Below are 115343 nucleotides of genomic sequence, written 5' to 3'. Positions count from 1 at the left end.
GTACTTCATGTAGTTGTACAGTATCACCAGCAGCTGCTCGCGCGTTAACGGCGAATTGGGGTCAAACAGGTTTGCGTTTGTACCGTTTACTATGCCTTTTTCGGCTGCCCACTCGGCTGCCGCGGTGTACCATTGTCCGTCCGTCACGTCGCTAAAGCGGGAACTAGTGTAGCTGGAGAGATTTACGTCCTCAAGATTGGCCAGTACCTGCACGAACGCTGCACGCGTCATTGCGGTGCCCGGTGAGAACGTTGTGGACGTCGTGCCGTTGAAAAGATCGTATGTGTAGGCGAAATTTATATCGTTGTAAAACCAGTCGTCCATGTTGGCATCCCTGAAAGGATTGCCCGATAGCACGAGGAAGCCCAGTGGGGTGGCGTCATCAAACGCCAGCTCCGTACCCTCACGGATGTTCAGCGACATGCCGTTATTTAAGCTAACTTTTGCGCCGCTCGGTCCTACCACAACCGCTCCGCCGCTCCGTATCTTCGATCCGCCGTGAATATCCACACGGTTGCCGTTGGGCAGGGTCACATGCGCGTCGTTGCCGCCTACTGTAACCGTACCGTCGCTCGCGATCGTCGATCCTCCCGAAATGGTCACTGTGCTGTTGTCGCCGGGTAGTGTCACTTCGGCGCTCTTGTCTGCCGGAATGGTTACCTTACCGTTTGAGTCTATCGTTGTGCCTTCGGGCACCTTAATCTTCGTCCCGCCTTTGGTCGCAATCTCGCCACCGCCGGGGAGGGTGGTGTTGCCGTTTTTGTCTGTGACCGCGGGTTTATCCTTCGGTGTATTCACTGTGTAGGTCGACTTCGGCGTTCCAGCGTCTGTCTCGGTGCCCGTATTGTCGGTGTTGTGCGTATTACCGATGTTGCCGGTATTTCCGGTGTTGCCCGTATTGCCGCCAGAATCAGGCACAGTGGGAGTCGTCGTCTTCATCGGCGTTGTCGTAGCACTGATCTGCGCGCCGTCGCCCTTTGCGTTCACCGCGATGATGGTGAAGTTGTAGCCTTGGCCGTTTGTCAGGTTCTTAAAGGTATATTTGGTCTCCGTCGCATCCAGTGTGACCGGCGTCATGTTGCCATACCATACCTTGTAGCCCAAGATCGCACTGCCACCGTTGTCAGCAGGGGCGGTCCAGCTCAATGTGACCTGTCCGTCACCCGCTGTCGCCTTGAAGCCGCCCGGACCACCGGGCACGACCGGTTTTCTCTGCGAGAACATCCAATCAAAGACGTCTGTGTAGTCATTGTTCCAAGCTGGCAAGTTAGAGGACTGCGCCGTGGGAGCTATGCTCCAATCCCCCATAGTTATCTGGTTGTAAAGAACCGCCGCTTCAACTTCGTGCGCTATGTAATCAGCCAGAACTGGTATGTTGGCCGGATTCGGCCTCAGATTTGGCTGATCAAATTGATTGTAGGGCCACGTAAGAACCTCATTGCTCTCAAAGCGCGAAGCCCTCGCGTTGATCATTTTCGGCATATTGTTATTTATAAAATTATTGAGGTTAGTCTGGTAGCCTCCAACATTATGAGTATTTAAAAACATCCAATAGGCCAAGGTGTTGTGAGCGTCATTGGCATTAGCGTTCGGTGAACCGCTTACCGGGGCCATAGGTGCAGCGGCGGCGAAGAAGCCAGGGTGGCTGTTAACTAAGTTGTTCGTATATTGGCCGCCCCAGGAGAATCCCGCCGCATAAACACGGTTAGGATTTACATCCCCGCTGGCAATCAGGGCGTCTATGACCTTCTTAACATTCTCTGTTGAGGGAACAGATACGCCATTATAGGAAATATTCAGTACATGGCTGGCGTACTTGTCAGGATTTTTCTCCATTTTTTTCATTAGAGCGACCGAGCCGTTGGCGGATTTCATGGCCGCTTTTTGGTCTGTCGCAGCGTTTGTGCCGCCGCGTGACATGCCGTGGGTATAAACATACAGCGGCAATCCTTTGATCACTTTACCGTCTTCATCCTTGTGAAGGTAGAGCGAGCGATTGACCGAATTGTCCGTGAATGTTGTAAACTTGTCAAGGATCGGATTCACAACTTTTTCCTGTTCAAAAACCACGTTGCGAAGTGGACTCCCCTCTGTCAGTACGATCTCTCCGTTTGGGACGATGTTGTAAACCTGCTTTGTCGAGTTACTGCTGCCATCCAGCGTTGTTTTGCCGCCGCTCGCTGAATAAAACTCAGACTCAACTACGATGTAACGGCCACTTGCCAGTCCGTCCTGATAATCCGGTGAATTGCTTACCGACCCCAGATAGCCGCGTACCTTCGGTTCGTCATTAGCGTATACCCTTGTGATCTTGCGCGTCCCTTCAAAGGTGACCGCTTCGCCGTTCAGGGTTGTGTTCCTAGCCGATAAGGCAAACAAGTCCGGATTAAGCGCGGAGCCTAACGCCGCCTTCCCCTCACCTAAATCAATGATAACAGCCGTTGTGTACTCGCCACTGGCGAAGTTGTCATTCCATACGATAAAGGGAAGTATCCCCGCGTCCGGATCATTTTTAAATGTTACGTGAATGGTATGGTCAGCCTCAATATTCGAAAAGGTATAAGTGCCAGCAGATAGAGTCACGATCTCGCCGTCTACCGTTACGGTATCCACCATTTTGCCAGAATCGGGGGTAAACGTAAATTCTTTGTTAGCGTCCCGATCTACTCTCAGAACATCGCCGGGTGGGTTCGGCGTTATTCGGCCGCCCGGTCCCGCAGTGGCAGTGATTGAGAATCTAGTGTCCACTTCATTGGCTGAAGAGAGCTGCAGGCTGTCTGTAAAAGAAGCAGCGCTGGTGTAAGCCGCGTCTGGATCTCCGAAACTGGAAACGACTTCATAGCGGTCACCGCCTTTTTCCGTCGAGTTATTAATATAAACCTCAAAGGTAAGCTTGCCCTCCTCCAAGGTCAAGGTTCTTTTGGGTATTCTCATCTCCACGATATATCCTGTTTCCGTGATCTGGGTCCATGCAGCTCTGCCCGGAGCGGCCTGCCCTGAGAACACACCCGTCGCGCTGACGCGCCATTGGTTTGAGCCTCCGGTTCCGGTACCGACATAAAATTCCAGGCTGTCGTACTGGTGATCTCCGCCAGCTCCCTGATATAGATTACTGTCATTCACAACTACTCGGGCATACAGGTAGTCATGGTCCCAAAGGATTCTGGCTGTGCCCGTGGCATGGGGTCTGGGATCGGCGGGCACAGTGCTTTTGTTGATGTGATGCTCCATGGTCTGGCTCCAGAGTGGGTCGTTTGACCCGAGTTCGGGAGTTCCAAAAATGGCGGTGGGTGTTTCATTCGCTACTGTGTTCTCGATGTTGTCAGTGGCGGCGGCATAGCTGGTAGGCATTAGCGACGCCACCATTACCAAGCAACAGAGGAAGGCGAGCATTCTGCTAAATCGTTTTGGCATAAATGAAAATCCTCCTTATTTTTCGATGCGGTGCGCCCATGGCTTACCGCATCGTATTCGGACACGTTGTTCATATGACAAGCGCCCAACTATATATATTATGTTTATTAGGCGTTCAATCCTTTAATTTAAACATAGAGTATATTTAGAATGAAAACGATTACTTCGAAGTATAGGGATAGTGTTGAAGTTTGAGTGAATTGCAATAAAAAAATCCACCTTATGAACAAGATACTACATTGAATTGGAAGTGTTGAAGACGTAATATGAGAAGAAATGTAAGCGCATTCTTTTTTTCTTTGAAAAAACGTATCTCTATTTCCTTGAGCGAGGTGGTCTGGTTTTATAGGTGAGAGATATGGGTTGTATGCTTCTGAAAATTAATCGAAGGGAAGAATGCTATGCGGAAGCAAATTACAATCCTAATGTTAGTTTTACTTATGACCTTCAGTAGCTGGTTCAATCTTGTTCTGCCATTTAGCAATCAAGCTTCAGCGGACACAATAACACCAACGATGTTGGCGCATTATCCATTGCTTGAGGATGTACAGGATATATCAGGTAATGAAAAGCATGGAACGGCCGTAGGAGACATTACGTACACCGATGGTCTCACTTTACCTGGGGGAACAGATAGTAATACGAACTACGTTCAGCTTCCTACTGGTTTGTTTGATAATCAAGAAAATACAACGATATCTGTATGGATCAAGAGCAACACAGGAAGTGGGAACTACTCAGCATTATTCTACGGTACTCCAGCAGCTGGCAATAACTTGCCAACGAATTACTGGATGTTTAATCCATCGAATCCAAGTGGCGATTTTAAGTCGGTATTTACGAATAACAATAATGTTGACCAGCCTTGGACGACTGAGGTAGGGGTATCAGGCACTTCAACGACACCGTACGAAGGTCAATGGGTTCACTATACGACGGTTATTACAGAACGCTCTATTGCAGGTTATATTAACGGTGTTCATATAGGCACGACCGCCAAAGAGAAAACAACTGCAAGCTTTGGTACTGATTTGCAGGCTTACATCGGTCGCTCCAATTATTTAGGGGATGCTACTTTTGCGGGCAGCTTTCAAGATTTAAGAATTTACGGAGAGGCACTAAATAATGAAGATATCGCTGTAGTATATGAACAATCGTTTAATGAAAAGCAAGTACAACAAGGCAAAATAGAGCTAACGTTAGGAGACATATCGGCAGTTACAGAATCTCTTGAACTGCCTACTGAAGGTAGAAATGGCGCAATGATCTCATGGACTTCTAGTGATGAGAGTGCGATCAGTCCAACTGGTGAAGTAATATTACGAGAAATCGAACAACAAGTGACGTTAACTGCAACCATTTCTTTGGGTGGAAGCCAGGCAACGAAGGAGTTCATGGTTACCTTACTACCTAAGGATGACTCTATTGAGCAGATTGCCGTTAAAAATGTTTCGCTTAATGAACCTACATTTATTTTATCAGTGGGGGACAGCGAGACATTAGTGGCTACTATTTCACCTTCAGATGCAACGAATAAAAGAGTTATCTGGACATCTAGTGACTCCAGTGTAGCGATTGTCAATTCAACGGGTAAAGTTACAGCTGTTAGTGGAGGTACAGCCACAATTACGGTACAAACTGAAGATGGAGAGTTTACAGCTACATCAGCCGTTACCGTTAAGGGAAAATCACTGAAAGATGATCTTATTCTTCATTACAACATGAAAACGACTGAAGAAGTAGACGGTCAACTCGTACTGAAGGATGTTGCTAATAAGGCAGTTACATTTGACGGAATATTTAGAAATCCAAACAATGGACAATTCATTTCAAACAGTGAGGTTGGCTTTGTTTCCTTCAATGGTGGAAGCTCTACATCTAATAGTGGGCATGTTGAGATTCCTAAGGGCTCAAATGGACTAGATCTACTATACGGTCTGAATGAGATTACAGTATCTTCAATCGTGAACTGGACGAATGATGGTACGAATCGCTGGATCTTCGGTTTGGGTACTGTATTAACACCAGAAAAGAACAAATATTTCTTCGTAACACCACGTCACGGTAGTGGATCAGGTAATATGATTGCTACAGGTATCTCTAAAAATGGCTGGCCAAACGAAGCACTAGTGACAGGTAGCGCAAACTCAAACCTTATCGGTGGACAGTGGAAGCATGTAACGGTGTCCTTCTCCGAAGCTAGAAATACGATAACGTTATTCGTGGATGGAGTTAAGGTTGCTTCGGGTAATGCAAAGGGACTAAAGCTGTCAGAAATTATTAATCCGGATGCTACTTTCTCTGGCTTTATCGGTAAATCAATCTTCTCAAACGATCCATATCTTCAAGGTAGCGTAGCTGATTTTCAAGTACATGATCGCGCGTTGACAGAGCAAGAAGTAGGCGAGTTATATCAACAAGAAGGAGCAACTCACATCTCAAAAATACGTCAGCTCACTGTTGATGATGCAGCGAATCAACTTAACATCAGTCGTTACTTAGGTGAAGGCGATAAAAGCACCGATAAGATAACGAGAACCGTTACATTACCAACAAGCGGTAAAAACGGCGTGAGCATTACTTGGAGTTCTAGTCATCCTACTGTCATTTCTAACCATGGCACTGTACAGCGTCCAGCTGTTCAAGCAGATAATGTTCAGGCAGAGCTTACGGCTACTTTAACGTATCAAGGCGTATCAACTACAGCTGTATTCCCTGTTACGATCTTGAAACAATTCGATGATCAGCAGAAGGTTGATCTGGACGCTGAACAAATAGAGATCTACAATGCTGACAACATTAAAGGTAACTTACGTCTTGTTGCTACAGGTGAACAAGGCTCCACAATTACATGGTTATCTAGCAAACCGGCTGTTTTGAAAGGAACGGCTGAAGCGGCTGGTGACGCTACACAGCTAGGCTGGGTAAGCCGTCAAGCTACGGATACGCCCGTTACGCTAATAGCTACAATTACGAGTGGTGCAGCTTCTAAACAGCTTACGTTTAACGTTACGATTAAACAAGCAATTGCGCCAGTACAGCATGATGCTTACTTCTTTGCATACTTTACAGGTGAATATGAGGGTGGTGAAGAGATATCCTTCGCTACAGCTGAAGATCCATTGTTCTGGAAAGGGTTGAATAATGGTAAGTCGATCCTTCAATCTGATATGGGTGAAAAAGGACTTCGTGATCCATTCGTTATTCGGTCACCAGAAGGTGATAAATTCTATATGCTGGCAACCGATTTGAAAATGGGCGAAAGTACAAATTTCGACCAAGCTCAAATTACGGGTAGTCATTACATGATGATCTGGGAGTCGGAGGATCTCGTTCATTGGAGCGAGCAGCGTATGATCGAGGTTGCTCCTAAGACTGGAGGAAATACGTGGGCACCAGAAGCGATCTATGATCCGGTAACTGGAGAGTATATCGTATTTTGGGCATCATCGATGAAAAACACAGAGACATATGGTGATTATAACGGAAGACCTGCAGGCCAGTACAATGTGATGTACTACGCAACAACAAGAGACTTCTACAACTTCTCTGAGCCAAAGGTCATGATTGATGAGTCACTTCCGACCATTGATACAACGTTTATTGAGCATAATGATATGTTGTACCGATTCACCAAATCAGAAGTAAATACTAAAGTGTATGTGGAGAAAGCACCAACTTTTTACTATGACAAGGACGGTATTGCAGCAAACGGCCTTCAATACGACGCTGTTCCGGGTACACGTGATAATAAACTTGGCTTGATCGGAAATAATGGCAACAACGAAGGGCAAACGATTTTTAAGGATAATAATAAAGACCAATGGTATCTGTTCCTTGATTCATGGCCATATCATGTCCGATATACAACAGATCTGGATAGTAGTATGCAATATATGAACAATGTACTAAGTAGTGATAAATATGCACTTCCGCCAGGACCACGACACGGAACCGTAATTCCAATCTCACGTGCAGAGTATGATGCTTTGCAAGAGAAGTATGCCTGGAAAGGTCCAGCACCATCAACAGACCCGGTTGTACATTACTCATTCGATGCAAATACAGTGAATGGTACAACGGTGAATGACATTTCTGGCAATGGTCATCACGCAACACTAGTAGGTGGAGCAACGATTAATGAAGAGGATCGTATCGGTAAAACGGGTGGTGCACTAGAGCTTAATGGATCAACAGGATATGTGAAGCTGCCAGATAACTTGATTCAATCCTTGAATCTTGAGAAGGCTACGTTCTCTACATGGGTTCAAATGGACAGAAATCAAGCAAATCAAAGAATATTTGATTTTGCTTCCGACACAGGCAGACAGGTTAACCGCAACACCATGTACTTGAGCACACAAGGTGATACAGGTAGTCTAGAGTTCGCTGTCGTAACCCCTTTTACAGAGAAATTTAGCAATGACAGCACGCGACTGGGATCAGAATATAAATATGCGGTGAGAAATTCTGGACTATTACCAACGAAGACTTGGCAGCATGTTGCAATTACAATGGATGAATTTGATGCAGTATTGTATGTGAATGGTCAAGAGGTTAAACGTAGCTCGACATTTAACGTTGAGCCGAGAATGTTACTGGAAACAACGATGAATTATATTGGTAAATCGAGAAACAGCTCTCATAGTTTATTTAATGGTAAATTTGATGATTTCCGTATTTATAATCGTGCATTATCCGTTGAAGAGATTGCAACATTAGCTGATGAAGACGTTACTCCTCCAGTAGAGCAGCCATCTGGGGCAGAGCTCATTCTTCACTACGATATGAATGATATCGATGGTGCGACGGTTATTGACCAAACAGGAAACTTCAATGGAAAATGGATGAATCCGTCTAAAGCAGAATGGATTCGTACACAAGATGCTGGTGTACTAAGCTATACTGGTGGCACAACTAACTCTTATGTAGAACTGCCACAAGGAGTTCTCGATGGTTTAACGGATATGACTGTTTCATCCATTGTGAACTGGAGCGGTAAAAACGCTGCGGAGTGGTTATATGCATTAGGAAGACCAAATAATAATACACACTATACGTATTTCACACCACGTTATAACGCTAACGGTCTGGCTCGCCTAGGTATCGCGACGAATGCTTGGAACAATGAGTCTTCAACTTCTACCACAGGCTTAAAGAATAATGAATGGAAAGTCGTTACGACTGTTGTTTCAGGCACGGATGGTACACTAACGCTTTATATTGATGGTGTTGCTGTTGCATCAGGCTCAACGAATGGAATGACACTAGAACAAATAAAAAATACTTCAGGCAGTAGTGGATCCATCGGTAAGTCATTCTATACAGCTGATCCTTACTTCGGCGGTTTGATTGCAGACTTCCAAATCTATGATGGTGCTATGACTGCGGCAGATATTACATCACTTAAGGCCCATGCAGATCAGAAGATTGCTTTAATGGAGGGCATGCTTGTATCGGCTGCGACAGAGAAATTAACGATTCATGATCTTCTTGCTTCTAATGCATCAAAAGATGCGATTATAAGCAATGTAACATTGCCAACATCAGGTGTTTATGGCACAACAATAAGCTGGACTTCAGATAAGGGGAATGTCATCTCAACTACAGGTGCCGTAACCAGACCAGCTAACGCAACAGGTGATCAAGTTGTAACGTTAACAGCAGTATTTACAGATGGTACAGAGACAGTTAACAAAACTTTTCAGTTGACGGTTAAGGCATTGCCAAACGATGTCACTTCTGTAGATGAAGCAAAAGCAGCACTAGTCGTTCATAACATTAATGATGTAAGAGGTCATATCGCACTACCAACATCTGGTCTATATGGAACAACGATTACTTGGGCTTCTGCACAACCAAAAGTCGTTTCAGTTACTGGAGAAGTAAAACGTCCGGTACACGGTAGTGGAAATGTAGATGTGAAGCTTACAGCTACGATTACATTAAATTCAGCATCCACTACGAAGGAATTTATTGCGAAGGTGAAGGAACTGCCTGCTGATGAAAAATATGCGGGATACTTTTTCACATATTTCACTGGAGAAGGTACTGCAACAGGTGAGCAAGTTTACTTTGCACTAAGTAACGGCAATGATCCGTTGAACTGGCGAGAATTGAATAATGGTAAACCTGTATTAACCTCTACCTTAGGGGAGAAGGGGGTACGTGATCCGTTCATTATTCGTTCGCCTGAAGGTGATAAGTTCTACATGATCGCTACCGATCTAAAAATTAACGGCAATGGTAACTGGGGTAGAGCACAGACATGGGGCAGTCGTTCCATTATGGTTTGGGAATCGAATGATCTAGTCAACTGGACAGATCAACGCATGGTAGAGGTTGCACCGGAAGAAGCGGGTAATACATGGGCACCAGAAATTATGTACGACAACACAACAGGTGAATATATTGTATTTTGGGCATCAAGAATGTTTGATGATGCATCCCATACAGGTGATGCTTATCAAAAAATGATGTATAGCAAGACAAGAGATTTCTATACGTTTACTGAACCGCAAGTATATTTGGATTATGGATATTCAATCATTGACACAACGATGATTGAGCATGAAGGAAAAGTGTATCGCTTTACGAAAGATGAGCAAAACAACGGAGCTTCTGCTCCATTTGGCAAGATGATCTTCCAAGAGGTGGGTGACTCGATCTTAGATCCAACCTTCAAGATGATTAATCAAGGCGTTGGTAACATCAAATGGGTTGAGGGTCCAACGATCTTCAAATCAAATACCGATAAAAAATGGTATTTATTCGTAGATGAGTTTGGTGGAAGAGGTTATGTTCCATTCGAGACAACAAATCTTGCATCAGGTGTCTGGACATTATCTTCTAACTACAACTTACCAGCCAGTCCGCGTCACGGAACGGTAATTCCAATTAGACAAAGTGAGTATGATGCACTCAACGGGAAGAACGTACCCGTTAGCGGAATTAGCTTGGACAAAACGACGTTGTCAATCGTAGAAGGTCAATCAGGGCAATTGACAGCTACGGTAGCACCAGCTAATGCAACGAAAAAAGCAGTAACATGGAGCTCTAGCGATACAGCTGTAGCGACTGTAAGTGCGACAGGTCAAGTAATAGCGGTGGCACCAGGAACAGCAAGGATTACAGTAACTACAGTGGATGGTGGTTTATCATCCAGCGCTACGGTAACGGTAACACCATCGATTGATGGAACACCACAAGCACCAAGCAGTGGTAATGGAAATGGTGGCGGTGACGGTAACATTCCTGCACCTACAGCACCACCAGCTCCAGGTGGAAGTGATCCAGTGGTACTGGACAATGGTCAAATACACATTAAGCCTGTCGTAAATGAGAGCGGTGCTTCTAAAGTGAAATTAAGTGCGGATACGGTGAAGCGTGCGCTTGATCAAACGACAGGCGGTAAGTTACACATGCAAGTTGAAGCTGATGCAAGCTTGAATGGGCTAACGATTGAGCTAGCAGTAGATGCGCGCTTAACAAGTGGATCTTCTACGGTAGATCACATCGAGATCAACACAGGCTCTGCAGTCGTAACCGTGGCAACCGAACTGCTTGGAACAGGAACAAGTGCGGGGAAAACGTTAGGATTGTCGATTAAGAAAATCGCAGCTAATCAATTGCCAGCTGGCGCACAAGCTCAGCTGAATGGTGAGGTCGTATACGATATTGAGCTAACGATTGATGGCAAGAAACTTACACAGTTTGATGGCAAAGATGATCTCGTGATTGAATTGCCATACACACTAAAGGCTAACGAAAAACCAAACAACGTCGTTGTATACGATGTGAAGGACAACGGAGAGCTAAGAGTGGTGACGAATGGTAAATACAATGCAGCGACAGGAAAAATAGAGTTCAAGCCAACGTATCTGAGCAAGTATACGGTAGCGTATGTTGCAACGAGCTTTAAGGATGTGAACCAAGACTGGGCGAAGGACGCGATCTCAGCATTGGGAGCAAGAGGCATTGTGAAGGGTGTAGGCGATGGAGAGTTTAATCCGAATGGTCAAGTGACAAGAGCAGAATTCATCACCATGCTGATGAAGTTGTTTGATCTATCGGATGAGAGCGCAACGACAAGCTTTAGTGATGTGAAGCAAGGAGCATGGTACCATGGAAATATCGCTACCGCGCAGAAGCTGGGGATTGTGAACGGGAAACCAAATGGACGATTCGGAGTTCATGAGAACATTACGCGAGAAGATATGGCGGTTATGGTATACAAGGCTGTCCAAATTAAGCAACTGGCGTTAGTAAGTGGTGAAGCTACAGCCTTCAAGGATGAAGCAAACATCGCAAGTTATGCGAAGCAAGCGGTAGAGGCAATACAGGGAGCAGGCATAATAAACGGTGTAGGTAACGATGAGTTTGCACCGAAGAAGAATGCTAGCCGTGCAGAAGCAGCAGTGATGATCTATAATTTGTTGGGTTTGATGTAGACACTTTAAGTATAAGGCAGTTACTATTGATTCACTCAGATAATAAAGTTGGGCGGAAGAACTTGTTCCGTCCACTTTTACCTAAATACGGGCTCAATTCTTCCTCTAAGATTATCTGTATAGGCCAGATTTCCATCCGTCGTGATTACGGCAGCCTCGATATCCTTCATTTTATTAACTTTATGAATAATGGAGACCGCATCTAACCCAAATAATTCTGTAGTATATATATCACAGTCGAGCGATCTATCCGCAATAATCGTTAAAGAAGCAATATTACTTTCGATGGGATAGCCTGTCCTGCTGTTAAATATATGATGGTACTGACCCCCTTTCTTCTCTAAAACTCTCTCGTATATTCCTGATGTAACGACGGATTGCTCCCGTATACTAACGAGTGCTGCTGCATTTCCTCTAGGTAAAAAGGGATTTTGGATTCCGACTTTCCAATGACTGGACCCGGTGGGAGAATCGCCATGAACCAGAACATTGCCGCCCATATCGACCATAGCTGATACAGCTCCGTTTTTCTTGAAAAATGCCATCACTTGATCGGCAAAATAACCTTTAGTAATCGCTCCAAGGTCGATTTCCATGCCCTTTTTGGATAAATGAACCGTTTGCTGCTCATCATCAAGCTGTATATGCTCTGGATTCAAGAGCTTCAGCACTGCTTTAATCTCGGTATCTTCCGGCACATGTGCCTCGCGGAAACCAATTCTCCACAGTTTGATCAAAGGCCCTATCGCAATATTTAAAAATGAATCTTTATTCAGGCTGTGTTCTTTGCCTATCTTAATAAGATCATACAGTTCCTTGTCTACTCTAAGCGGATGTGATGCGGCTTCTTTTTTTAACATGGCAAGCTGCGAGTGCTCACTGTTGGCACTAAACACTTGTTCATAATGGACGAGCATATTCACGGCTTCATCGGCAAGCTCTTCAGCATCTGTCCCCTCGATATAGAGGGATATGTTAGTTCCCATGAGTGGTACCGTTCTCGTAAAAGGTTTCATGATAGCCTCCTATATCGCACATTGTTGTCCGTGATTGAGAAAAGTATGGATGAGGTCATGATCCACGCTATTCAGCTTTTTTGCTTCATGATGGGCTATAAAATAATCCAGACTCATCTTCTCTACAGGGATTGGATAGATGTTGTATTCCGAAGGGCACTCCTTGATATGGATACTTTCAGGTACAAAGGTCAGACCTAAATTATGCGTTGCCAGCTTCAGTACCGTGTAGATTTCATTACTTTCCATAACGATATTAGGCTGTACCTTGTAGACACTGAGCAATTGATCAATCTGTTTTCGGATTGCCGAACCCTTGGACGTTAGAATAAGCTTTTGATTCAAAATGGTGCTGATCTCAATCGTGCCCTCCGGGATAACTGCAACATTCTCTTGATATAATTCGCAGCAACGCGGAATGATGGCCTGGTAACTGTGTCTGCCCCAGTTAAACGAGTTCAGGTTAGGGGAGATACTGCTTGAATTTTGCCCGATCCAGAAGTCCAACTCATTATTTTGGAGACGTTTCTCATTTTTTTCAGGTAAATCCTCGACAAGATTAATTTTATAAGCAGGATGAAGCTCCAGAAAATCTGGTAGAAAAAGGGGTGTTAAGTAAACACCAAGGCTTGGAAGAATGCCGATCCGTAACACTTTATTGTCGATATCCGATATATATGAGATTTCCCTAATAAGCTTGGCGTAGCTATGTTCGAGTGACGTTAAGTATTGATAATATATTTTCCCCTGCTCGGTTAATCGGTACGGAAGTTTGTTACGAGTGATTAGCTCACAGCCCAACTCAATTTCGATTTTCTTGATAACCTTTGTGAGGTAGGGCTGAGATATGTATAGAGATTGGGCAGCCCTGCTATAGTTACTGTATTTCAATAGGCTGTCAATGTAACACAAGATATCTTGAGATTCTAACTTAGACATGTTCCTCACCACTTGTGAAAAAAGTAACAAACTTTGAATTTGAGGTGATTATAACAAATTAGTTATCAAACTGCAATGAATAACTATTAGATCATTTGAGCTTTGATATGTTAGAGTTAGGCCGAAAGATTGAACCTGACAGTTACTAACATCATCTCGAATGACAGAGAGGGGATTACGATGAACTATTTAGCTATCGTGGGCACGAATTCGGATGTGTCAACGAACCGGACGCTACTTCAATTTATGCAAAAGCATTTTGCTAGTGAAGCCCAGATTGACTTGTTTGAAATCAAGGATATGCCTGCCTTTATTGAAAAAGATGAATTAGAGGATGCTGAAGTTGATATTCCTGTGAAGGTACAAGACTTATTAGATCAAATCTCTAAAGCGAAAGGTGTCATTATCGCTACTCCTGAGTATGATCATGCGATTCCTGCCGTGTTGAAAAGTGCGCTGGAATGGATCAGTTATACCACTCAAACCCTGAAAGACAAGCCTGTTCTGATTGTGGATGCTTCACATGGTGCACTCGGTTCTTCCAGGGCACAAGCGCATCTTAGACAAATCCTGGATTCGCCTGAGCTTGGTGCGAGAATGATGCCTAGCAGCGAGTTTCTTTTGGGAAAATCACAGAGTGCATTTGATAGCAATGGTAATCTCATTAACGCTGACAAAGTGGCGGAGCTTGCCGAAATCTTCAATGAGTTTGTTTTGTTTACGGAGATCACTACGGAACTGTTATCAAAAAGGACGTTGAAGAAAAAAACGAAAAAATTTTCCTGGCAAGAGTAGGGGGCTAATCACAATGAAAATCATAGCGATCGTTGGCACAAATGCAAAGAAATCGTATAATCGCAAGCTGCTTCAGTTCATGCAAAAGCATTTTGAGTCCAGAGCAGCCATTGAAATTCTCGATATTACAGATGTTCCGATGTTTAATCAGTCCGATAACCATACAAACAGTGAAATTATACAATCGTTTAATGAAAAAATTATAGCAAGTGATGGTGTCATTATTGCGACTCCAGAATATAACCATTCCATCCCTTCATCCCTTAAAAGCCTGCTGGAATGGTTGAGCTTTGAAATCCATCCGCTGGCTGGCAAACCCGTGATGATCATAGGTGCGTCCCAGGGAACACAAGGTTCCTCGCGTGCACAGTTGCATCTTCGTCAAATCCTGGATGCACCGGGTGTTGAAGCCAATGTGATGCCAGGGTATGAGTTTTTACTTGGAACTGCACATAAAGCATTTGACGAATCAGGTGACCTGAACAATGAAGGAACGATTGATTTCCTGGAAACATGTTTCCTGCGATTCCTTCGGTTTGCCAAAATTTCAAATCAGCTCAACGAAGAAGAGGAGTTTACCTACAAACCCGGTGTGTATGAGATCAATGCCATAGGTCACAGTGGCAATCTTCCGATGAAGGTATCCTTTAGTGAAAATAGAATTGAAAGCATCGATATCGATTCGAAGGGTGAAACCGAAGGCATCGCCGATGTTGTTTTTGTAAGAATTCCGAATAAAATCATTGAGGGACAGACGCTGAATGTAGATGCTCTCTCAGGTGCTTCTGAAACCAGTAATGCTGTCATCAATGGTGTAGCCAAAGCGGTTAAGCTTGCCGGAGTGAATCCTGACATCCTGAAAAGACGTCCAAAACCTGCTAGCAGCCAGATGAAAGATGACGAAGAATACACTTGCGATGTGGTCGTTGTAGGTGGAGGTGGCGCAGGACTCAGTGCTGCTGCTACAGCTTTACAACAAGGAGCAAGTGCGATTGTACTTGAGAAATATCCGGCTGTTGGGGGAAACACGATCCGTTCAGGTGGTCCTGTCAATGCTGCAGATCCTGTATGGCAACAACAGTTCACTGAGAATCCAGGGGAAAGACAGACAATTGAGAATTTATTGAGTACGGATGAGAGCCTGGTCCACCCGGAATATATCGATGATTTCCATGCACTCAAAGAAGAGTTTACTGCGTATCAGGAAAAGTTCGGCACAGAAAAGGCTTATTTATTCGACTCGCCACTTCTTCACAGAATGCAAACGTATTTTGGGGGCAAACGAACGGATCTGAATGGAAACACGATCTATGGACAATACGATCTGGTCAAAGTACTTACAGACCGTGCCTTGGAAAGTGTAACGTGGCTTGAGGATATCGGGGTTGAATATGATAAGAGTATCGTATTTGCTCCAGTGGGTGCTCTTTGGCGCCGCGGCCATAAACCTGTCAAAAGTTATGGCTCTGCCTTTATCATTGCACTTAGCAAATATGTAGAAGAGCATTCAGGAAAAATGATTACAGATAGCCCAGTCAAACAATTGATCATCGAAGATGGAAAAATAACAGGTGTTATCGCAACAGGTGTTAATGGTCAGAAAATCACCATTCATGCCAAAGCCGTTGTGCTTGCCAGCGGCGGTTTTGGTGCAAATACACAGATGCTCAAGGAATATAACACGTACTGGAGCCATATTGACGATGATATCAAAACAACAAATTCCTATGCGATGACTGGTGATGGAATATCGCTAGGTAAGAGTGCAGGAGCAGCGCTGACAGGCATGGGCTTCACTCAAATGATGCCTGTAGCTGACCCGGATACGGGCGAGCTGTTCAGTGGATTGCAAGTACCTCCTGAAAACTTTGTCATTGTTAATAAAAAGGGAGAACGATTTGTTAATGAATTCTCTGGACGAGATGTCTTAACAAAAGCGGCTATCGAGCAGGGAAGTTTATTTTACCTGATTGCGGATGATGAGATCAAGAAAACCGCAGCGAACACAAGCCAGGAAAAGATAGACCTTCAAGTCGAAGCAGGTACCTTGTTCAGAGCCGATACGTTAGAAGAGCTGGCCGTGAAAATCAATATGGAACCTGAAGTTCTTAGAAATACGATTGATAAGTATAACTCATATGTGGATGCGGGGTTTGATCCGGAGTTCCATAAGGATACGTTTAGCTTAAAAGTTGAGAAGTCTCCATTCTATGCTACGCCTAGAAAACCGGCGGTTCACCATACCATGGGCGGAATCAAGATCGATACCCACACTCGCGTATTGGATGAAAACGGTCAGCCAATTGCACATCTGTATGCCGCTGGGGAAGTTGCAGGAGGTATACATGCAGGCAACCGTTTAGGCGGTAATGCCTTGACGGATATCTTTACTTTTGGACGAATCGCTGGTAAGACTGCTGTTGATGAAATGAATGATGTAGAGAACATCAAAAAAGAAATGTAGATCACTCCAGATTCCATATGTAAAGAACCCGCTTAACACAAGGATTTTCAAGTGTTTTGCGGGTTCTTTCTAGGTGAAAATGGTTTGGTTGTGTGGTCGTAGTCACACGAATGTTCTCAGACCCCAAACCAAGCCCGGTGAAGGGCATATACGCCTTCTGTAATATCCTCAATACTCAATCCACCAAAACCAATCTGAACCATGGATTGCTCCGCTTGAGCTGGTTGCACCCAAAAGGGGGATACCGGGTAGACCTGAACACCTTCTTTCTCAGCAGTAGCAATCAGCTTGTGTTCATCCATTCCGTTATGTACTCGCAACAAAATATGAAGTCCTGCATCCTCACCAATGATGGTAACTTGAGCACCCATCATCTTTTGAAGCATTGAGATGAGTGTGAGTTGCTTCTGTCGATATACCTTCCTCATCTTGCGAATGTGGGCTTCCCAATGCCCATTACTCATAAACAGTTCTAAGGTGTTCTGCTGAAAATGAGAGACCGTTTGATCATATAATCGGTAGTCTTGTTTACGGTGTAGCTCTAACATGGTCTGTGGTAGAACCATATACGCAATACGTAATGAAGGCAGAAGGCACTTTGAAAATGTCCCCAGGTAAACGGTTCGCTGTTGAGTATCCAGGCTTTGCAGGGAAGGTATCGGTTTGCCGACATATCTGAACTCACTATCATAATCGTCCTCAATAATGATCCCATTCTGGTCTGTTGCCCATTTCAGTAATTGCATTCTCTTGGCGAGCGGCATGACCATTCCATAGGGGAACTGATGTGACGGTGTAATGTAGACGATGCGGGAATTGCTTTCGTATAACTTGCGGATATGAAGCCCATCGACTTCCAGCGGAATAGGGTGAATGTTTAGACCTTTATGTTGAAAAACCGTCCGAACACCGTCATATCCCGGGTCTTCCATCGCGATCCCATGACTAACGTCACCTATTAATCCAGATAACACACCGAGCAAGTACTGAACACCAGCTCCAATTATAATTTGATCAGGTGAACAATTTACTCCCCTAGAGCTGTGCAGGTAATTTGCAATTTCCGATCGCAACCCCGGTTCTCCGAGCGGATCACCATAAGAAAACAACTTCATTTGGTTCTGGAGCAAGCTCTGATTGGATAACTTGCGCCAAGTGGCAAATGGAAAATGCTCAGCATCTACGTCACCATAACGAAAATTGTATCGAATCTCGGGGCTATCCTGAATAATGTTTTCCAACCAATTTGTACTCACTACGTGGGATAGGGGCAATGCTTCCAGCTTTAAATCCATGATGTATAAGCCACTCCTTGGCCTGCTCTGGACATAACCCTCAGCCAATAATTGTTGATACGCCATATCCACTGTATTACGGCTAATGTGGAGGTGGCTGGACAGTGAGCGAATAGAGGGAAGTCGAGTATGGGCTGGTAACTTTCCGTTCAAAATATCTTTCTTAATATAGTGATAAAGCTGAGCGTATAACGGATCTCCAGACTCTCTGTTCAACAATAATGTCAAATCAATCATGTTAATCCTCCTCGTTGCCAGAACTGACCCTGTTATTTTGTTGAGAGTTGTCACTACTTATGGGGTCAATCGATTGTTACAATTATATCAGTTCCAGTCGAATTAAAAAGATATCAGTCTACTGGATTACTATTGTTGTAGGAGGAGAAGGAATGAACAAACCTATAGATGTTATGGAACGAATAGAAAATCCGTCAACACAAGCGTTACACAACTTCAATCAACACCCTGGTTTCCGCCGCATGTTTGCCCCGGACCAGTTGACAATCGGGCTGTTTTTACCACTTAAATTTTATAAAGGTCATATGGATGTTCTAAAAGGTCAAGCTGACCTCGTGGAAATCATTGATCAACGAAATTTTGCAGCCGTATGGGTGCGAGATGTTCCTTTATTTGATCCTGCCTTTGGAGATGCTGGACAAGTATTTGATCCATTTATCTATCTTGCCTATCTTGCTGCAAGAACCCAAAACGTCTCCCTGGTAACAGGAAGCGCGATCTTCACGCTTCGCCATCCGATTGATTTAGCCAAGGCAGCTGCATCCATTGATGTACTTTCGGGCGGACGACTTGTGCTAGGGATTGCTTCCGGCGACCGACCTGCTGAGTTTCCGGCTTATGGGATAGATGGGGAGCATCGTGATGTGCGATTCCGGGAGACTGTGGAGTTTTTTCGTGAGCTTATACAGGATAGAACTGGCGCAATTCAATCTTCTCTTGGTCAATTGAAAGGGCTTGAATTGCTCCCGAAGCCCGTTGCTGATGGCATTCCGCTCGTTGTGACGGGCTCAAGCAGGCAGTCTTTAGATTGGATTGCAGAGCACAGTGATGGTTGGCTCACTTATCCCGAAGCAACGGCAAACGAATCCGGTCCTCAAATGCTTGGTCATAAGATTAATGCTTGGCGTGAAAAAATACCTGGTGGCATGTTCAAGCCGCATATGACGAACGAATGGATTGATCTTGTCGAAGATCCCAATTATCCTCGAACACCGCTTCGTGGCGGGTACATATTGCGGACAGGACGAGCAGGTCTGATTCAGCTATTGGAGGAATGGAGAGCAGTTGGCGTCAATCATGCTGCACTCGGTATTCATTTTTCGAGTCGACCTCCTGCTGAGGTGATTCAGGAGTTGGCAGAGGAAGTATTGCCACTCTTTCCCACGCATGTGGGTCCGAAGCCGTTGTTTACAGGGTGGTAGAACATGAAATTGGTGCCTGATGACACAGATAGCTTTTCTCCGCATTTCTATTAACGATCTGGAGAGTATCGATCCGCTGACAGCGATGAGGTCAGGAGTTCGATACTCTAGATACCATAAAGGAAAAAGACGTCATCATGTAACATATGATGGCGTTTTTTTGCCTCTATGTAAACGCTTTAATTAAATATAGACAAGGGATGCCGTCGGTGATAATATTGTTTCTATAAGAAACAATATTGTTCTTATGGAATACAATATGTTTCTTTATCTATTCCCGATTTGAAGCTTTTGATCTTGCAAGTAACAAGAGAAAAAGACCAAAAAAAGTCGTCCTCCACATTCTATTGGGTATTATGAGCACCTCATTCTTAAGTATACGAATAACGCCCTGTGCTAAAGAATTTAATTGTTTGGTGCTTGAGCGTAACGAGAGGATCGGGAAATATTATGAGTATAATTGAAACAACAATCGAATCTTTTGACGGTACTCGGCTATATTCTAGTAAGAATTTAGTTAGTGATGCAAAAGCCGCTGTCGTTATTGTTCACGGACTAGCTGAGCATGCAGGGCGCTACGATTATGTGACGGAACAACTAAATAAACGTGGTTTTAGCGTGTATCGCTTCGATCATCGTGGTCATGCCAGATCCGAGGGACAGCGTACGTTCTATAAAGAATTTGATCATCTTATTGAAGATGTTCATGTCATTGTGGAGGCGGCATTGCAAGAGAGTGGCGATCTTCCGCTGTTTGTGATCGGGCATAGTATGGGCGGTTTTGCAACCTCGTCCTTTGGAACGAAATATCCAGGCAAGGTCAGAGGCATCGTACTATCCGGAGCCCTCACTCGTTACAATACAAAAGTTGCCGGAGAACTGCCAATGGATCTTCCTGCAGGCACGTATTTCCCTAATGAGCTGGGCAGCGGCGTATGCAGTGATCCCGCAGTTGTATCCGCTTACGCGAATGACCCGCTGGTTGAAAAGCAGATCTCTGTAGATTTATTTAATAGTCTGGGAAATGGCGTAGCATGGCTGAAGGAGAACCCGAAGCAGTTTACAGATCCCGTGCTTGTACTGCATGGAGCAAATGATGGACTGGTCAGCGAAAAGGATTCCCGTGACTTTTACGGCGATATCGCTTCCACGGATAAAACACTCAAAATTTATGCTCATCTGATGCATTAAATATTTAATGAACCGACTCGTGATGATGTTATTGAAGAAGCAATTACATGGATTGAAAAACGAATCTGATTTCAGTAGAGTAAGAGAGAATCTGAATATGAAAGGGATTACGCATGAAATTAGATTGGATGGGCGACCATCGGGAACTGATTGAGAAAATTATCAAATACGGTAATGCGTACTCGAACACGTACAAGTTGCAACGAAGTTATGGTACAGACATGATGTTCTCGGCTTCACAGATTCAGACGCTGGAATACATTCTGGAAGCCGAGGACAAGGAAGAGAAGATGTCGGAAATGGCCGCACGCCTGGGCGTAAGCCGCAGTACATTTTCCAAGAACGTGAAGAATCTGACGGAAAAAGGCCTGCTCGAAAAATTTCATTTAAGCGGTAACCGCAAAGACATATACGTCAAACCTTCGCCGAAAGGTCGCGAGGTATATGCGAAGTATACCGAATTTGTAAGGGAGCTTTGCTTTGATGAGATTTTCAAGTATGCAGATCAGATTTCAGAAGCGGATAAGCAGAACTTTGTTCGCATCATGGATCTGTTTGCCGACGTGCTCGTCTGGTATGGTGAAAAAGAACAGGAAGCGCGCAAGTTAATCAGAATTGATTCCTCTGAAACATGAACCTTGAAAATTAAGGGCACCAGCCCATTCCCTCCGCGAATGTCCGTCATACAGTATAAAGTGCTTGATGCAGCAGAGGCTGTAGGACGATTATTCAGCAGGGAGTGGGATGTGTGAAATCATCAACAAAGCTTACCGGACGGGTTATTTATAAAGGAGATCCGGGATACGAAGCGGCGCGCAAGAACTGGGACCCGCATACCGACAAATATCCTAAAGTTTTTGTTTTTGCCCAACGGACGAAAGATGTATCCAACGCTATCCGATGGGCTCGTGAAAATAATGTACCGATCAGGCCGCGGAGTGGAAGACATGCGCTTGAGGTTAATCTTTCACAGGTTAACGGCGGAATTGTCATTGATGTAAGTGATCTGAATTCCATCAAACTTGATAAAAAAAATGGAACCGTTGTTGTGGGTACGGGTAACCGAGTAGGGAGAATTGCGAATACCCTTGCCAAGCAAGGTTTCATAGCTCCTTTTGGTGACAGCCCTACTGTAGGGATCGGTGGAATTACGTTAGGTGGGGGAATTGGGCCTCTCCAGCGTACGATTGGACTCATCAGTGATAACCTGCTTGAGGTAGAGATGGTGGACGCCAAAGGAAAAGTTATCCGGGCCAATAAAAATCGTAATGCGGATCTCTTTTGGGCCTCGCGGGGAGGCGGCGGCGGTAACTTCGGAGTGTACACCCGTTACAAATTCAAAGTGCGCCGGGCTCCAGCGAAGGCGACTGTATTTAAAATCACCTGGCCATGGGCTCAATTCGAGAAGGTGCTCAAAGTATGGCAGAGGTGGGCTCCCTCTGTGGATACAAGACTGGGCAGCGAGTTGTCCATCGGACCGAAAAAGGGTGGCAATGTCGTCATGGAGGGGCTGTTCCTAGGGTCAAAAACAGAGGCACTCCGTCTATTGGAGCCGATTACGAGTGTTGGCACACCGACAAGTTCCATTGTTCGTTTGTTACCTTACACGGAAGTTGTGAAGTTCTTATTACAACCTGATCCGACCGAGACTCAACGGTATAGTAACCAGTTCTCGTCCGGTTTTGGACGAAAACCATTCCCCGACAAAGCCATTAAATCGATGCGATCATTCTTGGAGAACCTGGAAGAGGGACCAGGCGGATTCTATTTCCTCAACTGGGGCGGAGCGGTAAGTCGCAAATCACCTAGATCTACCGCATTCTTCTGGCGCAAAGAGAAGTTCTATGTGGAATGGACCAGTACGTGGCTCAAACCATCCCATGCCGCCAAAAATATCGCACTCGCTCGTAATACTCGCAAGAAATTGCAACCATACATTGTGGGTTCCTATATCAACGTTCCAGACCAAGGGATCAAAAATTCCGGTCCAGTGTACTATGGAGCCAACTATGCCAGACTGCGGAGAGTCAAAGCCAAGTATGACCCGAAAAATGTGTTTAACAATCCGCAAAGCATTACTCCTGCTCGGATAGTGTAAGGTAGAGCCATTCATTTTTACTAGCAGCTAGTGTTAATCAGAAGTTAAATTCATCTATGTATTACTAATAATAAAGACACGTCTTTTATGGCGTGTCTTATTGATTTTTATGGTAGTATAGATGCCAAAACGATATATGAAATGATACAGTTGCTGTTCGACCCTTGAATGGAGGTATGGCTCATGTATGCACCGATCTTATCTACGAAATTAACCATTCCAGTTCAGCGCTCCCATGTAGTGGATCGTCCCCGCCTGTATGTCCGTTTCGGCGAGGGGATGCACGCTAAACTCATACTGGTCTCTGCTCCTGCAGGATCAGGAAAAACACTACTAGTCAATCAATGGGTTAAGTTTTCTTCAATAGATACAGCTTGGCTTTCGCTGGAAGAAGCGGATAACGATCCTTCACGTTTTTTGACATATCTATGTGCTTCGTTACAGACGATTTTCCCCAAGCTTGCTGAAGGAATCATGGGATTAGTTCAATCTTCCGAGCCTCCACCGATCGAGATCATTATTACATACCTTCTTAATGAAGTTTCTGAAATAACCGATCATTTTGTACTTGTTCTGGATGATTATCATCTCATGACTTCAGAAGTGATCCATCAATCGCTTGCCTACTTACTGAGGCACATGCCCCCGCATATGCATATCGTCATGACTACGCGTCAGCAACCCAAGTTACCTTTGGCTCGACTGCGGGCAAAGGGGGAATTGATTGAAATACGTGGTAGTGATCTGCGTTTTACTTCTGCCGAATGCAGTGAGTTTTTGGATCGGGTCATGGGATTGAAACTTTCAGAGGAACATGCTGCTCTCCTTGAAAAACGAACAGAAGGCTGGGTTGCCGGGTTGCAGTTAGCGGCCTTATCAATGCAGGGTTCTTCTGATCCAAATCACTTTATGGAAACGTTCAGTGGCAGAGACCCATTTGTACTGGACTATATAATGGAAGAAATATTACAAGGGCTAACCGAACAAGTACAGAACTTTTTGTTGAAAACGTGCATGTTGGATCGATTATGCGGTTCATTGTGTGATGCGATCTTGGATATAGATGAACCCAAGGAACATGAATCCGTTGATTTTACTGGACAGGACATGTTGGAGTGGCTGGAGCAAGCCAATCTATTCATCGTTCCCTTGGACAATGAGAGGCGATGGTATCGTTACCATCATCTGTTTGCAGATTTATTGCGTAAAAGAGTACACCAGAATTCAAATTATGCCGGCACAGCGGAGACCGATCTGTCTATTACTGAGATACATAAGCGAGCGAGTATCTGGTATGAGAAGCATCAAATGGAGCTGGAGGCTTTCAATCATGCTGTAGCTGCGGCAGATACTCATCGGGCATCGGATCTGTTGGAAGGTAAAGGTATGCCACTTCTTTTTCGCGGGGGTGCTGTTCCTGCCTTGCAATGGTTGAGGTCTCTATCCTCAGCAGAAATGGATTCAATACCTTCCCTATGGGTGATGCATGCGGCTGCGTTATTAGTGTCAGGATATATGATAGACGTCGAACCCAAATTGCAGTCTGCTGAACAAGTGTTACAAAATACCGAACCTGAAAAGGCCAATTCTGATCTCATCGGACATATCGCTTCCATCCGAGCCACGCTGGCTGTCAGCCGGCACGATGCGGATGCGATTATTACGGAGTCACTTCGAGCACTCAAATATTTGCATCCTCATAATCTGCCCATTCGTGCAGCAACAGCTTGGACATTAGGATATGCATACCAGCTTCAGGGAAAACGTGTGGAAGCCGAATTGTCCTACGAGGAATCATTAGCGAATAGTACCAGGATCGGACATCATATTATCACGATGATGGCGACACTGGGCGTGGGGAATATGCAGGAATCCAACAATCAGCTACACCTGGCGGCTGAAGCCTATCAGCAGGTGGTCCATATGGCAGGTAAGCCACCGCTACCCATTGCATGTGAAGCCCATTTGGGTCTGGCGCGAGTTCATTATGAATGGAATAACCTTGATGTGGCGATGTTGCACGCCCAACAGAGTGTGCAGTTGGCACATCAATTTGTCCAAACGGACAGGGTTGTTGCAAGTGAGTTATGGCTCGCCCGAGTGACGCTTGCGAAGGCGGATCTTCATCAAGCCGCTATCATGTTAGATAGAATCAACGAAACGGCCCAACAGTTAAATTTTACAAAGGCGATCCCTGATATTACTGCTGCATACGTTCTTGTGCTCCTTCGTCAGGGTGATCTGAAAAAGGCAATACGATTATCATGGGACAGAAATCATGCGCTTAGTCAGGCCAGAGTATTGCTGAAGCAGGGGAACACCTTGGAGGCACTTGGTATGATGGAATCCTGTCTTCGCTTGGCCATAACCAAAGGCTTCAAGGATGAACAGCTCAAGGCAACAATCCTTCTGGCGGTTATCCATGAGGAACATGGAAATAGAACACAAGCTATCGAGCTCCTGACTGAGGCCATGATGATGGCAGAGCCAGCTGGCTTCATTCGAATATTTGTAGACGAAGGTGTTGTTGTGCACAGTCTTTTGAAGAGTATGAGAGCACGCGGTGACTCACATTTATATCTGCTTCAATTACTGGCTGCATTTGATGAAGGTGAGGATAACAGAGTAGAAATGATTTCGGAAGAGACAGATGTATATCCGTACGTTTCTGAACTGCGAATTGATCCGTTAAGTGTGAGAGAGCTCGAAGTATTACATCTCATTGCGCAGGGAAGATCCAATCGGGAGATTAGTGAGATACTTCATATTGCACTGCCTACCGTGAAAGGACATAACCGGATTATTTTTGACAAAATGCAGGTGAAGCGACGAACCGAAGCCGTAGCAAAAGCACGTGAATGGAAACTCCTGTAACGGATGCATCTTTGAAACAATACTTTAGTATCTAGGGGCCGAACCCACTTCCCGATATACTCATGGCAAACAGGAACATGTGGGGGGAAAGATATGAGAGCTATCATATGTACAAAGTATGGATCACCAGATGTGTTGCAGCTTAAAGACATAGCGAAGCCATCACCCAAGGATCATGAGATTCAGATTAAAATACATGCAACAACCGTAACATCGGGGGACTGTAGAGTTCGCGGTTTTAATAGCCCATTCCTGTACTGGATACCCATGCGTCTGTTTTTGGGAATCCGAAAACCCCGAAATTCGATTCTGGGTGTAGAGTTAGCAGGCGAAGTTACGGCGATCGGCAAGGAAGTGAAGCGATTTAAATTAGGTGATCAGGTATATGCACTAAATGGAATGCGTTTCGGTGCCCATGCTCAGTATATATGTCTATCTGAAGAGGATCCCGTCACTTTGAAACCGGTTAATGCAACGTATGAGGAAGCAGCAGCTGTTCCGTTCGGTGGAACTACGGCCTTATATTTTCTGCTCAAAGGAAACATTAAACGGGGAATGAAAGTGCTCATCTATGGAGCTTCGGGAGCCGTAGGAACTGCTGCTGTACAGCTTGCAAAGTATTTTGGAGCAGAAGTGACAGGGGTATGCAGTACAACGAATGTGGAATTCGCGAAGTCACTTGGTGCCGAGCATGTTATCGATTATATGAAGGAAGACTTTACAAAAACAAGTCAGCGGTATGATCTGATATTGGATGCAGTTGGCAAAGTCTCGAAAGGTCAGTGTCGGCACCTATTGGCACCTAACGGCACATATGTCACTGTTGATGGGCAAGGCATCGCAAGGGTTACTGCGAAGGATCTGATACTTCTTAAAGAGTTGATGGAGGCTGGTAAGATGCAAGCGGTGATTGACAGACGTTATGCTTTGGAGCAAATTCAGGAAGCTTATCGCTATGTGGAAACAGGGCGAAAGAGGGGAAATGTCGTGATTACGGTCAAACATGAGAACTAATTGGCAGTGTGTCGAACTTACTTTTCAAAGGAATGAAAAAGCCACCCTCGGTCATATGACCAAGAGCGGCTTCTTTACATGCCAATTCGCATATCAGCCATTCAGCTATTATGCTTTAACTTGTTCTCCAGCAAATACTTCAACGTTCATTGGAGCGGCCATAAATGCTGCTGCTTGTTGAACAAAAGCTTGGAAATGTGCGCTTGTGTTGTGGGAAGCTGTAGCAGCTTCATCTTTCCACAGCTCGATCATCGTGTATTGTTGTTCGCGTTCTGTGCTTTTTGCCAAATCGTAGCTGATGTTACCTTCTTCTTGACGTGTTGCAGCAATCAGTTCTTTCGCAGATGCGAGGAATGCTTGCTCTTGGTCCGGTTTAATTTGCAGATGAGCGTGAATGATAATCATAATGTATAACCTCCATATGGTGTTTGTTTGGAATGTGTTAAGAATATATGCTTATTGACCCATTTAATCGAGACTTACAGGGAAACCGTCCCTGATATTATGCCCAAGTTGTGATGGTTTCTACAGGCAGACGGTAGGAAGGGTGACCTTCTTTGGCCGATTTACCGATCGAGATCAACATAACGGGTTGATAACGCTCTTTGTCCATGCCAAATGCTTCTGCAATCTGGTCTTTCTCATAACCACCAATTGGGTTGGTGTCATAACCATGAGCACGAGCAGCAAGCATCAATTGCATGGAAGCAAGGCCAGCATCGATCAGGTTAACGTCGCGAAGATCGGAAGCAGCCATCTTTTCGTAATAAGGCATTACAGTTTTGAGCTGCATATCCTTAATGTCTTGTGGCATGTAACCAAGTTCTACAGCTTTACCAAAAATCTCATCCATGTATTCAACGTTGTTCATATCAATAAATACGCCAATAACAGCGGCAGAAGTCAACACTTGATTTTGATTAAATCTCGCAAGTGGAGCAAGCTTTTCTTTACCTTCAGCCGTATCAACAACCAGAAAACGCCAAGGCTGCAAATTGATCGAAGATGGTGCACGGGAAGCTTCGGACAGAATTTCTGTCATCTCTTCACGGCTGATCTTCACTTCAGGATCGTAAAGTTTAACAGAACGGCGACCGTAGGTAATTTCGTTAAAATCATTGGTTTTCTGGAATTTGCTTTGAATTGTACTCATGCATGGATCTCTCCTCTATATATGGGTTTAGAAATTGTTGTGCATACGTTCCAGGAGATCGGCGAGTGACTGAACTTCGTCTTCACTGAAATCCTGTAAAATCTGGTTGATAAAATTGGTCTTCTCTGCTTTGTAGCCTTCAATCTGTTTCCGACCGTGGTCCGTCAAACGAACAAAAGTGACCCGATTATCGTCGGGGTTCTTGCGTCTTGTAACCATCAGGTCCGCCTCAAGCTGTTTCAAGTGGCGTGTAATCGCAGCACTATCAATGTTAATGATTTTCTGCAGCATGGATTGGTTAATCTCATCTACCTGATCCAGCTCATGCAGAATTTCGAAGCGAGAGGAACTGATACCTGTACAGCGTTCAAACTTGGGACTGATTTTGTTACCCAACACGTTCAACAGATTGATGATTTGTTCTTCTTTGGAAACAATACGTGTCATGACTAGACCTCCCGGGTGAATCTGAATCATGAACAACGGCGTATGTTAACCAATGATTAATGTTGCAGTATACAATGCCATTGCCTAATGATTATTTGTATGCTCTCGATCATTGATGTATCAATATTTGATGCGTCAATCATTGATGGCTCAATTAATATATCATGCCTTTTATGATTTTGCAACAGGTTAGAAAATGTTGCTGATTCTAGTGTTATTATCCCGCTATGTTACATTACAGTCCGTATATGTTGTCCAAATGCATAAGTTAATATTGATTGTTTATGTTATTGAGAATTATTATCAACTAACTTATAATGAAATGAAATGTACATAATGATCGAAAATAACAGGAAAGTTCATAACAGCAGCAAGAAGGTATGTCGATGTAATATGGCGGGAGGGAAAGTACAGCGGATATGAATTTGAATGATCACATCAGGTTGTGGAATCATGTTTTTGTCAAAATACTGGATGTACGCCAGAACGCTTTGGATCCTGGGGAGAAGCTGAAGAATTATCAACTACCAGCGAGTACCTATCTATATATCACCGACGGAAGTGCACGGATACGAATGGATCAACACAGATACATCGTGGAGGGATTCCACATCATTCATGGAGGCAAACAGGCGAATTTAAACATGGAGACGGATTCAGGCGTGACGTATTATATGATTTTGTACAAAGCCATTCTGGCCTTGCCCTGTGGGATGGAAATTCAGCATCTGATGGACCATGAACGTCCGTTCCAGGACCAATACGCACTTGTACCAACCCGTCCGCTGCAAATGTATCAGTGTATGGAGGAATTAAAACAGGAGTGGGAACAGTCCACTAAGCTTGCAAAGTTACATGCCAAAACCTTATTTCATCAATGGGTATATTCTTTGTTGGCAGACGTATACGAACAATCCATTCAGCCACATAAACCGGATACGGTCACACAGGCTATTGAATACATGAATGCTCATCTCCATGAGCCCATAGCTCTTGACGTAATGGCAGAAGCAATGGAATGCAGTGTGGGGCACTTGTCCAGGTTGTTCAAACAAAAGTTAAACATCAGTCCCATCCAGTATCTTGGACAGATCCGAATGGAGAGGGCAGCACATCTTCTGGTGCATACCCGTGCTACGCTGCAACAGATTGCAGAACAGGTCGGGTATCCGGATGCACATTCACTGAGCCGCAGCTTCAAAAAAATAAAAGGTCTTTCTCCAATTCGTTATAAAAAAGGAGTAAGCCAACGGTTTAACAAGTCGAAACAGACATTGGTATTGAACAACAAGCAAGATTTGCCCAGTATAATGCAAGAAAATGCCCTTCATTCGTTACATTCCCATCTATATAATGATATTGATTATCAATATCAAAAGAATGTTGGAGGGGAATTAATAATGCAAGGAAAATTCAAAATGACAGCACTAAGCATGATGTTGTGTCTAACGCTATTGCTCACAGCCTGTTCCAGTCCGGCACCGTCTGCAAGTGGTACGCAAACAGAGACCAATGCGGCTACTACACAATCGGGTAACCAGACAACGGAGACAGGGAAATCGACTGCACAGCCGGAGACGCGGACGGTCTCCACAATGAGGGGAGATGTGGTAATTCCAGCCAATCCTCAGTGTGTTGCTTCAGATCAATATATGGGGTACCTGCTGAAACTGGGCATTGTACCGGTTGGTGTAAGAACATTTATGCTGAACGAAGGATGGATTGAAAAGTCTGGCATTGCTGCTGATGTTATAGCGGGTATTGAGGATTTGGGAGGAGAGTTCCCAATGAATCTGGAGAAATTAGTGTCACTTGAGCCGGATCTCATCATCGGTTCCATTGATAAAAATATTGAGGATTACGAAAAAATTGCAACGACCGTCTTTTTACCTTATTGGGAAGGCGATAAAACTTCTGGTCCACTGGAAAAGCTGCGCCGGATTGCTGGTGTTTTTGGTAAAGAGAAGGAAGCAGAGCAATGGATCACGACATATGAAGAGAATATCGAAGAGACTAAGAAGCAGATTGATGGTGTGATTAAAGAAGGCGAGACCGTATCCATCATTCAAATAGGATACAAAGCGTTGTATGTCCTTGGTGCAGAAGGCGGGAACTATGGTAGTTCCACGATCTATGAGATGCTGAAACTGCCTCCTACTCAGCAAGCACTCGATATGAAGGATGGATTCGAGACGATCTCCCTTGAAGTACTGCCTGAGTATATGGGAGATCATATCTTCTTATATGGTTCGGGTAGCGAAGACGCCAAAGAGATCCTGAACAGCGAGGTGTGGAAACGTCTGCCTGCTGTGCAGAAAGGACAAGTCTACGCCTATGGTTCCTTGGATGGAACAGAGGATGAGTTCGTCATGGAAGATCCCTATTCACTGGAGTTGCAGTTGGATAGTATAAAGAATTTACTATTGGGAGCTAAAAAATAGAGTTAATTAGTTCACACAGAATCGGATCAGAACGGGGAGGGGACATGCGCATGGAGGAGAATGATTGGATCAAACAACTGGAGCAACTACATTTCTCTGCTGTCCACGTCTGCCATTACTCTAGCAATCCGGGGGCTGTCCAGCGTCGGATCTGGAAAAGGTTCGCCATTTGCAGGGTCATCGCTGGCAAGGGATCTTTGTCTATGGATAACATTGTACATACGGTGTCTCAAGACGAGTGGTTTTTGTTGAAGCCAGGAATGCATGTGGAGTTTCAGACGGATATGGAAGCACCTGTCCGATATCAGATCATTTTATTTTCCTGTGTTACACTTACCCGGCGTCGGAATGCTTGGCATACCGAGGCATTTGATCTCCCTGTGAAGGGCAAACTTAATGTTCCTTCCAATACACGTGATATTCAGGAGATGATGGATACCCTGGTGAGTGGAAAGTACTCCATCACGAGTCTGGAAAAGACGCGCAGGAAACATCTTTTGCATCAGTTGTTGATTCAGTTAATGGTGCACGTGAATGAAGCAACACCCCCTGAAGCGGGGATGGATTTGGCACTTGATTATATGACGCATCAGTATATGGAAAACATTCGAATGGATCAGATGGCCCGCATGGCAGGGCTTAGTGTGAATCATTTTATAAGAACATTCAAACGGCAACTCAATATGACCCCGATTGAATATATACTGAAACTACGTATGGCAAAGGCCAAGCAGCTGTTATTTTCTTCAGACAAAATCAAGGATATTGCAGAGCAAGTGGGTTATAAGGACGAGCACTATTTCAGCAGAGTTTTCAAGAAAAACGAAGGAATCGCCCCAACGTTGTATATGAAAAATAAAGTGAATCGCATTGCCACCTTGTATTACGGGTTGGACGATTATGTGATAACGCTCGGTTTGAGGCCAGTATCCGCTTTATCCTATGGTCAGAGGGTAGCTCGTCATGTTGCCGTACCTGCGCTTCAAGCACACAGTCATCAGGGACTTATCCTGGATAGCTTCAATCAGAACTATGATGATTTGAGGTTAGTCCAACCGGACCTGATCATTACAAGTGATCGTTTGGAGCCAAATAACTCCCTGCATCGTATCGCGCCTACCACCATGCTGGAGCACACCAACCATTTTGGGGAGAGGCTTATGTATATGGCGGACATTATGGGCCGCACCGAACAGGCTGTACAGTGGATAGAACAACATGCTGAACTGAGCCGGGTTCTTCGAGGACGCATTCAATCGAGGTGGGGGAAACAGAGTGCCATGTTCATCCGGGTGACTTCTCATTTCTACCGAATGTATGGATTGAACAACCAGACAGGGGCCCTATTGTATGATGATCTGGGATTTTATTTGCCTCGTGATTTTCCGGAACAACAGTGGGCTGTAGAGAGTAAAGTTTGCGATTTGCAGTTATACGACGCGGATCATGTGTTTGTAATGGTCGATCCCACAGAAGAGGCACGTGCTCAACTGAGGCAATTACAGCAATGCAGTGCATGGTTGGCATTAAAGGCTGTTCAAGAAGGCCGTGTATATAATGCAGGAGATATTTTCTTCAAAACGCTGGGTCCCACCGGACGCATGTGGGCCATGCGATATGTGGCAGAGCAACTTGGGGTTACCTTAAGGTGATATTGTGCAAGAGAAGAGAGTGGAATAATCCATGGTCAGCCTGTACGCTTTTCCCTACTATAGTGATAATGATTATTATTATTAAATAGTAGAGGGGATTTACTACAAATGGTAAGACAGAGAGCAACAACGATGATACTGTTGACCCTGCTTGTGCTCGTTCTGACGGCATGTAGCAAGGCAACAGAAGCAACGCCTCCGCAACAGGATACACCTGTGGAAGAGAGTGGTACACAAACGATTGAGCATCTTAAAGGAACAACGGTTGTACCGCAAAAAATAGAGCGGATGGTGGTATTATCGGCTGCTTACATCGATCACATGTTGACGATTGGTGAGAAACCAGCAGGCGTTAATGTAGAAGTTCGTTACGGAGGAGATTATTTGCCTTACTTTGCAGATCAGCTTGCCGGCATTCCAACGGTAGGGTCTGCAGACAGTCCTAACCTGGAGGCTATCCTTCAGATTGATCCGGATGTCATCGTTATTGAGAGTCGAACTGCGGAGAGTACGTATGATCAGTTGGAGAAAATCGCTCCGACGATTGTACTTGGTACTGAATGGCTGGATTTTGTTGATGATACAACATATTGGACACAGGATCTGTTGACCATTGCCGGGATGTACAACAAAGTGGATCTGGCAAAAGAAAAGATAGCCGAGGTTGAGCAGCAGGCGAAGCAACTAAAAGCGAAGATCGATCAACTGGATCAAAAAAAGCTGGCTTATCTGCGTGTAAGAGAGAAGACCTTGCAAATATACGCGGCAAAGGGACATCCAACCAACACACTTTTGTATCATGACCTTGGATTTGTGCCAACGACTGTGACACCTTCCGAACAACGTGAGGACCTGTCCATGGAGAAAATTGCAGATGTGGATGCTGATTTCGTAGTTCTGGAGATTGACCCGAATGCCGATGAGTATTTAAACAACATCAATGCAAGCTCACTCTGGAAAAAAGTACCGGCTGTTGGTGCAGATCAGGTCTACACGACAGACTCGTTCTGGTTGTTTAAGGGCTGGGGAGCAATTGGGCGAAGCGAGATTATCAACGAAGTTGAAGACATGATTAATAGATGAGACGTTATCCAAGACATGATTATTCAGAGATGTCGGGAGCGTTACAGCAATTTTTTGTGACGACGATCCAAGCGACTTGTGATGATTCCAAGTATCCTTTCCATGTGAAAGATCTGCTGAATGAAGAGAAACGAAACTTGATATTGCGTGAACAGGCTGTGCAGCAAGGGCTTCAATTGGGCGGCAAAGGAAGTGTGGCTGTCGGTACACTTTTTGCCAAACGTTACTCCGTATTTGTTATGTCCGTAATCTCAGCTTTCAGTCTATACGATACGATACTTAGCGTTGCAGACGATGATGTGCGGTTTGAATTGAATGGAGCAGGTGGCATGCGATATGCGACTCGGCTGGAGAGAACCTCTCTGGAGGCTGAAGATCCTGTTCAGCGCAGGTCAGAGAGTGGTTTGCTCAAGAAAAGAGTGCTGTTACATCTGGAACCTGTCCTGCGAGCGGTAGCCGTCGGAACAGGAGCGAGCGATAAGGTCATGTGGTCTCTGGTTGCGCATAATGTGCAACAATTGTATGCACGAATGATTAATGATCAGAGCATATGGAAGACAGATGAACGGCTTGCAAAGATTCAAGCAGATCAAAGCCTCTGGCTGGATCGGCAAAACGATAATGCATGTACATTTGCCAATGAGCTACAGTGCTTCGAACATTCCAGTTGGCAGGGACCGCCGTTCCTGATACGTCGATATTGTTGTTTGGCTTATCAGGTTGGAGACGGAAGTCATACACATGGGTATTGTGACAGTTGTCCGAAGCTGGATTCGGAATCCCGATTGCGCAAACTTCTCCAGCAGTGAACAGACACTCTTGTACCGCATGGTACGAATCTGTTTCAGACAAACCATGTTCTCTTCGGTTTCCAGTGGATAGAATCTATGATCGACAAGTTACACAACCTGCAGCGGCTTAAGCCAGCGTCTGCGGGTTTGTTGGCTTTGTACAAGGTCACGATACCTTTGCATTGAGGGATAGTATTCGTTATACTTCAAGCTATTGATCAATTAATTACTAACTATTGGAGGGCGGATTATCATGGCTAAAGATACAGCAGCGTCGGTTAACCGGCGAAATGATATTATCTCTGCAGCAATTGACGTCTTCGCGGAAATTGGCTATTATCGTGCAACTACAGCCCAGGTGGCTGAACGGGCACAGATCTCACAGCCGTATATATTTCGTTTTTTCAAAACAAAAGAAGCTTTATTATTAACTGCAATTGAGGTCTCATGGACACGGGTGATTGATTCGTTTCGAATTGTGGTGGAGACGGCGACACCAGATCAGTTAGAGAATGATCTCATTGAAGCCTATGATAAGATTCTGGAATCGCACAAGAGCGAAATCTTGCTTCAGATGCAGGCGCAAACGATCCAGGAAGAAGTTATTCGTCAGGCCATGCAAAAAGGCATGAGTGATGTAAGAGCCATGGTACTGGAAGCTTTCACAGTTGCAGGAATTGCCGAACCTCTGAAAAGAACAATGATTTTCCTGGCGATCGGGATGTTATGTAATATATCTACTGCGCTGGATATGCCAGAGCTCAAGGATCGATAGAGAGGGAGGTAAAGTCCCTTTTTGAATTTTAGTTATTGATCAATCACTAAATATGATTTATATTATTTTCAGATAAGTAATTGATCAATAACTAAATGGATGGAAGAGGTCGATATACGATGAAAAAGGCTATTGTGATTGGAGCCACAGGTGGAACAGGTGCAGCGATTACGGAGGAATTGATTAGACAAGGGATTTCTACGATCGCATTTGGGCGCTCCCGTCAAAAGTTGGAGCAACTTGCGGTAAAATTGGGATATCCGGATCACCTGTTAATTGCAGTTGGAGATGCATTTCGGTCGGAGGATATTATTGCTGCTTCCCAAGGTGCCGATGTCATATTTCATTGTGCGAATGTCCCTTATAACGAGATGGAGAGCAGACTGATTCCGCTCGGTGAATCTGTGATGGCGGCGGCAGAACACTTGGGTCTGAACGTGGTTGTTATAGACGGAATCTATCCCTATGGCAGAAGACAAATGAAGGAAGTAACCGAAGAACATCCGAAACAGCCACATACGCGCAAAGGCAAGACACGACTTGCCTATGAACAGATGTTATTCAGTGCAAAATGGAGCAAAGCTCAGGTGATGATCGTTCGTTTGCCAGATTATTATGGCCCATCGGCTAATCAAGCTTCCTATCTGGGTTCAACCCTTGAAGCGATAGCAAAAGGAAAGATGGCATTTTTTATCGGGAATATGAATGTGCCGAGAGAGTATATTTATTTGCCGGATGCTGCGGTAATGGTGGTGGAGCTGGCAAGCAGAGAGAAGACGTATGGACAGAACTGGAACATTCCTGGATCGGGGATCATCTCGGGTCATGACATCGTGCGTTTGGCACAGAAGGCTGCAGGAAGAAGTAAGCCTGTGATGGCGTCAGGAAAAATAGGGTTGTCGGTGATCGGACTAGGTGTACCCGTTATGAAAGAAATTGTAGAAATGTTATATCTGACCGAGGAACCCCTGATCTTGAGTAGACAGAAGTATGAGGAACGGATTGGCCCGATTGTGGCAACATCTTTTGAGGAAGGAATTAAGTTGACGATTAAGGAGTTGGAGTTGCAGGGGGAGTAGAGGGGAATATATTTTTTAGAGAAAAGTAATTGATTGATCACTAACTATAGAGGTTCCATAGGTATATTGAATAGGGGGCGCACAAAGCTAGTCCCGGGCATAGAGTGTACTATTGTAAAATGCGGAGAATCGACGTGGTGTACGAGGAGGGGGGATTTTCTTGTGAGCGGTATATCCAAAAGGAAACGCAAAATTTCCTCAAGTAGTACAGGCAAACGGAAAGCAAAAAAATCAAAAAAACACTCTATCCCAAAGAAGAAGAGTAAGTCTTGTAAGAAAAGCAAACGTAAATGCAAAAAAAAGAAAAATCACAGGATTCCTTTCCTTCGCGGCCCACGGGGGTATCAGGGAATGAGAGGATTCACTGGAGCAACAGGTGCTACTGGGTTAACCGGAGACCCTGGGTATCCCGGCATATGGGGAGCAACCATTTTAACAGGACGGACCGGAGTAACTGGAACCACGGGAAGTACCGGAATAACCGGAGTCACAGGTGCAACAGGAGCTACCGGACTGATGGGCACCACAGGTGTGACTGGAACTACAGGAGCTACAGGTGCAACTGGCACCGGACCTACAGGAACCACAGGAACAACCGGTATAACCGGCTTTACGGGTAGCACCGGATTTACAGGTCCAACTGGAGCAACTGGTCCCACTGGAATTGGTGTGATGGGACTAACTGGATCTACTGGTGAAACAGGATTCACTGGGGTGACTGGAGCGACAGGAATTATAGGTCCGACTGGTGCCACTGGTTCAACGGGTATAACCGGATTTACAGGTGCTACAGGATTTACCGGAGCGACGGGTCTAATAGGTATTATGGGTGCGACTGGATTAACGGGAAGTACTGGAGAAACTGGAACCACAGGCCCGTCCGGAGTAACAGGAACAACTGGTATAACTGGAACCACAGGTATCATAGGAGTCAGTGGCGTAACTGGAACGACAGGTACTACGGGCGCGACCGGCCCAACCGGTGAGACAGGTATCACCGGAGTTACAGGCGCTACAGGATTTACTGGGGCGATAGGAGCAACGGGAAGTACGGGGCTAACTGGAAATACTGGCATAACCGGAACGACAGGGATCACTGGTGCGATCGGGTCTACGGGAGTTACTGGTGTTACGGGTGTAACCGGATCTACTGGAAATACGGGTGCTTCAGGGATTACTGGATTTACGGGCAGTACAGGTGCGACCGGCACGACTGGTTTGACAGGATTCACCGGAGCGACAGGAAGTACTGGTGAGGCGGGGCTAACAGGAGTTACAGGTACGACCGGATTACCTGGCGTTACGGGTACCACGGGTGTAACCGGTTCTACTGGAATTACAGGCCTAACGGGAATTACTGGAGCAACTGGCACTACCGGTATCACAGGTACGACTGGTGTGACAGGACTCACTGGGGCCACTGGTATAAGTGGTGTTACTGGTGAAACAGGACCATCAGGCACAACCGGATTAACTGGCGTTACTGGAATTGCGGGCACAACAGGAACGACTGGAGTAACCGGTGCAACAGGTATTACTGGATTTACAGGCAGTACAGGTGCGATCGGAGCAACTGGTGCCACTGGCACAACCGGAGTCACAGGTACGACTGGTGTGTCAGGACCCACCGGGTCTACTGGAGAAACGGGTACCACCGGAGTTACAGGTGCTACAGGATCTACTGGGGCGATAGGGGCAACGGGAAGTACAGGTACAAACGGCGTTACTGGCATAACAGGTACGACTGGTACTACGGGAGTTACAGGTATAACCGGCAATACTGGTATAACAGGAGCCACAGGAATTACTGGAGATACCGGTCCAACAGGGGTCACAGGAACGACAGGTGTGACGGGATCAACTGGCGCAACTGGAGAAACGGGGATTTCAGGTGCAACCGGAGTCAGTGGCACAACAGGAATTACCGGAGCTACCGGAATTACGGGTGCTACAGGAAACACCGGGACGACAGGTGTAACTGGAGAAACAGGGTTCACAGGACTAACGGGAGTTACCGGTCCAACAGGAACGACAGGGTTAACAGGGGTAACCGGAATCACCGGTGAGACCGGAGCCACAGGGATTACAGGTACAACTGGACTAACTGGCATTACTGGAACCACGGGTATCACAGGCGTGACCGGAGCTATCGGACTGACTGGTGTCACTGGGGAAACGGGTTTAACAGGATTCACAGGCACGACAGGAGCGACGGGACCGACTGGAGCAACTGGAGCAACCGGAATTACAGGTATCTCGGGAGTGACTGGCGTAACCGGAACGACGGGAATTACGGGAGCGACCGGGGCCACTGGTGTCACTGGAGAGACGGGTCTAACGGGAGGTACAGGTACAACTGGTATTACAGGTCCTACGGGTGCGATTGGACCAACTGGTATTACCGGAAACACGGGTATCACAGGCGTGACCGGAGCCACTGGTGCGACTGGGATCACAGGAATCACGGGTACAGCTGGTGTAACTGGCCCAACAGGTGCGACTGGAGAAACAGGAAGTACAGGTTCCACGGGAGTAATCGGCGCAACCGGAACAACTGGTGCAACTGGAGAGACAGGACTAACAGGACTAACAGGACTAACAGGTATAACTGGAGCTACTGGAAGTACGGGTGCGACGGGAACAACTGGTGTTACAGGTGCAACCGGAGTTACTGGTTCAACTGGTAATACCGGAGCTACTGGCATAACCGGGGTCACCGGCGAAACAGGGCCAACGGGCACAACTGGCTTAACTGGCGTTACGGGTACAATTGGTGTGACCGGAGCAACAGGCGTCACCGGAGAGATGGGTCTAACTGGGAGCACAGGAGCCACAGGAATTACTGGTGCAACCGGAATTACTGGAGATTTAGGTCCAACAGGGGTCACAGGTACGACTGGCGTGACGGGACCGACCGGTGCAACTGGAGAAACGGGAATTACCGGAACCACTGGCGTTACTGGGGAGACAGGTCTAACAGGAGGTACAGGTGCAACTGGACTAACTGGTATTACCGGAATCACGGGTACAGCTGGTGTAACGGGCCCAACAGGTGCCGCTGGAGCAACAGGAAGCACAGGTGCCACGGGAGTAACCGGAACAACTGGTGTAACTGGAGAGTCGGGTCTAAGAGGAGTCACTGGTGTCACCGGGGAAACGGGTATAACCGGGGCCACAGGTGTAACGGGCCCTATCGGTTCGACTGGCCCTACAGGAGAGACTGGGTTAACCGGGGTCACAGGTCTGACTGGTGTGACGGGACTGAACGGTGCAACTGGAGAAACTGGAATTACAGGTACAACTGGACTAACTGGCATTACTGGAACCACGGGTATCACAGGAGTGACCGGAGCTACCGGACTGACTGGTGTCACTGGGGAAACGGGTCTAACAGGATTCACAGGCGCGACGGGACCGACAGGAGCAACGGGAATTACAGGTATCTCGGGAGTGACTGGAGTAACAGGGTTCACAGGACTGACGGGAGTGACCGGGGCCACTGGTGTTACTGGGGAGACCGGTCTAACTGGAAACACAGGTGTGACGGGCCCTACCGGTTCGATTGGCCCGACTGGTTTAACTGGCGTAACAGGAACAACTGGTATTACGGGAGTAACTGGAGAGACAGGACTAACAGGTGTAACTGGAACTACTGGAAGTACGGGCGCGACGGGAACAACTGGTGTTACGGGTGCAACCGGAGGTAGTGGCACAACAGGAATTACTGGTATAACTGGCGCGACAGGACTCACCGGGTCTACTGGTTCAACTGGTATTACCGGAGCTACGGGCATAACGGGGGTCACCGGAGAAACAGGGCCAACCGGCACGACTGGCTTAACTGGCGTTACGGGTACAATTGGTGCGACTGGAGCAACAGGCGTCACTGGAGAGACGGGTCTAACTGGGAGCGCAGGAGCCACAGGAATTACTGGTGCAACCGGAATTACTGGAGATATAGGTCCAACAGGGGTGACAGGTACGACTGGAGTGGCGGGTTTAATTGGCGCAACTGGAGAAACGGGGATTTCAGGTGCGACCGGAGTTAGTGGCACAACAGGAATTACTGGAGCTACCGGAACTATGGGGGTTACAGGAAACACCGGAACGACAGGTGTTACTGGAGAAACAGGGTTCACAGGAATAACGGGAGTGACTGGTATAACCGGAACGACGGGAATTACGGGTACCACCGGAGCTACTGGCGTCACTGGAGAGACAGGAGCTACAGGCCTGACGGGAAATACAGGACCAACGGGTGACACCGGATTTACAGGTCCAACAGGTGAAACAGGAATAACTGGAGAGACGGGGCTAAACGGAGTCACTGGTGTCACCGGGCTAACGGGTCTATCCGGGGCCACAGGTGTAACGGGCTCAACCGGTTCGACTGGCCTAACAGGAGTGACAGGACTAACAGGTATAACTGGAGTCACTGGAAGTACGGGTGTGACAGGAGCAACAGGAGCAACAGGAGCAACAGGCGTCACTGGAGAGACGGGTCTAACTGGGAGCACAGGTACGATTGGGGCAACGGGTATCACGGGAGTTACTGGTGTAACAGGAGCCACAGGAATTACTGGTGCAACTGGAGCTACTGGAGCTATAGGTCCAACAGGGGTGACAGGTACGACTGGTGTGACGGGATCAACTGGAGAAACAGGGTTCACAGGACCAACAGGTGCGACTGGCTTAACTGGTGTTACGGGTACAACAGGTGCGACCGGAGCCACTGGGGTCACAGGGGAAACGGGTACGACTGGAGCAACGGGAAGTACGGGTACTACAGGAGCTACTGGTGTTACGGGAATAACTGGAGCCACGGGCATTACAGGAGAGACGGGGGTAACAGGCGTTACCGGCACGACAGGACCAACAGGACCAACAGGACCAACCGGAGCCATTGGTGCGACTGGCATAACCGGAGTCACTGGTACGACTGGAGTTACAGGAGCAACGGGGAGTACGGGTTCTACAGGAATAACTGGCGTAACCGGGCCGACTGGTGCTACTGGAATTACTGGCCAAACTGGTGAGACGGGTCTAACCGGGATTACAGGTGCGACTGGTGCTACTGGAATTACTGGGGTAACTGGATTTACAGGAGTTACAGGGGCAACCGGTCTAACGGGTATTACTGGTGACACAGGAATAACCGGCACGACCGGCGTAACTGGCATTACGGGTGTGACTGGAGCTACCGGAATTACAGGTGCCACCGGCACAACTGGTGCCACTGGAGAGACGGGTGTAACAGGGGTCACAGGTACGACTGGTGTGACGGGACCCACCGGGGCTACTGGAGCAACGGGAACTACGGGAGTTACTGGCGTAACCGGCGCGACTGGAACTACGGGTGCGACTGGTGCCACTGGCATAACTGGCATAACTGGTGTTACGGGTACAACAGGTACGACTGGAGCCACTGGGATAACAGGTGTGACTGGAGCAACAGGAACCACGGGCATTACAGGAGAGACGGGTTTAACAGGCGTTACAGGCACGATCGGTGTAACGGGACCGACCGGAGCAGCTGGGGCTACAGGGCTCACAGGTGTATCAGGAGCCACAGGCACAACAGGAATTACGGGTATCACGGGGGTGACCGGTGCTACAGGAACTACAGGTACAACGGGTGTAACAGGAGCCACCGGAAGTACTGGTTCAGCAGGAGTTACAGGTATAACTGGCGCTACCGGAGCAACTGGAGAAACAGGAATAACGGGAGCTACTGGTTCTACAGGTGCAACTGGGGTTACAGGCATCACAGGAACAACCGGCACAACAGGAATTACTGGCCCGACTGGACCAACTGGGGCTAACGGAATAACGGGGGCAACCGGTGTAACGAGTGCAACAGGAGCTACGGGAGCCACTGGAGCAACAGGAATCACAGGAACAACAGGTGCAACCGGGGCAACGGGCTTGACAGGAGCCACTGGACCAACCGGCCCCAATTTTGCAACACAAGGGTTCTCTGCCTTCCTGGCTACACTTTCGACAGCAACGAGCGCACAATTAACCAACTGGACAACAACGAGTCCTTATTACGGTAATGCCAACTTTAATGCAACTACGGGGAATTATACCGTCCCGGTAACTGGAAGATACTCGATTGTGGCCACGATCAATTATGCAACGACCGCAGCGATTGCTCTATCTCTGGGTGCTGGTGTTAACCCAGCCTTTCTTGTACAGAGAACATCCCCTACGGTAACGACACTTGTCAGTGGTTTGTTGCCCGTCCTAAATGTCGCGATTACGCTACTCACACTGCGGGCAGTGCTGGGAAGTGGTTCAGTGACTTTGGCAGTAGAAGTCGCACTGAACGCGGGAGATGTGATTGGACTGTTCTATGCTGCAAACGGGTTGACGATTACGTTGAACCTGGGCAGTGGTGCTACAAATGGCATTGTGTGGTCTGTGCATGAGATCACCTAAACACTTCTCAACGGATTGCGCCTATGGACAAATTCGTAAAGTTGTAATAAGTTAGTTTGAAGATATTCGAAATATCTTTTGGAAATTGGACTAACAAGTGAGGTGGATTACATGATTCCTATTTTGGGACGCATTAACGAATTAAGTCGAAAACAACGTAGCAGCGTCGGTTTGACAAAAGCAGAACAAAGCGAGCAGCACGAGCTTAGAAAACAATATTTGCAGGCTATTCGAGGTCAGGTGCTGACAACCATGCTGGCAGTATCCGTTGTGGACCCACTGGGTCATGATGTGACCCCTGAGAAATTAACCAATGAAAAATTGCAGCGCCGTGAACAAGCCGGCCAATAGCATTCCTTTAAAAAGACAGACCAAGGTTACATCTTGGTCTGTCTTTTTTTTCTGCAAATCATTCATTCAGCAGGAACTGCATTAATGATCCAGTTAGGTATTTCGTGCAGATTAACAAGCATGTCAGTTTTTTTTAGTTTTGATGACAATAAATCTGCCGCGAACTTCAAATGATCTCGGATAACTCATATAATAACGCTAATATATTTAAGCAATACAAGGTGAAAGCACAATTAACCTCAATATAACTAACAACAAACTTACATCAAATAATCAAAGAAAGACTAGTTCATATATGTATCTCGAAAGGGTTGATGAATCATGAGTCTGGAGGCTTTGAATGAACGTGTGAAGAATGATCTGGCTTATTTATCATTTGGTGGCGCGAACTGGGTACGTCCAAGAGAACATGCAGATGGTCATGTCTATGATGTTGTCATTGTAGGCGGAGGCCAGAGTGGATTAGGGGCAGCATTTGGACTTCTTCGCGAGCGGATATCCAATATTGTTGTTATTGACGAGAATGCATCGGGGCTTGAAGGACCTTGGGAGACTTATGCACGCATGGTTACTTTGCGCACACCTAAGCATCTGACTTCCATCGATCTGGGTATCCCCTCGTTAACCTTTCGCTCATGGTGGGAAGCACAGGTTGGGCCCGAAGGTTGGGAAGAGGTAGATAAGATCCCGCGCGGAGACTGGATGAATTATTTACGCTGGTATCGGAAAGTGCTGAATCTGCCTGTGTTTAATGAGGTGAAATTAACGCTGGTTGAGCCAATAGAGAACGGAATACATCGACTTCATGTGAACAAGGCAGGAACTCAGAGGGATGTTATCCTTGCTCGCAAAGTAGTGTTTGCTACGGGAATACAAGGTGGTGGAGAGTGGCATGTACCTTCCATGATTGCGGATAGATTACCTCGGGAGCTGTATGCCCATACGTCTGAAGCCATTGATTTTGATCGGTTAAAAGGTAAAAGGGTGGCTGTGCTTGGGGGCGGCGCTTCTGCATTCGATAATGCGAGTTATGCCCTTGCCACCGGTGTGGCGGAAGCTCATGTATTTGTACGACGGGAACAACTGCCAAGTGTCAATCCCATTCGTCAGATGGAACAATCCGGTATGATTGAGCGATACCACGCTCTTCCGGTTGCTGATAAATATGAAGTGATCTCTCATTTCTTCAAATTCAATCAACCGCCAACCAACGATACGTTTAATCGTGCAGCAGCCTGGCCTGGATTCGAACTGCATTTGAATTCGCCTTGGCTGAGTGTGGAAGCGACGGAGCAAGGCGCGATAGTGCATACGGCACAGGGAGCATATACGTTTGATTTTCTAATTATTAGCACAGGTCTGCTTAGTGATCCGGCACTCCGTCCTGAGCTGAAGCTTGTGGAGCCGTACATCGCGCGTTGGGAGGACTGTTACCAAGCTCCACCAGGGCATCGCAATGCATTGCTGGACGCACATCCATACCTGAGTTCCGGGTTTGCAATGACAAGCAGAAGTGAACAGGGTGAGAAAGCGTTGCACGGACTATTTGTATTCAACTACTCTGCACTTGCCAGCTGTGGTCTGTCGGCATCGGCAATATCGGGGACCAAGAGTGCAGTGCCGAAACTGGTCTCTGCTATAGCGGATCAGTTGTTCCTCGATGATCGGGAGATTATTTTGGAGCAATTCTATGCGTATGAAGAACAGGAATTTACGGCTACATGGGTGAAAAGTGGTGCCCTCGCTGAGTAATTGCACTCTATAATATTGTGAACGTGTGGCATCTGATGCTGCACGTTTTTTTTGTTTTTCATATGATGAAGGTTACACTTGCCTTTAATTTGTTGTAAAATGTCGGTTGGAACATGTTAAAGGCAGGGATAATAGATGAATGAAATGAACTATGAACAATTTAGAGCCCATTTGAAGAAAGCGTCGCGTAAACGAAATGTACCTTTGATTAAGATCGTAGCATTTCAAGAGAAATACATGAAGATTGAAGAAGTTCAATTTTACGATGTGGAACAAAATCATATGAGTGTTCAGGCCTGCAATACGTTGTGGATGCATCTGGAGAATAAATCTTTCCGTAATATGGTGTCCCAACATTTGCAGTTTTATAGAGACATGGAGAATCTGGGTCGGCATTCCTTTGAGAATCTGATCAAAGAACTATATGATACGTCTGTTCCTGTGCTGCTCGATTACAATCCTGCTGATTATTACACCTCGGGGCAATTGGCTGAGATTCTGGTCATGGATGAGGAGCGGTTGATAGAACAATTGGAGATGGGCCGCTTCAAGGGGGCTTTTATTAATGAAGAAGGTAAATGGCTTAAACCCAAACCGGATGCAATGGTTGTAGAGTCATAAACGCGCATGTAAATCCTATGAATAGTTAAATCCTGCAACGCCGCGCTTGAAGCGCCGGATGCTGCAGGATTTTTAATGGATATGAAGCGCACGGAATGACATCTTTATGGACAGGGAAACTTCGTTCGATGAATACTCCAGTCTCTGACGAACTCTAAATCCATCTTTACAAGGATTAGGAGTGATCAGAACGAGGCTCGCGGGCCCGAATAATATTGATTAGTGCGGAAGAGTATGAGTTGCGTGAGTCGAAAGATGCGGGTTTTGAATGTTTTTAAATTATTTTGAATGAAAGTGGTTGTTTTTTGAGTGGATTATGATACTATAGAAGCAGTTGGAGGAATGAAGATGCTGACTGAAGAACGATATGCTGCAATTATAGAGCGCTTACATTTACAGGGAATTGTGAAATTGCAAGAACTAGTTGATGTGTTGGGTGCTTCTGAATCAACGATTAGGCGTGACTTGATCGATCTGGAGAGTCGTCAGATGCTCAAACGCATCCACGGCGGTGCCGCACTGGTGAATGAAAAAACGCTGGAACCGGGCATGGAAGAAAAAACGTTCAAAAACATTCAAAAAAACACGACGATTGCCCGTTTGGCTGCACAGGAGATCGAAAATGGCGAATGCATTTATCTGGATGCAGGAACGACAACGTTAGCCATGATTCCTTTTATTGAAGCTAAAGACGTAACGGTTGTTACTAACGGACTTTCACATGTTGAAGCTTTGGTAAGCAAACGTATTCGCAGTTATTTGCTCGGAGGTATGATGAAAATTCATACAAAAGCAGTCATTGGCAGTATCGCATTACAGAACATGGATAATTTCCGTTTTGATAAATGTTTTCTTGGAAGCAACGGAGTTGATCCCGAAATGGGGTATACAACACCGGATCCGGAGGAAGCCTTGATTAAAAGGCGTGCACATCAATTATCGGGAAAATCTTATGTGCTGGCTGATTCCAGCAAAATAGGGGAAATTACTTTTGCCAAATTGTTTGATTTGGAGGAGGCCGATTTGATTACTGAGCAGATGCCAGAACATTGGCGGCCTGGAATCGCCCAGAAAACTAAAATAATTGAGGGATAACGATGATATATACGATAACACTTAACCCGTCCATTGATTACATCGTGGAAGTGGATGAGCTGAAACTTGGCGGATTGAATCGAATGAATCGGGATTTGAAGCTCCCTGGCGGCAAAGGCATTAATGTCTCTCGCATACTGAATCAACTTGGAGCAGATAACACGGCCATTGGTTTCCTTGGTGGATTTACTGGACGTTTCATTAATGACAAGTTGCAAGAAGATAACATACGGACAGACTTTGTCACAATCGCAGACGATACTCGCATTAACATCAAGCTGAAGCATGGAGAAGAGACAGAGATTAATGGACTTGGACCTGCAATTAGTGCCGAAGAGGCAGAGCAGTTGCTTCACAGATTGTCTTCGTTGGAAAAAGGAGATATTGTCATCCTCTCCGGAAGTGTGCCGCCTTCACTTGGATCGGATTTCTATGATCGTCTCATTAAAGTATGCAAGCAAACGGGTGCCGAATTTGTGATTGATACAACTGGCCCTGCGTTAATGGAAGCTCTTGAACATGCACCATTGCTGGTGAAGCCAAATCATCATGAACTGGCTGAACTGTTCGGTGTAACGATTGATACTCGCGAGGAACTGGTGTTATACGGGCGTAAGTTGCTGGAAGCCGGTGCTAAACATGTGTTGATCTCCATGGCAGGTGAGGGTGCACTATTCATTACCAAAGCCGAAGTTCATCATGCGAATGTGCCAAAAGGCACTGTGAAAAACTCGGTTGGTGCCGGTGACTCCATGATTGGCGGATTCGTAGGTACTTATGTACAGAGCGGAGATTTGCTGGAAGCTTTCCGCACAGGGGTTGCATCTGGAAGCGCGACTGCGTTCTCGGATGATCTGGCAACACGTGAATTGATTGATGAACTACGCAATCAAGTAACCATTTCGACAATCTAATTTAAAAGACATATAAAAGCTTTTCATTGTAATTGTAATGTAGTGAGGCCTGCCTAGGCAGGCCGACTGAACTTAAGGGAGTGTACCAAGATGAGAATAACAGACTTGATGATCCAGGAAACGATGATCATGGACCTGCAAGCCACAACCAAAGATGAGGCTATTGATGAACTAATTGCAAGCCTGAACCGAAGCGGACGAATTAATGATCCGGTCCTGTTCAAGGAAATGATCTATAAAAGAGAAGCTGAATCCAGCACGGGGATCGGTGGCGGAATTGCGATGCCACATGCCAAGACAACAGCAGTGAACGAACCAACAGTTGTATTTGCCAAGAGTAGAAAAGGACTTGACTTTGAAGCGTTGGATGATCAGCCAGCTCATGTGTTCTTCATGATTGCGGCTCCAGAAGGCGCGGGTAATACCCATCTGCGTACGCTTGCAGCTCTTTCCAGGTTGTTGATTGATAGCGATTTCATCTCACAATTGATGAGTACAGATACACCTGCGGAAGTTAGTGCATTGTTTGATGCCAAACAGGCAGAAGCAGCGGAGAAGGAAGCAGCCAAAGAAAAAGCAAAAGCTGAAAAAGCAGCAAATGCCGCATCGGGCTCCACTAGCAATCAGCAACAGAATACCTCTGGGGTCATTGTAGGTAATGCCAATTCGGAAGATTTTGTTGTTGCGGTTACAGCCTGTCCAACCGGTATAGCTCATACGTTTATGGCTGAAGATGCACTTAAAAAGAAAGCTCAGGAAATGGGCATTAATATTCGCGTAGAGACAAATGGCTCCGAAGGAGCACAGAATGTTCTAACTGCTGATGAGATCGCTCGTGCTAAAGGGGTTATCGTTGCCGCAGACAAAAATGTGGAGATGGCACGTTTCGATGGCAAACCGGTGTTGCAAAGACCGGTGAGTGATGGAATTCGTAAATCCGAAGAGCTGATTCGCAAAGCCGTTAACGGTGATGCTCCGATCTATCACAGCCAAGGGGGAAATGCCAAAGAAGATGGCGCAAACACGGGTAAGATCAGTGTAGGTAGCAAAATCTATAAAGATCTGATGAACGGTATCTCGCATATGCTGCCTTTCGTTGTAGGTGGCGGTATCCTGCTAGCAATCTCCTTCTTGTTCGAACAGCTTGCTAGCCCTGAGAATCCGATTGTGCAACTGCTTCAAACGATCGGTGGCGGAACAGGTGCGTTCCACTTCCTGATTCCGGTACTTGCCGGATTTATCGCGATGAGCATTGGTGATCGCCCGGCCCTTATGCCTGGTATGGTGGGTGGATTGATGGCAGTTAACTCAAACGCCGGTTTCCTTGGTGGTTTGGCTGCTGGTTTCCTGGCGGGTTATGTCGTTGTTGGTCTCCGTAAGTTGTTCAAAGGATTGCCAAAAGCGATTGATGGCTTGAAACCAATCTTGCTGTATCCGGTATTTGGTTTGCTGATCGTGGGTGCCATCAGTTTCTATGTCTTTGATCCAATCTTTGGTTCCCTGAACACCTGGCTGGTAGGTGCACTTGGTAACTTGGGTACAGGTAATGCGGTATTGCTGGGCTTGCTGCTTGGCGGCATGATGTCCATCGATATGGGTGGACCATTCAACAAAGCGGCTTACACGTTCGCCATTGGTGTATTCACATCCAGTGGTAATACAGACGGTGCATGGATGGCAGCGGTTATGGCAGGCGGTATGGTGCCTCCTCTGGCGATTGCACTTGCAACAACGTTCTTCAAATCCAAATTTACAGAACAAGAACGCAAATCCGGCCTGACTAACTATGTACTTGGATTCTCTTTCATTACAGAAGGTGCAATTCCATTTGCTGCGGCTGATCCATTGCGTGTGTTGACTTCTTGTATTCTGGGTTCCGCTGTTGCTGGCGGATTGACACAACTGTGGAGCATTAATGTGCCAGCTCCGCACGGCGGGATCTTTGTTGCAGCACTGGCGAACCACGCATTATTGTTCCTGCTTGCTGTTGCAATTGGTTCTGTGATCTCCGGTCTGATTCTGGGACTGTGGAAGAAGTCACCAACGCTTGTGAAGTAACAGATATAAGAAACATCTCCTGGGTGAAATTCACTTGGGAGATGTTTTTTATTTCAGCTTTTTCGTCAGGTAGTGGAAAGTTGCTTCCGGATATGTGTAAAATGTTTATTTAGATTTTACATTCATGTGTGGTAAACTAAATATAATTATATTTTGAAACTATGTTTCGTCTGATGAAACTTATGCAGGAGGAATTGGAATGTCTGATGTAATCAAAAGTCAGGTGCAGAAGCAGTTTGCGAAAAATGCAGGTAAATACGTGACGAGTTCGGGGCATGCCAAAGGTGAGGATCTCGCGCTGCTCGTGGCTTCATCTCAAGCCACTCCGGATATGCACGTGCTGGATATCGCCACTGGAGGAGGGCATGTCGCGAATGCATTGGCTCCACTTGTTCAGCGGGTGACAGCCCTCGATCTAACGGAAGAAATGCTTCAGGTAGCTGAAGCGTTTATCCAGGGGAATGGACACGGTAATGTAGATTTTGTAGCCGGGGACGCAGAGAAGCTGCCATTCGATGATGATGTCTTTGACCTAGTGACCTGCCGCATTGCTGCCCACCATTTTCCGGACGTTTCTTCGTTTGTTCATGAGGCATTACGAGTTATGAAGCCCGGTGGAAGGTTGTTATTCATTGACAACGTGGCACCTGAACGTGATGAGAATGACCAGTTTTACAATGAAGTGGAGAAGTGCCGGGATGCAAGCCATGTTCGAGCATGGCGCAAGACGGAATGGATTCATATGCTGGAGTATGCCGGCTTCCGAATGGAAACGATGGTTTCCTTCCAGAAGCGCTTTAAGTTTGAAGAGTGGTGTAACCGTGCAGCACTGCCGGAACGGGAGAGAAGGGAACTTGAAGCAAGTATGTTGAGTGCACCGTCCATCATTAGAAAATTTTTCAATTTTGAAGTGAACAAGAACGGGAAGCTCGACAGCTTCCAAGGAGAAAGTGTGTATATCCAAGCGATTAAACCGACTCATATCTGATTGGGTAAAGGACCATTTAGCTGAGCAGTTTATGCAACGGTAACAGGTTGAATGTTGATAAAATAAAACAAGCAGAGTACCTTGAATAGGTAGTTCTGCTTGTTTTATTTTGCATATTGATAATCAAAGCGACGGTTTAGGGTTTAAGTATAACTTTGATACATTCGTCTTCATGATCGTTGAAAATGCGATACGCATCGCTTGCATTCTCCAGTGAAATCCGATGGGAGATGATCTCGGTTGGATCAAATTCACCAGCAGTGATTTTGCGGAACAATTCAGGCATGTAATGTATAACAGGAGCTTGTCCCATTTTAAGATTGATATTGCGTTCAAACAAATTGCCTAACGGAAACATGTTGTAGGAAGAGCCATATACACCCGTAAGTTGGAGTGTACCGAATTTGCGGATCGCTTTCATGCCGATTTCAATCGCACTCAGTGAACCGCCGTGAAGTTTCAGCTTCTGCCCGATTTCTTCCAGCATGTTCTTTTTACCATCCATACCTACACAGTCGATAACAACGTCGGTTCCGCCTTTTGTAATCTCGCGAATGTGCTCACCCATATCATCGTAATCTTCGAAATTAAAGATCTCTGCATCGTTCAAACGTTTGGCTTTCTCCAGTCGATAGGGCAGGCGATCCACAGCAATAACGCGTTTGGCACCTTTCATCCAGGCGAACTTCTGCGTCATCAGCCCAATGGGTCCACTACCGAGTACAGTGACTGTATCTCCCGGTTTAACTCCGGCATTCTCGACGCTCCAGTATGCGGTTGGAAGAACATCGGACAGGAACAATAGGGCTTCATCTTCCAGTTCACAGGATTCCGGAATCACAAACGGAGTGAAGTTCCCGTAGGGAACACGCAATAATTCTGCCTGACCTCCGGGGTGATTTCCGTAGCGTTCGGTGAACCCGAAATAACCCCCTGTATGAATATCCGGATTGCCATTGGAATTATCGCACTGGCTCTCCATGTCATGATTGCAATAGAAGCACTCACCACAAGCGATGTTAAAAGGCAGGACCACACGGTCCCCCTTCTTCACACGTGTCACTTCCGGGCCTACTTCTTCTACTATGCCCATCGGTTCATGACCGATAACGTAATCTTTTGCAGCAGGCAAGGCTCCCTGGTAAATATGCAAATCGGATCCACATATAGCTGTGGAAGTAATACGAACGATAATGTCATCCTTCTGTTGCAGTTTGGGATCTTCAACCTCTTTGACTTGAATGTCCTTTATTCCCTGAAACGTAACGGCTCTCATCTATCATATTCCTCCTTGTATAGTAGGATTCTCTCACAATTACCCCATTTCAGCACAAATGATAGATATACATACTAAATTAAACGACAGGCCATTTTACTTTACGCAACGCATCAAGCAACTCAGGCGGCGCATTAAGATTGTCACGGACCAGATCCCGCGGGGTTAACGCCATCCACTGATTCAGCGATACATCCTCGAATCGATCACTTCGGAATATCTCCAAAAACCATAAAGTGTCTGTGCCAGTATTCTGTATATAGTGTCCCATGGCGACAGGAACATATCCGACATCTCCAGCCCGATAGTCAAACGTGCGAGCAATGCCATTGCCTCCAAAAACAGTCATTCTCCCTTGTCCTGTCAGATAGTATTGCCATTCATCTGCATTGGGGTGCCAGTGAAGTTCACGCATGGCGCCAGGTCGAATCTCAACGAGTGCGGCTGCAACGGTAGTTGAGATGGGGAAGTTGGTGGAGTCTACGATCCGCACGCTTCCGCCGGGTGTGATGAGCGGTTCTTGAGCCAGCAACCGGTGTTTGAATGTGAGAGGCACGGTGCCATATGGCGACTGTACTTCCTGGCTCTCGGTGGAACCCGGGACGGTATCCTGGAAAATGTAGACCTGTTCCTTCGGCATTGACTGAAAAGCGGATTCGGGCACTCCGAAATTGACTGACAGCACCTCTGGTGGGGTATGGGCAAACCAATCCGATATGGATAACGTATTCAGATCGGAGAAGGATCCGTCATCAAACACAAGCAGAAATTCACAACCTTCCTCCAGTCCCTGAATGGAATGGGGTAGACCTTTGGGGAAAAACCAGAGATCGCCAGGCCCGACATCCGCAATAAAATTACGTCCGTTCTGATCCACCGAAGTGATTCTTGCCGTTCCCCAGATCATATAGGCCCACTCGGATTGTTGATGCCAGTGCAATTCCCGTACACCTCCCGGTGTCAGGCTCATGTTCACACCAGCCAGTGTAGTGGCAATAGGGAGATCCCGGACGGTAATTTCACGTGACCAACCCCCATGGTTCAATTGCATATGGGTATCGGAAAAAGACATTTTCAGATTGGGCAATAACCCGTTATCGGTTGCCGGAGGTACCAGCATATCGGGGTTTTGTATATCTCTCATAACGTCTCTCGGTCCCAGATCAGGTCCTCCTGCGCCATCACTGCGAATGGGTTGCGGGATGATAAATGGTTTTTCATTTGGTTGCTGTCCTTTGGTCATGAAGTGATCCCTCCAGATTCAGTACCATGTCACACGCGACATGGTATCGTGATGTTTACACCTATGAATCATGGCCTGGATAATATGAGGGACAAACGACAAAAAAAGACGTGACCGCATGCGGTCACGTCTGTATTCCTGACTACAGTGTACGGAAACGCTGTTCATAAATCTCGTTTACCCGGTGGAGAACGGCAGGACCTTGCTCTGTGAAACGAAGTGCTGTCGCCTTATTTTTCACCAGAAATGTACCGGATTCATGTCTGGTGGGTGATAAAGCCGCACTGTAGAGCAATGAAGCGCCATGACTTGGATGGGGAAAGAACCATTTCATAATGGGTTTGATATAGAAGGGCAGGCCGGATGTTTTGTTGCCCCTTAGCGTATTATTTCCACCGGGATCTACGCTTAGTAATTGTATGCCTTCCGCTTTGGCAGACTTGGCAACCTCGCGTGTCCATAGGGATAAACCGAGCTTTGAAATGGCATAGGGACCAAACAGCTTTTTGAATTCAGCTGGACGTTCCAGGATGTTCAGATCAAATTGTTTGACCATACTGAACGCGGTGGTGGAAGTATTGACGACTGTTTTCATCTGTCCTTTGAGTAATAGCTCCACTAATTCCATGTAGATGATGTAAGGGACTACCGTCTGAAGTTCAAAGTGCAGTTCATGCCCCTGATCAGAGAAACGAAGCTCCGAAGCGCTGCCCCCCGCATTGTTAAACAAGACATCGATCGAATTGGTATCGGATTTAATCTGATCCAGTGCCGTTCTCAGACTGTCGTAGTTGGTCAGGTTGGCCTGAACCAACCGGAGCTGGCCTGATCGTAATGCATTCTGAATATCGGTATCGTCAGTCGGGAAAGTGGAACGATTGAGACCGATGACCTGCCATTGTTCAGCCAGTAACTTGCGTGTCAGTTCAAGACCAATTCCTGACGTTGACCCTGTGATGAGAGCGGTGCGAAGCTGATTTTGTATATTCATATATACCTCCAGAAGAAATGAGATTACAGAACGAATCTGTATGCTGCGCTCATTCTATAACTTGGAGTCGACTCCAAGTCAAGGGGGGAGATAGGAGAGCCGATCATGCTTGACTTGGAGCTGACTCCAAGTTGTAATATGGAGAGAAATGAAAGTGGAGGAGGCCCATATGATGAGCGAAAATGAATTGTTCTCCATTAAAGAAACGTCAGAACAGGCCGGATTATCGGAAGATACAATTCGTTATTATGAGAAAATTGGACTTCTTCCTCGAGCTGAACGCAAGGTCAATCGGCATAGGGTATACCGCCTGGAAGATATTCACACGATGAAGTTGATCACTTGCCTGAAAAAAACAGGGATGTCTCTGGAGGAAATGAAGCCTTATTTACAAATGTCCATGGATTCCGATCTTGCTGATTTCCCGGATGAACGGGAGATGCTGGTGAATCACCGGAAGAAAGTTGAAGCCCAGATTGCTTCGCTACAGCAGGTGGTTGATTTTATCGACGAGAAGTTGGAGAAACGAAGTATGTATCCTGATGAATGTCCTATTAGCGGGGAGAATCAGTTGTCTGTTTTTGAAAAACAGAACCTATTCTCTTGATGGCGCTGCTGCCTATATGAATCCGAAAACCCACGTCATGATGACGCGGGTCTTTTTGCTGTTTCTAGTATTTAATATCGAGTGTATGACGAAGTCGTTTGATATCGCTTTTGGGAGGGAGACCATACATGCGGGCATACTCCCGGCTGAATTGAGACGGACTTTCATAGCCAACCTGGAACGCAGCGTCGGCGGCATCAGTTGAACCTGCAAGCAGCATTCGCCGGGCTTCATGCAATCGAATTTGTTTCTGGAATTGCAAAGGGCTCATGGCGGTAATAGCTTTGAAATGATGATGTAATGAGGAAGAACTCATGTTGATCATGGCAGCAAGTTGTTCAATCCGAAGTGGCTTAGCATAATCAGATTGGATGACTTCGATCACCTTGGCGATGTGCTGTGCATGACTGTCCTGAATAGCAAACTGCTTGATGGAATGTCCATGTTCATCCTGAATAATACGATATAGAATTTCGCGGATAAACATAGGGGCAAGAACGGGAATGTCTTCAGGTGTGTCCAGCAGCCGAACCAATCGGATCACGGCTTCAAGAAGGGAAGGTTTGGTTGAGCTAACAAACAATCCTCTTTGTGTTGAATGGTCAGGTTTGGGTTGTGCAGAAGACGTATCCTGAATCAGATCGAAAATCTGCCCTGAATCAAAATCCAGTCGAATACATAGATAGGGATGTTTGGTTGTAGCCTTTACAACCTGCCCTGAAATAGGCAAGTTTACGGAAGCTACCAAATATTGTGACAGGTCGTAGGTGTAACTCTCGCGGCCGAGTATAACTAATTTGGAACCTTGAGCGACAATGCAGAGGGCAGGCTGATGAACGGAATATATGGGTTGTGAGATCTCGGAGGCACGGATTAAGGCAAGGGATGGAATTGCTGTTGGATGTATCCCGTCATTTGGGGTGAAATGCTCAATAAGTTGAGCCAATTGTTGCTGCTGCTCTGTGATGCCTGTATCTGCTTCATTGGTTTTGATAAACATGAATTGCAGCCCCCTTGTAAACCACTATTACTATTATTTTAAAACGCACTGGAGGAATAGGCAAGAATACTGCGGGATTTTTCTATCGTACAACGACTGATCCTCTACATAATGGAGATAAGCAACGGAATCTTTTGAAGCAGAGAGGAGTGAGAAACAATGGAGCGCAATTCAATGGGCGACCAACAAGAACCCAAACACCCGTATGTGGGGATGTGGGTCACAAAGGATGGATATATCAGACACGAACTTCTTCCTTGCGGTAGATATGATGAAGCAAGAGGAGATCGGCAAAGTGCATATCAGGGTTGCTATGTTGTTCATGGGGAACATATAGAATACGTGGATGATACGGGATTTACAGCGGATGGAGACTTCAGGGACGGCGTTTTGTATCATGCAGGCATGGTTTTGTATAGAGAAAATGTACAATAACAACCAAATAAGGAGCGATATAATATGTCCAATGTAAAAGGGAAAGTTGTTGTGATTACCGGTGCGAGTAGTGGAATTGGTGAGTCAACAGCTCGATTGCTTGCACAGCATGGAGCGCATGTAGTTATTGGAGCTAGGCGTGTGGACCGTTTGGAGACATTGGCCTCCTCCATTCGTTTGGAGGGCGGATCAGTGGAGTATCATTCGCTGGATGTTACCAGATTGGAAGAGATGCAAACCATCGTTGACCTCGCTCTAACTCGCTATGGACGTGTCGATGTTATTTTAAATAACGCTGGAGTCATGCCGCTATCTCCCCTTGAAGCGTTAAAGGTAGATGAGTGGAATCGCATGATAGATGTTAACATTCGTGGTGTTCTGCATGGCATTGCGGCTGGACTACCCGTCATGAAAAAGCAGGGTTTCGGCCAGTTTATTAATATCGCCTCTATTGGAGCCTATGCCGTGTCACCAACGGCAGCGGTGTATTGTGCAACCAAATACGCAGTCCGCGCCATCTCGGAGGGGTTGCGACAGGAAGTAGGCGGAGATATCCGCGTAACCCTTATATCACCAGGCGTGACGGAATCGGAACTCGCGGATACGATTTCTGATGAAGAAGCACGTGATCTCATGAAAGAGTATCGGCGCATATCCATTCCCGCCTCGACGATTGCGCAAAGTATCTTGTTTGCCATTAGCCAGCCGGCAGAGGTGGACGTAAATGAGATTGTAGTCAGACCGACAGCAAGCATGGCTTAAGGTCTGATCCTCTTTTGGTATATAATAGATTCAATTGATACGAAAAGAGGAATAGTGCAGTGACATTACAACAACTAAAATATGTGATCGAAGTTGCCACGCGCGGTTCCATGAATGAAGCAGCCAAAAGGTTGTTTATCTCGCAACCCAGCCTTTCGAATGCCATTCGGGATCTGGAGCAGGAGTTGCGTATTACTATTTTTGAACGCACCAATAAGGGAATATCTCTGTCTAAAGAAGGCGTTGAGTTTCTGAGTTATGCACGTCAGGTGGTAGAACAAGCTGAATTGCTGGAGAACCGTTATCTGAACGCCAAGCCATCCCCGCAGCACTTCTCCGTATCGACGCAGCATTATGCGTTTGCAGTGAATGCCTTTGTTCGCCTGGTACAGCAGTATGGTCAGGATGAATACGAGTTGGCGCTTCGGGAGACAAAGACCTACGAGATTATTCAGGACGTGAAAAGCCTGCGTAGTGAAATTGGCATCCTGTATTTGAATGAGTTCAATGCTAAGGTGATTAACAAATTGTTAAAAGATGCGGGTCTGGTCTTCACGAGCTTGTTTACAGCGAAGCCCCATATCTTTATCAGTGTGAAGAACCCGCTGGCGAAGCAGGAGTCGGTTGCCATCGAGCAATTGCAGGATTATCCGTACTTGTCATTTGACCAGGGAGAGTACAATTCCTTTCATTTTTCCGAAGAGATCCTGAGTACGTTATCTCACCCCAAAAGCATACAGGTTAATGACCGCGCAACATTGTTTAACCTGTTGATTGGTCTGAATGGTTATACGATCTCTACGGGTGTACTTAGCGCTGATCTGAACGGAAACGAGATTATTCCTGTACCGCTGGAATGTGAGGAATCCATTAATGTAGGGTGGATAAGCCACAAGAGTACTTCTCTCTCTAATCTGGGTGTAGCATATGTCCAGGCTCTACATGAGGCCATAGGGTCTTAATAATGTTGAAAGCTTCATCAAAAGGCCGTTTCCGGTTGAGTCGGAACGGTTTTTTTGTTGTACTATGATCTTTCAAGTATAGGGTGGAATGTTGTCATCCCGTGTAATAGAATGAAGGTATATGTCGAATAGGCGTAAGAGATCGAAGGGAGAACGGTTAGTGAGAGTTCTGTATCGGAATAAAAGTGAACAGCATGAGCTGACGGTATATGATACCAAAAAGCTTTATGGAGAGAAGGGCCAGTTTCGTGTATTGGAATTCTCCAACGCAGCTGTGCAGGGAGCCATGGATCTGGATGAGCCTAAGCGGATGGTGTTGGAGTATCCGAGAGCGATGGTGCATCTAATGGAACGGAATGATCCTGAGTTTGATACCGTATTTGTGGTGGGACATGGTATTGGCACATTGCCAACCTACTTGTCTGATCGTCAGGTAAAAGTGGCTGAGCTTGACGCAGAGGTCGTGGAGTTGAGCCAAACCTTTTTTGGATATGAGGGAAGTCCTGTGCTCATTGGGGATGGTCGTGAATTATTAGGCCAGGAAGCCGCTGCGACATATGATTATATTATTATTGATGCCTTTACGGCAACGGGTACACCGGAGCAGTTTATATCCAGTGATTTTTTTGCCATGGTCAAGGACAAGCTGGACTCGGACGGAGCTGTGATCATTAATGTGTTCGGGCGTGCGGGCAACGATCGGCTTGTCAATGCGATCTATACGACACTTCAGGCGCAGTTTGTCTATACACGTGCATTTGCATTACCTACAGAAACAGCGGATGAAGTTCAAAATCGCATTTTAATGGGTAGTCATCACCCGATCGAATTTCAGGTTCGTCAGATGGCAGGGTTTGTTGAACAAGAGCCAGAAGAAGGTTATATCATTGTCGATTAGGGCGATCCTGAACAGTGATTCTTCCAGGGAAAGTAAAATGTCATTAAATCGTCAATCTTACGATGTAATTGTTAAGATTTCTCAAACTCTTTATTTGATCTTAACAACTTTCGTATAAGATAGAAGGAATATGCCTTTTCATGAAAATCCGGGGGAAGTAAACGATGATTGCACAGATCAAGAGATCTAGATTACGAAAAAAAATAAAAAACATCAAGAAGATCAGCCTCACGGCTTTACTCGGCGGGTTGGTCACTATTTCAGTTATAATGACATTGACCCTCATGGTCATCTCATCTTATACATCTCAGAAACAGTCACTCATTGATAACACCCTGTCCCTAAACTATGCAAGCGCTGTGCAAATGAGCCAAACTCTGGATTCGCTTTTTGATTCCATGCAGGAGAGCTTAAAATATGCAACCCAGTATTTTCCTGATGTGGATCGCTCCAATACAAAAGAGTTGAATTCCACATTGGATTTGGTTCGCAATAGCAGTAATTTTTTTAATTCCGTTTCTTTGGTAGATAAAGCGGGAGTAGTCAGGTCTACTTCACCTTACTCACAGGCTAGCGTAGGTCACCATGTTAGTTCCAATGCAGCAAAAGAAGCGGTTAGTTTGAGGGCTTCGTATATCTCCGAAGCGTACCAGACACCCAGAACCAAACGCAGAATTGTATTTGTCAGTGAACCGATCTTTGATTTGGCAGGGGAGTACCAAGGAACGATTGGTGGAAATATCTTTTTACAGGAAAATAATATATTGAGTCTGTCTTTTGGCAGTCAGCTCAAGACAAGTAATGGTTCCTACTTTTTTATTGTGGATAAGAAGGGCACTTTGTTATTTCATCCAAACACCAACCGAATTGGTGAAAATGTCAGTGAAAATGAAGTGGTGCAAAAGCTGTTAGCAAACGAGAACGGTAAGGAACAATACAAAAACCTGGCAGGTGTGGATTCACTTGCAGGTTATTACAAAGTTCCATCAACAGGTTGGGGCGTCGTAATCGTGTCTCCAACCCAAACGGTGTACGATCAGTTGAATCATCATATCCGTATGTTGTTGCTGTACACTTCAGTGCCTTTCCTGATCCTGACCCTTATTGTGGTTCGGGTTGCACGCAAGCTGGCCAGTCCTTTTGCTATGCTTGCTGATTTGGTGAATCAGGTCGATAAGGGACAAGTGGATCTACCGGTGATAAAACCTCACTGGAATAGAGAGGCAGACCTTCTAACGAGAGCAGTTGTTGGCGCATTGGCGAACTTTAGAAAACAGACAAACCAGCTTGTCTATGATGCCAGAACCGATGTTTTAACAGGCATGAACAATCGCAGAACCTTCGAAGAAGTCATTCAGGAATGGATTCAGGATGAGGTGCCGTTCTCCATTATTGTTCTGGATATCGACCGCTTCAAGTCCATTAATGATACATTCGGGCATCATGCTGGGGATGAAGTATTGAAACACATTGCCAATATCATTCAATTGTCTGTTCGACCAGAAGATGTCTGTGCCCGGTTTGGTGGAGAGGAATTTGTAGTCTTGTTAAGAAATTCCGAGTCTAACGTGGCTTTTGAGATTGCTGAACGTATCCGAATAACGGTCGAAGAAAGCGTATTGCCTATAGATCGTTCCGTCACCATCTCGGCTGGAATTGCTGAATATCCGAAGCACTCCACAACATCCACAGAACTGTTTCACTTGGCGGATAATGCATTGTATCAAGCGAAGGAAGAGGGACGTAACCGAACAGTTACGATTCAGACGGTTATTAAATAAGCAAGCAAAGAAGCTGTCCCCTAAGAATAAGGGACAGCTTCTTTTGTGTATTATACCTCTTGTGAGGATCTGGCCAGAACCTCATTTGTATACGTTTCTCCCCAATCTCGCATGCTGAAGATAATCGGCCGTAACGTCTCACCAAATGGTGTGAGGGAATACTCCACTTTAGGTGGGATCTGGGGATATATTTCACGATGAACAATTCCGCTGCCTTCCAACTCTCGAAGTTGCAGGGTGAGCATACGCTGGGTGATGTCAGGAAACAATTTTCGGATCTCGTTAAATCTCAAAGGACCGGAGAATAAATGATACAAAATGGCACCTTTCCACTTGCCTCCGATCACACTAAGGGTAACTTCTACGGAACAGCCGTATGGCGCGGGACATAGCTTGGTTGCGTCCTTTTTCATTATAAGTACACCTCCACTTTACGGTGATTTTCTATAGTATCTATTTGGGTGGTTACATTATATAAAGTACGTATGGTACATGAAAGAGCATATCACTTATAATTCAGATTATAAACCCTAATTCTAGGCGAAGGCAGATGCGATGATGTCTATAAGATAAAAAAGAGCCCCGGTTTCAGGCTCCTCTCTGGATGTATAAAATATGATGATGAGCGTATATCCGCTACTTCAGTGACGCTAGAATGGTGTCACATAGAGCCATCGTTGCAATATTATCCTTGGCGCTGGAATGTGGGACAGTCTGATTCTGGCAACACGCGATAAAGTGCACCATTTCACCAACAAACCCGCGTAGATAAAGGTCGCGATAAGCTCCTGACATGGGAGATCCGGAAGGTGTATATACGGTATCTTGCTCTTCGAGAGATTTCCAGGGAAGGTTGGTCGAGCTTCGGGATTGATGAACAGTAAGTGTGTTGATCTCTTCAACTGACGCAAATCCGTTGTCGAAGGTGACGAGTACACTTTCACTCTCCCGTGACCAAGCACTCATGCCGGTAAAATAAGCGCTGCCTACGACGTTATTCTCAAATACAAGGGAAATGCTTTGATTAATGTGTTCCCCATCCTTCACAGTTGTGCCTGTAACCCGTATTACTTCCCCGAATAAGTAACGCATCAGATCGACCATATGAATGGCAGCGAGCTTCATGAACTGTTCCTCATCCTTGCAAAATGGAGTACTGTCTACAGCGAATTTCATCTGGAATGAACGTACCTTACCTAGCGAACCACTATCAATGAGCTCCTTCAGCTTTATGTATACGGGGGCATAACGTTTCATAAAACCGACCATGACAACGACTTCAGCCTGCTGAGCAGCTTCTGCTACAGTGGCGGCTTCTGCTGCATTCCATCCGAGCGGCTTATCCACATATACATTCTTGCCTGCCCGAATGCATTCAAGGACAAGAGCGGTCTGATCTACAGGCTGGGCGACCACAACGACTCCGTCACAGATTTCCTGCTGCAACATAAGCTGAGCATTGTCATACGCTTTTCCGTCGCTGCCAAATCGCAGCAGAGCTGCTTCAGAGCGTTGCATACTCCGTGTGGCAATGGCCTGGATCCGCGCTCCGGCTTCAACAACAGAAGGGTAAATATTCGTGGATGCATGAAACCCGGCACCGATAAAGCACAGATGGGTTGTTTTCAAGGTGGATCTCTCCTTCATTTTTGCATTCGTATGGTTGAATATTTGTTTTATTGCTACGATAGGGTATTTGAAGTTGAGAAAAAAGGACATATGTCCTTTTTTTGAATGTATAAAAAAGAAGTTGCATTTTTATTTTGGAGCATGTATACTCTGAATTACGGTAAAACAAGGAATTGCTTCACCGGAACGCTTTTCATCGATGGATGAGGAGATACATATTATGCGGTCGTGGCGGAATTGGCAGACGCGCACGGTTCAGGTCCGTGTGGGCTAACCCCCGTGGAGGTTCGAGTCCTCTCGACCGCATCTAACAAAAAAGGTTCGTGAGTTGCTCTAGGGCAATTCACGAACCTTTTTTTATTTTGTGGATCATTCGTGTGAAGCCTACATTTTGCTACCAGCATGCCAATGCTAATGTTGCCGCTGGCGCAGAATGACTGCCGTGATGACCCCGGCAATGGCTCCTGCAATACCAAATAGCGTAACACTGGCAACCACTTCAACCGACTGGAGACGAAACAAAAAAGCGATACCGCTGCCAAAAGTGGTTCCGGCGAGAAATCCGAGCGAAATTCCTAATTCTTTCGTTAATTTCATTGCTTCACCTACTTGGAAATGTGAGATATGGATTTGCAAATATTGGGTACAGGCAGTAAAGTGTGATCAGGAAAATCATCACATTTTATTTCCTTTTTTATCTTGTGGTTTTAACCCGTTAATTATGCATGATATCTCATATGGGAGGGTAAGAGCGAATGAATATGAACGAACGAATTGCAGCATGGAATGAGGAAGCACAGCAGTGTGCTTGCGGTCATCAACACCGGATGGTGGATATGCTGATTCATCTGGAACCTGGGGCCATTCAGAGGTTACCGGGTTATTTGTCTGAGCAAGGATATCGTCAGGTGACAGTTGTTTATGATCGACATACGTTTCGGGCCGCTGGATCTGATGTGCTGAGTAGTATTCGCGAAGCTGGAATGCATGTGGATGAGATCTCTATACCGGAGAATCGTACCATTGCGGATGAAGCAGCTATTGTACAGGTCATGTTGGGTGTGAGACTCGAAAGTCAGGCTGTAATTGCGGTGGGTTCAGGTACCATTCATGATCTGGTGAGATTTGTTTGTTCCAAAATGAACAAGCCCTTTCTGTCGATACCGACAGCGGCTTCAGTGGATGGGTTTACCTCTGCGGGTGCACCCTTAATTGTAAGCGGCATCAAACAAACATTTCAGGCTGTTCCGCCTGAGGCTATCTTTGCCGATCTGGATATTCTGGAGCAAGCCCCCCAAGTGATGACAGCTGCCGGATTCGGAGATATGCTTGGTAAATATACTTCACTTGCAGACTGGATTGTTTCTCGTGAACTGGGCGGAGAACCGTTCTGTCCAGTTGCTTATCGGATGACAGAAGAAGCGCTGAAGACCTGCGTAGATCATGTACAAGCTATTTCGGAGGGGCGAGCAGAGGGAGTAGCTGTATTAATGGACGCATTAATTATTTCCGGTATCTCCATGCTGATCATTGACCATTCCCGTCCGGCATCCGGAGGTGAGCATCATCTGTCCCACATCTTGGAGATGGATCTGATGCAAGCGGGAGAAAGACCGGTTCTGCATGGTGCCAAAGTTGGCGTAGCTTGTGCGTTGCTTACGGTGAAATATAAAGAGCTTGCACAGACATCGGGTGAACCGGTGTTTGGGATATATGACCAATTGCCGGAGGCTTCTCAGCTCATCGCATGGTTGGAACAAGTAGGTGGACCTGTGACTACTGAGCAACTCGGTGTAACTCCGGAGATGGTGGAACATGCGTTCAACACAGCGCATACGCTTCGTCCTCGATATACCGGATTGAGATATATCAATGAAGTATTAAACACGAGGTTAGGATAACCTTTTAGCGAGAACGGTCATGATGAAATGTATAAACTTAGCTTGTAGCTGGCTGTGATGGCTCTCCTTGGGATCAAAAGGCGAATTAGGGTAGGTTATCTGACATTTCTCAGGGAATAGCCAGAACAGTGCTTCAAGTCCGAGAGAGAAGGCATGTATTTCATTTTAAAAAGGCTCTGGCCTCCCTATGGGGAGATCAGAGCCTTTTGGCTGTTCGCTTATTTAGTTGTTGCGACGATCTTTCAAGATGACATCTGCGAACAAAATAGTTTTCGGGATACGGAAAAATTGCTCCGCTTGTTCCTGAAACGCAGCAGAAGGCAGTGTTCCCTGATGCAGCCATTTGCGGAAAGTGCCGGGATGAACCCCGATCCAGTGGCTGACATCTGTCACCGACAGATCATGGACCATACACAAGCCTGTCAAAATACGGTTACTAACCGGAGAACGGGTCACCGTACGCTTCATGAAGCGAGATGACTCGGGTTGACATATGACAGGGCTATTACGCACAACTTCTTCATTGAAGAGAATATGACGCGGGTAGCCGAGTAATTGGCAAGTCTTGTCCAAATTGGTACTGCCGGGTATCCGTCCTTCATATACCCACGCACTGACACTGCGTGAAGAGATGGAGAGGTCTTCAGCTAGCTGGGACAACTTGATATCATTGGCCATCAGCACGGCAAGAAGAACACGATTGCGGATTTGACAGCGTGTCGGTTTTCGGAATCGTTTAACACGGACGCCTTTTCCCAAGTATTTACGGTTGATCAGAGACCACGCCTGGATGGAATGTTGTTCTGGTTGATTAGGCATATTTCCTCCGATTTTTTTTAACCAAATACTACAATAAACAACGGGGTACTTTCAAGTGCCGGGTTTACCGGTTACAAATGCATCAATGCGTCAATTCATGATAAAGAGGGAACTACGAACTAGACCATGCGCAATTCACATCCTAGTATATTCCTAGATTACAATGTTTCACTAAAAATGAGGGGAGAAATTCGGCAGGAATAAAAATAATATAGTTCTAATTACTTATTATTAGGTCTAAAGAACTTTTATCTGTTTTTTGTTGATATGATGCGGTTTATTTCCCTGAATTCCCCAAAAGCATGTGATTTTCGTTCCCCTGCTGCGAAGAGGATGTGCACAAATCTGAAATGATAAATCCGCATGTTCAGCATGACATGTGACCTGTCAAATCTCTTACTTTTACATATATTGTATGATACTCAAGTGTAAGGGAGAGGTGAGGAACGTGCATCTATCTGTGAATACCTTTGCTGCCATCTCGGGAGCATTTGTTACGTTTGCTTTTGGCGGATGGGATCAATTGCTGAGCCTGCTCGCGGTCGCGATGGCTGTGGATTATATAACAGGTTTGGCAGCGGCGGTAAGAACAGGTACCGGGTTAAATAGCAACATTGGATTCTGGGGGATTGCTCGCAAAGGGCTCATGCTGACTGTTGTTTTGCTTGCTCATCGAATTGATCTGATCATGGGAACCGATTTTATCAAAGGCGGAGCTATTTATTTCTATCTGGTGAATGAACTCATTTCGATTACCGAGAACTATGCCAAAATCGGTCTTCCATTGCCTGCAAAGCTCAGACAGGCCATTGCAGTGTTGAAAAAACAGGAGGATCAGGAGTATCTGACGAATCGTGAGTGGTCCAAACCGCAGCAAACTCCAGACAACATCAAGCAGCAGGCTGAAACAGGACAAACTTTGCAGGATGAATCCGCGAAACAGACGGAGGATAGTTCTCAAAAGAAATCCGAATCGAAAGGAAACGGTTTGGATTAGTTTTTCTTATCAAGAGAACGTTTCCAAGTATCCTTTCGTAATAGAGAGCGTTATGATATATTTTGGATACATGAAAATTCATTCATTTCTACTATTATATTAAATGAGGTGCTTGCCCAGATGATAAAACATATTGTCCTGTTTAAAATGAAAGATCGTTCAGCAGAAAGTATTGAAGCTGCAGCCCAGGTGCTTCGCAATCTGGAAGGTAAAATTGATGTCCTAGTTTCACTTGAAATCGGGATTGATGTGCTTCGCTCGGAGAGATCGTTCGACATTTCACTCACGGCGGAGTTTGCGTCACTGGAGGATCTCCAGGCGTATCAGGTACACCCGCTTCATCAGGAAGTTATCAAGTACATGAACGAAGTCAGAGAACAGTCAATTGCAGTGGACTACGAAATCTGATCTGTCATTCAAACTACGTTGAGATAAAGGGGACTCTGCATGAGCGATTTAAGAGACGTTATGGAATTTCTATATATTTTTGTTGTGTTTCTAATCGCTTGTCCTGTGATGATATTCTGGCTTAAGCGAAGAGGGAAACGGAACCGATAACTCACTGAACGGGAAGTGAACGAATGTATTATGTGAACAGAGAACAGATTGCCCGCCGGCTTGCTGCTGTACCGGAAGTAGCTGAAGGGCTTCGCGGGGCAGCAGAAGCTTGGGATGGCAGTCTCATGCTGGGTATGGTACAGGAACGTTGTCTTCACCTGGCGATCGAGATTGTTACCGATGTGGGAAGTTATCTGATCGACGGCTTCATCATGAGAGATGCAAGCAGCTATGATGATATTATTCAGATTAATTATGAAGAAAAGGTTTTTGATAATCCGACCTATGAGATATTGCGTCAGCTTGTCACGTTACGCAAGCCACTGGTGCAGGATTATTACACCTGGGAGCGGTCTGAGCTCCATCCACTTAGCGTAGAGTTGCCGAGTATACTTGAACATTTTACTACTCAGGTTAGCGCCTACGTGGAAAAAGAACTTGGTCCTTTCAATACGGCACAGGCCGAGGGACAGCGTAAGGAATGAGGGAAATCGCATGACAAATGAATCAAAAGAATTCAATGAAGCTAATACTGAAAGTAACGAAACAAATGAAACACCTTCCGGATTCCATCCGGTGTATATGGTTGAACTTTTGTTCCGGGAACGTCCAGAGGTGGATCGCCTGCGTTTGCAGGAAGCTATGATCCGTCATACAGGACAAGTCCGACTGGATGTGAAACAAGAGAGCGGAGGGCAAAAGCATGAGATGCTTGTCTTCTATCATCTGGACCACAAGGTATCCTTCCAGGAAGGGGATATCCCTGCTCAGACTTGCATGCTTCCTGTGAATGAAATCGCAGATCGTGCTCGCTTTGGCGGTGCTCTGCAACAAGCATGGCATTGGCCGGATGCAGGACAAGCTGTGGAAGCTGCGCGTTACTCCATTCGGATACATGATATGTTCACGGCTGCCATGCCTCGTAAACAGCGTCTGGAGCTGTTTCAGAAGACTGTACTGGCAATCATGGAGAGTTTGACCTGTGACGCGCTGTATTGGTATGGCAGTGACAAGCTGGTTGAACCGGAAGCATATACGCAAGCTCAGGAACGTGAGGAACATCTGTATGCAGCCATGAACGTTCGAATGTATCAAGCTGGAGGTACAGAGGAACAGCGCGGGTTGGTCATGGATACCGTGGGATTATCTGCGCTGGGTGTACCTGATGTCCAGTGTCACTTCGTCGGTCTTGATCCGGATACGGTGGCTCAGACCTTACTGGGTGCAGCGTATTACATATTTGATCAGGGGGATGTTCTGCAAGATGGACAGACGCTGGGTTCTTCAGGTGGACGTCGCTGGCGTTGTGAACATCAGGCAGCATTGATTGCACCTGGACGATATGTGATTGATTTGGACCCGGGGGATGAGCATGCCGCGTCTAATCTCGAGCCGGCTCGTCAGAACTGAGTTTAAGCCAAGTCATTTGCATCCATTCAAAAAGGGCGTTCAGATTATTTTTAACATCTGGAGTGTCAAGTCAAGCCTGTGCTGCTTATAATGCATCAACAGAGTAGGCATTCGCCCGGATGGCTGAGCGACAGACCGTTGCTTCTAGTCCGGTACTTAAACAATAGTAAAGGGAGAGATGTGACGTGAAGGATTCTAACAAAAGTTTGTTGTGGGGAGCTCTTATTGGCTCCGTGGTTGGTTCAGTAACGGCATTGTTGCTGGCGCCGAAATCGGGACGTGAACTTCGTCAGGATATTACAGAAGGTGCTCGTCAGGTATCGGAGAAAGGTCAGGAACTGGCTGGTATCGTGGGAGAACAAAGTTCGCAGATCGTATCCAAAGTTAAAGAGACCGCAGATGTCGTGATTCAGGATATTCAATCCTGGCGCAATTGCGCTGAAGGGAAAGAAATTCGCATATCGGCAGCCATTGTTGATAACGATATCGATATCGATAAAACAGTGGATGAACCCGGAATTGACATCGTAGCGAAGCTTCCTTCGGATGAGTCCAAGGACGACAACTAAGCAATGCTCGATAAGCAGGCTTTCCTCTAATTAGAGGAGAGCCTGCTTTGTTGCGTGTCCACACATAGATGACGTAGCGCGTGGATTTAATTTGAACCCTGCGATGAAATCGGGTAAGATGTAGGTACCTTTTTGCCGGAATGTTCATACGGTAGGAAGAAAGCTCTGAGAAACAATCGTTTTGAGAACCAATTCAATGAAGAAGGAAGCGGTGTGTTCGTGCAGCAAGCAATCGCTATATTAGACTCCGGTGTGGGGGGATTGACCGTCGCCAAGGAAGTGATGCGTCAGCTCCCGCGGGAAAAGATCATTTATTTTGGGGATACTGCCCGGACACCGTACGGACCCCGTTCGTCCGAACAAGTAAAACAATTTACGGAACAAATCGTTGATTTCTTGATCCAATTCGATCCGAAGGTTATCGTTATCGCCTGTAACACAGCAACAGCAGCCGCGTTGGAGTATATCCGTGGCAAGGTGAATATGCCTGTCATTGGTGTTATACATCCGGGTGCGCGGGCCGCAATCACAGCGACACGTACAGGACGTATTGGTGTGATTGGTACCACGGGTACCATAGGTAGTGGGGCTTATACATCAGCACTCAAGCAGTTGTCCCCCTATATTGATGTGGTCAGTCAGGCTTGTCCGGCGCTGGTGCCGTTGGTGGAACAAGGTGAATTTCGTTCCGAGCACACGACACATACGGTGGAACAATCATTGGGCGGGATTAAACAACAACCAATAGATTGTCTTATTCTGGGTTGTACGCATTATCCCTTTCTCATGGACACGATTCAGGAAGTTATGGGACAGGAAGTGAAGTTAATCAGTTCAGCAGATGAAACGGCACGTGAAATCAGTACGATTTTATATGATAAACGAAAGCTGGCCAGTGGGGATGAGACTCCGGTGCATCAATTTTTCTGCACGGGTGACCCGCGAATGTTCCAGAATATCACCCGTCGATGGTTGGGGGAGCAGATCTCCAAGACCCCTGTTGTCTGGCAAGTTACGCAATTATCATAGTTATATTCAAATTATGCATGAATAAGACTTTTAATTAATGTAATTTGGTTGTGGACTATCCCGGAACTGTGAAGTTCCGGGATTTTTTGTCGTCATTATGCATTAACCGAAGATAAACATGATTCTTGTCACATGACGGACAACCTGACCTGCATACATATGTTACAGACACGAAATCGGTCAGAACTGGACAGGAGACCTGTCTTTTCCTGTGGAAAGGAGAACAACATGGATCTGCAGTGGATTATCGTTCAGCGGGGAGATACGTTGCCGCGAATTGCGTCAGCACACCATATGACCAAAGAGTTCCTTGCTGCACTGAACCCGGAGGTGGCTTCCCAGCCATACTTGCTGGCAGGTCAGATGCTGCGTATTGTCCCCGGGACAGGTCGCAGATACGCTGTACCGCCTGGAGAAAGTGTAGGAGAGATTGCAGGGAGATTTGGTCTGGACGAAGAGGTGTTGCGCCAGGCCAATCCCGAAATCACCAATGTAACTGACTGGGTTGGTCGCTGCATTCATATTCCGGCTTCGAATGGAAAAACTATCGTGAAGATTCAGGGAGAGTATGGTTATCGAGAATTAATCAGGGATATAGACAAGCTGGAGAATCAATACCCGTTTATCGAGACGGGGTCCATTGGAACAAGTGTTATGGGGAAGTTGCTGCCTTATTTGCGTATTGGGCAAGGGTCGAGACATATCCATGTTAACGCTTCGGTTCATGCTAATGAGTGGTTAACAACAGCAGTTCTGATGAAGTTTATCGAGGAATATGCCGAGGCGTATAGTGCGGATAGGACATGGCATCAATACCAGACAGAACGCTGGATGCAAGAGACGACACTCTGGGCCGTGCCGATGGTTAATCCGGACGGGGTCGAACTGGTTCAGGAAGGTGTGGTCAATCAGCATCCACATGCGCAGCAGTTGTTAGCCTGGAATGCCGGCAGATCACATTTCACCCATTGGAAGGCCAACATCAGAGGGGTGGATCTGAATGATCAATTTCCAGCCCATTGGGAGGAAGAAGCAGTGAGAAGAGGTGTGACCTCACCTGGCCCCAGGGATTATGCAGGGACAGCGCCATTGACAGAACCAGAGGCACAGGCGCTTGAGCAGTGGACTCAGCAACATACATTTGATGCGGTAGTATCCCTGCATAGTCAGGGACAGGAGATTTATTGGAACTATCGTGATCTTGAACCCAGGGAGAGTGGACCGCTGTCGCGTAGACTCGCCAAAGCTTCCGGCTACAAGGCGGTGAAGCTCGGTGGCAGTGATGCCGGATATAAGGACTGGTTTATTCAAGATTTCGGTAAACCGGGCTTCACGGTGGAAGTTGGATTGGGTGTTAATCCGCTTCCCGTAGAACAGTTTGATGATATCTGTATAGAAGTGGGAATGTTGCTGGCTGAACTGTTATCCAATGGACAATGAGGCAAGACCCTGAATTATGAAGGTGTGAAACTTAACAGTAGATCATTCGTATAACAGGAACGGACGCTATGAGCGACGTTCCGTTTTTATTATTTTTTATAATGACATTCTACGTCATTCGTTCTGAATGTTTTTGAACGGGTAATGATGGATGTGCCGTTTCGGCGACATATACAATTATACGGAGGGATTCAAATGAAGTGGAGAAGACTGCTGTCGTTCAAACGATGGACACAAGTTTTCAAAAGGCTCCCCCGGCTGCTCCGGGCTCCGCAGATTCCTTTGGGAGAAAAGTTGTTGTTTATTATTCCGGCGCTGTTATACTGGGTACTTCCTGACGTAATGCCGTTTATGCCCATCGATGATATCGGGGTCACTTTGATTCTGATGAACTGGTTTGTAAGCCGGGCAGAACGTAAATATCCTGTGCTTCAGGAGGGGGCACCTTCTTAGTTTGCGGCCGAATGGATCATTTTAACATTGAATTCGCATCAATGTTATTGCGAAGAGCGGTAACTTTCTTTACAATAGATGCTGTAGTTTAAGAATGCTGAAATTGTTGAAACCTGCAATTACAATATAGGAGATGAAGAGAATGAACTGCAAAATTACGCGTAATGCTGCTAAAGTATTGAAGCTTGAATTGGACAAGCCGGAGAACGAAGGAAAAACCCTGCGCGTTGTCATCACACATGCACATGGTGACCATGCTCACTACGGGCTTGATCTCGACACACCAAAAGAAAATGATACAGTTGTATCTACCGATAAAGAGATTGATGTCATTCTCGCGAATGATCAGCCTTTGTTGAACGGTGTTAAAATTGACTACCTCTACTTCCCGGAAGAGGGATTTGTCATTACGAATCCATCCCAAGGTAATCACGGCGACCACTAAGGGCGCGAAGAAGGGGAACTCATGGCTAACGATATCCGCGTATGCGAAAAGTGTAATCATGTCCGACTGAAATCGATTGTACCCAAGCTGCAAAAAATGGCTCCAGACACGGAGATCAAGATTGGGTGCAAATCCTATTGCGGTCCTTGCGCGAAACGTGCATTTGTCTTTATCAATGGTCGGTATATCAGTGCGCCGACAGAAGAAGAAGTACTCGCCAAAGTCGCAAAGTTCGTGAAGTAATAGGATAAAACAAGGTGAGAGAACGAAAAGTTCAAACATCCGCAAGGAGGGGCTACGTGCCTCTCCTTTTTTTCGTTTGGGTAGCAGTGAAAGGATGTGTTACTCCATAGCACCTTGGACCATTTCAGTAATTTGGAAGGTATCTTCTCGAATTTCAATGGCAATGACGGTAATATCCTTTTTCAGGAAATGTACATTTCCAAGTCGTTCTTCCTCCAATTCTACCCAGCCTGTATCCGCTAACTTCTGAAAATAATCCATTGGCGGGTATAGTCCTTGCTCACCCCCAATATGTTTCAGCTCGTACTTAACGCCTTTTTTAAGGTTGGGATCATCGGAATAAGCTATGTTTTCAATAAGCTTTGCATTGGTTGGAACAGGAATGTCTGGGTTCATGGATGACGCTGTATATCCTTCTATCTCGTATGTTGCAGGAGTGCAGCCTTGTACCCAAATGAGCAGGGGCAACATACAGAGTGTCAATAATATTTTCTTCAAATAAATTCCTCCTGATTTGGAATGATTACCTAATAAACGTAGCGAAATCAATTAAAGTTACGATGAAAACACAAAAGAAGAATAAGGAAGGCTTGTGTTATCCATCCTAAAGGGGTAACAGGAACATGATAATCCCAAGGAGGAATACTCATGCCGAAGCGTTATGATTCCAGTTTGCAAGCCGATACCACCGTATCTCAGGCGCAAAATGCGGTGAACAAGCTTCATTATGCTGTATCTCAGGCCATGTCTCATCCGACGGCACAGACCATTGTACAGGCGGAACGACGTCTGGCACACACGGAGCAGGCGATGCGACAAGCAGAGCTTTCACTCGGAGGGCAAGGTGTTGAGTTGGCAGAGGAAATGTTCATCGAGGAGAAGAGAAGATTGAATTCAATCCAGAGTCAGCACGGTCAAGGGAATTTATAACGTTCCTGTCACACCAGAACCCGCAGGGCAGCAATGCTTTGCGGGTTTTTCATCTCTTTTGCAATGACTCCTCTTCCATTGGTATTCTTCGACAGTGTGTCGAATGGTCGCTTAAAATTCTGTGAGAAGGTTAATAGAACAAGAGCAGGCAAAATTCCATACGGGAGGTACAGAATGACAAAACATATTACAGATTGTACAATTCTGAACAACGGAGTAACGATGCCATGGCTAGGATTTGGAACATATAAAGCAAAAGGTAAGGAAGTACAACAGGCGGTTGAGACCGCTTTGGAGGTTGGATATCGGAGTATTGATACGGCGTCCATCTATGGCAATGAAGAAGAAGTGGGACAAGCTATTGCAAGCAGTGGTGTTGCCCGTAACGAACTGTTTGTGACGACCAAGCTCTGGAACGAGGATCAGGGATTTGATTCAACGTTAAGAGCATTTGAAGCCAGTCAGAAGGCACTTGGACTAAATGTGATTGATCTTTATTTAATTCACTGGCCTGGCAGAGACCGGTATAAGGAGACGTGGAGAGCATTCGAACGTCTATATAGCGAAGGAAGCATCCGTGCGATTGGTGTGAGTAATTTTCAAGTTCACCATTTGCAAGATATCATAGATGAGGGCGGAACGGTGCCTGCGGTAAATCAGGTAGAGCTGCATCCAGGTCTGATCCAGCAGGAACTTCAGGATTTCTGCGGGGCGCAGGGAATTCAACTGGAGGCTTGGAGCCCGATCATGAAAGGCAAGCTGAACCAAGAGTCCACCCTCAAAGCGCTGGCCCAGAAATATGGGAAAACGCCAGCACAGATCATTCTGCGCTGGGATATTCAGAATCAGATTGTGACGATTCCGAAGTCGGTTACCCCGGAGCGTATTCGTGAGAATGCGGACATCTTTGACTTTGAATTGACACCGGATGAGTTGAGACAGATTGATGCACTGGATTCGGATAAGCGGACGGGTCCACATCCGGATCAACTGTTCTGGGATTAAGTGGGTGGCGCTAATTGAATATAAGTGTTTGATGATTAGTTAGGGGAGGTTCCGGCTCCGGATCGTTCTTCGTGGTTTAAGATGTACGCATAATCGGTCACGCTAAGACACTACTTGTGCAGAACAATCTTTCGATCGCCGTTATCCCCGGATTTTTTTGAAATTCCCTGTATCAAGGGAGAAATCCGGTGATAAATGCGAGCGCTCCGCTTCTCCAGCTTTTTTCTGCCCACTCCGTTATCGTGAAAATTATAAATCCATCTTTAGATTTGGTGGGTAATTAAGAAGCATATAAAAAAGCAGCAGGATCGGGGGGTGTCCCCTGATTCTGCTGCTTTTGAGTTATTTATTTGAATCGGATGGTGGTACTGCGCATCCGTCATCTGTGCAGATGCCACTGCCGTCTGTTTCTGTTGTGTTGGATTCAACCATGGTGAAAGGGGAACGCTCGTCCCATGCTTTTTGAATGGCATCCAGGAACACCTCGTCAGGCTGAGCACCTGATACGGCGAACTTGCGGTCGAATACAAAGAACGGTACACCGCGGATGCCGAGTTGCTCGCCTTCCGCTTGGTCAGCTCGGACATTGTCGGTGAATTGATCACTGGACAGCACTGCCTTAGCTGCATCTCGATCCAAGCCGACTTCCTCTGCTAACTGAGCCAACACTTCAGGGTCGCCGGAGTGTTTACCTTCAATAAACACAGCTTGGAATATCCGTTCACTCAGTTCAAGAGCTTTGCCTTGTGTATCTGCCCAGTGTGTCAGGCGGTGAGCTGAGAAGGAGTTCGTAGGGATCATGGCATCGATATTGTATTCCAGTCCTGCCGTACGAGCATTGGCATTCATCTGGGCATTCATACCTTTGGCCTGTTCCATGCTCATATTATATTTGGCAGCCAGATATTCCGAATTGGTTTTGCCTGGGTTCAATGCAGCGTTTGGATCAAGCTCGAAGCTTTTGAATTGAAGCTTCACTTCATCACGGTGTGGGAACTGTTCCAGTACATTCTCCAGGCGGCGTTTGCCGATATAACAGAAAGGGCACAGAAAATCAGACCATATCTCAATATTCATTTTATTAAAACCTCCATCATCCTTTTAGTTGAAACTAATATGGTTACAATTATAAAGCCACTTTCTATAATTCGCAAGGAGATTGCTATTTATCCCGATATGCCTTGGACCAATGATAAGGCTGGAACTCATCCAGTCTCTTGAAGACCAGTTGACCCGCAGGATCGTAAACGGCAGCTTTAACTTCTTCACCCCAGTAAAATAAACGTTCCTGGCATACACCGCAAGGTGTAAGGACCTTGAATTCTGAATGCTCATCATCACGAGCGATACAGAGGGAGTGGGTGACACGTTCGTTCAATTTGTGGGCTTCCAGATAAGCTCCTGTTTCCATGCACAGATGCGTGGCATCGTTGATGACCTCTGGAGCTACGCTAATCAGCAGGGAACCGGCTGCGGTATAGACGGCACCCGCCCCGCCCCGCCCCGCCCCATCCCTGAGGATAACGTTGCTGCACGAAGTTTGCGGCTTCTTCGAACAATTTCTGTTCAATATTGATTGGTTCAGTGTGTGATGTCATGTAATGTAAGTTCCCCTTTTTAAATCCAATTCAATTCATTTCGTGTATTTGTTTAGCTTGTCATTACGATATTGCTCATTGCGATGTTGCTGTTGAACTATCTTCCTCTCGAAAGCGCTGAATCAAATCATAGGTAATGACCGTGTCCGAGACATGCAATCGCTTGGTTGCTTCATCATGAGCGGGACGGCATGCATTGATATCCGTTTTGTCACGTGTGGACAAGTCATAACAAGCGCCATTCTCGTAGATATAATCATCCGATGGAATGTAGAATACAGAACCATCCGAGAATGCGCCATTACGCAGCACAACCGTACGTTCAGACCCGTCATATACGTCGTTACCCATATGATAATAGGAAAGGTCGGACACGCCGAGCAGATGCAGCACGGATGGTGTGATGTCCAGTTGTCCCGAAGGTTCGTCGATGGTTCCAGCAGCTGCTCCGTCCGGTAAATGCACGAGCAGGGGAACCTCGTTCATAATCTGTGCCATATCGAGTTTGTTCAATGAACGTCCCAGAAATTGCTCGTATTGTGATTGTTCCTTAATCGAGTTGTCGTGATCCCCGTAGAACATAAAGATGGAATTTTCCCATAAGCCCCGATTTTTCAGATCCTCGACCATCTTACCCAGTGCCGAATCCACGTAATGAACGGACTGCAGATAGTTACCAAACATGGTTCCCTGGAACTCGCCTACATCCAATTGCTGCTTCTCTTTTGGCAAGGCATACGGATGGTGGCTGGTAAGAGTGATTAGGAAGGAATAGAACGGTTCGGTCACCTCACTACTCATTTTCTCAACGGATTGCCGGAAAAAGGATTCATCAGATAGGGACCAGCCAAGCGGGTCATCCTGTGCAAAATCATTTTTACTATAAAACTTGTCGTACTTCATATTCTGATACATCGTATACCGATTCCAGAAGCCACTCTCATAAGCGTGAAATACATTGGTGCTATACCCGTTATCCTTCAGGATGGAAGGAAGGGAATCATACGTATGGTCTGCATATCGTACAAAGGCTGATCCAACCGGAAGTGGATGTAGGGAAATGTTTGCGCCAAAATCGGCATCTGACGTTCTGCCCTGACCGGTCTGGTGATAAAAGTGACTATAATACTGGCTTTCCTTCATCAGTTCATTAAAATGGGGTGTGATCTCCTGACCGCCAATGCTCTGACCAATCATGAAGTTCATAAAAGCCTCACCCTGGACAATGATCACATTGCTGTCTTTATATTTGCCAAACAAGGCATCATTCTGCGGGGCAGTTCCCTGCCTTTCAACGAAGAACACTTTTGCTTGCTCAACATCAGCGGGATCAGCCTGCGGCCCGGAGCCGATGTGGTCTTTGGCATAGTTGTACAGATCATAACCGTGAAAAGCGAGTAGTCCGGTCACGTTGTACATGGAAACATTCCACCAGTTGTTATCGAACAGGCCTTTGGCCCATGTTTTGCTGTAGAAATAAATCGGGCCGACGGCGAGGCCAAGTCCCAGCACAAGGGCAATGCTGCCAGCCGTGAGACGGCGGCGCAACCGTATCTTGCCATCGTTATACGAATAACTCCCGTAACTCGTAACAGATGTACTGGAGTACTTCGAACGGTAACGTCTGCTGAACAGTACGATAGCTGCGAACGGGATGACGACAAGCCAGTCGGCAAAGAACCAGAGATCACTTGTGTAGATCAATGTAGCGATGCTGTCACCCAATGCGTCAACTTGTCTCGCCTGCAACAATACCGGGATGGTCAAGAAATCCTGGAAATAGCGATAATACACCATATCGGCATAGATTAGTCCGGTAAGCAGCAGGTTAAGCACGGCGAGAGACACGATCATGCCTCTACGTGGCAGCAACCAGGTCCAGAAGGACAAGAGTAGTAAAGATCCAATGGCAATCACCTTATCCAGCAGTCCCATCGTAATGTTATAAGCGTGAAGATTGTGATGGAGCCACATGAGTTTGAGCAGCATGAGCACAAGAAAAATAAGATATAACGTTAATGGATGATTTAGAAGCCCGCGTGGCATGGAGCTGCGCGTAGGCCGAGTGACAACCATATGTATGTCCCCCTTGCTTTTGTTGTTTTGTTATCGGAATGTAAAATAGGGCTCCATCCATTATAGCGTGGCCTCATGTGTTTTCAACTATGCCTCAGAAGAATTGATTTCTGCGAAAGCGAAGACCGAAGTTGATGAATTCATATGATCGGAAAAGCGCACAAAAAAAAGCGCCCCGGCCATGGATGGTCAAGACCCCATTTAATAGACATTATAAAAAGACCCTAGGCTGCAAACTGGCGTCGGTACTCTACCGGCGTCAGTTTTTTTAGCTTCCGTTGTGGTCGTTTTCGGTTGTAGAAACGGATATACTTTTCGATTTTGCTTTGTGCTTCGGTAAGCGTTCGGATATGATAAGGATAGAGTCCTTCCGTTTTGAGATGCGAGAAGAAACTCTCCATTGAGGCATTGTCATAACAATTTCCTCGGCGAGACATGCTGATTCGGGCGCCAACCTTTGGCAGCATGTCGTGGTAAGCATGAGACGTGTGCTGGAATCCCTGGTCGCTGTGAACGACTAGTCCGGTCACGTCTTTTTGCTTCGCAAACGCCTTGCTGAATGTGCGGAGCACCAGTTCATTGTCGTTGCGTTCGCCTATTTCGTAGGCCACAATTTCGTTATTAAACAGATCCTTTATGGCTGAAAGATATATCCAGCGCTCTCCCACACGATACTGGGTAATGTCCGTTACCCATTTCTGATTCGGTTTTTCTGCACTGAAATCTCGCTTCAAGCGGTTCTCTGCTACACGCTGCGCAGGTGCATACGAGCTGTTGGAGCGCCGTTTACGACGGATTCGAGATTGAATACCGAGCATTTGCATCAGGCGGAGTACCTTTTTGTGATTCATCCAAATCCCTTGATCTTGCCAAAGGAATAACTGGAGTTGTCGATAGCCATATTTGCCTTCATAGTGATGATACGTTTGAAGCACCTGTTTCTTCGCCTTGGCATCGCGATCGAATCGTTTACGTTTAACATAGGCATAAAACCCACTCCGGGACACGCCAAACACATGGCAGAGTTTCTGGATATCACCGTATGCCGCTACTTTTTCCATGATCTGAAATCTCTCTTGTTTGCTTCCTCCTTCCAAATTACCAAGCACTTTTTTAGCAACGCATTCTCCCGTTTCAGTTTTTGCACATAGCGTTCTTGATCCAAGTATTCTTTCCGTCGACCTCGCTGATCCATCAGTCCAAACTCGCCTTGCTCCCGGTGTTTTCGCATCCAGCGCTTCATTCGTCCCGGGTCATGAATCCCCAAATGTTCATTGATCTTTCGGTAAGTCCAGCCCTCAACCGTATGCAGACGGATAGCCTCTTTTTTTATCTTCTCCGAATACGTTTTATACTTTTGTCCTTTAATCGCCAAAAAAAATGCACCCCCTAGAATTTCATCGGCTAAACCCAGGGGTTTTCCAATGTCTATTCTAAGGGGTGCACTCCAGGATGGCAGGAGCACTTTAGATTTGAAACAATTACGAAGATTGTGGTGCTTTATTTCGTGGGGGCAGTGGGCCCAAATACTGATAGTACTGGGTTTCAATTCGTCCGTTGAACAACTTGCGACGTTTGTCTGCCTTATGACCGAAATACTCCTCAAAAGCTTTGGTCGACGTGATTGCAAAAAAGGACCATGTTGGCATGTCGAGGTAACTGCGCCCTAATGAGCGGAGTAACTTCTGTACTTCTTTTTCTTCACTCAAACGTTCACCATATGGGGGATTGGTGATGATGACACCATATTCACCCTGTGGTCTTGCGCGATGAGCGGGCAGGACGCTGACTTCAATATCTTTGGCGAAGCCAGCACTTTTGATCGCTGCCATAGCAACTTCAATCGCTTCAGGATCAATATCGCTACCTGAAATCTGTAATGGGACATCGTCACGAACAGCATCGAATGCTTCTTCGCGTGCTTGTTCCCATAATTCTTCAGGAATCACAGCCCAATCCTCAGAGTTGAAGGTCCGACGAAGTCCTGGTGCAATGTTCCAGCCGATCATGGCGGCTTCGATCAGCATTGTACCTGATCCACAGCACGGGTCATAGAATGGGCGGGATACATTCCAGCGGCTGAGCTGAATAAGAGCTGCAGCAAGTGTTTCTTTCAGTGGCGCTTCGGTGACGAGTTTACGATAACCCCGTTTATGCAGACCTGGTCCCGTTGTATCTAAAGTAAGCAGGGCGCGATCGTTCAGCAGAATGACCTCAATCACATAACGAGACCCATCCTCTGGGAACCACTCTGTGTCATAAGTCAGCTTCAGTTTCTCTACGATTGCTTTTTTCACGATCCCTTGTGATGCAGGCACACTGCTTAACTGGGATTTTTGAGAACGACCCTCTACAGGGAATTCGCCGTCGGCTGGAATCCACTCTTCCCAAGGCAGTGCTTTGGTGCCTTCAAACAATTCGTCGAATGTTGTGGCAGGGAATTCACCCATTTTCACCAATACACGATCCGAACTTCTCAGCCACAGATTACAACGGCATATATCAATATAATCTCCTGTAAAGAAAACCCGTCCATTGTCGATCGTAACATCTTCATACCCCAGTTGTTTCAGTTCCCGGGCAACAACAGCCTCGAGTCCCATCGCCGAGGTTGCAATCAATTGCAATTGAGCCATGTGATTCATTTCAACTCCATTTCAAGCTGGAGAAGGGAAATCCTTCTCTCTGCTGTATAGTGACGGTGCGGCCTTGCCGCTTTCCGTGAAAAAACTTACAATGAGAAATGCGGTGAACGTAGGCACTCCTTTTTCGAAGTGGTGCACCTGTCAACCGCCTGTGTTGATAACAAACATTTATTATAGAACATTGGCATCCATATGGAAAGCAGTCCAAGTGTCCAAGGAGGATTTTAGTGGTGAATCTGACCCCTGATGAATATGTAAATCAATTATTTCAAGAGGATGATCTTTTGCTGAAAGTGAAAGAGGCCATCCGTTCGAACGGTATGCCGGAAGTATCCGTTGCGGCGGCGTATGGACGATTACTCACGTTTCTAGCGAAGACATCCAAAGCAGAAGCTGCGCTCGAAATCGGCGTGCTGGGCGGTTACAGTGGGATCTGCATTGCGCGCGGTTTGCGTGAGAATGGAACCCTGACTTCGCTGGAACTGAAAGAGGGATATGCGGCAATGGCGCGTGGTCATATGGAAGAAGGCGGATTTGGCGAAAAGGTCGAGTATCGGATTGGCCCGGCGGCAGACAGCCTGGAGCAATTGGAGCAGGAAGGACGCACATTTGATTTCTTCTTTATTGACGCAGATAAGGAGAATTATCCGGTATATCTCGATTATGCCATTAAGCTGGCCCGGCCAGGTGCTGTCATTGTAGGTGATAATTGTTTCCTGCGTGGTCGTACGCTGAATCCGGACAAGCAGGGCCCGGCCGTGCTTGCGGTTCGCCGTTTCAATGAACAGATGGCAAGTGACCCGCGCCTGGTGACGACCATGTTGCCCGATTACGATGGGCTGGTACTTGCCTGGGTGAAGTAACAGTGGAAATTTCCTAAAGATAATACTCCGATGGAACACGATCTCACGCGTTTATGTTTGTGAGGGGGATCGTGTTTCTGTTTGGCGTTTTCTGAAAAACACAAAGAAAGAGACGACACACCTTGAATGAAAGGGTGGTGTCATCTCTTATTTTTGTCCAAATTTATAAAGGATAAGTGCTTTCTTATACTTCAGGTGTTCCGTACGTTTCAAACCATTTTTTGATGGTGTCAAAATCATCACTGAAGGACAAACCCAGCATCAATAATACACGAGCTTGTTGTGGACTCAGGTTGTCGCCTGCAATGATACCTTTGCCACCGCCGTACACACTTCCTGAACCCGTCCGAGTGGTGGTCACAAAGATGACACCTTCTTCAATGGCTTTGGTACGAGCTTGTCCCATAGCTCTGGATATACCGCCAGCTCCGGTACCGGAAGTCACGATTCCTTTGGCACCGCTGCTCACGAATCCTTCAATGGCTCCGCCGCCAGCTTCTTGATATGAGATCGCAATTTCTACTTTGGCCAGATCTGCCTTAGTGATTTTACTTAGATCAAATACGGGCTTTGCTGTGCCTTCTGGTTTCAAGGCACGTGCAGGAGCACGGTAGATTCGAATGTTCTCTTCATCTATATATCCTACAGCGCCGAGCATCGGCGTTTCAAACGTATCTGTCCGATAATCATTTGTCTTGGTTACACCGCGAGCAAGCTGGATTGTGTCATTCAACATGAGTACTGTGCCGAATGAAGTGGTACGACCACTGCCTGCAAGTTTGATGGCGTTGTACAGATTGGCTTGAGCGTCAGAACCGATGACGGTCCATGGACGCATGGAGCCTGTGATCACGACAGGTTTGTCACTCTGAACCGTCATATCGAGGAAATAAGCTATTTCTTCCATTGTATCTGTACCCGTGGTCACGACAACACTGTCATACATTGCCAGAGCTTTGTCTACCGTCTGCGACAAGTCATAGAGGTCGGTCATGCTATAGGAACCTGAACCTGAGTTTCCGAATTGGAGTGTGCTAACATCAGCAATCTTCTGTTTATCCGGTAAGGCGTCTACCATCTCTCCAATGGGAAGTGTGCCTGCCTTGTAATTCTGGAAGCTGGTGGCGTCCTCGGATTGACCGGCAATCGTTCCGCCAGTTCCGATCACCAATACATTAGGAAGTGCAGATTGTTTGGAAGAGTCAGGTATTGCAGGGATGGAAGTATTGCGAGCTGGAGTAGTAGTTGCTGTCTGAACAGCACCTGTTGTGCCTTTCACCTCTACCGTAGCTGCGTGCGCGGCGTAGGTTCCAATGGGGGACAATGAGATGGTTAATGCTGTTAAAGCTGCGGTACTCCATACGGCCCAGGGACGAAGATTGGATGTTTTACTCATGAATAGCACTCTCCTTCAAGTAAGTGTGATGTTAAGTTTGTTAAGAAGAATATGTATACCATTTCAAATTGATTGTATTTCATGTTAAGTAATATGACAAACTTAGATAATGGTAGAGTAATCGATTACATTCATAGATAATGAGAGTAAAATGATTGTTTATAAGGAATTATGAAAGATTATTCATATTGATAGAGATAGAAAAGAAGTGGTTTTAGCAGTTTTGAAGGAAAATAAGCCCTTATAATGTTAGTTAACGTTACATAATGAGTCTTTTGTCCTGATAAAATGAAGCATTTTAATAAAAGAATGTCGAATTGGGACTATATCAGAAGTAAGTAACAGAATAAGAGGATGATAGTAACGCATATTAGGTAATGGGGATCAATTACGGTCTAAAGAGTGGTTTCGTTATAGAGTTATGTTTATAATAGGGGTGATCAACATATGTAAATAAATATATAATAATGATTGGAGGAGAAACGATGAAACAGGCACCGAGAAAGTATGCAAATTACATTCCGATTCGGGAACTGGAGACTTTGGAAGAGAGGTTATCTCCCTTCAAGGTGTATGCAGAACTTCGTGATAACACTCCAGTCCGATATGATGAGCATCGAGAATGTTGGGATGTTTTTGGTTATGAAGATGTGAAGTACGTTTTGAAAAATCCGAAACTATTCTCTTCTGCACGTGATCGTGCCAATACGAGCATGTTGACGACAGACCCTCCCAAACACAAACAGCTGCGTGATCTGGTGAATCAGGCGTTTACACCCAAGGCAATTGAAGCATTGGCTCCGCGTATTCAGGAAATCACAGATGAGTTAATTGCTCCATACCTGTCAGAAGGACATATGGAACTTATTGATGACCTTGCAACACCATTGCCCGTCATTGTCATTGCGGAATTGATCGGAGTCCCTGCGGCGGATCGTCAAAAGTTCAAAGACTGGTCTGATGTGTTGGTGAAAGGTGCACGTGACGATAGTGAGCAGGCCTTCCAGGAGTTATTGGAGGAGAAAAAAAGAAATATGCAGGAGTTGCATATCTATTTCACTGGCATTATGGAAGAACGTCGGTTGCAGCCAAAGGATGATCTGATCTCATTACTGCTTGCTGCGGAGATTGATGGTCAGCAATTGACTTCAGATGAAGTGGTAGGCTTCTGTATTCTCTTACTTGCTGCCGGTAATGAAACAACAACCAACCTGATTACCAATGCGGTTCGTATTCTGTCTGAACAACCCGAGCTACAACAGGAGTTGCGCGAACATCCTGAGCGGATTACTTCTGCGATTGAAGAGACGCTGAGATACTATCCGCCAATTGTCGCGATTGGGCGAGTAGCCAAGGAAACTGTAGAGTTGAATGGCCAGATGATTCAAGCTGGGGAGCAGGTGATTTCCTGGGTTGGAGCAGCCAATCGGGACAGTGCCCAATTTGAAAACCCGGAAGATTTCATCTCTGATCGCAAGCCGAACCGACATATGGGCTTTGGTTTTGGCATTCATTTTTGTTTGGGTGCACCACTCGCTCGTCTGGAGGCAAGGGTAGTTCTTCATACATTGCTTCAGCACATGGAGCACATTCAGCTTGTGCCGGGAACGGCACTGCAACCGATACAAAGTGCCTTTGTGTATGGTGTGAAACATTATCCGATAGAATTCAATCTAATAAATAAATAATTAAATAAATGGCGCATGAATGACAAAAGCCGCTCTCAGGCCAATTAGGCGCTGGAAGCGGCTTTTTCAAATGAAAAATTAAGATGGACTAACTAAGAAATGGATAGGGAATCAGGATTCCCGAATAGAAGCAGGTTTGTTATACAATTTGAATCGGACCCAAACCATATTAAGCAGTAGCAGTCCGCCAGATACGATAAACAGACCTTCGATCCCGATGAATCCTGCCATAAATCCTCCAATGATCGCTCCAAGCATGTTGCCCAGCGCCAGAGTACTCGTATTAAAACTGAATGCACGGCTGATCATGCTATCGGATGTATAGGAACGAATCAGGGCATTAACGCTCGGAAGCAAGCCACCCATGAACACACCCATCATGAAACGAACAAGAATGAGCTGCCACACGGTCTGAACAAATGCCTGCGGGATAAGCATGAGTCCTGTACCTATGAGGGAGAACGTCAGCACCTTGTGAGGACCAATCCGGTCACTCAGCTTCCCGAGAATCGGAGACATCGCCATATTGGATAGTCCCGTAACTGCACCGACAAGTCCTGCCCAGAAGGCCACATTTACATCCGAAGCATGCAATTTTTGTACATACAGCGGCAAGAGTGACATGGGGCTGATCATCGCAAACTGCAACAGAAACGTTACAGCAAACAGTGCGGGCAGTTGAGGTGACTTGTTCAATTCCTTCAGACCGGACAATACGGATTGTGCCGGCAATTTGGCTGCTTCTTGACGGTCGAACTTCTCTCTCACCAGGAACATGGCGAGCATGGAAGCAACAAAGATCAGTCCACCTGTAATGTAAAAAATGGGGCGGAAGCCTACCGCATCCGCTAACAAGCCACCAATGAGTGGACCCAGGATTGTGCCGGCAACCTGCCCGGACTGACTGATTCCCATGGCAAAACCCATGCGGTCTTTCGGTGTGGTACCTGATATCAACGCAACAGCTGCAGGATTGAAACCGGAGATGGTACCGTTAAGCAAACGCAATAAGAGAAGCTGCCAAGGATTCTGTGCCAGACCCATAAGGGCAATTACGATGGCCATCCCGAATCCCGAGCGCAGCAGCATTACTTTTCGGCCGTACTTGTCCGATAACTTGCCCCAGAGCGGTTGGAACAAAAATGAGGTGAGGAAATTGGCTGCAAAAATAAATCCCGCCCATATGCCAATTTCATGTTCGCCAACAACGCCCAGATCTCTTGCGAGATAAAGAGACAAAAATGGGGTAATCATGGTCATACCCGAATTGACCAAAAATTGTCCGAACCAAAGCACAATGAGGTTTACTTTCCACGTTTTCAAAGTGCTTTCACTTCCTTTCAAAGATATTTCTGTAATTCTCAAAAAAACACCATTCTTTCATTATAACATAATTGGCATATGAGGGATGGGTGTAAGGAATGTCATAGTATTGTCACGTAGAACGCATCTGCATGTGGTTGTTACGGCTGTTTAAAAAGGGCATAATGGTAATTATGAGTCCAAAAACTATTGGAGGCTTCTTACATGAGCTATAATGATCGACTGATTCGGGCAAGTTTCAAACAACAGGTAGACCGTGTCCCGGTATGGTACATGCGTCAAGCTGGACGTTACGATCCTGAATATCGCAAAATTAAAGAAAAGTACTCCTTGTTAGAGATCTGCAAACAACCCGAGCTGGCGGCTGAAGTTACACTCATGCCGGTACGCAAACTTGGTGTAGATGCGGCTATTTTGTATTCCGATATTATGAATCCGGTTGCCTCTCTGGGCATTGATTTTGACATTGTAAAAAATATTGGTCCAGTTATCGATAATCCTATTCGGTCCGCTGCAGATGTGGATCGGCTGCGTCCCATCGACGTAGAAGGAGATCTGTCACATATTCTGGAAACCATTCGAATTCTGGATAAGGAGCTTGATGTGCCTCTGATTACGTTTGCGGGCGCACCATTCACGATTGCCAGTTATCTGATTGAAGGCCGACCTTCGAAAGGTTATATCCGCACCAAAACGATGATGTACAGCGAGCCTGAGGTGTGGCACAAGCTGATGCAGAAGCTTGGTGATATGGTTATTACATATGTCCGTGCGCATATTGCGAATGGCGGTAAGGCATTCCAGTTGTTTGACAGCTGGGTTGGAGCACTTTCTCCCAAAGACTTCAGAACATATGTGTTGCCTACGATTACCCGTATCTTTACCGAATTATCGGATTTGAATGTACCGAAGATTTATTTCCCTGGTGTTGCATCCGGTGAGTTGTTGCCAACACTGCATAATCTGCAAGCCGATGTGATTGGACTCGACTGGAGAGTATCCATTTCGGAAGGGCGTCAACGGCTTGGCGGCAAATTTGCAGTACAGGGTAACCTGGACCCATATTTGCTGACTGCCCCGATGGAACTGATTAAAGAGCAAGCCAAAGTGATTATTGACGAAGGAATCAAGGAGCCGGGTTATATTTTCAACCTCGGACACGGATTATTTCCTGAAGCATCGCTAGAGAAGCTCAGAGAACTAACGGCGTATATTCATGAATATTCTGCCGAAGCAATGAAGACTGGGGTGACGGTAACCAATGACTAATACTGTAGGTGTACTGGTGATGTCGTATGGCACACCGGAAAATATGGAGAGTGTTGAAGCGTATTACACACATATCCGCAGAGGACGTCCGCCTGAACCGGAGCAATTGAAGGAACTGACGGACCGTTATGAAGCCATTGTTGGCGGTGTTTTCCCACTTCGTGAGAACACAGACAATCAGGTCAAGGCCCTTCAAGAGACATTAAACCGCGATGAGCGTGGCGCTGATGTGGAATTCCGTTGTTATCAAGGACTGAAGCATGCCTATCCGTTTATTGAGGATGGCGTGGAGCAGATGGCGAAGGATGGAATTCAGACAGCCATTGGTATTGTACTGGCTCCTCATTTTTCCACGATGAGTGTAGGCAGTTATATCAAACGTGCGCGTGAAAAAGCAGAAGAGCTGGGCGTTCATATGTCCTTTATTGAGAGTTATCATCTGCATCCGAAGTTAATTCAGGCGTTGTCCACACGTGTCAGTGCCAAGTTGGATGCGTTCGAAGAAGCTGGAGCAAAACGCGGAGATGTGAAGGTGTTGTTTAGTGCGCACAGTCTGCCGGCACGTATTGTGGAGATGGGTGATCCATACCCGCAACAATTGCTGGAGACTTCGGAAGTGATTGCCTCACGTGTAGGCATAACCAATTGGCAATTTACGTGGCAGAGTGCCGGACGAACAGCTGAGCCTTGGCTTGGACCGGATATTCTGGATACGTTACAGGAGCTTTCTCGTGAACAGGTAGAGGATGTACTTGTGGCACCAATCGGGTTTGTCTCGGATCATCTCGAAGTGCTCTATGATCTCGATATTGAGGCCAAATCGATTGCCAAAGAGATCGACATGCGCCTGATGCGTATTGACTCCCTCAATAGCGATCCTCTATACATGGAGACGTTAAGCGACGTTATTATAAGCCAATGGCAGCAAGGGTCGGATGAGTAATGGGTGATAAGAAACGCCGTGTTGTTGTTGTCGGCGGTGGCCTTACCGGCCTCAGCGCGGCATTTTATATCCGCAAGCATTACCGGGAAGCAGGCGTTGAACCCGTGATTACTTTGGTCGAGAAAAGCTCGTCCATGGGAGGTATGATTGAGACACTGCACCGGGATGGATTTGTGATTGAAAAAGGGCCGGATTCTTTCCTGGCTCGCAAAACAGCAATGATTGACCTGGCTAAAGAATTGGAGATCGATCATGAACTGGTCAGTCAGAATCCGGAGTCGAAGAAAACGTATATCATGCAGCGTGGCAAGCTTCATCCTATGCCAGCAGGACTTGTTCTCGGTATCCCGACGGAACTAAGACCATTCTTGAGAAGTGGTCTGGTCTCTCCGGCAGGCAAACTGCGGGCATTGATGGATTTTGTCATCCCGCCGCGTCGTACAACAGAGGATGAATCGCTCGGTTATATGATTGAACGCCGTCTTGGAGCTGAAGTGCTGGAGAACTTGACGGAACCCCTGCTCGCAGGAATCTATGCAGGTGATATGCGGCGATTGAGCCTCCAGGCTACCTTCCCGCAGTTCGGAGAAGTAGAGCGCGATTACGGCAGCTTGATCCGGGGCATGATGACGGGTCGCAAACCGGCTGAAACGCATACCGGAACAAAACGGAGCGCTTTTCTGAACTTTCGTCAGGGACTTCAGAGCCTTGTTCATGCACTCGTCCACGAGTTGCAGGATGTGGATCAACGTCTGAACACTGCGGTGAAGTCACTGCAACGCCTTGATGGAGCGCAGACCAGATACATTGTTGAACTTGGTAATGGCGAAATGCTTGAAGCCGATGATGTAGTGGTTACTGTGCCGGCATATGTCGCGTCGGAGCTGTTGAAGCCTCACGTGGATACAGCGGCACTGGATGCGATTAACTATGTGTCTGTAGCCAATGTAGTGCTCGCTTTTGAGAAAAAAGAGGTGGAGCATGTATTCGACGGGTCGGGTTTCCTCGTTCCGCGGAAAGAGGGCCGTAATATTACGGCTTGTACGTGGACATCGACGAAATGGCTGCATACGAGCCCGGATGATAAAGTACTGCTCCGCTGTTATGTTGGTCGCTCCGGTGACGAACAGAACGTAGAGCTTCCGGATGAAGCGCTGACGAATCTGGTTCTCAAGGATCTGAGAGAGACGATGGGTATTGAAGCAGTGCCGATCTTCTCCGAGATTACAAGGCTACGTAAATCCATGCCACAGTATCCGGTGGGACACCTCCAACATATTGCCGCCCTCCGTGAGGAGCTTGGCAGCAAATTACCGGGTGTGTACATTGCAGGTGCAGGTTATGAGGGCGTAGGTTTGCCTGATTGCATCAGACAAGCGAAGGAAATGTCTGTTCAGGCTACACAAGAGCTTGCAGCAGATTAAGTACAGCAAGAGAGCTGTCTCAAACGTAGAATTATCTACTGGAGAGATGGCTTTTTTTATGTGAAGATCTGGAAGCTAACTGAGTTCATACCCTTTCAATCGATACAGTTCCAACGAATGATGGAAATCCAGAATATGCCTGATATAATGGTATGTATGGCTGTGAAGAAGAAGAGGAGTTGCTTATGTATCCCCCAAGATCAGAGCGAAGTGTAAAGAAGAAAAAAGGTAGTAAACGCACCCGCAATACAATCACAATCATCTGGACAGTTAATATTGTATTGATCATTGCAATTGGTCTGGTGGGCATTTTTTATGTCATTGATACACGTCAGCAACAGGCAGACCAGCCGGTGAAACAAGAAATCGTCGATCAGGATCAGCCTTCCATTGGAGACGATGCCAAAGGCGGCGATCAAGTAACTTCTCCAGACTCGGAATCCGATGAGAATTCGGAAGAAGAACACGAAGCTACGGATGAAGAGACAACAGCGGATGCAGATAAGACATCTGGAGCAGCGACACCTGACACTTCAAGAAATACCAATAGTGAGAAAGCAGAATCCGGAACGAAAAAACCTGTGGCAGATTCGACACCTTCCGGCACCAAGGGAAATACAGGTGTGGATCAGGAATCAGGGACGTCGAAACCTTCCAATTCAGCGAAGAATGTCACGATTAACTTTGTTGGTGATATTCAATTTTCGGGCAAAGTTGCTGAGTTGCTGGATAAGAACGGTTATGACTATCCCTTTGCCAAACTCGGCAGATTATTCAAGGATGATGATCTTACCATCGGTAACCTGGAGACACCAATAACTCAGGGTGGTACCAGTGCAGCTGATAAAACCTATGTCTACAAATCATCGCCCAAAGCATTGGCGGCAATGGCTTCAGCCGGTTTTGATGCTGTCAATTTGGCTAACAATCATATTTTGGATCAGGGCGTAGAGGGCTTGGTGGATACGTTAACTTATCTTAAGGAATATGGCATAGCTCACACCGGGGCAGGTATGAACAGGGATGAGGCCTATGCACCAGCATATCTGGAACGCAAAGGCATGAAGATTGCATTGCTTGGGTTCTCCCGAGTTGTACCGGAAACGAGTTGGAAGGCTGAAGGCAATCGGGCTGGCGTGGCTGAAGCCTACGATTCCACAGGAGCAGTCAAAGCGATCCAGGAGGCCCGTAAGAAGGCTGATCTGGTGATCGTGGTTGCACATTGGGGAGAGGAACGTGTAAGTACTCCGAATAGTGACCAGACCCGATTGGCTCATGAGTTTGTAGATGCTGGCGCTGATCTGGTCATAGGTGGTCATCCTCATGTGTTGCAAGGGCTGGAGTACTATAAGGGGAAGTGGATTGCATACAGTACGGGCAATTTCATTTTCTCCAGATCCACAACCGAAGAGACATGGAAAACGGCGGTATTTCAGGCTCGCTGTAGTCAAGATGCAGCTTGCAGCATGAAAGTTATCCCTTATGAGGCCGGGCTAGGTCAGGCCATTCCAATGATTGATGAGGCGAACAAACTGCTGTTGGAACAGATGGCTAAGCTCTCCCCGGGTATTCGATATGATGGGAATGGGGTCGCTTCACCTAATTAAAAACCTTTTTGAGGAGGGAATCGAATGAACAACCTTTGTGTAGCGCACCGTGGATTTTCTTCTATTGCACCAGAGAATACGATGGCTGCATTCCTGATGGCCATGGAGCGGCCTGAAGTTCAGTGGATGGAGCTGGATGTGCAGTTGTCGCGTGATGGTGTACCAGTGGTCATTCATGATTTTACAGTGGATCGCACGACGAATGGGAAGGGTCTGGTTCGGGAAACCGATTGGGCTGATCTGCAACGTCTGGATGCCGGAGCATGGAAAAACAAGTCTTACAAAGGCGAACGGATTCCGGCGCTAAGTGAATTGTTAGATCGCTCGTGCGGCAGAGTACGTTTGAACATTGAACTGAAAACGCAGGGAGACATGTACCCGGGTCTGCCTGCGGCTGTTATACATGAAGTGAGAAAAAGACATATGCAAAATGATGTTGTGATTACTTCATTTGAACCAGCCGCTCTGATCGAAGTGAAGAAACTTGCACCGGAGATCCAGACGGGGCTGATTATCGATGCACGACCAGGCGATCTGTTAACCGCCCTGCGGAAGATGAATTGTACATTCCTCTCGATTGGATACACCAATGTAGATAAATCCTTAATGAACGAGATGCGGAGTGCAGGCATTCGGGTGATGGCTTGGACAGTGGATGACAAGACCATTATGAAGAAACTGGCGGCGGTTGATCCAGAACTCATGTTATGTACGAACCGTCCTGACGTATGGGAGCTGGCATTTCAGGAGACGAGCAGCCGATTTTTCAGACCCTAATTTTCCTATATGCACTAATGAATCCGATAAAGGTGGTAATATACCCATGTTGACTAACATTCGCAATGTATACTGTGTAGGACGCAATTATAAACTTCACGCGGAAGAATTGGGTAACGCGGTTCCGGATGAGCCAATGATCTTTATGAAACCTTCTCATGCAGTCGTGCCCCTGAATGGCGAAACGCTTGAATTGCCTGCTACCAAGGGTGAAGTTCACTATGAAGCTGAATTGGTCGTTCAAATCGGCCGGAATTTTGAGCCAGGTATGGCGGTAGATGAACTGGTGGATGCGTATGGGTTTGGTATTGATTTTACGTTACGTGATGTACAGACCGTGATTAAGAAAAAGGGCCACCCGTGGACGGCGGCCAAAGGGTTCAAAAATTCCGCTCCGGTTACTGCATTTCAGGCATTCCCGGGTGCGGCAGCATTACTGGAAAAAGACTTTACATTGACCAAAAATGGTGAGGAAGTCCAGCGTGGTAACATTCGTAATATGATCTTCAGTTTACAGGATATTGTGGATTATGTAGGTCACCATTACGGCCTGGGGCCGGGCGATGTCATTTTTACAGGAACACCTGAAGGTGTTGGACCAGCACAAGCAGGAGATGTGCTCGAACTGGCATGGGACGGCGAATCCTTGGGTGCCTGCAAGATTGGGGCAGCGCAATAAGGATTACACATCAACCTGCTTGAGATGAATAGGGTACAAGAAAGGGGCGTGCATACGCTCCTTTTTGCTGTGTTATCGTGGATATATGTTTATATCTTCATTGTACGGATACGCTACTAATTTACGCCAAGCTGTATGCTGTATTTGCGCTCTGTGTGACCAACTCTTCCAGTTCAGCTTGTTGTGCAGCATGTTGCTCCGAACTGATACTTCCACTTGCAAGCCGTTCATCCAACTGCTCTCTGAGCTGTCTTATTTGTATAGCAATGACCTCATCCAAATTCCCGTTATTTTCTTCCGTAATTGTCCTCAGTGATTTGCTGCTGTAAAGTTCCTGATAGAGATCCGCTTCTGAAGCCTGATTCAGAGCGCTGAGCAGCTCGTCGCTGTTTCCCTCACGAGTATCCAAGTCAACGATGGACCATTTAGCAGTAGGTATGGGAGAGATGGCAGAATGGCCCCAGGCTGTTCCAGCGAAGGACATAGTGACAATCATTGTGCCTATAATAATGACTCTTTTCATATTCATATGGATAATCCTCATTTCTGTAGTTGAGTACGAACTGAATCGTAGCTTGTCGTAGATGTATTTGTTCATGTTTCGATCTGAGAATAGTGTAAACGGGAAACCTGAAGTGAAACTTAAAACAGGATAAGTAATTTCAACCTAGCGGAGAATGGCTGCAAAAAGAAAAGATCATTAATATAATTCACACTTGACAGGTTGGGTTAGTTGGTTATATGATAATCTCAATTATTTTAATACTCATTAAATGAACAGTGAACTAATTTGAACTGAAAACTGCATTGAGCTGATTGGACCACCAAAGGCTCCCGGGACTACTCCTCTAAGGAATGTCCTCGGGGGCCTTTTTTCGTATCTTTATTGAAGCTTCAAACGAACAGGGAGGTTATGGAATGAGCGATAGAGACTGGGAAGCGTTGGAGCGGACGGATTGGTTATTTCGCAAAATGGTCAGACGATTCGTCAAAGAGCGGGATCGCATCTCTGTAGAAGGTATCAGCCTGCCAGGCATGCTTATCCTGCACAAAATCATTCGTGAGGGAGAACAGCGGCTTGGAGATCTGGCAGAACAGTTGGACTTTACATCGGGTGCCATTACAGCTCTGACCGATAAGTTGGAGAAAAAGGGACTCACCATCCGCAGACGAAAGGAAGACGACCGCCGGACGGTTTTACTGGATATCACATCAAGCGGGCGGGAGATGTATGCGAGAAACAGCAACATCGGTGCCCGATGTATCACGCTTCTGTTTGAGGGTTTTACGAGTGAGGAACTGGAGCAGCAAAGTCAATTCTACGAGCGGGTAGTAGCGAATCTGGAGGGGTTCTCGGACACGGTGCTGGAATTGGCGGAGAACAACGGGATACAAGAACATGATCGGTCCTCGACAAGTAACCTTGAGCAGAAGCAGCAGGACAGTACCGGGAAGAGTAACTATCTCAGTTATTGAGGTTGGGTCAAAGTAACGACATTTGATATACCACAAACATTCTAGGGGAGAGATGATCAATGGGACACTCAACGATATATCCAACTGGAGCAACGTTATACAATCCGGATAAGGCTTGGGGCGGTTATACCGTTTATCAGGCAGGTGAGGAAGGCGTAGTATTGATCGATATGAATGGCAAGGAGGTCCACCTGTGGAAAGGATTGTTAGGTTTTCCGGCCAAAATATTACCTGGCGGCTACGTGCTGGGCAGCACGGGTCGGAGAGATCCGAAGTTTGGTATTCAGGATAATGTCGATCTGGTTCAGGTGGATTGGGACGGCAACATTGTATGGAAATACAATAGCTACGAACACATCGAAGATCCGGGGTATGAGCCATTATGGTATGCCCGCCAGCATCATGATTATCAGCGTGAGGGGAATCCGGTAGGTTACTATGCACCTGGCCTTGCGCCAAAGACGAAGAGTGGTAAAACACTTATCCTGGCACACAAAAATGTGAGTAATCCTCAAATTTCAGGTAAGCCATTGCTTGATGATGCCATTATCGAAGTAGATTGGGAGGGGAACGTACTCTGGGAGTGGCTGCCTAACGAACATTTTGAAGAATTAGGTTTTGATGAAGCTGCTCGAAATGTCTTGTTCCGTGATCCGAATACACGTTCTTTCGGTCATCTGGGCGGTGGCGTGGGTGACTGGTTACATATTAATTCTGCCTCTTATGTCGGACCCAACCGTTTCTATGAAGAAGGAGACGAACGGTTCCACCCCGACAATATTATCTGGGATGCCAGAGAGGCCAACATAATCGCCATTACAGACAGACAGAGTGGAAAGATCGTGTGGAGATTAGGGCCAGACTATACTTCACCTGAAGTGAAACACATCGGCACAATTATCGGGCAGCATCATGCACATATCATTCCTCAGGGCCTTCCTGGAGAAGGGAACTTGCTCGTATTCGACAATGGCGGCTGGGCAGGTTATGGCCTCCCAAATCCGGCTTCTCCATTTGGATTGAAACATGCGATTCGGGATCACTCCCGTGTACTGGAGATTAACCCGGTCACCCTGGAGATTGTCTGGCAGTATACCTCGGCAGAAGCAGGTTTCTCGGTTCCAACGGATTCTTATAAATTTTATAGCCCATACATCAGTTCCGCCCAGCGTTTACCTAACGGCAACACCCTGATAACCGAGGGTTCCAATGGCCGATTGTTCGAAGTCACTGCGGAGCATGAGCTGGTCTGGGAATATGTCTCCCCGTACACGGATGGGCGGAATACCAATATGGTCTATCGCTCATATCGAGTTCCTTATCAGTGGGTTCCACAGTTGGAGAAGCCGCAGGAAGTTGCGATCGAAGCTATTGATGTCTCCACCTACAGGGTCCCGGGAGCAGCGCCCAAAGGTTCTGCATCCATCGTGAGCGTAGAGACAACTCTTCCATTTGTGGAGGGTGCAGCCTGTGTGGCAACGTCGGATGAAGGCAAGTCAGGCGGTTAAGCGTCAAGAATCATGACTAGATCGAATGGGGTGTATATTGTGAGAAAACCATCCATAATTACCGGCGTATTAATATTATTCCTGGCTACGGCACTCCTATTATCCGGATGCAGTTCAAACGCAGCAGGATCTGGAGCAAAAGACGCTACCGGCAAGAATACCGATAATGTAAAAATTCGAATTGCAGATACAAGTACGAACCCAACGTTCAGGGTAGCCATTGCCAAAGGTTTCTTTGAAAAACGGGGCATTGATGCAGAGAGTATTACGTTTGGCTCACCGGCTGAAGGTGTAAATGCACTATTTATCAAACAGGTAGATATTGCGTACGGGGCGGACTTCCCTGTATTAAATGCTTTGGCTAAAGGGGAATATTCAGTCGTCGCTTCCGCAGGTCAGACTACGGATGAAGCGGCAGCCGCCTGGAAGCTGTATGCAAGAGAGGATATTCAGAGTGGAGCGGATTTGAAGGGCAAGAAAGTGAGTTTCATTCGAGGCACATTTATTCCGTATCTATGGGATGAGTACTTGAAAGATCAGGGAGTGGCGCTGAGTGATGTGACGCAAATTGGTCAGGGGGCTTTTGATGAAGCCTACATCGCACTGAAACAGGGAGACCTTGATGCCGCTTGGGTTATAGGTTCCGCGTTAACCGATAAATTCGATGCACTCGAAGGAGTACATCAGCTGACGGATATGTCTCAGACCCCTATACGCCTTGGTATGGGACTGGTATCGAGTAATGAATTCATCCAGGCAAACCCTGAAAAGATAAGTGACTTCCTTGCGGCGCTGGATGAAGCATCCACGTATGCCCAAGCGCATCCTGAAGAGGTTGCTGATCTGATGTATCAAGAGACCAAACAGCCTAAAGATGCCACGTTGAAAGACCTTCCGATCAATCCATGGGAAGTTGGATTTACGCAGGCTGCTTATGATAGTTTGGCAGGTCAGAAGCAATATATGGTGGACACCGGAATCATCGAACAGGATTTTGATCTCGACACCAAACTCGACTTGACTTCTCTCCAACAGGCTCTGCCGGAAAAAGTGACATACAGTAAATAATTCTTATTGAAATGAAATGGGAGGTGTCCGTTATGTCCTTACCTGCAACTGAGCATACCATTCATATTGAACAGCTTCGGAAAACGTATCATGCCCCGACCAATGGGGATGTGCATTATATCATTAAGGATGTCGATCTGGTTATCAAGGGAGGAGAGTTCTTTGTCCTGCTTGGTCCCAGTGGTTGCGGGAAGTCAACGCTGCTGAACATGATCGCGGGTTTTATTTCCAAGTCGGGCGGACAGCTCAAGGTAGACAACAAGGAGATCGACAGACCGGGCAGGGATCGGGCGATGGTGTTCCAGCAGGCGGATTCTTCTCTCTTTCCATGGTTAACCGTGAGGGAGAATGTTGAATTCGGACTTCGAATGTCCAAGGTGCCTAAGACACAACGACGTGAGATCTCTGATCGATACATCCAGCTTGTGGGACTGAGTGCTCATGACGGGAAATTTCCGAAAGAGCTATCAGGTGGTATGAAGCAGCGTGTTCAATTGGCCCGCGTACTTGCGAATGACTCGGCGATCTTGCTGATGGATGAGCCATTCGGTGCGCTGGACGCCATGACGAGACGAACCATGCAGAAGGAACTGGTGAATATTTGGAAAGAAACACATAAAACCGTTATCTTTGTCACACACGATATTCAGGAGGCGTTATTGCTTGGTGAGCGCATAGGCATTATGTCTGTAGGTCCATCTTCGAATATCACGGATATTTACCACAACACGTTACCTTACCCGAGGAACATCGCCTCGTCTGAGTTCAACACCCTTTATGACCGAATTCAAGGCCATTTTGAAGAATAATTGAGGTGATATGTAAGATGAAATGGTTGGAGAAAAAATGGGTGTCTATCCCGCTTCTATGGGTAACGTTCATCTTCATCTGGCAGCTTGGTGCCCTTATCTATGGGCCTGACGTAATCCCTGGTCCGTGGCACACGATCCTAGGAGCACGCGAACTGATTGCTGACGGTACGCTGATGCAGTATATCGGAATCAGCTTCACTCGTGTACTGGCGGGCTGGGTACTCGGAAGTATCATTGCTATTCCGGTAGGGCTGATTATTGGCAAAGTTCATCTCATCCGGCTGTTCGCGGAACCGTTCCTTAACTTTATACGTTTTATCCCGCCGATCGCCTTTATTACCTTATTTCTGGTGTGGTTCGGAATTGGTGAGCAATCCAAGATCGCGCTCATTATGTACGCAACCTTTTTCATTGTTGTGTTGAATACACTGACAGGTGTACTCTCCGTTGAAGAAGACAAAATCCGGTCGGCCCGCAGTATGGGAGCCAATGAACGGCAGATTCTGCTGCATGTGATTGTTCCGGCGACAACCCCGTATATCTTCACGGGTGTGCGACTGGCGATGGGAACCTCGTATATGGCCATAATCGGTGCTGAGATGATTGCCTCGAATGAGGGAGTGGGTTACTTAATCTGGAACTCCAGACTCTTTTTCCGAACAGATTGGATCTTTGTCGGGCTGATTTCCCTGGGTTTTATGGGATTCCTGACGGATCGATTGTTCAACTGGTTTGGTCGCAGAGTACTCTACCGATATGGGGTCATTGGAGGAGCGAAGCGGGTCTGAAACAGAACCTGGGAACACCGAATTCCAGACGTAAGTTGAAAAGGGAAGTTATCTTGTTTTAACGTTTGATCAATAACCTGTTTTGGCACTTCTACACGAGGCCGAAACAGGTTTTTTGTGTGCTGGCGTAAGGAGTTTCGGCATTGACATCAAACCGTGGTATAATTGAATTTCAAAAATACAATAAACGTCATGCGGGCTGTATATACGCTGCATGCAGGAGACATTATGGATTGGATTATTGGCGCCGTATGCGCTTCTATGGTGGCAGGTGCTGCCTATGCGAAAAAGTCGCTAACCCTGTCTGGCTGCCTGGCAGCCATCATGATGGGAACGATATATTACGGAGCGGGTAACCTGTTCTGGTTTGGCACGTTATTGTTGTTTTTCATTACTTCAACGTTGCTCTCCAGGTTTCGTAAAGATCGGAAGCAGGAGCTGGAGAAATCCTATGCCAAGTCAGGAAATCGGGATGCCGGGCAAGTGATGGCTAATGGTGGGATGGGCATGTTTCTGTGTCTGGGATACTGGATATTTCCACATCCGGCATGGGTATATGCTTTCATTGGTGTAATGGCTACCGTTACATCGGATACATGGGCAACCGAAATTGGGAGTCTCAGTCGTAAGCCGCCGCGCTCTGTTCTCACGTGGAAGGTACTTACTCCAGGTGCCTCAGGAGGCGTTTCACTTCTCGGTACCTTTGCTGCAGCTGTAGGCGGGGCTCTGATTGGTGCGGGAGCATTTTTCTTTTCCTGGATCGCCGGGGTAGAAGGGCTTGGTCTGCTTAGTTGGATTTTTGTCGGCCTTGCAGGCGGATTGGCAGGGGCGTTTGCCGATTCCTATCTGGGCGCAACGGTGCAGATGATGTATCGTTGTACCGTGTGTGGTCGTGAAGTTGAGGTGCATGAACATTGCGGGCATCCAACGGTTCGGGCTCGTGGCTGGGCATGGATGAGTAACGACCTGGTGAACGTGCTTAGCTCGGTCATTGGCGGATGTGTGGCGATTGGATTGGGTAACATTTTGGCGTTGTAGGAGGGAGTAACATTTGAACACTGTACATGGAGACAAATCGGAGGCTATTTTGGATGCAGCCTATGGTATTTTTGGCTCGAAAGGTTTTTATGAGACAAAAATGTCTGATATTGCAGACGAAGCTGGCATCGCAAAAGGCACCATTTATTTATATTTCAAAAGCAAGGAACAATTATTTATCGCAGTATCCAAGCGGGACTGTAACAGTTTTATCAGCCGCCTTGAATATGCTTTGAATTCGCATGAGAACACAGGTGATAAACTTGGAGCAATAGCCAAGACCCACCTTACGTATTATTATGAGCGTCGCAATCATACCAAGCTCTTTTTTATGGCACCCAATAATGATCCGGATCTGATGCAATTTATGAAAGAATTTATGAATCAATACATGAGCATGGTGTGCGAGGTGCTGGAAAGTGCAAGTGTACCTGAGCCAGTCTTATTAGCCAAATCGTACATTGGGATTCTGGATCGTCTGAAGATGGATATTATGCTTAATCCAGAGTTCAACGAAGAAGATCTGAACAAAAGAATTGCCTTCTCAGCAGCATTATTTCTGGATGGGTGTCGGTCCTTTTTGAAAACGTAAGTGCTTGTGTGGGTACGAGTAATATTGAATTTTATTTTACAGAGAAGTGGGTACGCGCAATGAACATAATGACGGTAGAACAAATTGCAAAAAGTTATGGCGAGAAAATATTGTTCAAGGACGCTTCATTTGGTATGGCTGATCAGGACAAGATTGGTGTCGTTGGGGTAAATGGCACCGGGAAATCCACGTTTTTGCGTGTGATTTCTGGTATGGAACCTGCAGATGCGGGACAGATCTCCATCGGTAATGACGTACGCATTCAGTTTCTGGCGCAAAATCCGGACTTCAATCCGGATAATACCGTACTGCAGCAAGTATTCGAAGGTGACAGCATGGAAATGAAAACCGTGCGTGAATATACGGAAACGATGGAGTTATTGGAGCTCCAGTCATCTGATCCAGCGTTGCAAGAGCGACTATTACGTTTGAATCAGCAAATGGAGCAACTTCAACTCTGGCAGATGGAGAGTGAAGCGAAGAGCATTTTGTCCAAATTGGGTATTCGTCAATTCGATGCACTGATGGGCACATTGTCTGGTGGACAACGCAAAAGGGTAGCACTTGCTGCTGCGCTGATTCATCCTTGCGAACTGCTCATTCTGGATGAGCCGACGAACCATATTGATAATGATTCGGTCGTATGGCTCGAGCAGTATTTGCAGAAGCGCCGCGGCGCACTGCTTATGATTACGCATGATCGGTATTTCCTGGATCGTGTGGCGAATGTCATGCTCGAATTGGATCATGGTCGTTTGTTCCGCTATGAAGCCAACTATACACGTTTCCTGGAACTGAAGGCGGAGCGGGAAGAACGTGAAGCTTCTTCCGAACAGAAGCGCAAGAACTTGCTTCGGACAGAGCTCGCATGGATTCGTCGTGGTGCCAAGGCACGGACGACGAAACAAAAAGCGAGAATTGATCGCTTCGAACAACTCAAAGACCAACAAGGAGTCCAGCGCTCGGGTTCATTGGAAGTATCGGTTGGCTCCACTCGTTTGGGGAAAAAGATACTGGAGATCGAGCATCTTTCCAAATCCGTCGGTGGTCGCAAACTGATCGAAGATCTGAGTTATATTGCCGTACCTGGAGATCGGGTTGGGATTGTTGGACCGAATGGTAGTGGTAAGTCCACGTTGTTACAGATGATATCTGGCAAGCTGGAACCCGATGCAGGTGTGGTTGACGTTGGTCCTACGGTCAATCTGGGCTACTTTACACAGGAACATCAGGAGATGGACGAATCTCTTCGTGTCATTGAGTACATCAAGGAAGTGGCAGAGAATGTGAAAACAGCCGATGGCTCTCTGATAACAGCATCCCAGATGCTGGAGCGGTTCCTGTTTACCCCGGCATCCCAGTGGACGCCAATCTCACGTCTGTCTGGTGGAGAGAAGCGTCGCCTGTATCTGCTGCGTGTGCTGATGGCTGCGCCGAATGTATTGCTCCTGGATGAGCCGACGAATGATCTGGACATCCAGACACTCGCTGTACTGGAAGACTATCTGGACGATTTTCCGGGTGTAGTTTTTGTGGTATCCCATGATCGCTATTTCCTTGATCGTACTGTGGATAAAGTGCTGTCTTTTGAGGGCAATGGTGCTGTACGTGTACACGTCGGCGACTACAGTGAATATGCAGAATGGATGCTGAAAAATGCGCCTGGAGCTAATCAAGAGAGTGATACAGGAGCAGCGAAGGTGAAGCAGTCATCAGATAAAACGACGCCTGCTGTGTCAGCGGCTAAACCGAAGTTGAAATTCAGCTTCAAGGAGCAACGTGAATACGACCAGATTGATGAAAATATTGAGAAGGCTGAAGCCAATCTCGTCCGGATTAACAAAGAGATGGAAGAGTCATTTAGTGATTCTGCCCGTCTGCAGGAGTTGATGGCTGAGCAAGCTGAGGCTGAGCGCCATCTGGACGAATTGATGGAACGCTGGACCGTTCTGAATGAACTTGCAGAGCAGATTGAACAGAGCAAGTCTTGATTTATAACTAAACATCGCCCTTTCTTCTATAGTGACTTTATGTCGCATTGGAGAAAAGGGCGATTTTTTTGTCTGTGAATTTGCGCATTAAAGTGAAACGTTCTGTATGCTCATTACGTTTTATAAGTAAAGAATTCCATAGAAGGGAGAGAACACCACACTTATGTATAAGGAAATTAATCAACAGTTGGCAGTGCTCAAGGAAAAGGGGAGAATTTACGAGAAATGGACCAAACGTTTGGAGAAGCTTCAAACGGAGGAAACTGAATGGGAAGCAAAGGTAAAACGTCGTCTGGAGCATCTCCAGAAGGAGCAGAAGGACGTTGAGCGATTGAACAGCATGACATTGTCAGCATTTTTCTATCAACTGATTGGCAAAAAAACGGAACGTCTGGAGAAGGAAGAGCTCGAACTCATGGAGAGCAAGGCTGCATACGACACCGCTTGTCGCATGTTACAAGACGTACAGGAGCAACGAATCCATGTGGAGCAGGAGTTGGAGGGTCAACGGCAGTATCAGTACTGGAAAAGCGATTACAACGCTCTGTGGGGGAAGAAGGAAGGTCGACTGCTGGACCAGGATGCGGAATTGCAACAGATGGCTGAGAATCGGGAACATCTGGCGAGCGAGCTACAGGAACTGGATGAAGCTTTCCGGGAGGGAGAGTATCTGGTTGATGCCCTTGAACGTGCCGAGAAGGCCTTGTCTTCGGCAGGTAATTGGGGTGTATATGACATGATGGGCGGTGGGGTCATCTCCACGCATATCAAGCGAGGACGAATGGATGACGCTCAGGTCGCCATCATGGATGCAGGTAAGCGTCTACGACGTTTCCAGAAGGAACTGGAGGATGTAGAGATGGCTGTACACGCGGATCTGCATCTGGGAGGTCTGCTTTCATTCGCAGACTATTTCTTCGATAACCTCTTCGTGGACTGGATGGTTCAGGACAAAATTCGCAAAGCCGAACGTCAGGTGAAGGATGGACTAAGCGCGGTTAGGAAGACCATGCATGTGTTAAGAAATGAAATACATGACCATAAGGCAGAGTTAGAGATATTGGATCGTAAATATCATGCATATGTGGAACAGGCAGATTAAGAGATATGACAACAAAGGCCCCTTCCAAGCACACCGAATTGCTGTGCTTGGAAGGGGCCTTCTGCTTAGACGAACATGTGGATGTTATCCATGACAATTTCGTCGATCAATGATTCTGTTTTACTTGGTTGTAATGTAGGCTGCGAGCAATCGTGCCGTATTCAGTACAGCATCCTTATGCGTACGCTCCATGGAATGAGATGCGTGAACCCCCGGACCGATCAGTGCTGCTCGGATATTGTTTCCTCCGCGTAATGCTGCACTGCCATCTGAGCCATAGTGGGGATAAATGTCCACGACGTAATCCATCCCATCCTGTTTGGCCAGTTCAATGAGACGACTGGTCATATCGTAGTCATACGGGCCAGAAGAATCTTTGGCACATATGGAAACGTCAGTTTCTTTACAGCTCAGGTCATCGCCCATGGCTCCCATGTCTACAGCGATCATTTCACTGATTTCCGCAGGGATATACGATGCGCCATGTCCAACTTCTTCATAGTTCGAGATAAGCAGAGAGACGTTATGTAATGGTTTCCAGCCTTCACGATGTGCAGACTCAAGGATGCCAAAGAGGGCAGCTACGCTGGCTTTGTCGTCCAGATGACGTGATTTGATATAACCACTCGGCGTGATGACTGCGCGAGCATCAAAGGAGATGAAGTCGCCGACAGAGATCCCGAGTTTTAACACATCTTCCTTGGAGGAGACAACTTCATCGATTCGAACTTCCATATGGCTCTCAGTCCGTTCAAATGTGCGTGCATCCGGATAGACGTGGACAGACGGATGAAGGGAGAGAATGGTGCCTGTGTATGTCTTTCCATCCCGAGTATGGATGCTGCAATATTCGTTTTCGATACTTTGCATGGAAAATCCACCGACAGAGGTGAGTTTCAATGTGCCATAGGATGTAACCGAGCGTACCATGGCCCCTAGCGTATCCACATGGGCGCTTAAAGCGATTGTCTTGGACGAATCCTGTCCGGGCAATGTAAGCACCGCACCGCCCTTGTTATTCAGCTCACAGGCGATGCCCAGTGCTGCTGCTTCCTTCCAGATCATCTCGATAATATGATGTGTGTAACCACTTGGACTTGGTGTGTCCAGCAATTTTTTCAGAAAAGGCAGAACGTATGATTCATCAATTGTAAAACTCATTGTGTAATTTCCTCCTCGGATCGTGGGTATGGTGTGAAACAAAATACAGCCTGTCTGGGGGAGAGAATGTGATACTACCATTCCTGACTCGCCAGCAGGCTGTCTCTGATTGGTTACAGTGTTCCCGTAGGGTTTTCTTTGCGCTGACTCTGGATCGAATCCTTCTCCAATAGGCTATCGGATTTATTTGAGTCAAGCGAATCCATCGATTTGAAAGAATCCAATGTAGATTTGCTTGTCGTGGAACTTTCCAATTCAGATACACGCAATTTCAGTTGTTTATTTTCACGTTGCAGTCTGTATTGGCGATAGATGCCATATGACCCTACAATAATTCCACCGATCAGGGTACAGCCGAGAATGAGCAAGATCAGCGGGATTTGTACCGTGTTAAATAACAGGTTGACTTGTACGGAATCCACATTAATGACCGCAAAGATTCCCGTGAGCAGTGCAAAAACAAGACCTGCTATGAGTGCCCATTGCATTTTCATGGTGTTGCCTCCTTGTTGAACAATTGAGAACTAGATATGCATTACCCATATTCGGGTAGGTTGCATCTTGCAATGATGATAAAATCCCCTGCCCAAACGGGCAAGGGATGCAGGTCACATGGATAGACAACCTTATTTGGTTAGTTGCTCCATCTGTTCAATCAATTCCTTGAACACACTCATAGCTTCACGAATTGGCTGTGGTGTAGACATATCCACACCTGCTTTTTTCAAAATGTTGATGGAGTAATCACTGCCACCGCTCTTCAGGAAGCCAAGATAACGGTCAACAGCCGGTTGGCCTTCTTCCAGGATTTGCTTGGAAAAGCTTGTCGCTGCGGAGAAGCCTGTAGCATATTTGTAAACGTAGAAGCTGTTATAGAAGTGGGGAATACGAGCCCATTCCATTTCAATTTCTTTGTCGACAGCCATGCCTTTTCCGTGATATTTAACGTTCAGATCATAATAGATCTCGGATAACAATTGTGGTGTTAATGCGTCACCTTGTTCCGCACGTTCATGAATGATTTTCTCGAATTCAGCAAACATGGTCTGACGGAATACCGTTGTACGGAATTGGTCGGCATAATAGGTCAACAGATACAATTTTTCCTTTGGATCTGTTGATTTGTTAAGCAGATAATCCATCAGCAACGCTTCGTTGGTTGTGGATGCAACCTCAGCCAGGAAGATGGTGTACTGGGCATCACGATACGGAAGTGTTGTATCCGAGTAATGTGAATGCAGAGCGTGACCCATTTCATGTGCGAGTGTGAACATGCTGTTCAGGTTATCTTTGTGATTCAACAAGACATACGGGTGAGTGCCGTAAGCGCCCCAGGCATATGCGCCTGAACGTTTATTTTCATTCTCATATATATCGATCCAGCGGTTATCATATCCAGTCTGCAATGCGTCAGCATAATCCTTGCCGAGTGGTTTCAGACCGTCTTTGACCGTTTGTTTCGCTTCCTCATAGGTAATGTCCATTTTGTATTCGTCTACGAGTGGAGCGAACAGATCGTACATGTGCAATTGATCCACACCCAGCAACTTTTTGCGCAGGTCCATATAACGATGCAATAACGGAAGGCTCTCGTGAATGGTGTCTACCAGATTGGTATACACATCCGTTGGGATGTTATCTCCGTATAAGGACATTTCCATCACGGAAGGGTACTTCCGAACATTAGCATAGAACATATTTTTGGTGACATTTGCATTCAAGGCTGCAGCTATTGTGTTCTTCTGTTTGGCATAGGTTTCATATACCGCTTTGAAGGCGCGTTCGCGAACTTCACGATTAGGATTCTCCAGGAACTGAATGTAGCTACCGTGTGTCAGCTCAACTTCGTTACCATGTTCATCCTTAATTCGGGGGAACTTGAGATCAGCATTATTCAGCATGCTAAAGATTGTCTGTGGTGCTTGTGAAAGGTTGCCTACCTGTGCAAGCAAAGCCTCTTCTGCTTGGCTAAGAACGTGGGCTTTTTCGCGTTTCATCTCTTCCAGCGTAAATGTATAAGCAGAGAGTTTTTCGTTCGCAATAAATGCATCCAACTGGTCATCTGGCAGGGAAAGAATCTCCGGTGTGACAAAAGAAAGTGCTTCACCAACCCGTACGCCTAATTTCTGGGCTTTTTGGGACAGGTTTTGATATGTAGGATTTGCTGTGTCTTCATCTTGATGCATACGTGCGTACACAAAGAGGCGTTCTATTTTGAGGCTGATCTCATCTTCAAATTCGAAGCAAGATTTGAGTACATCAGGTTGATTCAGTTTGCCTTGGAATTCGGAGGCCTTCTTGGTCAAAGACGATACTTCTTCATATTCCTGATCCCAGGCTTTCTGATCGGCAAATAAATCTTCCAGTTTCCAGCTATGTTCAGCCGGTACCTCGGAACGTTTCAATAATTGACTCATGGAAATCCTCCTTTGATGATCTGATGAATGTATGGACGAAGCTGCCTTCGTCGCACTCGCGTGTGCGGAGAGAGACGAAGGAATCAGACTAAGTACCAGGATAACAGATAGCGATTTCTGGTATTTCAACGGCCTTCCTCCTTACGATACGAATAATCTCGTATAGTATGACCTTAGGCACGTTGAAATATTTGAATATCTGGGTCCCCGTTATTAGGTTCCCATGTTATACAGAAAATAAACGATCAGGAAAAAGGCAAAACAAATGAGAAGTGTAGCAATAAGCGCCATTCCCCGTCTCAGTCGATCCGGGATGGAATTCCGTCCCAGAATAAGCACAATACCAAGGGAGAAGGCAAGGATAATAAAGATGACGACATTGCTTGAGTCAAGCTGCATGGGTTAGACCCCTTTGAAGGCAGCCATCAATTGACGCCATTCATCCTCACGGTTCTCAAAATCTGCTTTTGGGAAACGGCGTTCAGCCCAGTGCATTAATGCAGGACGGCTAAGGAAAGTATGGCATTCTTCGCCCCACTCTTCCGAAATTTCTCGCAGTACGAGATATTTGCCTTGAACTTCTACGGTCATCATATTCCACTTGTCTGTTTTGTATATTTCATGTTTTTTTATCATAGGTAGTCTCCAAACTAACGGTTTTGGTAAAATGATACCGTACCCTACGATTCAAAGCAAATTTTTTCGACATTTATGGAAAGATAAATTGCAAAATGGAAGCCCATACAGTATAATAAGGGTATTCGCCATAGATGGCGATATTTTTAGGAGGTTTTTCATTTGAAAGGTACAGTTAAATGGTTTAACGCAGAAAAAGGCTATGGCTTTATTTCAGTTGAAGGCGGCGAGGACGTATTCGTACATTTCTCCGCAATCCAAGGAGACGGCTTCAAAACATTGGAAGAAGGTCAAGCGGTAGAATTCGAAATTACTGATGGAAACCGTGGTCCTCAAGCAGCTAACGTAAACAAACTGTAAGAATTTTTCCGGTCAACGGACTTCTTATATATGATAAATTTATAGCTGAATATTAGAACCTAAGCACAGTCCCCCATGGGAGGCTGTGCTTTTTTTGATTCTAAAATTTCCAGTGTAAATATCGGTTGAATATGGAGTATGTTTCCCTGTGGTTTCAGGATACACGATTGGTCATGCTGGACCATAACTTCAATCCGAAACCGATCAATGCAGCCAGGGAGAAAGCCATAGCGGTGAGATAGAAGGTTTGTCTGCCTGCATGTTCCAGCAGCAGTCCGCCCAACGTTCCACTAAGAAGTCCCGAAGCACTGGACCAGACAATGGTGAACAAAGCCATACCCGTTGCTCTGTAGCCGTCCGGAACTAGGCGAATGATGTAGCGGACCGCCGTAACGTAGAAAATACCAAAGGTAACACTATGCATCGTCTGAATGGCAACGACAGCTGCAGGTGTATCGGATATGGACATAAGAAGCAAACGAACTGTATACATCAGTGCAGCAAAAGCGATTAGTGGCAGTTCCTTATAACGGTTTCCATACTTGCTAAGCAGCAGGAAAATGGGAATTTCACTTACGGAAGAGATCAGCAAAGACCAGCCGATCAGCCCCTCGCTGGCACCCAGATCTTTTAGCGTGATGGTAAGAAATGCTTCGTTCATGCGATGTCCCATGGCAAGCAAAAATACACAGCCAAAAAAGGTGAGCACATCTCTGCGTTTCAGAATAGCCCATAACCCCGATAGATCCATTTTGCTACTATTCCCTGAAGGTTGATCCTTCAATTGAAAACTGATCAATAATGTAGTGGCAGCAAGACCGACGCAAAGCCATATCGTCCATCCTGGACCGAAAGATCCAAGGAAATACCCGATACTTAATGCAAAGAAGGCATAACCGATCGATCCGAAGACTCGAATGGAAGTGAAATTTCGGCCGTACTTGCTGGCCGTTGTAATAGCCATCGTATCGGAGAGTGGATAGACCGGATAATAGAAAAAGTAAAACAAAGTCACGAGTACAAATACCTGACCGAAAGTTGTCGCGTTGGCAAGCATGATCCCTGTGATCAATTGACCACCAAGCAGAATGATCATTACTTTGCGTACCGTTTGGTAGCGGTCGCTGGCCATGCTCCAGAACATATTGGAGAACACAGAGATGAGGGGGCCAATTCCGTAGAGATATCCAATCTCAGCCCGACTGAAGCCCAGATGACTGAAGTAAAGCTGGAAGTAGGATACCACCAGAACGGTGGAACCAAAGATGGTGAACATGAGAGCCCGCAGCCAGTTCTGATCCGGGCGGGCGTTGTGACTTAATTTCATGATGAGAGACTCCAATCTTGATAACAATTCAATGATTTTATTACCCTTTCAGGGATGTTGATTTACGGGCTTTCGGCACAGACATCGTAGGTTCTTGCTTCGTGCGCCGGATGACAAGCCAGACAATGACAAGTTCGGCGAGCAGGCCAAGGGATTGGGCAATAGCTCCAATCATGCCGTTCCACGCAGGGAAAATACTAACCAGTATAAGCAGCACAATTACCGTGCAGATTGCATTCGCCGTTTGCGAACGAAACATCGTTTTTGTCTGACCGCGAAGCAGAATGAGGCCATTGCTGAAATCCAGAAAAGGGAAGATCAGCGGAAATAAGACAAACGCACGCAGTGTCCACAGACTTTGTTCCAACAGTTCGCCCTGAACGCTCATGACATTTTCAAGTACCCATGGTCCCAAGGGGGTATAGGCAATCGACACCATCATCGCAAACGGAATAAATCCGGTGACAAGTGCGAATTTTCGTACCAGTTTGGCATCCACAAGGTAGAAATTCAGCACGATCTGATGGATGTATGTAAAGAAGCTTAGCATCAACTGCATCAGACTGCTTGCTATGGCAAAGGATGAAATGGCTAGTGCGATCCCGGTCGTTTTGCCAAGTACGATGTTAATAACCGGTCCTATGAACAGCGCTACAAAGCTGGATAACAGCAGTGGCTTATAAAAGCGAAATACGTCTCCCTTGCTCTCGACGGGATGATCCTCAAGCTTGGCTGGCATCTTGCGCTTGATGCTGTTTCCCTCCAGAAAGCTGACGAGCGCTTCAATCATCATGCCAGCAGCAAAAATGATAGCGCCTACACGTCCACTGTCAATGCTGTCTGTGTATATGAAATAGAGGGATAGGCCGTACATGCCGGCTAAACGGAATACCATGCCGATGGTTAACCACTTGGTGCGGTTATTCGTAATGATGATCCCCTGATAGATGTTGCGGATCACTGAAAAGATACTCACATACATGAGAATTTCATATACGTCGATGACTTTGGTCAGCAGATCCGGACTTACACCAAACAAGTATTTGAACACCCCGGTACCAACGGGAGAGTATACGATGAGAAACCCAATGAGAAGCACACAGGCAAGAAATATTTTGGTCACAAACGTGAGGGCCTGAAAGGAAAGGCGATCGCGAACCAGTGCGGAACAGGTTTGCCGCAGCAGGGTGGAGGGGCGTTCCGTGAGGGTTAACAAGCTACCGGCGATGGCATAGCTGGCAATAACCGTCTCGGGATGAGCGGAACGTGCTAATGTGCTGTTTATGATGACGTGAGAAATGGTGACGAGAGAGGCGGAAATGCCAAGTGGCACAAAAAAAGAAAATAACCGTCTCCACGAAAGTGATTCACTTGACGACATGTCAACGACTCCTTTGATGGATGAAATATGGATAGTATATCACAAAGCTTTGAACGCCGATGCGATTTTTTATGCGGAATATGCGGCAGATCATTTGTACAATTAAGGGGATCATATTATAATAGGAATGGTTAAAAATCGCTCTAATACGTATTCAACCAAGTGGAGGCACATTTATTTTGAGCCAATCAAATCGAAAACGTCATCAATATCCGCGTGGACCGCTGGCATTGATGAGAGGGGTGTACAAATACACCATTCCGGAAACACGGAAGGCACTGAATGGATGGCGTGCTCAAGCTGAGGCGATTCCGAATGAGGAGTTGCGTACACAGGCACTTGCCAGTCTGAAGGATAAACAGTTTCACTGTGAAGGCGGAACCGTCTACGCATTAGCTGATTTGCCCAATAGGCACATTCTGATTCCGCTGATCGTTTCATATCAAACTATTAGTGATTATTTGGACAATCTGTGCGACCGCAGCACCTCGATGGACCCGGATGATTTTCGTCTTCTCCATCAATCCATGCTTGATGCGGTAGATCCCGAAGCAATTCCCGTCAATTATTATGCCCTCCGTGAGGAGCAGGATGACGGTGGATATCTGCGGAATCTGGTGACCACATGTCAGGAACTGACCCGTCAGTTACCAGGCTATACGTCCGCCAAGCCCCAAATTCAGGATCTGGCAGGCCTATACACGGACCTGCAGGTATATAAGCATATCAAGCCGGAACTGAGAGAAACGGCACTGCTCGAATGGTGGTCGGAGCATCGTCATCGCACACCTCAGTTTCGTTGGAACGAATTCGCTGCTGCAACTGGCTCTACACTGGGCGTTTTCATGCTGTTTCTGGCTGCGAGTGACGATCAGTTGACTGAAGAGCAAGCGGCCTCGATCCATACGGCCTATTTCCCACATGTATGCGCATTGCACATTATGCTCGATTATTTAATTGATCAGGATGAGGACCGCATCGGGGGAGATCTCAACTTCTGCAACTATTATGAGAATGTGGAGACAATGCTGGACCGAATTGCTTTTATTGTGGAGATGGCACGCAGTGATGTACAGAAGATTCCGGGAAGCTCCTTTCACCGGATGATCATCGAAGGACTGATTGCCATTTACCTGTCTGATCCCAAAGTCAGCGAACAACAGGAAGTTCGCGTTGTATCCAAACGTCTGCTGAAAAATAGTCCGATCACAAGAATATTTTTCTTCATTTTCAGTCGCTGGATACGGAAAAATATGTAAGTCAGGTGTGATATTGCGGAGCCTGAAGTGAAACTAGAGGAGGAAGAAACATCATGACAGCAGTAAAGAAAATCGCAGTATTAACGAGCGGTGGTGATTCACAGGGGATGAACGCGGCTGTTCGTGCGGTTGTTCGCAGCGGACTGTTTCACGGTCTCGAAGTATTTGGAGTTCAACGTGGATACCAGGGTCTTTTGAATAATGACATTTTCCCAATGGATTTGCGGAGTGTAGGGGATATCATCCAACGTGGGGGAACGGTTCTTCAATCGGCACGTTGCAAGGAGTTCTATACCGCTGAAGGTCAGCAAAAAGGTGCGGACATTCTGCGTGCGCGTGGCATTGACGGTCTGGTTGTTATCGGTGGGGATGGTTCCTACAACGGTGCGAATAAACTGAGCAAGCTGGGCATTAACACCATGGGTCTGCCAGGAACGATTGATAACGACGTTTCATTCACCGACTATACCATCGGATTTGATACAGCTGTAAGCATAGTAGTTGATGCAGTAAACAAATTACGTGATACGATGTCTTCACACGAACGTTCTTCCATCGTTGAAGTTATGGGTCGTCACTGTGGGGATATCGCTCTGCATGCCGGACTTGCTTCGGGTGCTGAAACGATTCTTGTCCCAGAAGTTCCATTTGATATGGACGAAGTAGCAGATCGGATGAAAGCTAACTTTGCACATGGCAAACGTCACAGTATTATCATCGTTGCAGAAGGCGTAGGCAAAGGTGAGGATGTAGCAAAAGAACTGATGGAACGTTGCCCAACGTATGAGCCACGTGTAACCGTTCTGGGTCACATTCAGCGTGGGGGTACGCCAACACCTTTCGACCGTAACCTGGCAAGCCGTCTTGGCGATTTCGCTGTTCGCAGTCTGATCGCAGGCGAGACAGACAAAGGTTGTGGCATTATCAAGGGTGAACTTACCCTGACGGATATTGATAAAGTGGTTAACACAAAAAAAGATTTCGATATGGTGACTTACGAGCTTGCACAACGTTTGTCCCAATAATTCGATTCATACGCAAAGAGCACAATCCCGCTTTAACGTGGATTGTGCTCTTTTTGTTGTTTCACGGAGTGAGTATATCAATGTTACGCCTTGCGGAGTGCGGCTTGTTTTTGTACCCGAAAGAGTCTCCAGAGAAGCGCTGTTGCTCCTACAGCAAGGCCGGCAATAAGGCCGATCCAGTATCCGAAGGCACCGAGTGAAGTATACGTAGCAGTTAGATAACCTACAGGCAACCCAATAATCCAATACGCTACAAACGTAATGATCAATGCCGGGTTAACATCTTTGTAGCCACGTAGTGCTCCTTGGGTTGGTGTAGCAATCGCATCTGAGATCTGAAAGAAAATGGCGTAGATGAGGAAATGCTGCGTAAGTGCAATGACCTCTCGATCGTTTGAATACACGCCTGCAATCTGTTCGCCGAACACAATCAACACGATCGCTGTCAGCAGTGATAGCCCAATGGCCCCACCTATTCCGAGCAGGCTGTATTGTTTGGCGTCTCTCAGACGCCCGGCACCTGCCTCGAAGCCCACAAGGATCGTAAGAGCCATACATATACTCACAGGCAGCATGTAGAGCGTAGAAGCGAAATTCAGCGCCGCTTGGTGTGCAGCAATTGTTGTGGTATCGAAACGGCTCATCATTAAAGTCACAGCAGCAAAGATGGACGTTTCGAAAAAAGTCGCAAATCCGATGGGCACTCCAATCTTGAGTAACTCTTTCCATTTGGACAATGAGACATGGGTCCATTGACGGAAAATGCCATACTGGGCGAAAGGTTCGACCCGATGGACAAAAAAGAGACTAATAAGAAAGATCAGCCAGTATGTACATGCTGTAGCCACACCGGCACCAACACCGCCCAATTGGGGGAAACCCCAGCGGCCGAATATCAGCAGATAATTCAGTAAGATGTTAACGGGCAGGGAGACCAACGTAATGAACATCGTAGTCCGTGTCTGGCCAAGTGCATCCATGAAGCTGCGCAGCACCGTATATCCGAAGAGTGGGATAATGCCAAAAGCAAGTGCGCACAGAAAATAGAAGGCGACTTGGGCAACCCGAGGTTCCAAAGGCATTCCGTTCAGTATAGGGCCAAGTAACAACGCCCCGGCTCCAATAACAACGAGACTGACAGCAATTCCAAGATACAGCGCCTGGATGACGTTATACCCGATCTGATCATTACGTTTGGAACCTAACAGATGGGAAACGACAGGTGTAATACCGATCAAAATCCCGCTTAGTCCAGTTTGAACTGGCATCCACAGACTTGTGCCAATCGCGACGCCTGCAAGGTCGGCCGGAGAAAACTTGCCTGACATATTGGTGTCAAAGAACGACATGGCAGAGAGGGCGATTTGAGTGGTGAAGATGGGCAAAAATATAATCAGGAATTGCTTCACTTTTTGGGAAAAACTTGTTGTGTTCATGTTCACTGGCAGTGCCTCGCTATTCTAGAGAGATGTCATCCAAGTGTCATATATGGACAGCTATTTATTGTAGTGGATTTTGTTCAATTTGAATAGGGACAGAAGCAGAGTAGGGCAGGAAGAGAAAAATGAACACCAAAAAACCTCGCTCCGCTTCAAGCAGAACGAGGTTGGATGAAATGAGAAGTATGAAAGAGTGCGGATTACTTATATTGTACACCTGATGTATAACGGTTGGACGCATTCCAGAGCAGATATTCATGCACATCCATGTCTTTCATCGCTCTAATCTGGTCTTCCACTTGTTTCTTGCCATACTTGACATAATGCCCACTGCCCAGCCAGCTTGCTGTGAAGTCCTGGATCCACGGACGAATGACGGGTTTGAGTTCTTTGGTAGGGTCCAGTTTCTTGTGTGTATCTTCCATTGAACCCTTGATGGTTGTGTAAGGATCTTTGTCAGGGTCCTTGACCCCATACCAGCCAGTAGAATAGTGACTAGGGTATACCATCGGTGAGATGACGTCCACATTTTCGGATATTTTAACAAAATCCTGTCCAATGCCTTCAGCCGCAGGTACGGAAGCTGCATAACCGAAAATATCAACCGAGACACGCACACCTAACGGTGCCAGCTCTTTGCGTGCATATTGCACGAATTCAGCTACAACATCGACCCGGGACTTGTCAGATTTGGTGTATTTGAGTACATCAGCACGAGTTTCGAAACCTTCCGGGAAACGAACGTAGTCAAATTGAATCTCTTTGAATCCAAGCTTGGCCGCTTCCTTGGCGATTTCGATATTATAGTCCCATACTTCCTTGCTGTATGGATTCACGAAGCTGTCGCCTTTGCCATTCGCCCAAACCGAGCCATCCTTGTTGCGGAAAGAAAGCTCTGGATTCTTCTTCGCAAGAATTGTGTCTTTGAATACAACGACACGTGCAATCGGGTAGACCTCATGTTTTTGCAATCGTTTCATCAAGGCATCGATATCCCGAATAAAAGGTTGCGATTTACCCATTTTCTGAAGCGCTTTGTTTTCTGTGGGATAAGTTATGTATCCGAGATCGTCTTTGATATCAATGACCATGGCATTCAGTTCTGTACTGTCTGTCAGTTCCAGCAATTCTTTCATGCGTGCGCCGCCGGCACTGTATGCCGTTACATAGATACCTTTGACCACGGGGGCATCAGGTTGTGGGTCTGTTTTAGCAGGTGGATTATCGGCATCGATAACAACCTGATCTTTTTGAGATTGGATAATTGCAGTGTTAAAACTGTTGGTTAACGATTGGAATTGAGGATTTCCCTGATCTGCCACTGCCGGAGCAACACCAAAGCCTCCAAAGGCCATAGCCAGTAAAGCCCAAAACATGTTCATTCATTTCCACTCCCTTATGTGTGCATTCCATGTATGAATTATACATTAAAGCCTCTGGGCTTTTAACCATATTAATCAAGTAATGAAACACATGGAAAAAATGAAAACCGCTTCCTGCTGAGGAAATCCCCTGCAAGAAGCGGCGTGATCAATCTGAAAAAATTATTGAATGTAAATCTCATTTTGATGCTCACAAATACTGTACTGAATGATTTCCATTGCGTCTCCCTGTTCCAGGATGCCCAGCCCATCCCGGAGGACAATCAGTGAGTCGAGTTCA

At 46.3% G+C, this 115343-nt stretch carries 95 protein-coding genes, 1 tRNA gene and 2 pseudogenes (2 of these 98 running past the window's edge); 63 read left to right on the top strand and 35 right to left on the bottom strand.

Annotated features, from left to right (window positions below; genetic code table 11):
* Positions 1-3414: the 5' portion of an S-layer homology domain-containing protein gene (locus ACE04G_RS29805; RefSeq protein WP_449003940.1), read on the bottom strand. It extends 207 nt beyond the left edge of the window; only the first 3414 of its 3621 coding nucleotides appear in the window; it begins with the start codon at positions 3412-3414; the stop codon falls past the left edge of the window.
* A 401-nt stretch (positions 3415-3815) separates the two neighbouring features.
* On the opposite strand from ACE04G_RS29805, the gene ACE04G_RS29800 reads away from it, so the two are divergent.
* Positions 3816-11864: an immunoglobulin-like domain-containing protein gene (locus ACE04G_RS29800; protein WP_486095409.1), complete on the top strand. Its 8049-nt coding sequence runs from the start codon at positions 3816-3818 to the stop codon at positions 11862-11864.
* A 77-nt stretch (positions 11865-11941) separates the two neighbouring features.
* On the opposite strand, the gene ACE04G_RS29795 is transcribed toward ACE04G_RS29800, so the two are convergent.
* Both ACE04G_RS29795 and ACE04G_RS29790 read right to left on the bottom strand, forming a co-directional pair.
* Positions 11942-12880: an FAD:protein FMN transferase gene (locus ACE04G_RS29795; RefSeq protein ID WP_449003938.1), complete on the bottom strand. Its 939-nt coding sequence runs from the start codon at positions 12878-12880 to the stop codon at positions 11942-11944.
* A gap of 9 nt (positions 12881-12889) precedes the next feature.
* A complete protein-coding gene (locus ACE04G_RS29790) occupies positions 12890-13819 on the bottom strand; it encodes a LysR substrate-binding domain-containing protein (protein ID WP_339307723.1) in 930 nt (309 codons plus the stop codon).
* A 180-nt stretch (positions 13820-13999) separates the two neighbouring features.
* Between ACE04G_RS29790 and ACE04G_RS29785 the strand changes: the two genes are divergently transcribed.
* Entirely contained in the window at positions 14000-14614 is a 615-nt protein-coding gene (locus tag ACE04G_RS29785; RefSeq protein WP_449003937.1) for an NADPH-dependent FMN reductase, read from the top strand.
* Positions 14615-14627: 13 nt separating this feature from the next.
* A complete protein-coding gene (locus ACE04G_RS29780; RefSeq protein ID WP_339307727.1) occupies positions 14628-17078 on the top strand; it encodes a flavocytochrome c in 2451 nt (816 codons plus the stop codon).
* 116 nt (positions 17079-17194) lie between these two features.
* Here ACE04G_RS29780 and pdxR read toward each other — a convergent pair whose 3' ends face one another.
* Positions 17195-18610 (bottom strand): MocR-like pyridoxine biosynthesis transcription factor PdxR, encoded by a 1416-nt coding sequence (gene pdxR, locus ACE04G_RS29775; RefSeq protein WP_339307729.1) that lies wholly within the window; start codon positions 18608-18610, stop codon positions 17195-17197.
* Between the two features lie 152 nt (positions 18611-18762).
* On the opposite strand from pdxR, the gene ACE04G_RS29770 reads away from it, so the two are divergent.
* The 6 genes from ACE04G_RS29770 to ACE04G_RS29745 all read left to right on the top strand — a co-directional run bounded on the left by ACE04G_RS29770 (position 18763) and on the right by ACE04G_RS29745 (position 26989).
* Complete coding sequence (locus tag ACE04G_RS29770; protein ID WP_339307731.1) at positions 18763-19812, top strand: LLM class oxidoreductase; 1050 nt, start codon at positions 18763-18765, stop codon at positions 19810-19812.
* A 450-nt stretch (positions 19813-20262) separates the two neighbouring features.
* Complete coding sequence (locus ACE04G_RS29765) at positions 20263-21003, top strand: lysophospholipase (protein WP_486095405.1); 741 nt, start codon at positions 20263-20265, stop codon at positions 21001-21003.
* A 113-nt stretch (positions 21004-21116) separates the two neighbouring features.
* Positions 21117-21638 carry a MarR family winged helix-turn-helix transcriptional regulator gene (locus ACE04G_RS29760; RefSeq protein ID WP_076209078.1) on the top strand — a complete coding sequence of 174 codons (522 nt, stop codon included), beginning with the start codon at positions 21117-21119 and terminating at the stop codon, positions 21636-21638.
* Positions 21639-21751: 113 nt separating this feature from the next.
* On the top strand, positions 21752-23101 hold the full coding sequence (locus ACE04G_RS29755; RefSeq protein ID WP_221823217.1) for an FAD-binding oxidoreductase: 1350 nt from the start codon (positions 21752-21754) through the stop codon (positions 23099-23101).
* Between the two features lie 183 nt (positions 23102-23284).
* Positions 23285-25975 carry a winged helix-turn-helix domain-containing protein gene (locus ACE04G_RS29750; protein WP_221823219.1) on the top strand — a complete coding sequence of 897 codons (2691 nt, stop codon included), beginning with the start codon at positions 23285-23287 and terminating at the stop codon, positions 25973-25975.
* A gap of 93 nt (positions 25976-26068) precedes the next feature.
* Complete coding sequence (locus ACE04G_RS29745; RefSeq protein WP_221823221.1) at positions 26069-26989, top strand: NAD(P)-dependent alcohol dehydrogenase; 921 nt, start codon at positions 26069-26071, stop codon at positions 26987-26989.
* 108 nt (positions 26990-27097) lie between these two features.
* On the opposite strand, the gene ACE04G_RS29740 is transcribed toward ACE04G_RS29745, so the two are convergent.
* From ACE04G_RS29740 to ACE04G_RS29730, 3 genes are all read right to left on the bottom strand, one after another.
* Positions 27098-27394, bottom strand: a complete 297-nt coding sequence (locus ACE04G_RS29740; protein WP_221823222.1) for a putative quinol monooxygenase — start codon at positions 27392-27394, stop codon at positions 27098-27100.
* 97 nt (positions 27395-27491) lie between these two features.
* The gene (locus tag ACE04G_RS29735) at positions 27492-28142 is read right to left on the bottom strand and encodes a nitroreductase family protein (RefSeq protein WP_076209073.1); all 651 of its coding nucleotides are present in this window, start codon (positions 28140-28142) and stop codon (positions 27492-27494) included.
* 27 nt (positions 28143-28169) lie between these two features.
* Positions 28170-28589 (bottom strand): MarR family winged helix-turn-helix transcriptional regulator, encoded by a 420-nt coding sequence (locus tag ACE04G_RS29730; protein WP_221823224.1) that lies wholly within the window; start codon positions 28587-28589, stop codon positions 28170-28172.
* Between the two features lie 419 nt (positions 28590-29008).
* Here ACE04G_RS29730 and ACE04G_RS29725 point away from each other — a divergent pair, with 419 nt between their 5' ends.
* The 14 genes from ACE04G_RS29725 to ACE04G_RS29660 all read left to right on the top strand — a co-directional run bounded on the left by ACE04G_RS29725 (position 29009) and on the right by ACE04G_RS29660 (position 50630).
* On the top strand, positions 29009-31030 hold the full coding sequence (locus ACE04G_RS29725; protein WP_486095400.1) for an AraC family transcriptional regulator: 2022 nt from the start codon (positions 29009-29011) through the stop codon (positions 31028-31030).
* 50 nt (positions 31031-31080) lie between these two features.
* Positions 31081-32682, top strand: a complete 1602-nt coding sequence (locus ACE04G_RS29720; RefSeq protein WP_449003935.1) for an AraC family transcriptional regulator — start codon at positions 31081-31083, stop codon at positions 32680-32682.
* 108 nt (positions 32683-32790) lie between these two features.
* Positions 32791-33765, top strand: coding sequence for an ABC transporter substrate-binding protein (locus ACE04G_RS29715; RefSeq protein ID WP_449003934.1), 975 nt, complete (start codon positions 32791-32793; stop codon positions 33763-33765).
* Complete coding sequence (locus tag ACE04G_RS29710; RefSeq protein WP_449003933.1) at positions 33762-34574, top strand: hypothetical protein; 813 nt, start codon at positions 33762-33764, stop codon at positions 34572-34574. The genes ACE04G_RS29715 and ACE04G_RS29710 overlap by 4 nt, the downstream gene beginning before the upstream one ends.
* 235 nt (positions 34575-34809) lie before the next feature.
* Positions 34810-35331: a TetR/AcrR family transcriptional regulator gene (locus ACE04G_RS29705; protein ID WP_449003932.1), complete on the top strand. Its 522-nt coding sequence runs from the start codon at positions 34810-34812 to the stop codon at positions 35329-35331.
* A gap of 119 nt (positions 35332-35450) precedes the next feature.
* A complete protein-coding gene (locus ACE04G_RS29700; protein ID WP_449003931.1) occupies positions 35451-36410 on the top strand; it encodes an SDR family NAD(P)-dependent oxidoreductase in 960 nt (319 codons plus the stop codon).
* Positions 36411-36761: 351 nt separating this feature from the next.
* A complete protein-coding gene (locus ACE04G_RS29695) occupies positions 36762-42851 on the top strand; it encodes a beta strand repeat-containing protein (RefSeq protein ID WP_449003930.1) in 6090 nt (2029 codons plus the stop codon).
* A 111-nt stretch (positions 42852-42962) separates the two neighbouring features.
* Positions 42963-43202: a DUF896 domain-containing protein gene (locus tag ACE04G_RS29690; protein ID WP_036670038.1), complete on the top strand. Its 240-nt coding sequence runs from the start codon at positions 42963-42965 to the stop codon at positions 43200-43202.
* A gap of 321 nt (positions 43203-43523) precedes the next feature.
* Positions 43524-44954, top strand: coding sequence for an NAD(P)-binding domain-containing protein (locus tag ACE04G_RS29685; protein ID WP_449003929.1), 1431 nt, complete (start codon positions 43524-43526; stop codon positions 44952-44954).
* A gap of 135 nt (positions 44955-45089) precedes the next feature.
* Positions 45090-45575: a hypothetical protein gene (locus tag ACE04G_RS29680; RefSeq protein WP_449003928.1), complete on the top strand. Its 486-nt coding sequence runs from the start codon at positions 45090-45092 to the stop codon at positions 45573-45575.
* Positions 45576-45923: 348 nt separating this feature from the next.
* The gene (locus ACE04G_RS29675) at positions 45924-46670 is read left to right on the top strand and encodes a DeoR/GlpR family DNA-binding transcription regulator (RefSeq protein ID WP_486095396.1); all 747 of its coding nucleotides are present in this window, start codon (positions 45924-45926) and stop codon (positions 46668-46670) included.
* Between the two features lie 2 nt (positions 46671-46672).
* Entirely contained in the window at positions 46673-47584 is a 912-nt protein-coding gene (pfkB, locus tag ACE04G_RS29670) for a 1-phosphofructokinase (protein WP_449003927.1), read from the top strand.
* A gap of 90 nt (positions 47585-47674) precedes the next feature.
* Positions 47675-49642 (top strand): PTS fructose transporter subunit IIABC, encoded by a 1968-nt coding sequence (locus tag ACE04G_RS29665; protein WP_449003926.1) that lies wholly within the window; start codon positions 47675-47677, stop codon positions 49640-49642.
* A 199-nt stretch (positions 49643-49841) separates the two neighbouring features.
* Entirely contained in the window at positions 49842-50630 is a 789-nt protein-coding gene (locus ACE04G_RS29660; protein ID WP_449003925.1) for a class I SAM-dependent methyltransferase, read from the top strand.
* Between the two features lie 136 nt (positions 50631-50766).
* Here the strand turns inward: ACE04G_RS29660 and ACE04G_RS29655 are convergent, their stop codons facing one another.
* The 3 genes from ACE04G_RS29655 to ACE04G_RS29645 form a co-directional block, all read right to left on the bottom strand.
* Entirely contained in the window at positions 50767-51906 is a 1140-nt protein-coding gene (locus tag ACE04G_RS29655) for a zinc-dependent alcohol dehydrogenase (RefSeq protein WP_449003924.1), read from the bottom strand.
* A 79-nt stretch (positions 51907-51985) separates the two neighbouring features.
* Complete coding sequence (locus tag ACE04G_RS29650; protein ID WP_449003923.1) at positions 51986-53149, bottom strand: oxalate decarboxylase family bicupin; 1164 nt, start codon at positions 53147-53149, stop codon at positions 51986-51988.
* Positions 53150-53291: 142 nt separating this feature from the next.
* On the bottom strand, positions 53292-54140 hold the full coding sequence (locus ACE04G_RS29645; protein ID WP_449003922.1) for an SDR family NAD(P)-dependent oxidoreductase: 849 nt from the start codon (positions 54138-54140) through the stop codon (positions 53292-53294).
* A gap of 169 nt (positions 54141-54309) precedes the next feature.
* Between ACE04G_RS29645 and ACE04G_RS29640 the strand changes: the two genes are divergently transcribed.
* Entirely contained in the window at positions 54310-54747 is a 438-nt protein-coding gene (locus tag ACE04G_RS29640; RefSeq protein WP_221823280.1) for a MerR family transcriptional regulator, read from the top strand.
* Positions 54748-54811: 64 nt separating this feature from the next.
* On the opposite strand, the gene ACE04G_RS29635 is transcribed toward ACE04G_RS29640, so the two are convergent.
* On the bottom strand, positions 54812-55747 hold the full coding sequence (locus ACE04G_RS29635) for an AraC family transcriptional regulator N-terminal domain-containing protein (RefSeq protein ID WP_449003920.1): 936 nt from the start codon (positions 55745-55747) through the stop codon (positions 54812-54814).
* Positions 55748-55906: 159 nt separating this feature from the next.
* Here ACE04G_RS29635 and ACE04G_RS29630 point away from each other — a divergent pair, with 159 nt between their 5' ends.
* From ACE04G_RS29630 to ACE04G_RS29610, 5 genes are all read left to right on the top strand, one after another.
* A complete protein-coding gene (locus ACE04G_RS29630; RefSeq protein ID WP_221823284.1) occupies positions 55907-56182 on the top strand; it encodes an Atu4866 domain-containing protein in 276 nt (91 codons plus the stop codon).
* Positions 56183-56206: 24 nt separating this feature from the next.
* Positions 56207-56944 carry an SDR family oxidoreductase gene (locus ACE04G_RS29625; protein ID WP_221823286.1) on the top strand — a complete coding sequence of 246 codons (738 nt, stop codon included), beginning with the start codon at positions 56207-56209 and terminating at the stop codon, positions 56942-56944.
* 59 nt (positions 56945-57003) lie between these two features.
* The gene (locus ACE04G_RS29620; protein WP_076209057.1) at positions 57004-57906 is read left to right on the top strand and encodes a LysR family transcriptional regulator; all 903 of its coding nucleotides are present in this window, start codon (positions 57004-57006) and stop codon (positions 57904-57906) included.
* Between the two features lie 160 nt (positions 57907-58066).
* Positions 58067-58804, top strand: a complete 738-nt coding sequence (locus ACE04G_RS29615; RefSeq protein ID WP_221823288.1) for a spermidine synthase — start codon at positions 58067-58069, stop codon at positions 58802-58804.
* A gap of 365 nt (positions 58805-59169) precedes the next feature.
* Positions 59170-60585 carry a sensor domain-containing diguanylate cyclase gene (locus ACE04G_RS29610; protein WP_405131950.1) on the top strand — a complete coding sequence of 472 codons (1416 nt, stop codon included), beginning with the start codon at positions 59170-59172 and terminating at the stop codon, positions 60583-60585.
* 50 nt (positions 60586-60635) lie between these two features.
* Here ACE04G_RS29610 and ACE04G_RS29605 read toward each other — a convergent pair whose 3' ends face one another.
* Positions 60636-60998, bottom strand: coding sequence for a winged helix-turn-helix transcriptional regulator (locus tag ACE04G_RS29605; protein ID WP_017689435.1), 363 nt, complete (start codon positions 60996-60998; stop codon positions 60636-60638).
* Positions 60999-61221: 223 nt separating this feature from the next.
* Positions 61222-62214 (bottom strand): Gfo/Idh/MocA family protein, encoded by a 993-nt coding sequence (locus ACE04G_RS29600; protein ID WP_449003919.1) that lies wholly within the window; start codon positions 62212-62214, stop codon positions 61222-61224.
* 222 nt (positions 62215-62436) lie between these two features.
* On the opposite strand from ACE04G_RS29600, the gene ACE04G_RS29595 reads away from it, so the two are divergent.
* Positions 62437-62520, top strand: a tRNA-Leu gene (locus tag ACE04G_RS29595).
* A gap of 105 nt (positions 62521-62625) precedes the next feature.
* Here the strand turns inward: ACE04G_RS29595 and ACE04G_RS29590 are convergent.
* Positions 62626-62811, bottom strand: a complete 186-nt coding sequence (locus ACE04G_RS29590; RefSeq protein ID WP_221823294.1) for a hypothetical protein — start codon at positions 62809-62811, stop codon at positions 62626-62628.
* A 158-nt stretch (positions 62812-62969) separates the two neighbouring features.
* On the opposite strand from ACE04G_RS29590, the gene ACE04G_RS29585 reads away from it, so the two are divergent.
* Positions 62970-64115 carry a sn-glycerol-1-phosphate dehydrogenase gene (locus tag ACE04G_RS29585; RefSeq protein ID WP_449003918.1) on the top strand — a complete coding sequence of 382 codons (1146 nt, stop codon included), beginning with the start codon at positions 62970-62972 and terminating at the stop codon, positions 64113-64115.
* Between the two features lie 222 nt (positions 64116-64337).
* Here the strand turns inward: ACE04G_RS29585 and ACE04G_RS29580 are convergent, their stop codons facing one another.
* Entirely contained in the window at positions 64338-64934 is a 597-nt protein-coding gene (locus ACE04G_RS29580; protein ID WP_017689431.1) for a helix-turn-helix domain-containing protein, read from the bottom strand.
* A 415-nt stretch (positions 64935-65349) separates the two neighbouring features.
* Here ACE04G_RS29580 and ACE04G_RS29575 point away from each other — a divergent pair.
* From ACE04G_RS29575 to ACE04G_RS29530, 10 genes and pseudogenes are all read left to right on the top strand, one after another.
* Positions 65350-65766, top strand: a pseudogene (locus ACE04G_RS29575) (phage holin family protein); the annotation flags it as partial.
* 285 nt (positions 65767-66051) lie between these two features.
* Positions 66052-66339 carry a Dabb family protein gene (locus tag ACE04G_RS29570; RefSeq protein WP_017689429.1) on the top strand — a complete coding sequence of 96 codons (288 nt, stop codon included), beginning with the start codon at positions 66052-66054 and terminating at the stop codon, positions 66337-66339.
* A gap of 173 nt (positions 66340-66512) precedes the next feature.
* Positions 66513-66974: a DUF86 domain-containing protein gene (locus ACE04G_RS29565; protein ID WP_076318399.1), complete on the top strand. Its 462-nt coding sequence runs from the start codon at positions 66513-66515 to the stop codon at positions 66972-66974.
* A 10-nt stretch (positions 66975-66984) separates the two neighbouring features.
* The gene (locus tag ACE04G_RS29560) at positions 66985-67899 is read left to right on the top strand and encodes a DUF4261 domain-containing protein (protein ID WP_221823300.1); all 915 of its coding nucleotides are present in this window, start codon (positions 66985-66987) and stop codon (positions 67897-67899) included.
* Positions 67900-68084: 185 nt separating this feature from the next.
* Complete coding sequence (locus ACE04G_RS29555) at positions 68085-68468, top strand: YtxH domain-containing protein (protein ID WP_237176087.1); 384 nt, start codon at positions 68085-68087, stop codon at positions 68466-68468.
* Positions 68469-68687: 219 nt separating this feature from the next.
* The gene (racE, locus tag ACE04G_RS29550) at positions 68688-69497 is read left to right on the top strand and encodes a glutamate racemase (protein ID WP_313771487.1); all 810 of its coding nucleotides are present in this window, start codon (positions 68688-68690) and stop codon (positions 69495-69497) included.
* Positions 69498-69725: 228 nt separating this feature from the next.
* The gene (locus ACE04G_RS29545; RefSeq protein ID WP_445253546.1) at positions 69726-70937 is read left to right on the top strand and encodes a M14 family zinc carboxypeptidase; all 1212 of its coding nucleotides are present in this window, start codon (positions 69726-69728) and stop codon (positions 70935-70937) included.
* 195 nt (positions 70938-71132) lie between these two features.
* Positions 71133-71390 (top strand): hypothetical protein, encoded by a 258-nt coding sequence (locus tag ACE04G_RS29540; protein ID WP_017689423.1) that lies wholly within the window; start codon positions 71133-71135, stop codon positions 71388-71390.
* A gap of 142 nt (positions 71391-71532) precedes the next feature.
* Entirely contained in the window at positions 71533-71835 is a 303-nt protein-coding gene (locus tag ACE04G_RS29535; RefSeq protein WP_339183749.1) for an iron-sulfur cluster assembly accessory protein, read from the top strand.
* Between the two features lie 21 nt (positions 71836-71856).
* A complete protein-coding gene (locus ACE04G_RS29530; RefSeq protein WP_017689421.1) occupies positions 71857-72078 on the top strand; it encodes a YuzB family protein in 222 nt (73 codons plus the stop codon).
* A gap of 99 nt (positions 72079-72177) precedes the next feature.
* On the opposite strand, the gene ACE04G_RS29525 is transcribed toward ACE04G_RS29530, so the two are convergent.
* The gene (locus ACE04G_RS29525; protein WP_339183752.1) at positions 72178-72576 is read right to left on the bottom strand and encodes a hypothetical protein; all 399 of its coding nucleotides are present in this window, start codon (positions 72574-72576) and stop codon (positions 72178-72180) included.
* Positions 72577-72726: 150 nt separating this feature from the next.
* On the opposite strand from ACE04G_RS29525, the gene ACE04G_RS29520 reads away from it, so the two are divergent.
* Both ACE04G_RS29520 and ACE04G_RS29515 read left to right on the top strand, forming a co-directional pair.
* Positions 72727-73008 (top strand): hypothetical protein, encoded by a 282-nt coding sequence (locus tag ACE04G_RS29520; protein WP_076209046.1) that lies wholly within the window; start codon positions 72727-72729, stop codon positions 73006-73008.
* Between the two features lie 174 nt (positions 73009-73182).
* Entirely contained in the window at positions 73183-74013 is an 831-nt protein-coding gene (locus tag ACE04G_RS29515; protein WP_449003917.1) for an aldo/keto reductase, read from the top strand.
* A gap of 342 nt (positions 74014-74355) precedes the next feature.
* Here the strand turns inward: ACE04G_RS29515 and ACE04G_RS29510 are convergent, their stop codons facing one another.
* The 6 genes and pseudogenes from ACE04G_RS29510 to ACE04G_RS29485 all read right to left on the bottom strand — a co-directional run bounded on the left by ACE04G_RS29510 (position 74356) and on the right by ACE04G_RS29485 (position 80323).
* A complete protein-coding gene (locus ACE04G_RS29510) occupies positions 74356-75090 on the bottom strand; it encodes a DsbA family oxidoreductase (RefSeq protein ID WP_449003916.1) in 735 nt (244 codons plus the stop codon).
* Between the two features lie 85 nt (positions 75091-75175).
* Positions 75176-75590, bottom strand: a pseudogene (locus ACE04G_RS29505) (cytidine deaminase).
* Positions 75591-75686: 96 nt separating this feature from the next.
* Positions 75687-77687, bottom strand: a complete 2001-nt coding sequence (locus ACE04G_RS29500; protein ID WP_449003915.1) for an LTA synthase family protein — start codon at positions 77685-77687, stop codon at positions 75687-75689.
* Between the two features lie 224 nt (positions 77688-77911).
* The gene (locus ACE04G_RS29495; RefSeq protein WP_449003914.1) at positions 77912-78748 is read right to left on the bottom strand and encodes an IS3 family transposase; all 837 of its coding nucleotides are present in this window, start codon (positions 78746-78748) and stop codon (positions 77912-77914) included.
* Positions 78736-79062, bottom strand: a complete 327-nt coding sequence (locus ACE04G_RS29490) for a helix-turn-helix domain-containing protein (protein WP_056699732.1) — start codon at positions 79060-79062, stop codon at positions 78736-78738. The genes ACE04G_RS29495 and ACE04G_RS29490 overlap by 13 nt, the downstream gene beginning before the upstream one ends.
* Before the next feature lie 106 nt (positions 79063-79168).
* On the bottom strand, positions 79169-80323 hold the full coding sequence (locus ACE04G_RS29485; RefSeq protein WP_074094429.1) for a THUMP domain-containing class I SAM-dependent RNA methyltransferase: 1155 nt from the start codon (positions 80321-80323) through the stop codon (positions 79169-79171).
* A 239-nt stretch (positions 80324-80562) separates the two neighbouring features.
* On the opposite strand from ACE04G_RS29485, the gene ACE04G_RS29480 reads away from it, so the two are divergent.
* Positions 80563-81195 carry an O-methyltransferase gene (locus ACE04G_RS29480; protein WP_237176081.1) on the top strand — a complete coding sequence of 211 codons (633 nt, stop codon included), beginning with the start codon at positions 80563-80565 and terminating at the stop codon, positions 81193-81195.
* A gap of 184 nt (positions 81196-81379) precedes the next feature.
* On the opposite strand, the gene ACE04G_RS29475 is transcribed toward ACE04G_RS29480, so the two are convergent.
* Positions 81380-82591, bottom strand: coding sequence for an asparaginase (locus ACE04G_RS29475; RefSeq protein WP_100529287.1), 1212 nt, complete (start codon positions 82589-82591; stop codon positions 81380-81382).
* Positions 82592-83076: 485 nt separating this feature from the next.
* On the opposite strand from ACE04G_RS29475, the gene ACE04G_RS29470 reads away from it, so the two are divergent.
* Positions 83077-84279 (top strand): cytochrome P450, encoded by a 1203-nt coding sequence (locus ACE04G_RS29470; RefSeq protein WP_449003913.1) that lies wholly within the window; start codon positions 83077-83079, stop codon positions 84277-84279.
* A 111-nt stretch (positions 84280-84390) separates the two neighbouring features.
* On the opposite strand, the gene ACE04G_RS29465 is transcribed toward ACE04G_RS29470, so the two are convergent.
* Positions 84391-85602 (bottom strand): MFS transporter, encoded by a 1212-nt coding sequence (locus ACE04G_RS29465; RefSeq protein WP_036670103.1) that lies wholly within the window; start codon positions 85600-85602, stop codon positions 84391-84393.
* A gap of 204 nt (positions 85603-85806) precedes the next feature.
* On the opposite strand from ACE04G_RS29465, the gene hemE reads away from it, so the two are divergent.
* The 6 genes from hemE to ACE04G_RS29435 all read left to right on the top strand — a co-directional run bounded on the left by hemE (position 85807) and on the right by ACE04G_RS29435 (position 92301).
* Positions 85807-86871, top strand: coding sequence for a uroporphyrinogen decarboxylase (hemE, locus tag ACE04G_RS29460; RefSeq protein ID WP_221823322.1), 1065 nt, complete (start codon positions 85807-85809; stop codon positions 86869-86871).
* Positions 86864-87814 carry a ferrochelatase gene (hemH, locus tag ACE04G_RS29455; protein ID WP_221823324.1) on the top strand — a complete coding sequence of 317 codons (951 nt, stop codon included), beginning with the start codon at positions 86864-86866 and terminating at the stop codon, positions 87812-87814. The genes hemE and hemH overlap by 8 nt, the downstream gene beginning before the upstream one ends.
* Positions 87814-89238 (top strand): protoporphyrinogen oxidase, encoded by a 1425-nt coding sequence (hemY, locus tag ACE04G_RS29450; RefSeq protein ID WP_405131957.1) that lies wholly within the window; start codon positions 87814-87816, stop codon positions 89236-89238. Before hemH ends, hemY begins: the two co-directional genes overlap by 1 nt.
* Positions 89239-89423: 185 nt before the next feature.
* A complete protein-coding gene (locus tag ACE04G_RS29445) occupies positions 89424-90845 on the top strand; it encodes a CapA family protein (protein ID WP_405131958.1) in 1422 nt (473 codons plus the stop codon).
* 24 nt (positions 90846-90869) lie between these two features.
* Complete coding sequence (locus ACE04G_RS29440) at positions 90870-91622, top strand: glycerophosphodiester phosphodiesterase (RefSeq protein WP_449003912.1); 753 nt, start codon at positions 90870-90872, stop codon at positions 91620-91622.
* A gap of 46 nt (positions 91623-91668) precedes the next feature.
* Positions 91669-92301, top strand: a complete 633-nt coding sequence (locus ACE04G_RS29435; RefSeq protein ID WP_449003911.1) for a fumarylacetoacetate hydrolase family protein — start codon at positions 91669-91671, stop codon at positions 92299-92301.
* Between the two features lie 121 nt (positions 92302-92422).
* On the opposite strand, the gene ACE04G_RS29430 is transcribed toward ACE04G_RS29435, so the two are convergent.
* Positions 92423-92830 (bottom strand): hypothetical protein, encoded by a 408-nt coding sequence (locus ACE04G_RS29430; protein WP_449003910.1) that lies wholly within the window; start codon positions 92828-92830, stop codon positions 92423-92425.
* A gap of 389 nt (positions 92831-93219) precedes the next feature.
* Here ACE04G_RS29430 and ACE04G_RS29425 point away from each other — a divergent pair, with 389 nt between their 5' ends.
* The 9 genes from ACE04G_RS29425 to ACE04G_RS29385 all read left to right on the top strand — a co-directional run bounded on the left by ACE04G_RS29425 (position 93220) and on the right by ACE04G_RS29385 (position 102676).
* Complete coding sequence (locus ACE04G_RS29425; protein ID WP_449003909.1) at positions 93220-93777, top strand: MarR family winged helix-turn-helix transcriptional regulator; 558 nt, start codon at positions 93220-93222, stop codon at positions 93775-93777.
* Positions 93778-93836: 59 nt separating this feature from the next.
* Positions 93837-95285: an aryl-sulfate sulfotransferase gene (locus tag ACE04G_RS29420; RefSeq protein WP_449003908.1), complete on the top strand. Its 1449-nt coding sequence runs from the start codon at positions 93837-93839 to the stop codon at positions 95283-95285.
* 39 nt (positions 95286-95324) lie between these two features.
* Positions 95325-96353, top strand: coding sequence for an ABC transporter substrate-binding protein (locus tag ACE04G_RS29415; protein WP_486095376.1), 1029 nt, complete (start codon positions 95325-95327; stop codon positions 96351-96353).
* A 32-nt stretch (positions 96354-96385) separates the two neighbouring features.
* Complete coding sequence (locus tag ACE04G_RS29410) at positions 96386-97162, top strand: ABC transporter ATP-binding protein (protein WP_449003906.1); 777 nt, start codon at positions 96386-96388, stop codon at positions 97160-97162.
* 17 nt (positions 97163-97179) lie between these two features.
* Complete coding sequence (locus ACE04G_RS29405; RefSeq protein WP_449003905.1) at positions 97180-97953, top strand: ABC transporter permease; 774 nt, start codon at positions 97180-97182, stop codon at positions 97951-97953.
* Positions 97954-98181: 228 nt separating this feature from the next.
* A complete protein-coding gene (locus ACE04G_RS29400; RefSeq protein WP_237176072.1) occupies positions 98182-98991 on the top strand; it encodes a DUF92 domain-containing protein in 810 nt (269 codons plus the stop codon).
* Between the two features lie 13 nt (positions 98992-99004).
* The gene (locus ACE04G_RS29395) at positions 99005-99583 is read left to right on the top strand and encodes a TetR/AcrR family transcriptional regulator (protein WP_449003904.1); all 579 of its coding nucleotides are present in this window, start codon (positions 99005-99007) and stop codon (positions 99581-99583) included.
* A 59-nt stretch (positions 99584-99642) separates the two neighbouring features.
* A complete protein-coding gene (locus ACE04G_RS29390) occupies positions 99643-101574 on the top strand; it encodes an ABC-F family ATP-binding cassette domain-containing protein (protein WP_449003903.1) in 1932 nt (643 codons plus the stop codon).
* 163 nt (positions 101575-101737) lie between these two features.
* On the top strand, positions 101738-102676 hold the full coding sequence (locus tag ACE04G_RS29385) for a hypothetical protein (RefSeq protein WP_221823346.1): 939 nt from the start codon (positions 101738-101740) through the stop codon (positions 102674-102676).
* 120 nt (positions 102677-102796) lie between these two features.
* Here the strand turns inward: ACE04G_RS29385 and ACE04G_RS29380 are convergent, their stop codons facing one another.
* From ACE04G_RS29380 to ACE04G_RS29360, 5 genes are all read right to left on the bottom strand, one after another.
* Positions 102797-103837: a M42 family metallopeptidase gene (locus ACE04G_RS29380; protein ID WP_449003902.1), complete on the bottom strand. Its 1041-nt coding sequence runs from the start codon at positions 103835-103837 to the stop codon at positions 102797-102799.
* Positions 103838-103950: 113 nt separating this feature from the next.
* Positions 103951-104331, bottom strand: a complete 381-nt coding sequence (locus ACE04G_RS29375) for a LapA family protein (RefSeq protein ID WP_449003901.1) — start codon at positions 104329-104331, stop codon at positions 103951-103953.
* A gap of 132 nt (positions 104332-104463) precedes the next feature.
* Complete coding sequence (gene pepF, locus ACE04G_RS29370; RefSeq protein ID WP_221823351.1) at positions 104464-106254, bottom strand: oligoendopeptidase F; 1791 nt, start codon at positions 106252-106254, stop codon at positions 104464-104466.
* A 213-nt stretch (positions 106255-106467) separates the two neighbouring features.
* The gene (locus ACE04G_RS29365) at positions 106468-106653 is read right to left on the bottom strand and encodes a hypothetical protein (RefSeq protein WP_047842378.1); all 186 of its coding nucleotides are present in this window, start codon (positions 106651-106653) and stop codon (positions 106468-106470) included.
* Positions 106654-106656: 3 nt separating this feature from the next.
* A complete protein-coding gene (locus ACE04G_RS29360) occupies positions 106657-106890 on the bottom strand; it encodes a hypothetical protein (RefSeq protein WP_017689395.1) in 234 nt (77 codons plus the stop codon).
* Positions 106891-107052: 162 nt separating this feature from the next.
* On the opposite strand from ACE04G_RS29360, the gene ACE04G_RS29355 reads away from it, so the two are divergent.
* Positions 107053-107250, top strand: coding sequence for a cold shock domain-containing protein (locus ACE04G_RS29355; RefSeq protein WP_017689394.1), 198 nt, complete (start codon positions 107053-107055; stop codon positions 107248-107250).
* A 154-nt stretch (positions 107251-107404) separates the two neighbouring features.
* On the opposite strand, the gene ACE04G_RS29350 is transcribed toward ACE04G_RS29355, so the two are convergent.
* Positions 107405-108577, bottom strand: coding sequence for an MFS transporter (locus ACE04G_RS29350; RefSeq protein WP_221823353.1), 1173 nt, complete (start codon positions 108575-108577; stop codon positions 107405-107407).
* Positions 108578-108617: 40 nt separating this feature from the next.
* On the bottom strand, positions 108618-109958 hold the full coding sequence (locus ACE04G_RS29345; protein WP_221823355.1) for a polysaccharide biosynthesis protein: 1341 nt from the start codon (positions 109956-109958) through the stop codon (positions 108618-108620).
* A 179-nt stretch (positions 109959-110137) separates the two neighbouring features.
* Here ACE04G_RS29345 and ACE04G_RS29340 point away from each other — a divergent pair, with 179 nt between their 5' ends.
* Entirely contained in the window at positions 110138-111217 is a 1080-nt protein-coding gene (locus ACE04G_RS29340) for a tetraprenyl-beta-curcumene synthase family protein (protein WP_017689390.1), read from the top strand.
* 53 nt (positions 111218-111270) lie between these two features.
* Positions 111271-112242, top strand: coding sequence for a 6-phosphofructokinase (gene pfkA, locus ACE04G_RS29335; protein WP_036609663.1), 972 nt, complete (start codon positions 111271-111273; stop codon positions 112240-112242).
* Positions 112243-112325: 83 nt separating this feature from the next.
* Here the strand turns inward: pfkA and ACE04G_RS29330 are convergent, their stop codons facing one another.
* The 3 genes from ACE04G_RS29330 to ACE04G_RS29320 form a co-directional block, all read right to left on the bottom strand.
* Positions 112326-113678 (bottom strand): MATE family efflux transporter, encoded by a 1353-nt coding sequence (locus ACE04G_RS29330; RefSeq protein ID WP_449003955.1) that lies wholly within the window; start codon positions 113676-113678, stop codon positions 112326-112328.
* Between the two features lie 203 nt (positions 113679-113881).
* Entirely contained in the window at positions 113882-115063 is a 1182-nt protein-coding gene (locus ACE04G_RS29325; RefSeq protein ID WP_405131969.1) for a putative glycoside hydrolase, read from the bottom strand.
* Positions 115064-115225: 162 nt separating this feature from the next.
* Positions 115226-115343 carry the 3' portion of a hypothetical protein gene (locus ACE04G_RS29320; RefSeq protein WP_029880762.1) on the bottom strand. Its footprint extends 71 nt past the window's final position, so only the last 118 of its 189 coding nucleotides appear in the window; its start codon lies beyond the right edge, outside the window — the gene reads right to left on this strand; its stop codon occupies positions 115226-115228.

The sequence above is a fragment of the Paenibacillus sp. AGC31 genome (assembly GCF_057334655.1).
The sequence above is the reverse complement of the archived record's forward strand: the minus strand, read 5'-3'. Positions and strand labels throughout refer to the sequence as shown.

Bases quoted from the DNA above. Each gene is read 5' to 3' on its own strand.
- ACE04G_RS29800 (WP_486095409.1), top strand. From the start codon at position 3,816: ATGCGGAAGCAAATTACAATCCTAATGTTAGTTTTACTTATGACCTTC.
- ACE04G_RS29795 (WP_449003938.1), bottom strand. From the start codon at position 12,880: ATGAAACCTTTTACGAGAACGGTACCACTCATGGGAACTAACATATCC.
- ACE04G_RS29790 (WP_339307723.1), bottom strand. From the start codon at position 13,819: ATGTCTAAGTTAGAATCTCAAGATATCTTGTGTTACATTGACAGCCTA.
- ACE04G_RS29785 (WP_449003937.1), top strand. From the start codon at position 14,000: ATGAACTATTTAGCTATCGTGGGCACGAATTCGGATGTGTCAACGAAC.
- ACE04G_RS29780 (WP_339307727.1), top strand. From the start codon at position 14,628: ATGAAAATCATAGCGATCGTTGGCACAAATGCAAAGAAATCGTATAAT.
- pdxR (WP_339307729.1), bottom strand. From the start codon at position 18,610: ATGATTGATTTGACATTATTGTTGAACAGAGAGTCTGGAGATCCGTTA.
- ACE04G_RS29770 (WP_339307731.1), top strand. From the start codon at position 18,763: ATGAACAAACCTATAGATGTTATGGAACGAATAGAAAATCCGTCAACA.
- ACE04G_RS29765 (WP_486095405.1), top strand. From the start codon at position 20,263: ATGAGTATAATTGAAACAACAATCGAATCTTTTGACGGTACTCGGCTA.
- ACE04G_RS29760 (WP_076209078.1), top strand. From the start codon at position 21,117: ATGAAATTAGATTGGATGGGCGACCATCGGGAACTGATTGAGAAAATT.
- ACE04G_RS29750 (WP_221823219.1), top strand. From the start codon at position 23,285: ATGTATGCACCGATCTTATCTACGAAATTAACCATTCCAGTTCAGCGC.
- ACE04G_RS29745 (WP_221823221.1), top strand. From the start codon at position 26,069: ATGAGAGCTATCATATGTACAAAGTATGGATCACCAGATGTGTTGCAG.
- ACE04G_RS29740 (WP_221823222.1), bottom strand. From the start codon at position 27,394: ATGATTATCATTCACGCTCATCTGCAAATTAAACCGGACCAAGAGCAA.
- ACE04G_RS29735 (WP_076209073.1), bottom strand. From the start codon at position 28,142: ATGAGTACAATTCAAAGCAAATTCCAGAAAACCAATGATTTTAACGAA.
- ACE04G_RS29730 (WP_221823224.1), bottom strand. From the start codon at position 28,589: ATGACACGTATTGTTTCCAAAGAAGAACAAATCATCAATCTGTTGAAC.
- ACE04G_RS29725 (WP_486095400.1), top strand. From the start codon at position 29,009: ATGAATTTGAATGATCACATCAGGTTGTGGAATCATGTTTTTGTCAAA.
- ACE04G_RS29720 (WP_449003935.1), top strand. From the start codon at position 31,081: ATGGAGGAGAATGATTGGATCAAACAACTGGAGCAACTACATTTCTCT.
- ACE04G_RS29715 (WP_449003934.1), top strand. From the start codon at position 32,791: ATGGTAAGACAGAGAGCAACAACGATGATACTGTTGACCCTGCTTGTG.
- ACE04G_RS29710 (WP_449003933.1), top strand. From the start codon at position 33,762: ATGAGACGTTATCCAAGACATGATTATTCAGAGATGTCGGGAGCGTTA.
- ACE04G_RS29705 (WP_449003932.1), top strand. From the start codon at position 34,810: ATGGCTAAAGATACAGCAGCGTCGGTTAACCGGCGAAATGATATTATC.
- ACE04G_RS29700 (WP_449003931.1), top strand. From the start codon at position 35,451: ATGAAAAAGGCTATTGTGATTGGAGCCACAGGTGGAACAGGTGCAGCG.
- ACE04G_RS29695 (WP_449003930.1), top strand. From the start codon at position 36,762: ATGAGAGGATTCACTGGAGCAACAGGTGCTACTGGGTTAACCGGAGAC.
- ACE04G_RS29690 (WP_036670038.1), top strand. From the start codon at position 42,963: ATGATTCCTATTTTGGGACGCATTAACGAATTAAGTCGAAAACAACGT.
- ACE04G_RS29685 (WP_449003929.1), top strand. From the start codon at position 43,524: ATGAGTCTGGAGGCTTTGAATGAACGTGTGAAGAATGATCTGGCTTAT.
- ACE04G_RS29680 (WP_449003928.1), top strand. From the start codon at position 45,090: ATGAATGAAATGAACTATGAACAATTTAGAGCCCATTTGAAGAAAGCG.
- ACE04G_RS29675 (WP_486095396.1), top strand. From the start codon at position 45,924: ATGCTGACTGAAGAACGATATGCTGCAATTATAGAGCGCTTACATTTA.
- pfkB (WP_449003927.1), top strand. From the start codon at position 46,673: ATGATATATACGATAACACTTAACCCGTCCATTGATTACATCGTGGAA.
- ACE04G_RS29665 (WP_449003926.1), top strand. From the start codon at position 47,675: ATGAGAATAACAGACTTGATGATCCAGGAAACGATGATCATGGACCTG.
- ACE04G_RS29660 (WP_449003925.1), top strand. From the start codon at position 49,842: ATGTCTGATGTAATCAAAAGTCAGGTGCAGAAGCAGTTTGCGAAAAAT.
- ACE04G_RS29655 (WP_449003924.1), bottom strand. From the start codon at position 51,906: ATGAGAGCCGTTACGTTTCAGGGAATAAAGGACATTCAAGTCAAAGAG.
- ACE04G_RS29650 (WP_449003923.1), bottom strand. From the start codon at position 53,149: ATGACCAAAGGACAGCAACCAAATGAAAAACCATTTATCATCCCGCAA.
- ACE04G_RS29645 (WP_449003922.1), bottom strand. From the start codon at position 54,140: ATGAATATACAAAATCAGCTTCGCACCGCTCTCATCACAGGGTCAACG.
- ACE04G_RS29640 (WP_221823280.1), top strand. From the start codon at position 54,310: ATGATGAGCGAAAATGAATTGTTCTCCATTAAAGAAACGTCAGAACAG.
- ACE04G_RS29635 (WP_449003920.1), bottom strand. From the start codon at position 55,747: ATGTTTATCAAAACCAATGAAGCAGATACAGGCATCACAGAGCAGCAG.
- ACE04G_RS29630 (WP_221823284.1), top strand. From the start codon at position 55,907: ATGGAGCGCAATTCAATGGGCGACCAACAAGAACCCAAACACCCGTAT.
- ACE04G_RS29625 (WP_221823286.1), top strand. From the start codon at position 56,207: ATGTCCAATGTAAAAGGGAAAGTTGTTGTGATTACCGGTGCGAGTAGT.
- ACE04G_RS29610 (WP_405131950.1), top strand. From the start codon at position 59,170: ATGAGCCAAACTCTGGATTCGCTTTTTGATTCCATGCAGGAGAGCTTA.
- ACE04G_RS29605 (WP_017689435.1), bottom strand. From the start codon at position 60,998: ATGAAAAAGGACGCAACCAAGCTATGTCCCGCGCCATACGGCTGTTCC.
- ACE04G_RS29590 (WP_221823294.1), bottom strand. From the start codon at position 62,811: ATGAAATTAACGAAAGAATTAGGAATTTCGCTCGGATTTCTCGCCGGA.
- ACE04G_RS29585 (WP_449003918.1), top strand. From the start codon at position 62,970: ATGAATATGAACGAACGAATTGCAGCATGGAATGAGGAAGCACAGCAG.
- ACE04G_RS29580 (WP_017689431.1), bottom strand. From the start codon at position 64,934: ATGCCTAATCAACCAGAACAACATTCCATCCAGGCGTGGTCTCTGATC.
- ACE04G_RS29570 (WP_017689429.1), top strand. From the start codon at position 66,052: ATGATAAAACATATTGTCCTGTTTAAAATGAAAGATCGTTCAGCAGAA.
- ACE04G_RS29565 (WP_076318399.1), top strand. From the start codon at position 66,513: ATGTATTATGTGAACAGAGAACAGATTGCCCGCCGGCTTGCTGCTGTA.
- ACE04G_RS29560 (WP_221823300.1), top strand. From the start codon at position 66,985: ATGACAAATGAATCAAAAGAATTCAATGAAGCTAATACTGAAAGTAAC.
- ACE04G_RS29545 (WP_445253546.1), top strand. From the start codon at position 69,726: ATGGATCTGCAGTGGATTATCGTTCAGCGGGGAGATACGTTGCCGCGA.
- ACE04G_RS29540 (WP_017689423.1), top strand. From the start codon at position 71,133: ATGAAGTGGAGAAGACTGCTGTCGTTCAAACGATGGACACAAGTTTTC.
- ACE04G_RS29535 (WP_339183749.1), top strand. From the start codon at position 71,533: ATGAACTGCAAAATTACGCGTAATGCTGCTAAAGTATTGAAGCTTGAA.
- ACE04G_RS29530 (WP_017689421.1), top strand. From the start codon at position 71,857: ATGGCTAACGATATCCGCGTATGCGAAAAGTGTAATCATGTCCGACTG.
- ACE04G_RS29520 (WP_076209046.1), top strand. From the start codon at position 72,727: ATGCCGAAGCGTTATGATTCCAGTTTGCAAGCCGATACCACCGTATCT.
- ACE04G_RS29515 (WP_449003917.1), top strand. From the start codon at position 73,183: ATGACAAAACATATTACAGATTGTACAATTCTGAACAACGGAGTAACG.
- ACE04G_RS29510 (WP_449003916.1), bottom strand. From the start codon at position 75,090: ATGAATATTGAGATATGGTCTGATTTTCTGTGCCCTTTCTGTTATATC.
- ACE04G_RS29500 (WP_449003915.1), bottom strand. From the start codon at position 77,687: ATGGTTGTCACTCGGCCTACGCGCAGCTCCATGCCACGCGGGCTTCTA.
- ACE04G_RS29495 (WP_449003914.1), bottom strand. From the start codon at position 78,748: ATGGAAAAAGTAGCGGCATACGGTGATATCCAGAAACTCTGCCATGTG.
- ACE04G_RS29485 (WP_074094429.1), bottom strand. From the start codon at position 80,323: ATGGCTCAATTGCAATTGATTGCAACCTCGGCGATGGGACTCGAGGCT.
- ACE04G_RS29475 (WP_100529287.1), bottom strand. From the start codon at position 82,591: ATGAGTAAAACATCCAATCTTCGTCCCTGGGCCGTATGGAGTACCGCA.
- ACE04G_RS29470 (WP_449003913.1), top strand. From the start codon at position 83,077: ATGAAACAGGCACCGAGAAAGTATGCAAATTACATTCCGATTCGGGAA.
- hemE (WP_221823322.1), top strand. From the start codon at position 85,807: ATGAGCTATAATGATCGACTGATTCGGGCAAGTTTCAAACAACAGGTA.
- hemH (WP_221823324.1), top strand. From the start codon at position 86,864: ATGACTAATACTGTAGGTGTACTGGTGATGTCGTATGGCACACCGGAA.
- hemY (WP_405131957.1), top strand. From the start codon at position 87,814: ATGGGTGATAAGAAACGCCGTGTTGTTGTTGTCGGCGGTGGCCTTACC.
- ACE04G_RS29445 (WP_405131958.1), top strand. From the start codon at position 89,424: ATGTATCCCCCAAGATCAGAGCGAAGTGTAAAGAAGAAAAAAGGTAGT.
- ACE04G_RS29440 (WP_449003912.1), top strand. From the start codon at position 90,870: ATGAACAACCTTTGTGTAGCGCACCGTGGATTTTCTTCTATTGCACCA.
- ACE04G_RS29435 (WP_449003911.1), top strand. From the start codon at position 91,669: ATGTTGACTAACATTCGCAATGTATACTGTGTAGGACGCAATTATAAA.
- ACE04G_RS29430 (WP_449003910.1), bottom strand. From the start codon at position 92,830: ATGAATATGAAAAGAGTCATTATTATAGGCACAATGATTGTCACTATG.
- ACE04G_RS29425 (WP_449003909.1), top strand. From the start codon at position 93,220: ATGAGCGATAGAGACTGGGAAGCGTTGGAGCGGACGGATTGGTTATTT.
- ACE04G_RS29420 (WP_449003908.1), top strand. From the start codon at position 93,837: ATGGGACACTCAACGATATATCCAACTGGAGCAACGTTATACAATCCG.
- ACE04G_RS29410 (WP_449003906.1), top strand. From the start codon at position 96,386: ATGTCCTTACCTGCAACTGAGCATACCATTCATATTGAACAGCTTCGG.
- ACE04G_RS29405 (WP_449003905.1), top strand. From the start codon at position 97,180: ATGAAATGGTTGGAGAAAAAATGGGTGTCTATCCCGCTTCTATGGGTA.
- ACE04G_RS29400 (WP_237176072.1), top strand. From the start codon at position 98,182: ATGGATTGGATTATTGGCGCCGTATGCGCTTCTATGGTGGCAGGTGCT.
- ACE04G_RS29390 (WP_449003903.1), top strand. From the start codon at position 99,643: ATGAACATAATGACGGTAGAACAAATTGCAAAAAGTTATGGCGAGAAA.
- ACE04G_RS29385 (WP_221823346.1), top strand. From the start codon at position 101,738: ATGTATAAGGAAATTAATCAACAGTTGGCAGTGCTCAAGGAAAAGGGG.
- ACE04G_RS29380 (WP_449003902.1), bottom strand. From the start codon at position 103,837: ATGAGTTTTACAATTGATGAATCATACGTTCTGCCTTTTCTGAAAAAA.
- ACE04G_RS29375 (WP_449003901.1), bottom strand. From the start codon at position 104,331: ATGAAAATGCAATGGGCACTCATAGCAGGTCTTGTTTTTGCACTGCTC.
- pepF (WP_221823351.1), bottom strand. From the start codon at position 106,254: ATGAGTCAATTATTGAAACGTTCCGAGGTACCGGCTGAACATAGCTGG.
- ACE04G_RS29365 (WP_047842378.1), bottom strand. From the start codon at position 106,653: ATGCAGCTTGACTCAAGCAATGTCGTCATCTTTATTATCCTTGCCTTC.
- ACE04G_RS29360 (WP_017689395.1), bottom strand. From the start codon at position 106,890: ATGATAAAAAAACATGAAATATACAAAACAGACAAGTGGAATATGATG.
- ACE04G_RS29350 (WP_221823353.1), bottom strand. From the start codon at position 108,577: ATGAAATTAAGTCACAACGCCCGCCCGGATCAGAACTGGCTGCGGGCT.
- ACE04G_RS29345 (WP_221823355.1), bottom strand. From the start codon at position 109,958: ATGTCGTCAAGTGAATCACTTTCGTGGAGACGGTTATTTTCTTTTTTT.
- pfkA (WP_036609663.1), top strand. From the start codon at position 111,271: ATGACAGCAGTAAAGAAAATCGCAGTATTAACGAGCGGTGGTGATTCA.
- ACE04G_RS29330 (WP_449003955.1), bottom strand. From the start codon at position 113,678: ATGAACACAACAAGTTTTTCCCAAAAAGTGAAGCAATTCCTGATTATA.
- ACE04G_RS29325 (WP_405131969.1), bottom strand. From the start codon at position 115,063: ATGAACATGTTTTGGGCTTTACTGGCTATGGCCTTTGGAGGCTTTGGT.